The 115,343-nt window shown below is 42.3% G+C and carries 104 protein-coding genes, 2 tRNA genes, 2 other RNA genes and 2 pseudogenes (2 of these 110 only partly in view); 53 read left to right on the forward strand and 57 right to left on the reverse strand.

All coding sequences use genetic code 11. From position 1 onward, the window contains the following. From SYN7509_RS0201515 to glmU, 3 genes are all read left to right on the forward strand, one after another. Positions 1–245, forward strand: the 3' portion of a protein-coding gene (locus SYN7509_RS0201515) for a tRNA (5-methylaminomethyl-2-thiouridine)(34)-methyltransferase MnmD (RefSeq protein ID WP_009633831.1). 628 nt of this gene lie to the left of the window's left edge; 245 of the gene's 873 nt are visible here — the last part of the coding sequence; its start codon lies beyond the left edge, outside the window; the stop codon is at positions 243–245. A gap of 325 nt (positions 246–570) precedes the next feature. Then, positions 571–1,578 carry a response regulator gene (locus SYN7509_RS24865; protein ID WP_009633832.1) on the forward strand — a complete coding sequence of 336 codons (1,008 nt, stop codon included), beginning with the start codon at positions 571–573 and terminating at the stop codon, positions 1,576–1,578. A gap of 74 nt (positions 1,579–1,652) precedes the next feature. Next, positions 1,653–3,023, forward strand: a complete 1,371-nt coding sequence (glmU, locus tag SYN7509_RS0201525; RefSeq protein WP_009633833.1) for a bifunctional UDP-N-acetylglucosamine diphosphorylase/glucosamine-1-phosphate N-acetyltransferase GlmU — start codon at positions 1,653–1,655, stop codon at positions 3,021–3,023. Positions 3,024–3,031: 8 nt separating this feature from the next. On the opposite strand, the gene SYN7509_RS0201530 is transcribed toward glmU, so the two are convergent. Beyond that, positions 3,032–3,973, reverse strand: a complete 942-nt coding sequence (locus SYN7509_RS0201530; RefSeq protein WP_009633834.1) for an isoaspartyl peptidase/L-asparaginase — start codon at positions 3,971–3,973, stop codon at positions 3,032–3,034. Positions 3,974–4,018: 45 nt separating this feature from the next. Next, on the reverse strand, positions 4,019–4,168 hold the full coding sequence (locus tag SYN7509_RS28095) for a DUF2256 domain-containing protein (RefSeq protein WP_071994173.1): 150 nt from the start codon (positions 4,166–4,168) through the stop codon (positions 4,019–4,021). A 36-nt stretch (positions 4,169–4,204) separates the two neighbouring features. Between SYN7509_RS28095 and SYN7509_RS0201535 the strand changes: the two genes are divergently transcribed. Continuing rightward, the gene (locus SYN7509_RS0201535; RefSeq protein WP_009633835.1) at positions 4,205–4,954 is read left to right on the forward strand and encodes an RNA methyltransferase; all 750 of its coding nucleotides are present in this window, start codon (positions 4,205–4,207) and stop codon (positions 4,952–4,954) included. Between the two features lie 178 nt (positions 4,955–5,132). Beyond that, positions 5,133–6,554: a serine hydrolase gene (locus tag SYN7509_RS24870; RefSeq protein ID WP_009633836.1), complete on the forward strand. Its 1,422-nt coding sequence runs from the start codon at positions 5,133–5,135 to the stop codon at positions 6,552–6,554. On the opposite strand, the gene obgE is transcribed toward SYN7509_RS24870, so the two are convergent. From obgE to SYN7509_RS0201555, 3 genes are all read right to left on the reverse strand, one after another. Continuing rightward, complete coding sequence (gene obgE / locus SYN7509_RS0201545) at positions 6,539–7,570, reverse strand: GTPase ObgE (RefSeq protein ID WP_009633837.1); 1,032 nt, start codon at positions 7,568–7,570, stop codon at positions 6,539–6,541. The two genes, SYN7509_RS24870 and obgE, sit on opposite strands and share 16 nt — an antisense overlap. Positions 7,571–7,687: 117 nt before the next feature. Continuing rightward, positions 7,688–8,350: a Mo-dependent nitrogenase C-terminal domain-containing protein gene (locus SYN7509_RS0201550; protein ID WP_009633838.1), complete on the reverse strand. Its 663-nt coding sequence runs from the start codon at positions 8,348–8,350 to the stop codon at positions 7,688–7,690. Between the two features lie 619 nt (positions 8,351–8,969). After that, a complete protein-coding gene (locus SYN7509_RS0201555; RefSeq protein WP_009633839.1) occupies positions 8,970–10,028 on the reverse strand; it encodes a glycosyltransferase family 4 protein in 1,059 nt (352 codons plus the stop codon). Positions 10,029–10,102: 74 nt separating this feature from the next. Between SYN7509_RS0201555 and SYN7509_RS24875 the strand changes: the two genes are divergently transcribed. From SYN7509_RS24875 to SYN7509_RS24880, 3 genes and pseudogenes are all read left to right on the forward strand, one after another. Next, on the forward strand, positions 10,103–14,455 hold the full coding sequence (locus SYN7509_RS24875) for a response regulator (protein ID WP_009633840.1): 4,353 nt from the start codon (positions 10,103–10,105) through the stop codon (positions 14,453–14,455). Beyond that, the gene (locus SYN7509_RS0201565) at positions 14,452–15,291 is read left to right on the forward strand and encodes a CheR family methyltransferase (RefSeq protein ID WP_009633841.1); all 840 of its coding nucleotides are present in this window, start codon (positions 14,452–14,454) and stop codon (positions 15,289–15,291) included. Before SYN7509_RS24875 ends, SYN7509_RS0201565 begins: the two co-directional genes overlap by 4 nt. Then, a pseudogene (locus SYN7509_RS24880) lies at positions 15,291–15,707 on the forward strand (chemotaxis protein CheB); the annotation flags it as partial. The gene SYN7509_RS0201565 and the pseudogene SYN7509_RS24880, both read left to right, overlap by 1 nt. 15 nt (positions 15,708–15,722) lie before the next feature. On the opposite strand, the gene SYN7509_RS29000 reads toward SYN7509_RS24880, so the two are convergent. Next, positions 15,723–16,606, reverse strand: a protein-coding gene (locus tag SYN7509_RS29000) for an IS630 family transposase (protein WP_148297905.1) whose coding sequence is annotated in 2 segments (ribosomal slippage) — positions 15,723–16,277 and positions 16,280–16,606 — 882 coding nt in all. Because the reading frame shifts where the segments join, the coding sequence is not laid out codon by codon here. A 118-nt stretch (positions 16,607–16,724) separates the two neighbouring features. On the opposite strand from SYN7509_RS29000, the gene SYN7509_RS31600 reads away from it, so the two are divergent. Further along, entirely contained in the window at positions 16,725–16,814 is a 90-nt protein-coding gene (locus tag SYN7509_RS31600) for a hypothetical protein (protein ID WP_369792298.1), read from the forward strand. On the opposite strand, the gene SYN7509_RS0201585 is transcribed toward SYN7509_RS31600, so the two are convergent. Continuing rightward, positions 16,804–18,168, reverse strand: a complete 1,365-nt coding sequence (locus SYN7509_RS0201585) for a phospholipase D-like domain-containing protein (protein WP_009629941.1) — start codon at positions 18,166–18,168, stop codon at positions 16,804–16,806. The genes SYN7509_RS31600 and SYN7509_RS0201585 overlap by 11 nt on opposite strands. Positions 18,169–18,303: 135 nt before the next feature. Here SYN7509_RS0201585 and SYN7509_RS0201590 point away from each other — a divergent pair, with 135 nt between their 5' ends. From SYN7509_RS0201590 to SYN7509_RS0201600, 3 genes are all read left to right on the forward strand, one after another. After that, positions 18,304–19,473 carry a cysteine desulfurase family protein gene (locus SYN7509_RS0201590; protein ID WP_009629940.1) on the forward strand — a complete coding sequence of 390 codons (1,170 nt, stop codon included), beginning with the start codon at positions 18,304–18,306 and terminating at the stop codon, positions 19,471–19,473. A 9-nt stretch (positions 19,474–19,482) separates the two neighbouring features. Then, positions 19,483–20,214, forward strand: a complete 732-nt coding sequence (locus SYN7509_RS0201595; protein WP_009629939.1) for a DUF1995 family protein — start codon at positions 19,483–19,485, stop codon at positions 20,212–20,214. A 122-nt stretch (positions 20,215–20,336) separates the two neighbouring features. Continuing rightward, positions 20,337–21,947, forward strand: coding sequence for a pseudouridine synthase (locus tag SYN7509_RS0201600; protein WP_227501460.1), 1,611 nt, complete (start codon positions 20,337–20,339; stop codon positions 21,945–21,947). Here the strand turns inward: SYN7509_RS0201600 and SYN7509_RS0201605 are convergent. The 10 genes from SYN7509_RS0201605 to cimA form a co-directional block, all read right to left on the reverse strand. Further along, on the reverse strand, positions 21,944–22,729 hold the full coding sequence (locus tag SYN7509_RS0201605; RefSeq protein WP_009634078.1) for a tryptophan-rich sensory protein: 786 nt from the start codon (positions 22,727–22,729) through the stop codon (positions 21,944–21,946). The two genes, SYN7509_RS0201600 and SYN7509_RS0201605, sit on opposite strands and share 4 nt — an antisense overlap. A 3-nt stretch (positions 22,730–22,732) precedes the next feature. Next, positions 22,733–23,044: a hypothetical protein gene (locus tag SYN7509_RS0201610; protein WP_009634079.1), complete on the reverse strand. Its 312-nt coding sequence runs from the start codon at positions 23,042–23,044 to the stop codon at positions 22,733–22,735. 83 nt (positions 23,045–23,127) lie between these two features. Then, positions 23,128–23,769, reverse strand: coding sequence for a Uma2 family endonuclease (locus SYN7509_RS0201615; RefSeq protein ID WP_009634080.1), 642 nt, complete (start codon positions 23,767–23,769; stop codon positions 23,128–23,130). A 64-nt stretch (positions 23,770–23,833) separates the two neighbouring features. Then, positions 23,834–26,395, reverse strand: coding sequence for a PAS domain S-box protein (locus SYN7509_RS24885; protein WP_009634081.1), 2,562 nt, complete (start codon positions 26,393–26,395; stop codon positions 23,834–23,836). Positions 26,396–26,584: 189 nt separating this feature from the next. Beyond that, complete coding sequence (locus SYN7509_RS0201625) at positions 26,585–26,794, reverse strand: type II toxin-antitoxin system HicA family toxin (protein WP_009634082.1); 210 nt, start codon at positions 26,792–26,794, stop codon at positions 26,585–26,587. Continuing rightward, the gene (locus SYN7509_RS29005; protein WP_009634083.1) at positions 26,791–27,057 is read right to left on the reverse strand and encodes a type II toxin-antitoxin system HicB family antitoxin; all 267 of its coding nucleotides are present in this window, start codon (positions 27,055–27,057) and stop codon (positions 26,791–26,793) included. The genes SYN7509_RS0201625 and SYN7509_RS29005 overlap by 4 nt, the downstream gene beginning before the upstream one ends. 51 nt (positions 27,058–27,108) lie before the next feature. After that, positions 27,109–28,140 carry a CAF17-like 4Fe-4S cluster assembly/insertion protein YgfZ gene (locus tag SYN7509_RS0201635; protein ID WP_009634084.1) on the reverse strand — a complete coding sequence of 344 codons (1,032 nt, stop codon included), beginning with the start codon at positions 28,138–28,140 and terminating at the stop codon, positions 27,109–27,111. A gap of 21 nt (positions 28,141–28,161) precedes the next feature. Continuing rightward, the gene (locus tag SYN7509_RS0201640) at positions 28,162–28,668 is read right to left on the reverse strand and encodes a hypothetical protein (protein ID WP_009634085.1); all 507 of its coding nucleotides are present in this window, start codon (positions 28,666–28,668) and stop codon (positions 28,162–28,164) included. Positions 28,669–28,675: 7 nt separating this feature from the next. Then, the gene (locus SYN7509_RS0201645; protein WP_009634086.1) at positions 28,676–29,218 is read right to left on the reverse strand and encodes a hypothetical protein; all 543 of its coding nucleotides are present in this window, start codon (positions 29,216–29,218) and stop codon (positions 28,676–28,678) included. A gap of 9 nt (positions 29,219–29,227) precedes the next feature. Continuing rightward, positions 29,228–30,826, reverse strand: coding sequence for a citramalate synthase (gene cimA, locus SYN7509_RS0201650; protein WP_009634087.1), 1,599 nt, complete (start codon positions 30,824–30,826; stop codon positions 29,228–29,230). Between the two features lie 50 nt (positions 30,827–30,876). Here cimA and SYN7509_RS0201655 point away from each other — a divergent pair, with 50 nt between their 5' ends. The 5 genes from SYN7509_RS0201655 to psb34 all read left to right on the forward strand — a co-directional run bounded on the left by SYN7509_RS0201655 (position 30,877) and on the right by psb34 (position 34,212). Further along, the gene (locus SYN7509_RS0201655; RefSeq protein ID WP_009634088.1) at positions 30,877–31,215 is read left to right on the forward strand and encodes a 2Fe-2S iron-sulfur cluster-binding protein; all 339 of its coding nucleotides are present in this window, start codon (positions 30,877–30,879) and stop codon (positions 31,213–31,215) included. 14 nt (positions 31,216–31,229) lie between these two features. Next, positions 31,230–31,934, forward strand: coding sequence for a cytochrome b/b6 domain-containing protein (locus SYN7509_RS0201660; protein ID WP_009634089.1), 705 nt, complete (start codon positions 31,230–31,232; stop codon positions 31,932–31,934). Between the two features lie 74 nt (positions 31,935–32,008). Beyond that, on the forward strand, positions 32,009–33,061 hold the full coding sequence (gene thiO / locus SYN7509_RS0201665) for a glycine oxidase ThiO (protein WP_009634090.1): 1,053 nt from the start codon (positions 32,009–32,011) through the stop codon (positions 33,059–33,061). Positions 33,062–33,080: 19 nt separating this feature from the next. Further along, on the forward strand, positions 33,081–33,908 hold the full coding sequence (locus tag SYN7509_RS0201670) for a thiazole synthase (RefSeq protein ID WP_009634091.1): 828 nt from the start codon (positions 33,081–33,083) through the stop codon (positions 33,906–33,908). Positions 33,909–34,032: 124 nt separating this feature from the next. Beyond that, positions 34,033–34,212, forward strand: coding sequence for a photosystem II assembly protein Psb34 (psb34, locus tag SYN7509_RS0201675; protein ID WP_009634092.1), 180 nt, complete (start codon positions 34,033–34,035; stop codon positions 34,210–34,212). Here psb34 and SYN7509_RS0201680 read toward each other — a convergent pair. After that, a complete protein-coding gene (locus SYN7509_RS0201680) occupies positions 34,209–35,075 on the reverse strand; it encodes an NAD(P)-dependent oxidoreductase (protein WP_009634093.1) in 867 nt (288 codons plus the stop codon). The two genes, psb34 and SYN7509_RS0201680, sit on opposite strands and share 4 nt — an antisense overlap. Positions 35,076–35,079: 4 nt before the next feature. Then, the gene (locus SYN7509_RS0201685) at positions 35,080–35,946 is read right to left on the reverse strand and encodes an alpha/beta fold hydrolase (RefSeq protein ID WP_009634094.1); all 867 of its coding nucleotides are present in this window, start codon (positions 35,944–35,946) and stop codon (positions 35,080–35,082) included. A 152-nt stretch (positions 35,947–36,098) separates the two neighbouring features. Here SYN7509_RS0201685 and SYN7509_RS0201690 point away from each other — a divergent pair, with 152 nt between their 5' ends. From SYN7509_RS0201690 to SYN7509_RS0201700, 3 genes are all read left to right on the forward strand, one after another. After that, complete coding sequence (locus SYN7509_RS0201690) at positions 36,099–36,920, forward strand: DUF1206 domain-containing protein (protein ID WP_009634095.1); 822 nt, start codon at positions 36,099–36,101, stop codon at positions 36,918–36,920. Between the two features lie 69 nt (positions 36,921–36,989). Continuing rightward, complete coding sequence (locus SYN7509_RS0201695) at positions 36,990–37,856, forward strand: SDR family oxidoreductase (RefSeq protein WP_009634096.1); 867 nt, start codon at positions 36,990–36,992, stop codon at positions 37,854–37,856. Positions 37,857–37,861: 5 nt separating this feature from the next. Further along, positions 37,862–38,479, forward strand: a complete 618-nt coding sequence (locus SYN7509_RS0201700) for a molybdenum cofactor guanylyltransferase (RefSeq protein WP_009634097.1) — start codon at positions 37,862–37,864, stop codon at positions 38,477–38,479. Here the strand turns inward: SYN7509_RS0201700 and SYN7509_RS0201705 are convergent. Next, complete coding sequence (locus SYN7509_RS0201705; RefSeq protein WP_009634098.1) at positions 38,389–41,658, reverse strand: EAL domain-containing protein; 3,270 nt, start codon at positions 41,656–41,658, stop codon at positions 38,389–38,391. The two genes, SYN7509_RS0201700 and SYN7509_RS0201705, sit on opposite strands and share 91 nt — an antisense overlap. A 213-nt stretch (positions 41,659–41,871) precedes the next feature. Next, a complete protein-coding gene (locus SYN7509_RS27430; RefSeq protein ID WP_009634099.1) occupies positions 41,872–44,475 on the reverse strand; it encodes a bifunctional diguanylate cyclase/phosphodiesterase in 2,604 nt (867 codons plus the stop codon). Between the two features lie 351 nt (positions 44,476–44,826). Between SYN7509_RS27430 and dprA the strand changes: the two genes are divergently transcribed. Next, a complete protein-coding gene (dprA, locus tag SYN7509_RS0201715; RefSeq protein ID WP_028954042.1) occupies positions 44,827–45,942 on the forward strand; it encodes a DNA-processing protein DprA in 1,116 nt (371 codons plus the stop codon). Between the two features lie 19 nt (positions 45,943–45,961). On the opposite strand, the gene SYN7509_RS0201720 is transcribed toward dprA, so the two are convergent. From SYN7509_RS0201720 to SYN7509_RS30415, 3 genes are all read right to left on the reverse strand, one after another. Further along, positions 45,962–47,146 carry a PAS domain-containing protein gene (locus tag SYN7509_RS0201720; RefSeq protein WP_009634101.1) on the reverse strand — a complete coding sequence of 395 codons (1,185 nt, stop codon included), beginning with the start codon at positions 47,144–47,146 and terminating at the stop codon, positions 45,962–45,964. Between the two features lie 265 nt (positions 47,147–47,411). Continuing rightward, on the reverse strand, positions 47,412–47,699 hold the full coding sequence (locus SYN7509_RS0201725) for a hypothetical protein (protein ID WP_009634102.1): 288 nt from the start codon (positions 47,697–47,699) through the stop codon (positions 47,412–47,414). A gap of 196 nt (positions 47,700–47,895) precedes the next feature. After that, on the reverse strand, positions 47,896–48,072 hold the full coding sequence (locus tag SYN7509_RS30415; RefSeq protein WP_038020741.1) for a hypothetical protein: 177 nt from the start codon (positions 48,070–48,072) through the stop codon (positions 47,896–47,898). Between the two features lie 202 nt (positions 48,073–48,274). Between SYN7509_RS30415 and SYN7509_RS0201735 the strand changes: the two genes are divergently transcribed. Continuing rightward, positions 48,275–48,347 (forward strand) — tRNA-His (locus SYN7509_RS0201735). 102 nt (positions 48,348–48,449) lie between these two features. On the opposite strand, the gene SYN7509_RS0201745 is transcribed toward SYN7509_RS0201735, so the two are convergent. Further along, complete coding sequence (locus SYN7509_RS0201745) at positions 48,450–48,743, reverse strand: YkvA family protein (protein WP_009634104.1); 294 nt, start codon at positions 48,741–48,743, stop codon at positions 48,450–48,452. A gap of 226 nt (positions 48,744–48,969) precedes the next feature. Here SYN7509_RS0201745 and SYN7509_RS24905 point away from each other — a divergent pair. From SYN7509_RS24905 to SYN7509_RS0201760, 3 genes and pseudogenes are all read left to right on the forward strand, one after another. Beyond that, positions 48,970–49,584: pseudogene (locus SYN7509_RS24905) on the forward strand (MotA/TolQ/ExbB proton channel family protein); the annotation flags it as partial. 317 nt (positions 49,585–49,901) lie between these two features. Further along, the gene (locus SYN7509_RS0201755; protein ID WP_009634106.1) at positions 49,902–50,519 is read left to right on the forward strand and encodes an ExbD/TolR family protein; all 618 of its coding nucleotides are present in this window, start codon (positions 49,902–49,904) and stop codon (positions 50,517–50,519) included. Between the two features lie 92 nt (positions 50,520–50,611). Continuing rightward, a complete protein-coding gene (locus SYN7509_RS0201760) occupies positions 50,612–50,980 on the forward strand; it encodes a phage holin family protein (protein WP_009634107.1) in 369 nt (122 codons plus the stop codon). A 42-nt stretch (positions 50,981–51,022) separates the two neighbouring features. On the opposite strand, the gene SYN7509_RS0201765 is transcribed toward SYN7509_RS0201760, so the two are convergent. Further along, positions 51,023–52,828: an aspartate kinase gene (locus SYN7509_RS0201765; protein ID WP_009634108.1), complete on the reverse strand. Its 1,806-nt coding sequence runs from the start codon at positions 52,826–52,828 to the stop codon at positions 51,023–51,025. Between the two features lie 437 nt (positions 52,829–53,265). Here SYN7509_RS0201765 and SYN7509_RS0201770 point away from each other — a divergent pair, with 437 nt between their 5' ends. Beyond that, on the forward strand, positions 53,266–54,180 hold the full coding sequence (locus SYN7509_RS0201770) for a hypothetical protein (RefSeq protein ID WP_009634109.1): 915 nt from the start codon (positions 53,266–53,268) through the stop codon (positions 54,178–54,180). Positions 54,181–54,293: 113 nt separating this feature from the next. Here SYN7509_RS0201770 and SYN7509_RS0201775 read toward each other — a convergent pair whose 3' ends face one another. The 10 genes from SYN7509_RS0201775 to SYN7509_RS0201820 form a co-directional block, all read right to left on the reverse strand. After that, positions 54,294–55,574 (reverse strand): ABC transporter substrate-binding protein, encoded by a 1,281-nt coding sequence (locus tag SYN7509_RS0201775; protein ID WP_009634110.1) that lies wholly within the window; start codon positions 55,572–55,574, stop codon positions 54,294–54,296. Positions 55,575–55,673: 99 nt separating this feature from the next. Continuing rightward, positions 55,674–55,765: transfer RNA gene (locus tag SYN7509_RS0201780), tRNA-Ser, on the reverse strand. A gap of 91 nt (positions 55,766–55,856) precedes the next feature. After that, the gene (crtB, locus tag SYN7509_RS0201785) at positions 55,857–56,783 is read right to left on the reverse strand and encodes a 15-cis-phytoene synthase CrtB (protein ID WP_009634111.1); all 927 of its coding nucleotides are present in this window, start codon (positions 56,781–56,783) and stop codon (positions 55,857–55,859) included. Next, positions 56,767–58,206, reverse strand: a complete 1,440-nt coding sequence (gene pds / locus SYN7509_RS0201790) for a 15-cis-phytoene desaturase (protein WP_009634112.1) — start codon at positions 58,204–58,206, stop codon at positions 56,767–56,769. Before pds ends, crtB begins: the two co-directional genes overlap by 17 nt. Before the next feature lie 143 nt (positions 58,207–58,349). After that, positions 58,350–59,198: a carbohydrate ABC transporter permease gene (locus SYN7509_RS0201795; RefSeq protein ID WP_009634113.1), complete on the reverse strand. Its 849-nt coding sequence runs from the start codon at positions 59,196–59,198 to the stop codon at positions 58,350–58,352. Positions 59,199–59,423: 225 nt separating this feature from the next. After that, positions 59,424–59,996, reverse strand: coding sequence for a 5-formyltetrahydrofolate cyclo-ligase (locus tag SYN7509_RS0201800; protein ID WP_028954045.1), 573 nt, complete (start codon positions 59,994–59,996; stop codon positions 59,424–59,426). 58 nt (positions 59,997–60,054) lie between these two features. Continuing rightward, positions 60,055–60,999, reverse strand: a complete 945-nt coding sequence (locus SYN7509_RS0201805; RefSeq protein ID WP_009634115.1) for a GDP-L-fucose synthase family protein — start codon at positions 60,997–60,999, stop codon at positions 60,055–60,057. 22 nt (positions 61,000–61,021) lie between these two features. After that, positions 61,022–62,098, reverse strand: coding sequence for a GDP-mannose 4,6-dehydratase (gene gmd, locus SYN7509_RS0201810; protein ID WP_009634116.1), 1,077 nt, complete (start codon positions 62,096–62,098; stop codon positions 61,022–61,024). A 311-nt stretch (positions 62,099–62,409) separates the two neighbouring features. Beyond that, positions 62,410–63,228 (reverse strand): undecaprenyl-phosphate galactose phosphotransferase family protein, encoded by an 819-nt coding sequence (locus tag SYN7509_RS0201815; RefSeq protein ID WP_432205678.1) that lies wholly within the window; start codon positions 63,226–63,228, stop codon positions 62,410–62,412. Between the two features lie 218 nt (positions 63,229–63,446). Beyond that, complete coding sequence (locus tag SYN7509_RS0201820) at positions 63,447–64,595, reverse strand: glycosyltransferase (RefSeq protein WP_009634118.1); 1,149 nt, start codon at positions 64,593–64,595, stop codon at positions 63,447–63,449. A 102-nt stretch (positions 64,596–64,697) separates the two neighbouring features. On the opposite strand from SYN7509_RS0201820, the gene SYN7509_RS0201825 reads away from it, so the two are divergent. After that, on the forward strand, positions 64,698–65,636 hold the full coding sequence (locus tag SYN7509_RS0201825; protein WP_009634119.1) for an NAD-dependent epimerase/dehydratase family protein: 939 nt from the start codon (positions 64,698–64,700) through the stop codon (positions 65,634–65,636). A gap of 25 nt (positions 65,637–65,661) precedes the next feature. Here the strand turns inward: SYN7509_RS0201825 and pgsA are convergent, their stop codons facing one another. Together pgsA and SYN7509_RS30860 are read right to left on the reverse strand one after the other, a co-directional pair. Next, on the reverse strand, positions 65,662–66,198 hold the full coding sequence (pgsA, locus tag SYN7509_RS0201830) for a CDP-diacylglycerol--glycerol-3-phosphate 3-phosphatidyltransferase (protein ID WP_009634120.1): 537 nt from the start codon (positions 66,196–66,198) through the stop codon (positions 65,662–65,664). Between the two features lie 178 nt (positions 66,199–66,376). Beyond that, complete coding sequence (locus SYN7509_RS30860) at positions 66,377–67,426, reverse strand: septal ring lytic transglycosylase RlpA family protein (RefSeq protein ID WP_009634121.1); 1,050 nt, start codon at positions 67,424–67,426, stop codon at positions 66,377–66,379. Between the two features lie 390 nt (positions 67,427–67,816). Here SYN7509_RS30860 and purM point away from each other — a divergent pair, with 390 nt between their 5' ends. Next, the gene (gene purM / locus SYN7509_RS0201840) at positions 67,817–68,851 is read left to right on the forward strand and encodes a phosphoribosylformylglycinamidine cyclo-ligase (RefSeq protein ID WP_009634122.1); all 1,035 of its coding nucleotides are present in this window, start codon (positions 67,817–67,819) and stop codon (positions 68,849–68,851) included. Between the two features lie 294 nt (positions 68,852–69,145). Next, the gene (locus SYN7509_RS0201845; RefSeq protein ID WP_009634123.1) at positions 69,146–69,832 is read left to right on the forward strand and encodes a sugar transferase; all 687 of its coding nucleotides are present in this window, start codon (positions 69,146–69,148) and stop codon (positions 69,830–69,832) included. A 200-nt stretch (positions 69,833–70,032) separates the two neighbouring features. On the opposite strand, the gene galE is transcribed toward SYN7509_RS0201845, so the two are convergent. The 4 genes from galE to petC all read right to left on the reverse strand — a co-directional run bounded on the left by galE (position 70,033) and on the right by petC (position 73,301). Continuing rightward, the gene (galE, locus tag SYN7509_RS0201850; RefSeq protein WP_009634124.1) at positions 70,033–71,034 is read right to left on the reverse strand and encodes a UDP-glucose 4-epimerase GalE; all 1,002 of its coding nucleotides are present in this window, start codon (positions 71,032–71,034) and stop codon (positions 70,033–70,035) included. A gap of 92 nt (positions 71,035–71,126) precedes the next feature. Further along, positions 71,127–71,512: a transfer-messenger RNA gene (gene ssrA, locus SYN7509_RS28120) on the reverse strand. Between the two features lie 184 nt (positions 71,513–71,696). After that, the gene (gene petA / locus SYN7509_RS0201855; protein WP_009634125.1) at positions 71,697–72,683 is read right to left on the reverse strand and encodes a cytochrome f; all 987 of its coding nucleotides are present in this window, start codon (positions 72,681–72,683) and stop codon (positions 71,697–71,699) included. A 78-nt stretch (positions 72,684–72,761) separates the two neighbouring features. Next, complete coding sequence (gene petC, locus SYN7509_RS0201860; protein WP_009634126.1) at positions 72,762–73,301, reverse strand: cytochrome b6-f complex iron-sulfur subunit; 540 nt, start codon at positions 73,299–73,301, stop codon at positions 72,762–72,764. Between the two features lie 215 nt (positions 73,302–73,516). Between petC and SYN7509_RS0201865 the strand changes: the two genes are divergently transcribed. Then, positions 73,517–73,825, forward strand: a complete 309-nt coding sequence (locus tag SYN7509_RS0201865; RefSeq protein ID WP_009634127.1) for a DUF3067 family protein — start codon at positions 73,517–73,519, stop codon at positions 73,823–73,825. A gap of 3 nt (positions 73,826–73,828) precedes the next feature. On the opposite strand, the gene tatC is transcribed toward SYN7509_RS0201865, so the two are convergent. From tatC to SYN7509_RS0201880, 3 genes are all read right to left on the reverse strand, one after another. After that, positions 73,829–74,515: a twin-arginine translocase subunit TatC gene (gene tatC / locus SYN7509_RS0201870; RefSeq protein WP_369792299.1), complete on the reverse strand. Its 687-nt coding sequence runs from the start codon at positions 74,513–74,515 to the stop codon at positions 73,829–73,831. Between the two features lie 163 nt (positions 74,516–74,678). After that, a complete protein-coding gene (locus SYN7509_RS0201875) occupies positions 74,679–76,817 on the reverse strand; it encodes a lytic transglycosylase domain-containing protein (RefSeq protein WP_009634129.1) in 2,139 nt (712 codons plus the stop codon). 74 nt (positions 76,818–76,891) lie between these two features. Further along, positions 76,892–77,263, reverse strand: a complete 372-nt coding sequence (locus SYN7509_RS0201880; protein ID WP_009634130.1) for a metal-sensing transcriptional repressor — start codon at positions 77,261–77,263, stop codon at positions 76,892–76,894. Between the two features lie 135 nt (positions 77,264–77,398). Here SYN7509_RS0201880 and SYN7509_RS0201885 point away from each other — a divergent pair, with 135 nt between their 5' ends. After that, positions 77,399–78,088: a hypothetical protein gene (locus tag SYN7509_RS0201885; RefSeq protein WP_009634131.1), complete on the forward strand. Its 690-nt coding sequence runs from the start codon at positions 77,399–77,401 to the stop codon at positions 78,086–78,088. Here SYN7509_RS0201885 and SYN7509_RS0201890 read toward each other — a convergent pair. Together SYN7509_RS0201890 and hslO are read right to left on the reverse strand one after the other, a co-directional pair. Beyond that, a complete protein-coding gene (locus tag SYN7509_RS0201890) occupies positions 78,081–80,099 on the reverse strand; it encodes a hypothetical protein (protein WP_009634132.1) in 2,019 nt (672 codons plus the stop codon). The two genes, SYN7509_RS0201885 and SYN7509_RS0201890, sit on opposite strands and share 8 nt — an antisense overlap. A 191-nt stretch (positions 80,100–80,290) precedes the next feature. After that, positions 80,291–81,193 (reverse strand): Hsp33 family molecular chaperone HslO, encoded by a 903-nt coding sequence (gene hslO / locus SYN7509_RS0201895; protein WP_009634133.1) that lies wholly within the window; start codon positions 81,191–81,193, stop codon positions 80,291–80,293. A 127-nt stretch (positions 81,194–81,320) separates the two neighbouring features. On the opposite strand from hslO, the gene SYN7509_RS0201900 reads away from it, so the two are divergent. Next, on the forward strand, positions 81,321–81,710 hold the full coding sequence (locus SYN7509_RS0201900) for a hypothetical protein (protein WP_009634134.1): 390 nt from the start codon (positions 81,321–81,323) through the stop codon (positions 81,708–81,710). Here the strand turns inward: SYN7509_RS0201900 and SYN7509_RS0201905 are convergent. From SYN7509_RS0201905 to hisD, 3 genes are all read right to left on the reverse strand, one after another. Beyond that, positions 81,707–82,081, reverse strand: coding sequence for a hypothetical protein (locus SYN7509_RS0201905; RefSeq protein ID WP_009634135.1), 375 nt, complete (start codon positions 82,079–82,081; stop codon positions 81,707–81,709). The genes SYN7509_RS0201900 and SYN7509_RS0201905 overlap by 4 nt on opposite strands. Positions 82,082–82,150: 69 nt before the next feature. Beyond that, entirely contained in the window at positions 82,151–82,579 is a 429-nt protein-coding gene (locus tag SYN7509_RS0201910; RefSeq protein ID WP_009634136.1) for a universal stress protein, read from the reverse strand. Positions 82,580–82,626: 47 nt separating this feature from the next. Next, positions 82,627–83,943: a histidinol dehydrogenase gene (hisD, locus tag SYN7509_RS0201915; RefSeq protein ID WP_009634137.1), complete on the reverse strand. Its 1,317-nt coding sequence runs from the start codon at positions 83,941–83,943 to the stop codon at positions 82,627–82,629. Positions 83,944–84,168: 225 nt separating this feature from the next. Between hisD and rpsT the strand changes: the two genes are divergently transcribed. The 11 genes from rpsT (at position 84,169) to SYN7509_RS0201970 (ending at position 101,466) form a co-directional block, all read left to right on the forward strand. Continuing rightward, positions 84,169–84,471 carry a 30S ribosomal protein S20 gene (gene rpsT, locus SYN7509_RS0201920; RefSeq protein ID WP_009634138.1) on the forward strand — a complete coding sequence of 101 codons (303 nt, stop codon included), beginning with the start codon at positions 84,169–84,171 and terminating at the stop codon, positions 84,469–84,471. A 57-nt stretch (positions 84,472–84,528) separates the two neighbouring features. Further along, positions 84,529–85,317 carry a TatD family hydrolase gene (locus SYN7509_RS0201925; RefSeq protein WP_009634139.1) on the forward strand — a complete coding sequence of 263 codons (789 nt, stop codon included), beginning with the start codon at positions 84,529–84,531 and terminating at the stop codon, positions 85,315–85,317. 419 nt (positions 85,318–85,736) lie between these two features. Next, complete coding sequence (gene rpoB, locus SYN7509_RS0201930; RefSeq protein WP_009634140.1) at positions 85,737–89,069, forward strand: DNA-directed RNA polymerase subunit beta; 3,333 nt, start codon at positions 85,737–85,739, stop codon at positions 89,067–89,069. A 92-nt stretch (positions 89,070–89,161) separates the two neighbouring features. Then, positions 89,162–91,030: a DNA-directed RNA polymerase subunit gamma gene (locus tag SYN7509_RS31175; protein WP_009634141.1), complete on the forward strand. Its 1,869-nt coding sequence runs from the start codon at positions 89,162–89,164 to the stop codon at positions 91,028–91,030. 40 nt (positions 91,031–91,070) lie between these two features. Continuing rightward, the gene (locus SYN7509_RS0201940) at positions 91,071–95,129 is read left to right on the forward strand and encodes a DNA-directed RNA polymerase subunit beta' (protein WP_009634142.1); all 4,059 of its coding nucleotides are present in this window, start codon (positions 91,071–91,073) and stop codon (positions 95,127–95,129) included. A 144-nt stretch (positions 95,130–95,273) separates the two neighbouring features. Further along, positions 95,274–95,879, forward strand: coding sequence for a tetratricopeptide repeat protein (locus SYN7509_RS0201945; RefSeq protein WP_009634143.1), 606 nt, complete (start codon positions 95,274–95,276; stop codon positions 95,877–95,879). Between the two features lie 72 nt (positions 95,880–95,951). Continuing rightward, on the forward strand, positions 95,952–96,956 hold the full coding sequence (locus SYN7509_RS0201950) for a nuclease-related domain-containing protein (RefSeq protein WP_009634144.1): 1,005 nt from the start codon (positions 95,952–95,954) through the stop codon (positions 96,954–96,956). An 85-nt stretch (positions 96,957–97,041) separates the two neighbouring features. Next, entirely contained in the window at positions 97,042–97,719 is a 678-nt protein-coding gene (gene deoC / locus SYN7509_RS0201955; RefSeq protein WP_009634145.1) for a deoxyribose-phosphate aldolase, read from the forward strand. A 58-nt stretch (positions 97,720–97,777) separates the two neighbouring features. Next, positions 97,778–98,674 carry a DNA repair protein RecO gene (gene recO / locus SYN7509_RS0201960; RefSeq protein WP_009634146.1) on the forward strand — a complete coding sequence of 299 codons (897 nt, stop codon included), beginning with the start codon at positions 97,778–97,780 and terminating at the stop codon, positions 98,672–98,674. Between the two features lie 236 nt (positions 98,675–98,910). After that, positions 98,911–100,251 carry an MFS transporter gene (locus SYN7509_RS0201965; RefSeq protein WP_227501524.1) on the forward strand — a complete coding sequence of 447 codons (1,341 nt, stop codon included), beginning with the start codon at positions 98,911–98,913 and terminating at the stop codon, positions 100,249–100,251. A 75-nt stretch (positions 100,252–100,326) separates the two neighbouring features. After that, complete coding sequence (locus SYN7509_RS0201970; protein WP_009634148.1) at positions 100,327–101,466, forward strand: glycosyltransferase family 4 protein; 1,140 nt, start codon at positions 100,327–100,329, stop codon at positions 101,464–101,466. 3 nt (positions 101,467–101,469) lie between these two features. On the opposite strand, the gene SYN7509_RS31180 is transcribed toward SYN7509_RS0201970, so the two are convergent. The 6 genes from SYN7509_RS31180 to SYN7509_RS0202000 all read right to left on the reverse strand — a co-directional run bounded on the left by SYN7509_RS31180 (position 101,470) and on the right by SYN7509_RS0202000 (position 107,327). Next, complete coding sequence (locus SYN7509_RS31180; protein WP_369792300.1) at positions 101,470–101,979, reverse strand: TMEM43 family protein; 510 nt, start codon at positions 101,977–101,979, stop codon at positions 101,470–101,472. Then, positions 101,868–102,656, reverse strand: coding sequence for a Protein of unknown function (DUF1625) (locus SYN7509_RS31185; RefSeq protein WP_009634150.1), 789 nt, complete (start codon positions 102,654–102,656; stop codon positions 101,868–101,870). The genes SYN7509_RS31180 and SYN7509_RS31185 overlap by 112 nt, the downstream gene beginning before the upstream one ends. 122 nt (positions 102,657–102,778) lie before the next feature. Further along, positions 102,779–103,549, reverse strand: a complete 771-nt coding sequence (locus SYN7509_RS0201985) for a peptidase (RefSeq protein WP_227501461.1) — start codon at positions 103,547–103,549, stop codon at positions 102,779–102,781. Between the two features lie 12 nt (positions 103,550–103,561). Beyond that, on the reverse strand, positions 103,562–103,795 hold the full coding sequence (secG, locus tag SYN7509_RS0201990; protein ID WP_009634152.1) for a preprotein translocase subunit SecG: 234 nt from the start codon (positions 103,793–103,795) through the stop codon (positions 103,562–103,564). 94 nt (positions 103,796–103,889) lie between these two features. After that, positions 103,890–105,485 carry a 2,3-bisphosphoglycerate-independent phosphoglycerate mutase gene (gene gpmI, locus SYN7509_RS0201995; RefSeq protein WP_009634153.1) on the reverse strand — a complete coding sequence of 532 codons (1,596 nt, stop codon included), beginning with the start codon at positions 105,483–105,485 and terminating at the stop codon, positions 103,890–103,892. 156 nt (positions 105,486–105,641) lie between these two features. After that, the gene (locus tag SYN7509_RS0202000; protein WP_009634154.1) at positions 105,642–107,327 is read right to left on the reverse strand and encodes an ABC-F family ATP-binding cassette domain-containing protein; all 1,686 of its coding nucleotides are present in this window, start codon (positions 107,325–107,327) and stop codon (positions 105,642–105,644) included. Between the two features lie 347 nt (positions 107,328–107,674). Between SYN7509_RS0202000 and SYN7509_RS0202005 the strand changes: the two genes are divergently transcribed. The 10 genes from SYN7509_RS0202005 (at position 107,675) to SYN7509_RS0202045 (ending at position 114,399) form a co-directional block, all read left to right on the forward strand. Then, positions 107,675–109,105, forward strand: coding sequence for a form I ribulose bisphosphate carboxylase large subunit (locus SYN7509_RS0202005; protein ID WP_009634155.1), 1,431 nt, complete (start codon positions 107,675–107,677; stop codon positions 109,103–109,105). Positions 109,106–109,193: 88 nt separating this feature from the next. Next, positions 109,194–109,598 (forward strand): RuBisCO chaperone RbcX, encoded by a 405-nt coding sequence (gene rcbX / locus SYN7509_RS0202010; protein WP_009634156.1) that lies wholly within the window; start codon positions 109,194–109,196, stop codon positions 109,596–109,598. 79 nt (positions 109,599–109,677) lie between these two features. Further along, positions 109,678–110,001, forward strand: coding sequence for a ribulose bisphosphate carboxylase small subunit (locus tag SYN7509_RS0202015; RefSeq protein ID WP_009634157.1), 324 nt, complete (start codon positions 109,678–109,680; stop codon positions 109,999–110,001). A gap of 271 nt (positions 110,002–110,272) precedes the next feature. Continuing rightward, positions 110,273–111,769 carry an AAA family ATPase gene (locus SYN7509_RS0202020; RefSeq protein WP_009634158.1) on the forward strand — a complete coding sequence of 499 codons (1,497 nt, stop codon included), beginning with the start codon at positions 110,273–110,275 and terminating at the stop codon, positions 111,767–111,769. Between the two features lie 57 nt (positions 111,770–111,826). After that, positions 111,827–111,923: signal recognition particle sRNA small type (gene ffs / locus SYN7509_RS28125), an RNA gene on the forward strand. Positions 111,924–111,949: 26 nt separating this feature from the next. Further along, positions 111,950–112,333, forward strand: coding sequence for a phasin family protein (locus SYN7509_RS0202025; RefSeq protein ID WP_009634159.1), 384 nt, complete (start codon positions 111,950–111,952; stop codon positions 112,331–112,333). Between the two features lie 97 nt (positions 112,334–112,430). Then, complete coding sequence (locus SYN7509_RS0202030; RefSeq protein ID WP_009634160.1) at positions 112,431–112,829, forward strand: hypothetical protein; 399 nt, start codon at positions 112,431–112,433, stop codon at positions 112,827–112,829. Between the two features lie 4 nt (positions 112,830–112,833). Next, a complete protein-coding gene (gene queF / locus SYN7509_RS0202035; RefSeq protein WP_028954049.1) occupies positions 112,834–113,253 on the forward strand; it encodes a preQ(1) synthase in 420 nt (139 codons plus the stop codon). Positions 113,254–113,271: 18 nt separating this feature from the next. Further along, the gene (locus SYN7509_RS0202040) at positions 113,272–113,727 is read left to right on the forward strand and encodes a hypothetical protein (protein ID WP_009634162.1); all 456 of its coding nucleotides are present in this window, start codon (positions 113,272–113,274) and stop codon (positions 113,725–113,727) included. Positions 113,728–113,769: 42 nt separating this feature from the next. Beyond that, entirely contained in the window at positions 113,770–114,399 is a 630-nt protein-coding gene (locus SYN7509_RS0202045) for a glutathione S-transferase family protein (protein WP_009634163.1), read from the forward strand. Between the two features lie 116 nt (positions 114,400–114,515). On the opposite strand, the gene SYN7509_RS0202050 is transcribed toward SYN7509_RS0202045, so the two are convergent. Beyond that, a protein-coding gene (locus tag SYN7509_RS0202050; RefSeq protein ID WP_009634164.1) for a cytochrome c biogenesis protein crosses the window boundary here: on the reverse strand, positions 114,516–115,343 show its 3' portion. Its footprint extends 579 nt past the window's final position; the window shows 828 of its 1,407 coding nt (coding positions 580–1,407); the start codon falls outside the window, past its right edge; its stop codon occupies positions 114,516–114,518.

The raw sequence follows: 115,343 nt of genomic DNA on the forward strand, positions 1-115,343 counted from the left end.
CTATAACTTCAATGGGGAGGCGATCGCCTAGTACCATCGCTGCTAGATATGAATTACCGCCTTTATCTGTCATCGCCCAGGAACATTTGCTAACGCGGGCAGCAATTCCTTACCGCGACCCCACTTTGCAAGACTTGAGCGCGGTCATTTTGCTGAGGCGACAACAAGAACAACAAATTAGCCTTTTAGAACCTACTGCCCGTTGGCATCGGCGTACTAGCAGAAAATTTAAGAAAAATCCGTAATCTAACGGAGTCATGACTTAAGTTGATTGTTCATACTGTAAGTACAGTAACTTTATCAATCATGTTTTCTCGGTATACTTAAAAATAAATTTAAGTAGAAATCCCTAATATCAAATTCTAGAGCGATATTTAAGCTAAATTCAACAAATTTAGCTCTAACTTACTTAATACTTTTTGGGGACAAAATATATAAAATTTAAGCATAAAAATAATTAACCGCCTTCCGTGATTTTACTACATTGAAAAAATAAAGTTTTCACATAAATAATTAATTTTCAAGAGCAATTTGTAAACATCTAGCCGTGGGAATTGGACGAGTAAGTTAATGGTTTCTACTTATAAAACAAAAACAACTTTGGTTACTGATACTGACTTAGCTCCAGCCAAAATATTAGTAGTAGATGACTACCAAGCCAATCGGATGACAGCAATGGCTCTTTTATCCTTGGAAGGTTATGAAGTTTCCGAAGCTGAAAGTGGGGAGCTAGCTTTAGAGCGAGTAATGAAAATTCAGCCAGACTTGATATTGCTAGACGTGATGATGCCAGAAATGGACGGGTTTGAAGTCTGTCAGCAACTCAAACAAGACGAACAAACTAGATTAATACCAGTAATTTTTATTACAGCACTCGACGATAAACAGTCAAGAATTCGCGGAATAGAAGCAGGGGGAGATGACTTTTTAACTAAACCCTTTGATCGCCCCGAATTATCAGCGCGGGTTAAATCTTTAATTCGCCAAAAACGACTAAACGAAGACTTGGATCATACCGAACAAGTGCTATTTTCTATAGCTAGAGCCGTAGAAAGCCGCGATCCTAATACTGGAGATCATTGCGGGCGCTTGGTAAACTTGGGGGAAACCTTTGGACAATTTCTAAAACTGACCCGTTCCCAAATGCGAAACTTGCAATGGGGTGGTTATTTACACGATATTGGTAAAGTTGGCATTCCTGACGCTGTGCTGCTCAAAGAGGGAAAGCTCACACCTCCAGAATGGGAGATTATGAAGCAGCACGTGACAATTGGCGAGAAAATTTGTCAGCCTTTACGGACGATGCGAGGAGTGATCCCGATTATCCGCCATCATCACGAGCGTTGGAATGGTTCGGGCTATCCCTACGGATTGGTAGGCGATGAGATTCCGTATTTAGCTCAAGTATTTCAGATGATTGATATTTACGACGCACTGACAAGCGATCGCCCTTACAAACGAGCTTTTACGCCGGAAGAAGCCTTGGAAATCTTGGCTCAAGAGAGAGATTTAGGCTGGCGTAGCCCTAAATTAGTGCAAAAGTTTACGGAGTTTATTCACCTGCAAAAATCTATTTAGAGCCGCAATAGTTGTGGCGAGAGTTCGGCACTCAGCTATCATCTAAACTGACACCTGATGGTTAATACGTAGGAATGGTAGCAGTAGCAATTTTGGCGGCGGGACGCGGAACGCGAATGAAATCGAACTTACCCAAGGTTTTACACTCATTGGGTGGGCGGAGTTTGGTTGAAAGAGTATTGGAGAGCTTGCAGACAGTTCCCCACGGGCGACGGATGATAATTGTGGGCTATCAAGCTCAAGAAGTTAAAACAGCTTTGCAAGAAAAAAGCAATTCTCACCTTTTGCCAACGTTAGAATTTATCGAGCAAACAGAACAATTGGGGACAGGCCATGCTATCCAACAGATAATTCCTCATTTAGAAGGGTTTACGGGGGATTTGCTGGTACTAAATGGCGATGTACCGCTTTTAAGACCTGAAACTATCAAACAGTTGTTACAGGCTCATCAAGAGCATCAAAACGCCGCGACAATTCTTACTGCTCAATTGCCCAATCCTCAAGGCTACGGGCGAGTATTTTGCAACGGACAAAATATTATTAAAGAAATTGTCGAAGATCGAGACTGTACCACCGCCCAAAAACAAAATCGCCGCATCAATGCTGGAGTTTATTGTTTTAATTGGTCAAAATTGATGGAAGTGCTGCCCCACTTGCAAGCAAATAACGATCAAAAAGAATATTACATTACCGATGCCGTAAATCAGCTAGAGCAAGTAATGGCGGTGGATGTAGAAGATTATCAAGAAATGCTCGGTATCAACGATCGCGAACAATTAGCCACCGCCTACGAAATTTTGCAAAGACGCTTGAAATCACAATGGATGGCAAAGGGTGTGACAATGATTGACCCTAACAGCATTACGATTGATGACACGGTAACATTGCAGCCAGATGTAATTATTGAGCCGCAAACTCATTTACGGGGAAAAACAGAAATCGCTTCGGGCTGTCGGATTGGCCCTGGAAGCTTAATTGAAGATAGTTTGATTGGTGAAAACGTAACAATACTGTATTCAGTGGTTACAAACAGTATTGTCAATGCCAATAGTCAAATTGGACCCTATACTCATTTGCGTGCCGAAGTTGAAGTTGGCGCTGGCTGCCGATTAGGAAATTTTGTGGAATTGAAAAAAACCGTCCTAGGTAGTGGTACTAATGTTGCTCATTTAGCTTATTTGGGCGATGCGACTTTAGGGGAAAAAGTCAATGTGGGAGCGGGGACAATTACGGCTAATTACGACGGCGTAAACAAACATCCAACTATAATCGGCGATCGCACCAAAACCGGGGCAAATAGTGTTTTAGTTGCACCGTTAACTATTGGCAACGATGTCTATATTGCCGCCGGATCTGCTGTCACCGAAGATGTGCCGGATGATTGTTTAGTTATCGGGCGCAGTCGTCAGGTAATTAAGCGCGGTTGGCGAAAGAAAACTCACTAAAGAGTAAATCATCCTTCCAGGCAACCTGTGAGCGTCCCTTCATTGGTTTCTAGGGTGTCGCCAATTTTTTCGCCATCGTGGAAAGCCGCTAGTAAGACTTCGCTAGTTTTACCCCAGGCGATCGCTCCCGTAGCATCAAGAGCGATCGCTCCTAAGTCTCGTTGGTTTTTGTGCGCCTCAGCAAAAGTACGTTTCATTGCTGCGTGTAACGACAATCCATCGGTTACGCGCACTACAATCCGGGCTGCCAAACATTCATCGATGATATCTTCGCCGATGCCCGTACAGCTAACGGCGGCGTGCATGGTGGCGTAATTTCCCGCCGGCATAGCCGAATCGCTAACGCGTCCAATCCGTTCAAATCCTTTACCTCCGGTGGATGTCCCCACTGCCAAATTGCCTTGGCTATCGAGAGCCACAACGCCAATTGTCCCGCGTCCGGCATTTTCGACTAATTCCGGTTCCGCGACAACTCCCGCCATCGTTTTCACGAAATTCTCTTGACGTTCCTGCATCCATTCTTCTAGGCGCAATTCGGTGAGGGGATTGTAAAGCGGTATTTGTAATTCCCTTAATAGTTCCGCCGATCCATAATCGGATAAAACGCGATCGGGAGAATTTTGTAAGTGGTGGGCTAAATCAATTGGGTGCTGTAAGCGCGATACATTGATAGCACCGCTAAAGCGCTGACTTGTACCGTCCATTAAGGCGGCGCTCATGCGGATTTGTCCATCCGATTGCAGCACTGAACCCGTTCCGGCGTTAAAGCGGGGATCGTCTTCTAATAGCTGGCAACCCAGCACCACTGCATCGCTGGCTTTTGCTCCTGACTTGAGCAAAGCATAAACTTCTTCGATAACTTGGTTGAGGCTGCGTCTAACAGATTCTACTCCTCCTTTACCTTTTAACGAACTCCCCGCCCCACCATGAATAATTAACTTAGGCTGCACCTTTGAACTCCAAATGTTTGCTTGCAAGTATACTTAATTGCGCCCCTACTGCGGACTTGTGCTTTTACGACGGCGACAGCGCTCCGAGCAGTATTTCACATCATCCCAGCAATCAACCCATTTTTTGCGCCAAGTGAAAGGACGCTGACATACAGGACAAATTTTTGTTGGTAAATCTGATTTAGAACGTGGCATAGCAGTTTTTATCATACATCTTCTTTAATTTTACAAATGTTTACTCACTCACAAAAACTAGCATCAGTACGAATTGTTTTAGTCGAACCTGCGGGCGATCGCAATATCGGCGCAATTGCTAGAGTGATGAAAAATTTTGGTTTACAGCAGCTAATTTTAGTTAATCCGCAGTGCGATCCCCATTCAGAAGACGCGCAACAAATGGCCGTTCACGCCCAAGACGTTTTAGCGGCGGCGCAGATTGTTGAGACGCTACCAGAGGCTTTGCAGGGCTGCGTGCGGGCGATCGCTACTACCGCCCGATTTCGGGAACAGTTACCCCTAGAACACCCGCATAGGGCTTTACCTTGGCTATTAGAAACGCCCCTTGAGCAACCCTCCGCCCTGATTTTTGGACCCGAATGCCGAGGACTAAGCAATCAAGAATTAAACTATGCTCAACGCTTTGTCTGCATTCCCTCTAACCCCGATTATTCATCGCTTAACTTGGCACAGGCGGTGGCTGTTTGCTGTTATGAGCTTACACAATCGGTAGAATTTTCGACGGGCGATCGCACCGAAACCCCAGACTATGCAGCCTTTGATGAATTAGAAGCCTATTATCAGCACTTGCAACAGGTTTTACTCACTATTGGCTATATTTATCCCCATACCGCCGCAAGTCGGATGGAAAAATTTCGCCATATATTTAACCGCGCTTATCTTGACAAAAACGAGCTAAATATGTTAAGGGGTATTTTAACTCAAATGCAGTGGGCGTTACAAAAGAACGCCAAGCCAGAATAAGTCGAGCATCCCGAAGATTTTTGGCAAAAATCCCCAAGCTTAAGATGTTTAAAGCGATTTGCTGTGGTTTTAAGTATATTTAGCCGTTCGCTGCTCTAGTTTGTGCTATTAATTGAGCGTCTAAAGTTAAGCATTTTTATAGTTTTATTTTAATCATTAGGTGTGTGAGGATTTAGGTGTGGAACAGCCGTTGACCGGGAAAAAGTCGCTCTTGTCACAAGTTACGATGAATTCTGCTAGAAAAGAGGCAAGTAAAAACTCCCAAACTAGCAGTCAAGATATTAAAATTCCTTATAAGAATGAAAATTTGCAGCCAATAGCCGCAAGGGATGCTTTAAATCCTGAAATAGCGCTAGGTGGGCAAACTAGGATTGAAACATCAGTAATGAACCGTAAATCGCGATCGCGTCCAGTAAATTTACCCCCAAAGGCGGCGCTCAATCACCAACGGGCAAATCCATCGTCGCCAACTATCCCCGCAACTCCAAAAGTAGATAAGGTGACACCACTAATTACAAAAAAGCGCCTCGTAAAGCGCAAAAAATCTGATGGGTTATTGACGTATGCCTTACGCTTAATAATTTTTGGCGTGGGAACTTTTGCGATCGCTGGAACTTTATTATCGGTGCTAAATCCGGCAACGCGGATAAATCAGCAAGCTCAACCAAAGGTCAACAAAACTATCGTCAGCACCGCTAAAGCCCTAACACCTCTAGCTTTAACGCTAAATCAAGAAATCATGCCCTTAAAAGCCGCCGTACAGCAGTTAGGAGCAAAAAATAAAGGACTGACACCGGGAGCTTTTTTTGTCGATCTAGATACCAAAAATTATTTAGATTGGAATGGCTCGTTACCTTTTGCCGCCGCCAGCACGATCAAAGTTCCCGTGCTTGTAGCCTTTTTTCAAGATGTAGATACGGGAAAAATTCGCTTAGATGAAAAGCTGACCATCGAAAAAAAAATAATTGGTGGCGGTTCTGGAGGGATGCAGTATCAACCGTTGGGAACAAAGTATACAGCTTTGAATACAGCAACCCAAATGATTGTAGTTAGCGATAATACGGCGACAAATATGCTAATCAAGCGCATGGGAGGGATAAAAGTTTTAAATGAACGCTTCCAAGCTTGGGGTTTAGAATCGACAAAAATTAATAACCTCTTACCTGATTTGACGGGAACAAATACCACCAGTCCAAAGGATATGGGAAATTTGATGAGTTTGGTAGATCGGGGGGAATTGATGACTTTAAGATCCCGCGATCGCTTATTGGAAATTATGCGTCGTACCAAAACTAGAACTTTACTCCCCCAAGGCTTAGGAGAGGGAGCAATCATTGCTCACAAAACTGGTGATATTGGCTCTATGGTGGGAGATGTTGGTTTAGTTGATATGCCAAATGGTAAGCGTTATATTGCGGTGGCAATGGTCAAGCGTCCCCATAATGACAGTCGCGCTCAAGAATTGATCCGCCAAATTTCTCGCCTTAGTTACCAGCAATTTACTAAGCCCGTCGCCACTCAAGTTATGCCTAGTCCAACACCTTTTATTACTACAATTCCCACCCAGGGAGCCGTAGAAGCGGGTCAAAGTCCGAGATAAACTTCCTGTGCCTCTCGCACCTCTTTTTGGCGGTCTATAGTCGTCCAGATAGTTTGTAACAACTCATTTAACCCTTGACGACTAACGGCGGAAATTAGAAAAATTGGACTTTGACTTAAAAGTTTGAGTTGTTGAGCGATCGCACTTATAGTTTCCTCATCAATGGCATCGGCTTTATTAATTGCCACAATTTGCGGGCGAGAGGCTAATCCTCGTCCGTAGGCGTTTAATTCTGCTTGAATTATTTGATAGTCGGCAATGGGATCGCTTGCCGTACCATCGACTAAGTGTAGTAGTACGCGAGTGCGTTCGATATGGCGCAAAAAATCATAACCTAAACCTGCTCCTTGATGAGCGCCAGCAATCAAACCCGGAATATCGGCAAACACTGTGCCGTCTCCGGTAGGCTTGCGTACTACTCCCAAATTCGGCACTAAGGTAGTAAAGGGATAATCAGCTATTTTTGGTCGGGCGGAGGACAAAGCCGAAATTAACGTAGATTTGCCAGCATTTGGCAGACCAATAATTCCCACTTCTGCTAAAAGCTTCAATTCTAAATTTAATAAGCGAATTTCGCCGGGTAATCCTGGTAAGGCATATTCGGGGGCGCGGTTGCTGTTACTCAAGAAATGTTTGTTTCCCAACCCGCCTTTACCGCCTTTAGCTACTAGCAAAGTTTGATTGGGTTCGGTCAAGTCGCCGATTAATTCGCTGGTTTGAGCATCATAAATTATCGTTCCACAGGGAACTTCAACGATTAAATCGTCTCCCGAAGCCCCCGTACAATTGTTTGTGCCACCGCGATCGCCATCTTCGGCTTTAAAGCGATGCCTGTAGCGAAAGTCCAGCAAAGTTTGTAAGTTTTCTACACTTTTAAAAATTACCGAACCACCACCACCTCCCTTGCCTCCTGAGGGGCCTCCGGCGGGGACGTACTTTTCTCGACGAAAGCAGACCATGCCATCGCCGCCACTGCCTGACTCAACTTCTATTTCGGCTCGATCGATAAATTGCATAATGTTTTAGCTGTTAGCTACTAGGTAGATAGGCGCAAAATTTGTAGAAAGCTTTTAACAGCAATTTCTACTACCTTTTCTCCTAAGCTCTTGTCATTCCATGCTAATGCTTAATTGCTAACAATAATTTGAGACATCTTCATGACATTCATCGGCTAAATAGGATAAGGCACGAAAGCGTAAACCAACGAGTTGCTCGTAAACAGGGTTAATTTTGCACATTGGTGGAATATGTACAATTTTACGTCCAAATAGTTTTACATCGCGCTCGAAGGGACATTGGGCGGGGATCATTTTGCACAAAAATCGGGCTACTTTGGGATCGTGAATTTTTAGGTCGTCAAGCCAGTTGCGAATCGGACGCAAGGCATGGTTGTCAAGCTGTGTAAATAAATAGAAGTTGGGGATCATGCCTTTTTCTTGGTCGTAAAGGGTACTTCGCAAGCTATCTAGGGCTGTTTCTGATAGTCCTAAAGCTTGGCAAAATTCGTGCAATAAATTATCTTCGTCGATGGAGTACACGCCATCGGCGATCGCTACCATTACGGCGGTACGTAAAAAATTCTCGGCGGTGGCGCTATCGCTACTTTTAAGAGCCGCCGCGAGTTCAGCGCTTGTAATTGGCTCTATTTCTGTTAATGGGCTGGTATTTTCACCGCCATTGGTTACTAAAGCGGCGATTAATTTCTGTTCTTCAAGATCGAAATTGCCGTCTGCCCAAGCAATTGTTAGCAGTCCGCGTAACCAAGCTGATACTTGCTCATCAGTACAAGGAGTCATTACACTCGTTCCCAACTCGCGTAGTTTTACAATTCAACGCATCGATTGTAACTCTAGTTCCATCATTTCTGACGTAAAATAACAAACCAGAAGGCTGATTTTTGATAAAGACTCTGTAAAAATACACCAGTTAAATATATTTGTTTTGTCTCGCTTCTAGCTATTTTAATTTAGAGTTACTGATGATAGTCAGGGAGAAATTGCTACTTTTTAGGTAGGGATTTGCCGCTTCGGCTTCGCTTTCAAGAACCTTGAGCTTCTTAGGGCTGGCTGTTCTTTGGCGATCGCTTAATATCTTAGTCGAACTCAAGACCATTATGTTCCCCTGTAAGTTTGCAGGAACATTTTATTAGATAAGAAATATTTATATAAATATTGGCTATTAGTAACTCATTAATTTGTTATCTTTTATTTCTCTAGCAACCTACTACTTTATTGGTTTTAAAGCAAAAAGGCATTATTCAATTATTAATATTTTATTAAGACAAGTCAAGGATTTTAATCTAGCAAATTTCTTGAAAATTTATTGAGTAAAGTTTTATACTAAAAGATTAGATTTACTATAAAAAGACAGAATTGCTTTAGCCGACAATTTAGTTATGGCAACTATAGCAAGAATTTACAAATAGTCAGATAAAACTTTTACGGTAGCTTGTCCAGTTTTGTACCAGCTAAATTCCTCGGCTCTAAGTAAACCAAGCGCCGATAATTGCGATCGCTTTTCAAGAGAAGTTGCCACATTTGCCATGGCTTGGCTAATTTCTGCGGTGCTGTAAGGATTGACAAGGATCGCCGCTTCTCCTGCTACTTCTGGCATGGAGGAGAGGTTAGAAGTAATTACGGGCGTACCGCAAGCCATAGCTTCTAGGACAGGGAAACCAAAGCCTTCCCACAAGCTAGGGAAGATAAGAGCGATCGCGCTATTGATAATAATTGGTAATTGAGGATAAGCAACATAATCAAGAAATTTAACGTAATTTGCTATGCCCAATTTGTCTATTAGCGCCTGAATTGCCGGAGTATAACGTGGGTCAGAGCTTCCAGCTATCCAGAGTTGATATTTATGGTAATTTGGGATGGCGGCAAAGGCGGCAATTAGTCGCTGCAAGTTTTTGTAAGGATCTTGTCTACCGATGTAGAGAAAATAGTTAGATAAGGGTAAGTTAAGAGCGCGGAAATTGTTGGCATCGTGAGCTAATAGGATTGAAGTAATTTTGTTTGGCTCGATCCCAAAAAAATCGGTAATATCTTTAGCCGTGGCTTTTGAATTACAGAGAATATGTTGAGCGCCTTTCAAAATCTGGGGAATATAGTAGCGGCTGTAAGCGGTAAGAGGAGATAATTTAGCAAAGCGTAAGGGGATCAAATCGTGAACGGTGACAATGTAGCGACAATCTGTAAATAGCGGGGCTTCCGGGACTGGGGAAAATAAAAGATGCGAGCTTTTTTGCTTATATATTTTTGGTAATTGCCTTTGCGTCCACAACAATCGGCGTAAATGTCCTTTACTACCATCGTCTGGAGTTAAATTTCCTGGGATTGGATAACAATCACAATCATTTATTAGTTGCGAACTAAGTAATGTTGGTTGTAGCTTTTGGAGATGAGGAATTAAATTAGTGGCATAAGTACTTATGCCTGTTGGTTTATTACTAACAAAGGATAAATTAACTAGCAATTTTTTAAACCACTATCTTTATTACTTAATACTATTGACAACAAAGGTTTGTGCGATCGCATAAGAGAAGTGCTATGACTACAAATACAGATAGTTTAGAACCCAAACAACTACTACAAGTTTTAACCGCCGTCAAAAAAGGTGACTTTTCTGTACGGATGCCTATAGACCAAACAGGGATTGCCGGAAAAATCGCCGATACCCTCAACGATATTATTGAACTTAATTCAATGATGACTGAGGAATTGGAGCGCATTAGTAATGTTGTGGGCAAAGAAGGCAAAATAGAAAGTCGCGCAGTTTTAGCCAACGCTGGCGGTGCGTGGGGAAAAAGTATTAATTCCGTCAATACCTTAATTACTGATTTAGTCCAGCCCATAGTTGAAACCTCTCGCGCGATTCGAGGTGTCGCCAACGGGGACTTGTCTCAAGAAGTCGCTTTAGAAAGTAATGGTAGTCCTCTTAAGGGTGAATTTCTCCAAACGGCCCAAGTTGTCAACACAATGGTAGAACAACTGGGATCTTTTGCTAGTGAAGTAACTAGAGTTGCCCGTGAAGTTGGTAGCGAAGGCAAACTGGGCGCACAAGCAGAGGTTAAAGGCGTTGCGGGGACTTGGAAAGACTTAACGGGAGCGGTAAACTCAATGGCGGGAAACTTGACCGCCCAAGTGCGAAATATTGCGGAAGTAACTACGGCGGTTGCTAATGGTGACTTATCTAAAAAAATCACCGTTGACGTGAAAGGGGAGATTTTAGAGTTAAAAGATACCATCAATGTTATGGTCGATCAACTCAATTCTTTTGCCAGTGAAGTAACTAGAGTCGCTCGTGAAGTTGGTAGCGAAGGAAAACTCGGCGTACAAGCAGATGTTAAAGGCGTTGCTGGGACTTGGAAAGATTTAACCGATAGCGTGAATTTTATGGCGGGTAGCCTTACCGCCCAAGTGCGAAATATTGCTACAGTTACTACCGCCGTTGCTAATGGTGACTTATCTAAAAAAATCACTGTTGACGTTAAAGGAGAAATTTTAGAGTTGAAAAATACCATTAATGTCATGGTCGATCAACTCAATTCTTTTGCCAGTGAAGTAACTAGAGTCGCTCGTGAAGTAGGTACAGAAGGCAAATTAGGCGGTCAAGCTCAAGTTAGCGGGGTAGGGGGAACTTGGAAAGACTTAACAGATAATGTGAACTCCATGGCGGGAAACCTCACCGCTCAAGTGCGAGGCATTGCTAGAGTTGTGACGGCGGTTGCTAATGGGGATCTCAAGCGCAAATTGATGCTTGAAGCCAAAGGCGAAATTGAAACCTTGGCAGATACGATTAATGAAATGACCGATACTTTAGCTACTTTTGCTGACCAAGTAACGACGGTAGCAAGGGAAGTAGGAATTGAAGGAAAGCTAGGCGGTCAGGCAAAAGTACCGGGGGCGGCGGGTACATGGCGAGACTTAACAGATAATGTTAACGAACTAGCGGCAAATTTGACAACGCAAGTAAGAGCGATCGCAGAAGTAGCAACGGCGGTTACTAAAGGCGACTTAACGCGCTCTATTTCTGTGCAGGCGGAGGGAGAAGTGGCGATTCTTTCTAGCAATATCAACCAAATGATTGCTAATCTGCGTGAAACCACCCAAAAAAATACCGAACAAGATTGGCTGAAAACAAACCTAGCCAAATTTACCAGAATGTTGCAAGGACAAAGAGATTTGGAAGCGGTTTCTAAATTGATTTTGTCAGAACTTGCACCTTTAGTAGGAGCGCAGCAAGGCGTTTTTTATCTGATGGTTTCTGAGGACGTGCATGAGAAATTCCTCAAGTTAATTAGTACCTACGCTTACCGAGAACGCAAGCAACTAGCCAATCAATTTCGGTTGGGGGAGGGATTAGTAGGACAATGTGCTTTAGAAAAAGAGCGAATTTTGCTGACTGAAGTACCTGCCGACTATATCAAAATTGGTTCGGGACTTGGGGAAGCCACACCTCTAAACGCGGTAGTTTTGCCTGTGTTGTTTGAGGGACAAGTAACCGCCGTCATTGAACTTGCTTCTTTTCACCGCTTCAACGATATACATTTAAGCTTTTTTGACCAATTGACCGAAAGTATTGCGATCGTTCTCAATACGATCGCTTCTAGTATGCGTACAGAAGAATTACTTAAGCAATCCCAATCCTTAGCGGAAGAATTACAAAGCCAGCAAAGCGAACTAAGAGAAACTAATCAACGCCTAGAACTGCAAGCAAAATCTCTTAAAGCTTCCGAAGATTTGCTCAAAAATCAGCAAGAGCAATTGCAGCAAACTAACGTTGAATTAGAAGAAAGATCCGAATTATTAGCGGTGCAAAATCAAGAAGTAGAACGCAAAAATCGAGAGATAGATCAAGCAAGACAGACGGTAGAGGAGAAAGCCGACCAATTAGCTCTTAGTTCGCGCTATAAGTCTGAATTTTTGGCGAATATGTCTCATGAATTGCGAACACCATTAAATAGTTTACTGATTTTGTCTAAGTTATTGGGGGATAACAGAACCCGCAATCTCACCCCCAAGCAAGTAGAATACAGCAAAACTATTTATAACGCTGGGACAGAACTATTAACCCTAATTAATGACATCTTGGACTTGGCAAAAATTGAATCGGGAACTATGTCTGTAGATGTTGAACCGATGTTGCTATCAGATTTACGCCAGCAAGTAGAATCAACATTTCGCCAAGTTGCTCAAGATAAAGGCTTACAATTCTCAATTTCTATTGCTCCCACACTCCCACCAACTATTGACACTGACGCTAAACGCTTGCAGCAAATATTAAAAAATCTGCTGGCTAATGCTTTTAAGTTTACAGATAGCGGTCACGTTAGCTTGCAAGTAGAACCAGTAACGGCGGGATGGAACTCTAGCAACCAAAACTTAAATAATGCTCGTAGCGCGATCGCTTTTTCTGTGGTAGATACGGGTATTGGTATCGCCTCAGACAAGCAAAAAGTAATATTTGAGGCGTTTCAACAAGCCGATGGAACTACGAGCCGCAAGTATGGCGGTACGGGATTGGGGTTATCTATTAGCCGAGAAATTGCCCGCTTATTAGGCGGTGAAATTGGCTTAGTTAGCACTCCTGGAAAAGGTAGTAATTTTACGCTCTATTTACCTCAAAATATTACCCATAACGCCCCTGTTGCCTTACCTAGTATAGTTTCCCCATCAATTACGACAATTAACGACGATCGCGCTGAAATAGCCGCTTCTACTAGCCGCAACCATCCCCTACTACTAATTATTGAAGATGACAGCAATTTTGCCCGAATTTTGGTAGATATGGCGCGAGACAATGGCTTTAAGGTACTTTATAGCTCCCGCAGCGAAACAGGGCTAGAAATGGCGCGGAAGTACCAGCCAGACGCAATTATGCTCGATATCCTTTTGCCTGTAATGGATGGGTGGACGGTATTAGACAGGTTGAAACGCGATCGCACTACTCGCCATATTCCTGTACATATATTATCGGTTTCCGAAGAACATCAACGGGGTTTAAACCTTGGTGCAAAGTCTTATCTGCAAAAACCTGTCACTAGCGAAACTTTAACCGATGCCTTGACTAATATTAAAGGTTATATTGAGCGGCGGATTAAAAACTTATTAGTTGTAGAAGATGATGAAGTACAGCGTCACAGCATTGTTGAGCTAATTGGTAACGGGGATGTAGCAACTACTGCTGTAGCGACAGGAGCGGAGGCTTTAGCACAATTAAGCAATACTAATTTTGATTGTATTGTGCTTGACCTTGGCTTACCAGATATGAGCGGGTTTGAACTCATTGAACAAATTAAGCAAGAAACGGGCGGAAATGTGCCGATTATTGTTTATACAAGTAGAGAATTGACTAGAGTTGAAGAAACGGAAATCAAACGCATAGCTGAAGCCATTGTCATTAAAGACGTGCGGAGTCCTGAGAGGCTTTTAGACGAAACAGCTTTGTTTTTGCACCGCATTCAAGCCAATTTGCCTGAATCTCAGCGCCAGATGCTAGAACAGTTGCAGCAAATAGATACGGGTTTAGTGGGCAAAAAAGTCTTAATTGTCGATGATGACGTGCGAAATATTTTTGCGCTGACAAGTATGTTAGAGCTATATCAGATGCAGGTTTTGTATGCTGAAAATGGTAGAGATGCTTTAACTAGGCTGCAAAATACTTCAGAAATTGACATCGTATTGATGGATATTATGATGCCGGAAATGGATGGTTACGAGACAACCCGTGCTATTCGCACTTGCGAACAGTTTAAAACTTTGCCGATCATAGCACTGACGGCTAAAGCGATGAAAGGCGATCGCGAAAAATGTATTGAAGCAGGTGCATCGGACTATATCAGTAAGCCTGTAGATACCGAACAATTGCTATCTTTAATGAGAGTTTGGCTATACCGATGAAAAAAGCGTTAACTAATAGCAGTGTAGATTTAGAGAAGATCGAAATTGACCTGCTATTAGAAGGTATATTTCGTTACTACGGCTTTGATTTTAGAAATTATGCCCCAGCTTCGTTAAAACGCCGCATTTGGAACGTTATTCATGCAGAAAAACTGACTACTGTTTCAGGATTGCAAGAAAAAATTTTACGCGATCGCACTTGTTTAGAAAGATTTGTCTTAACTCTTTCTATTAATGTTACTTCCATGTTCCGCGATCCTAACTTTTATTTGGCTCTAAGAACTAACGTTATCCCGCTTCTTCGCACCTATCCTTTTATCCGAATTTGGCACGCTGGATGCTCTACGGGAGAGGAGGTTTACTCAATGGCGATTTTATTACAAGAAGAAAACCTTTATCATCGCTGTCGGCTTTACGCTACAGATATCAATGAAGGAGTAATCAAAAAAGCTAAAGCCGGAATTTTCCCTTTAAAGTTCATGCAGGAATACACGCAAAACTATCAGCTTGCTGGGGGTAAACAGTCTTTTTCCGAATATTACACCGCCGCCTACGATAACGCTATTTTTCGCGCCTCTTTAAAGGAAAACATTGTATTTTCTCAGCACAACCTAGTTACAGATAGCTCTTTTAATGAATTTCACGTAATTTTGTGCCGCAACGTCTTAATTTATTTCAACGCCGCACTGCAACAACAGGTTTATCAACTTTTTCACAATAGCTTGGCAATGTTTGGAGTTTTGGGATTGGGAAAGCCGGAATCGCTTAAATTTACTCCTTACGAGCAACACTATCAGCAATTGAGTCATGAGAAACTGTACCGGAGAGTTAGTTAATGAGCTTTGAGCTTGTAGCTGTTGGTACTTCTTCCGGGGGTTTAGAGGCAATTGAGGTGCTAATAAAAGATTTACCGCCGCATTTTCCCTTAGCTGTAGTAGTTGTTACTCACCGTGTCATCACTTCCTCAAACCAACTAAGTCAAGCTTTGCAAGCTTATAGCCGTTTGCCAATTATTGAACCAGAAGATAGAGAATTAATCTTACCAGGACGGATATATTTAGCTCCTGCTGATTATCACTTGTTAATTGAAGCCGGGGAAGAAGCTAATTATTTTACTTTTTCTACCGAAGCTCCGGTAAGCTATGCAAGACCTTCAATTGACGTACTTTTTGAATCCGCCGCCGATGTTTACGGGCAAAACTTAATTGGGATAATTTTAACAGGCGCAAATTTTGATGGTGCGGAAGGATTGGCAAAAATTATAGCGCTACGGGAACACGTTAGGACAGTGTTTAAAGGCGGCATCTACACAATCATGAAAGTTGTCAAATTCGTTCCACCGCTGCCGCATCCAGTTCTTGAGTACAAACCACCAATGTTCGATCTTGTTCAAGTCTGGAGAATAGGGGGGAAGATACCATAACTCACATCCCGCCTCTGCTACAATCTCGTCAATTGCCTGGGAGTGATGAAAACTTGCATTGTCAATGACGATAACATCACCTGGTCGCAATTGAGGGATAAGACACTGCTCTAACCACATCTCGAATAAGTTACGGTTACAGGAACCCACAAATGTCATTGGTGCAAACACTTTCCCTTGGCGTAGTGCTGCGATCCAACTGACACGCTCAGTACGCTTACCAGGTTTGAGAGCATAGAAGCGTTGTCCAACCTCACAATAACCATAGGGATAGTCATCTCGGTTGTCAATCCCTGCTTCATCAACATAGATGATTTGAGCAGCAGATAAGGTCTGTAGTTGCTCCTGAAATCCTTGACGTTTTAACTCATCCCGCTCTCGGTATCCATAGGTTTTTTTTTTCGACTTGAGCCAAGCTTACGCAAGGCATCACTGATGTTCTGCTGACTCACCCCTTCGCCCCACAACACAGCCATTTGCCCTTGAGTCTTGCCTCCATGTTGCTTCGCAAATTCACGAAACCTCTGCCAATCACTGATTTTATGTCGATTTCCCTGTTGATAGTGAGTAATCGCTTGACAGTTGCCAGTTTGTTCCTTGCGCTTCAGCCATAGGTCGAGTGTGTTGCGACTAATGTGCAACATCCGGCTCACATCACTTTTGCGTTCTCCTCTCTCAACTGCTGCAATCGCCTTTTGGCGCAGGTCTTCACTGTAAGGGGCGGGCATAGGTATTGTTTGATACTCTCGTTTTTCTATTATATGTCTTAATATGAATTTGTAGGGCTATAAAGCTCAAGGTGGATTAACGGTAGTGCAAGAGCCAACAACTGCTTTTTGTTCTATTATGCCGATGGCTGCGATCGCATCTACAAAGATAGACAAAATTTTGCCCTTAGAAAAGATTGCTGATTTTGTTATGAGTATCAGCCTTTAACACACTGTTTTTGCGCTTTTTGAATTTTTTGCTGTAAACGCTCTGATACGCCTAATTGAGCATTACTATACAACCGCTCAAACTCTTGCTGATAATGGGCTGCAACGGTGAGACTATGAATAACTAATAAATTTTCATCATTGCTAGTATTGGCGGATTCTGACCAATTGTGAGAGCCAGTAATTACCGTGCTTTTATCTATAACTGCAAATTTGTGATGCAATAAATCGCCCTTGAATAATTGGGGTACACCTACAGTTGTAATTGGTTGTAGCCAAGGATGGTTATTTGCTTCGTATTTACACTTGTTACTTAGGCTAACTCCCATCATGTCTAGCGCTTCGCTATACGGGCGATAAATAAAATCTGGCTCGATTACGGCGCGAATTTTGACATTATGAAGGCTTTGTTGCTCTAAAGTATTGGCAATATTTTGATCGGAAAATACAAATAAGGCTAAATCTACCGATTGGCTAGAGGTACTGAGAGTTTTAGCAATTAAACCATTGGTGCTTTGACGAAATGGCGAAGTTGAAGAAGTTGGCGAAAACTGCACGTCAATAGTTATATTACCTACTTGGACTTGTTGAGGAGGACGAAAAGGCTTTTTTAGACCAAAAGCGCGATCGCCATTCCACATTAAGTTAAATTCTTGAGTAAATATAGCGGCTAATTCGGGACTATCAATTTTTACTAAATTATTGGCATTGCCTGTACTGTCAGGGTTTGTAAGGTCGCCGTGAATGTCGCTACTGGTAAAATTAGCCGAAGTTACAATTATTGTGCGATCGTCTACAACTATAAATTTGTGGTGCATCAAATCGCTACCTTTTGAACCATCCGCCGTATCATCAATTACAGGTACTTTGGCATTGCGGAGAATTAAGAGCGCGTCCCCTTGTTGGGCTTCTTGGACGCTGATTTTACCGTCTTGATTGCGATCGCTTAATTTCCGTAATTCGTCGTACTTGGCGGCTTCCCGTGCGGTTTTTCCTGGCTGAGATTCTCCCAAAGAGTAATTGTAAGTATTTTCCAAAATTACCCGCACTTTTACCCCAGCTTTTTGTCTTTCTCCTAACGCTTGAGCAATTTTTGGCAAACGCAATTCTTGCACTGCAACATCTACGCTAGATTTACTTGTAGAAATTGCCTCAATAATTTGTTGCTCTAAATCGTCTCCCTTTCTTTGCTGTTGGCGTAGAGATTCTTGATATTGGGAAGACTCGGTATGATTAAAGTACACCTGCACTAAAGGATCTTGAGGTAAAGAGATCAGTTTTTGCTCGGAATGTACCCCAAGACATCCAACAAGTAAAAACGGAAAAAGTGTAGAAAAAAGCTGTCTAAAATTCATAGAATTGATTTAGCAGATAAAGCTATAGTTCCCTAAAAACTCCTCTCAATTAACAAAACTGCTTATTTTCTTAGCCGCGCTTTACAGTAGATAAAGAAATACGATTTCTTCAAAGACAATGCAAACAGTTAACTCATGCAAATTTATCTAGACTACAGCGCTACAACACCACCACGGACTGAAGCTAACGAGGCTATGCAAACCGTTTGTACTTCTTTGTGGGGGAATCCTTCTAGCTTGCATGAGTGGGGAGGAAGGGCAGCAACAGTATTAGAAAAAGCTAGGATGCAGGTAGCTTCTTTACTAAATGCCGCAAATTCCGAATCAATTATTTTTACTTCTGGCGGTACAGAGGCGGATAACTTAGCAATTATGGGTGTTGCTCGTAATTACACATCGCCTCAACACATAATTATCTCCAGTGTGGAACATTCCGCCGTTACCGAACCCGCCAAACTATTGCAACAGTGGGGTTGGGATGTAACTTATTTACCTGTAGATGCTACCGGGCGAATTAATCCTTTAGACTTGCAAGCTGCTTTGCAACCCAATACTGTGTTAGTTTCGGTCATTTACGGACAAAGCGAAGTTGGGACAATTCAACCGATTGAAACTTTGGGCAATATTGCGCGAAATCACGGCGCTTTATTTCATACCGATGCGGTACAAGTAGCGGGACGTTTGCCCCTAGACGTGCAAAAACTGCCTGTAGACTTGCTTTCTCTTTCTAGCCACAAAATCTATGGTTCGCAAGGTGCGGGGGCGCTTTACGTTCGTCCAGGGGTGCAATTAGTGCCTTTATTGTGCGGTGGGGGGCAAGAATTAAAATTGCGATCGGGAACTCAAGCTTTGCCGGCGATCGCCTCTTTTGGCATAGCTGCCGAGTTAGCAGCTAAAGAAATGCCTACAGAAACCGCTCGTTTGATTAGTTTACGCGAACAGTTGTTTGACTCTTTAGCCGATACGCCGAGTTTAATTCCTACAGGCGATCGCCTTTATCGTTTGCCTCATCATGTTAGTTTTTATTTGGCTACGGCAGACGGTGAAAATGTTACGGGTAAAACTATTGTCCGTCAGCTAAATTTAGCTGGAATCGCTATTAGTGCGGGGTCAGCTTGTCATAGTGGTAAACTTTCCCCTAGTCCCGTACTTTTGGCAATGGGGTTTTCTGAAACTGTTGCAAAATCAGGTATTCGTCTAACGTTGGGACGGGAAACTACTGCTGCTGATATCGATTGGACGGCGATCGCACTAAAACAAGTATTACAACGCTTGAACCCGGTAAAATTTGCTGTAAGTTATTAATTTTTTAAAATGTCAGAATTACCTAAAACCCTCGGTGAAGCAGTCTCTCAAGCCCGCATTGCTACCCAAAATGCGATCGCAGATGGTTTGAATCGGCTGCAAGTAGAAATTTTGTTACCCGAACTCAATCCGATGCCTGTAGCAGAACGTTTTTTGAGCGACGAGGAAGGAATTAGTCATAATTTTAATAAGATATTTTTTCCCGATGCTGGTGCGGCGGCTTTGGCTCGTCGTGACTGGGGAGAAGTCCCTTTTGAGCTATTAGACATTAGTACCAAAAGAGTGTCGGTAGAGGAGCAAATACAGCCGGAAGATGAGGCGATTTTATGTATTGCACCTACCGCTCAAGAGGTGTTGCAAATAGAAAAGTTGTGTAATGCTATGGGGGATCGCCCAGTTGTTTTACTCAATCCTCGGCTGGAAGATGTTTCTATTGTGGGGATTGGTTACGCGGGTAGACAGTTGCGCGATCGCTTTTTGAAAAATATTCAATCTTGCTACTATTTGCGCCCCTTGGAAGAAGGTACTTTGTTTCGCTGCTATCCGGGTTTGTGGCAAGTTTGGTGCGAAACTACTGATGGTTACGAGCTAATTAAAGAATTGCCCAATAAACCTGTAGGCGACGATCTCGATCTCATCTTTGCGGGGGGATCTGTTACTCAAACTGAGGATTCGCCTAAGCCTAAAAAGTTGAGTATTTTTGCTGGGATGCAGAGATTTATGAAAGCCTTAAGCCGTTAGTTTTTAATATTGTCAAGTATTTTCTATGAAGAAAAACCAAGACTTGGGGGGTCTGCCCCCCAAACCCCCCATTGGGGGACGAGTTGCCTCCCCCAAACCCCCTGCAAAAGTGTCTTATCTTTGTGTACGGGAGCTTTTGGCAAGTAGATCCTCTTGTCTGTGGTGACAACTTGACTAAACAAAGTTTCCTTGTTGACTCGAAAATTAGTTATTGGTATGAAGGTTTTTGTCCTCAAAGTGGCGCATTACTCAGATTACCTCGCACTCCTTTAGTAGAAACCATTGCTAACGAACTAATGCAGCACCTCGCTAGTGATGAACTTTATTCCCGTGAAGGTAAAATGTATGGCGTACTTTTGGGCGAAACTAAGTTTGGACAGCAGCAGGTAATTAAGGCTTTTTCTGGACTTCTAAATGGTAATAGTACGGTGGAAGGCTGGGTTACTCCTATTCCAAAATGCGATCGCCTGTTTTTAGCAGAATCCCATACTCTAGCTAAATTAGAAGCATTGAAGCAAGAACTAATTGCTTTACAATGTCTTCCTGTCTTCCAAGAATACGAACTATTAGTAAAAGAATTTGAAAAAAAGTCTCACGAACTTACTTTACTGCACAACGAGCGTAAACTAGAGCGCCAACAGCAACGCCAAAAGCTCGATCTTGAAGCCTTAGAACAATTAAACGAACAAAGCCGCAGAGATGGGATCGAACGCAAGCTCTTTAAACGCGAACGAGATGCCGTTTTACAGCCCTTCAAAGCTCAAATCGAAACTTTCTACTCTCGAAAGCTTGAATTAAAACAACAGCGCAAAGCCTTGTCTCGTCAGCTTCAAGCCCAGATGCACGAAAATTTTTGGTTAACTAATTTTGCTGGGGAATCTCTACCGCTAACCGATTTAATGCCTGAAGGTATCCCAACGGGTACAGGAGAATGTTGCGCCCCCAAGTTACTCCACTATGCTGCAACTATTGGGCTTAAACCTCTAGCGATCGCAGAGTTTTGGTGGGGTAACTCCTCAACCGATAAAGTCCAAGGTCAATTCTATGGTGCTTGTGCGGAGCGCTGTCAGCCGTTAATGGGCTTTTTGCTATCGGGTTTGTCACAACAATCTGTAACCGTAAATCCTACACCGCTAACTATTTTGTATGAGGATGAGTGGCTAGTTGCTGTCAATAAACCGCCAAAATTGCTATCTGTACCCGGACGTTCTAGCACCTTGCAAGATAGCGTTGCTGGGCGTTTGGGGCTGGCTACGGTGCATAGATTGGACTACGAAACATCGGGTATTCTTTTACTAGCACGCGATCGCCCAACTCATCGCCACCTTAGTATCCAGTTTCAACAACGAAAAGTCCATAAGGTTTACGAAGCTATACTTGCAAGGGTTGTAAGTAGTACCAGTGGAACAATTAATTTGCCGCTTTGGGGAGATCCAAATAATCGCCCTTATCAAAAAGTTGACTTTACACACGGTAAACCGAGCCTAACTCAATACCAGGTTTTAAATACTACTGACGGTTACTCGCGTATAGAGTTTCTGCCATTAACCGGACGTAGCCATCAACTCCGCGTCCATTGCGCCGATAAGCAAGGTTTGGGCGTACCAATATTAGGCGATTTGTTGTATGGTTGCACTGAGGCTAAACGCTTGCATTTACACGCTAGAGAGCTTTGTTTTCAGCATCCTAAGTCAGGGGAAACTATTTGTTTGCAAACCGAAATGCCCTTTTAATCAACGATAGATTTGACGGGCTTATTTCTGCTAAATACTAACAAGCTTCCCAGCGCGATCGCCCCTACTACCGCCGTAATCCAAATAATAGGATTGTCTACTTGACGAATTGCGATCGCTATATATGCCCAAATAAATACGCAAGTAAAGGCTATATCTGCTCTCTGCATCGCCACAATTGCCGCAATTACTGTAGCTATTACTAACATGATTGCCGTCCAGTAAGTACCGTTAATCCCCCAACCATCCCAGTTAGAAATATACAAAGCAGAAGCAATGTTGACAATTGAAGCTACAGAAATCCAGCCTAGATAAATACTAAAAGGTATATGTGCAAGCCATTGGCGATCGCGCATTACCCTAACTTTTCCGACTCCCAATTGCAAATAAGCGCTAATCAAAGCTAGAAGAATTACCAGCATTGCAACAACCGAAAGCCAAAATAACTTGGTTGTAAACAGATATACCCAAACTATTTGAGCGATACAAGCCACAATTAGCAATGTATTAACACGCTGTATCGTTGGATCTTGGCGCTGATTTGGTCTAAGTTGATAAACGCCATAAGCAATCAAACCTATATAAATTAAGCCCCAAATTGCAAAAGCATAATTTGCTGGCGTAATCTGCACTCCCTGCAAAATAGTATTGGAAATCTTGCCGATATTTGCGCCTTGAAGTGGAAAAAAATTCGAGAGAACATTTATAGTTAGAGTTGTTAAGATGGCGATTAGAGTTGCGATCGCTATTCCCAAACTAGATTTTGCTGTAGATGCTTTCATAACCTAAGATTTTGAGACTTCACCAAAATATAAGCCGATAACAGTTCCTATAATCCCTGTTTCTGCAACTAATACCAAAGTTACTATATCTTTCCAATCCTCAGTACCACCACGAGGAAAGATAATTTCAACTATAACTAAAGCAAAACAACAAGCGATCGTACTACCAAAAATAATTACTAAAGCCTTAACAATCCAAGCCTTTGCTTTTTCTGACGTGCTACGCTGATCGATTGATTTACCTTTTTTACTAAATGGCTTTTCATCGCTATCAACGGCTACTATTTCTAAATCACTCTTTTCAACGTCAGACATAAATGTAATTTAAGCGTCACCGGATCTCATTAATATAGATATTTCCCCCCCTTAAAAAGGGGGGTTAGGGGGGATCTCCTGCGCTACGATCCTTCTCTTATCTCAGCTTTCAACTCTCTCAGCATTCTACTTGTTCCCTCATCAATAGCTTTAATCACCAGTTGGGGAATAAGTTGAGTTACAGGTAAATCGGGAAAAACTAGACTATTAGAGGACGGAATATAGCTGTTATCGTTAAGAATATTAATTGTCAGTTGCCGATCTTTGTAAATCCACACTTCCGGCACAGCTATAGCTATATAAGCATTTAGAGTAGTAATTGATGTAACATCCGCCTCAATTGCTAAATCCGGTGGTGGATAAATAGATAAATTCATGTTAGTACATCCTTTGACGCGACTAGCATTTTGGATGTAAAAACAAGTATCGGGTTCAACTCCTGCAATTACTGGACGTTTGAAGGTAGTCGATCCGAAATCCTCCCAGTCGCGTCCTTGAGAATCTAAAATTGCTTTAACAATATCAGCAATAATGCGATGAGGTCTTTCGTGAATTGCTAAGGGAGACATAATATCTAAAGTTCCCTGGTAGTAAGCCACGCGAGTATTACGATTTTCCCCCAAATTGTCCAAGATAGTTTCAAAATCCTGCCAAGACAAGTTATGGATGCTAATGTGGCTACCGGGAGTAAGTTCGATAGCTTGGATAGGAACAGTTACGCTCATTTATATAGATCCTTTGCTGGCGATTTCTCAAGACTGATATTTCATTATTTGCACTTTTTCCTATTTATCGCTCAAGTGTCTCCTGTAAGGTTTTTAATAATTCCTGCGCTGTGTAAGGCTTGGGCAAAAATGCTTTAGCACCCTTACCTATAGCTAGATTAATGCGATCGCTGGAGGTAAGTCCGCTTGTAGCAATAAACAAAATAGAAGGGTTCATTCTTTGCAGTGTATGAATCGTAGTCAAACCATCCATCTTAGGCATCATCATATCAAGCAGCACTACATTGATTTCATTTTTGTTTTGGGCATACAAAGTTAGTGCCTCAATGCCATTATTAGCAGTTAATACTCTGTAGTTATAACTTTCCAAAGCTACTTGAGCAATTTCACAAATTGCAGCTTCATCATCCACCACCAAAATTAATTCACCATTTCCGCTTAGTGGTTTTGGGGTTTCTATCCGTGGGGTTGCTATAGATTTGCCGGTGGGTAAATATACTTTAAATCGGCTGTTTTTACCGACCTCACTGCAAACTTCTAAAAAACCATCGTGACTTTTAATGATGCCAAGGGTAGTGGATAAACCTAACCCCGTACCTTTGCCAACTTCTTTAGTCGTAAAAAAGGGATCGAAAATTCGCTCAATAATTTCCGGGGCAATACCCGTTCCCGTATCGGCAACGGTAATTACAACATAAGAGCCAACTTTTGCCTCAATGCTTGTCTGAGCATTGATTTGATCGCATTCCACGTTTGCTGCACTAATACTTAAACTGCCCCCATTGGGCATAGCATCACGAGCATTGACCACTAAATTCATCAACACCTGATGTAGTTGGGTAGCATCCGCCGAAACTGTTTTTAAGTCGGAGGCAATATTTAGAGAAAGTTCAATAGATTTGGGAAATGTTTCTTTGATAATGTTGGCAATTTCTAATATTAAGTGTTTGAGTTGCACAATGGTGCGTAGGGCTTCGCCCGTGCCGGAGGCTTCGCCTTCAATTCCCCGCGCAAAGGAAAGCACTTGCTTAACCAAAGCTGCACCACGTTTAACATTATTTTCTACCAAGTTTAGCAATTGTCGATCTTGGTCTTTGGGATATTTGAGTTGCAAAAGTTGAACGGACATTAGAATCGGTGCTAAAACATTGTTTAAGTCGTGAGCAATTCCCCCTGCAAGAGTGCCAATACTTTCTAATCGCTGGGCGCGGAGAAATTGGGCAGCTAGTTTTTTTTGTTCTGTAATGTCTGTATCAACCGTGAGAATTGATTTCGGCTTTCCTTCCTCGTCACGTACCAGCGTCCAACGGCTAGAGACAACAATTGCTTTACCAAATTTATCGATTTTGGCTAATTCACCCTGCCAAGAACCAGTATCAACTACTGTTTTTAAAGCTTCGTGCATTAATTTAGGTGTAGGTTTTTGATAGAGGAGTTCTGTGGCATTTTTGCCTATAGCTTCCTGTGCTGACCAGCCATAAATACTTGTAGCGCCGTTATTCCAAAATAATATTTGACTATCCAAACCGCGCACAAAAATCGCATTGGTGGCGATATCCAGCAACATAGCTTGTTCAACAATTTTCTGCTCTGCGTGCTTAAGTTCCGTCAGGTCGCGGGTATTAATTACAACTCCTGAAATAGTGCCATCTGTGTCAACATAGGGTGCATAGGTAACGCCTACAAATCGGCGACCAGCTTTTGCGTAGTTAAACCAAGCTTCGTAGCGAATAGTTTCCCCGGCAAGGCTTCGATCCAGAAACGGTTTTATAGGGTGCGTAAAGGTATCTTCGCCAAGTAACTCGCCGAGGGTATGCCCAATAATATCGTTGTAGCCTTTTTCATGAAGCGATAAATAGGTTTGGTTAATAAGCCGAAAAGTATAGTCACGATTGACTAGGGCAACTCCATCGGGCATTGCCGAAACAATCAGTTCGTACTGTCGCAGGGCTTCTTCGGCTCGTTTGACTTCGCTAATATCTGTAATTGTCCCCACATAGCCGATTAATTCATCATCAATTCCCCGTTCTTTTACGGCTTGACCAAATACCCAAGTTATGATTCCATCGGCACGCTGAAACCGATATTCAGATTTAAAGGGTAAATTTTGTTGGGCGCTTTGATCCCATTCCTCAAAAACTCGTTGGCGATCGCCGGGATGTAATGCTTGCTCCCAACCGTCTTTGCGTGCCTCTATTTGCGATAATCCGGTAATTTGACACCATCGTTCGTTGACATACAAACAATGTCCTTCTAAATCAGTACGAAAGATGCCAACAGGTGAAGCTTGGGCAAGAGTGACATACTGTTGTTTGCTCTCTTTTAGGGCTTCTTCGGCGATCGCATTTTGAGAATGTGAGGGCGTTAGGGTAATAATTTGTTTTGTCATCACCTCAAACATTTTCAGACTAGCTAAATCTTTTCCAGTGGCGACGAGCCTAACTACATCCTGCGCTGTAAATATTCCTACTAATTGCTGATTTTCGACTACCAAAACACAGTCAGCTTGCGCTTCATTTAGTAGGGTGATCGCATCCATTACTAGCATCTTTGCCGTAACCGTTAAGGGAGAACGATTTATAATCCGCTCTAGAGGAATTAAATCAATCGGCTGATGGGTAGACATAGTAAAAAAGTTGACCGCCAGTGAAGGAAATAATCAACCGGACATTTTAAGCTCAGGATACTCCTTAAGATAGAGGATATTTACTGAAAATTCTTAAATCTTTGATTTTCTGCTATTTTTGGGAGCGCTTATTTTCAATTATGGCAAAACTCGATGGAAAAAGCGATCGCGCACTTAAACAATTAACACTTAAAGTAAATCTTCTTCAGATAACTGGGCTTTGTTCATTAAGGCTTTCAGAGTTCCAATCTTTAAATCTTGATTACGGTGAACAGGAATTGTCAAAATTCCCTCTAATTCAGGGTTTACGTAGATATGATGACTGCCATTAATGCTTCGTAAAATCCACCCTTTTTGTTTTACTAGCTTACATAATTGCTTGCCAGAAATAGATTTCATACAGCAATTTCGACAATTTGATCGGTGGAATCTATTGCATCACCACCATTACCAATATCTAGCATAGCTGCCATAGCGGCATTGGTGGGGAGGTACTTTATTTTACGACTATCGGCAACATCAAGCCAACCAACGATCGCATCTTTTAAGTTAGCCATGACTTCCTCCATAGTATCCCCTTCAGTAATACAACCAACGAGTTCGGGAACTTCCGCCCAATAGCCGCCTTCTTCTGCTGAATGAACAATTGCTTTGATTTTCATAAACCTGTTGTGCTAGTCGCTTTTGAATATGCTAACAACCATTTTTTACACTTATAGCGAAACCCGGCTTAAAAACGGTACTTCCACTACTTCGCCTGTAGTTTCACCTATTTGGACTATTAAACCCGCACCACCTGCTTTGGTGCGAATGTAACCTAAGCCAAAAAAACCGCGATCGCTCTCTACAATACTTGTAAGTTTTCCAACTTTTTCCTCTCCTACCATAATTACACTGCCAACTTCAGCCACACCATTAAGTTTAATTCCCCACAAGTTTTGTTTTACACCTTTATAGGTATTCAATCGCGCGATCGTTTCTTGTCCGATATAGCAGCCTTTATCAAAAGAGATTGTCTGTAATAACCCTGCTTCTAAAGGATTGTAATCATCAGTTAGTTCTTTATCTGGTACGGGACGACCTTGTTTAATTCTCAACTGTTCCCAAACGCGATCGCCCATTGGTACAGCATCCGCTTCTACTATGCTTTTCCATACCTTTGCGGCATTCTCCGCCGGAACAATTAAAGTATATCCAGGTGTTGCAAGTCCGCTTCCTACAGCTGTTCGTACATCGTCGATTAACAAATGATTGCCTACTGGTTGCCCAATAATTGCCTCTAAACCTATTTTTGAGACTAAATCGTTACTATTTGCGCCAATTAAGCTAAATATCGCGGTTTTATCGGTAATGTCTGTTAATTCCACCTTGTCGGCAAAAAAGATATAGCGATCCAACAATTCCAGCAAATATTTATAGCGATTGGGTGACGTTATTAGTAGTACAGAATCGTCCGTAACAATCGCACTAACTAAATCAATTGTTCTAGCGGTAGAAGTTACAAAAACTGTATCGCAACCTTCTCCAGATTTTAAACGTTCAAAATTGTTGGTACTTTGATTGTGTAAAAAACGCAGGCGATCGCCTCCTGTAACTTCAATTACTCCCCAATGAGTGCGATCGCAAATTGCTACCCCACTTTGCACCGCTTCTAATGCCTCAGAATCATTCCCAAAACTTACGGGGATATCAGAATCAAATGTTGCCCCTGCTGCTGCCTGGATGTCTTGTAACTGTTGAATCATAAGATTTTGCCAATTAGTTTATTAAGTAGTGGGCAATTCGGCAAATACGCGATCAATTAAATGGGTAGCTTTTTCATCCAATAGTTGCCAGTCAACATCACCTGTTTCATCAATTAAGCTAGTGTCAATCGCCACGACATAATTAGGCGACTCGGCGAGTAAAAAACTATAGCTGTCAAAACAAACTTGATAACATAGTTCCCATAAATCAATTTTGACCGTTTCTAAGCCTTCTTTGTGCAAACACAAATGGTAGCCAGGTGTAGGGGTGGGTAGCTGCATTAAAGCTTGTTCGATTTCCTCTACCTGTTCGCCTTGCGCCGACTCAAGTTGTTTGACTAAATTAGCTACTTCTGTTTTTGTTTCTTCGGTAGTTTCTGGCTGCCAAATTAGCACATTTTCGTAAGTTTCCTTCCAAGCACTGCTATCTAGTTGCTTGCGAATGCGATCGAGAATGCGAATAAAAGCAGGTTGCATAAGTAATTCTGCTTGCTGCCATGCAATATTATCAGCAAATTTCGGCGGCATGAATAGTTTATTTTGTGGGAGTCGTGACTACAAGGGGTTCAAGAATGGTATTGAAGAAATAAATGCGATAGCGCAAGCGCGCACGCAGGGCTTCGCAATATCTTGATTGCGTAGAACAAATGGCTTCAATTGTTATATTAGTTGCTTTACTCACATCTATTGCTACTAACTCTTTAATTCCCGGAGAGATTGTTTTAGTTTCCGTTTTGTCGCCATCCACGTAAAAATTGACAGTAACGGGGGGACTACTGGGATTATTGTCTCGCATTCCCAAGCCTAGACGTAAAGTTTGAAATAATGGGCGATCGTCATCATTTCTAATTTTACAAGTTACCGCCGCCGACCTTGTACCCGTACCCAAATAAAACGGACTTGTATAAATAGCTTTGGCAACAGCGACATCTAAAGGAGTTTGACGAAAAGTTCCTAGTCCACTATTTACACACTTTGCCTGTACTAAAGAAACTGGAGTTTGTGCTTGTAAAGGGCTTGCACCAATAGTTACTAAGCTAATTGACAAAATTGCTGCTTGGAGAATTGATTTTTGCATAATTATGTTTTAGTGAATTTCGCTTACTGCTACAGGTGGTAATAAACCGTATTCCAACCCTTCAACTACCGCTTGGTAAGAAGCATTGAGAATATTAGTTGATACACCTACCGTAGTCCAGCGTTGAAAGTCGCTACGCCATTCGACAAGTACCCGCGTATTAGCTGCTGTACCGCTATATTCGTCCAGAATACGGACTTTATAATCTGTTAGTTCAAAGTTGGCAACCTGGGGATAAAAATTGACTAAAGCTTTGCGTAATGCCGCATCTAGCGCCGCAACGGGCCCATTTCCCTCGGCGGCTTCTAAAATATCTTGACCGTTGACAGCAAGTTTTACTGTAGCCATCGCGCTGCTATTGCAACTATCTACGTCTTGAGACAAATCGCAGTGAACTTGAAAGCCTTTAATTGTAAATAAATGCTGGCGTTTCCCTAAAGCTTCCCGCATGAGTAATTCAAAACTTGCCTCCGCCGCTTCAAATTGATAACCTTGGCTTTCTAATTCCTTCAGGTGGCGCAATATTTGCCTAGCTGCGGGGTTATTTTTATCTAATTCAATTCCAAAAGTCCGCGCTTTTGCTAAGACGTTACTAAGTCCCGCTTGTTCGGAAATAACTATCCGGCGATTATTACCAATTTTTTCGGGTTCAATATGTTCGTAAGTTAAAGGATTTTTCTCTACCGCCGAGACGTGAATTCCGCCTTTATGAGCAAAAGCCGAACGCCCGACAAAAGCTGCGTGTTCATTGGGTGCAAGGTTGACAACTTCGCTAATAAATCTACTTGCAGTAGTCAGTTGAGTAAGTTTATCTTCTGGGAGACAGTCGTAGCCTAACTTTAATTGCAGATTGGGAATAACTGAACAAAGGTTAGCATTGCCGCAACGTTCGCCATAGCCATTAATTGTCCCTTGTACCATTGTCGCCCCTTCAAGTACCGCCGCGATCGCATTTGCAACCGCAGTATCGGCATCATTATGAGTATGGATACCAATTTGAGTGTTGGGGGGCAAAAATTGCTTGACATCGCGGACAATCAGGCTAATCTCGTGGGGTAATGTTCCGCCATTGGTATCGCACAAAGCCACCCATTGCGCCCCCGCAGTTACCGCAGTTAGTAAGGTTTTTAGGGCATAATCTTTATTTTGTTTATAGCCATCAAACCAGTGTTCGGCATCATATATGACTTTGCGCCCCGATAATTGGAGAAAGGCGATCGTGTCGCGGATCATCTCTAAGTTTTCTTCTAAGCTAGTCTTCAAACCCTCTATAACGTGCAAATCCCAAGATTTACCGAAAATAGTTACCCAACGAGTTCCCGCCGCTAGAATCGCTTGCAGCATCGGATCGGTTGCTGCCGATATATTCGGGCGACGAGTAGAACAAAAAGCGACAATTTCGGCGTTAGTTAAAGGTTCTTTTTGAAGTTGCCAAAAAAATTGTACATCTTTAGGATTTGCCCCTGGCCATCCCCCCTCAATAAAAGGCACTCCCAAAGCGTCTAATTGTCTAGCGATGCGAAGTTTATCTTCTATAGATACTGATAAGCCTTCTCTTTGAGTTCCATCTCTTAAGGTAGTGTCATAAATCCAAAGCGGTGTTGCCATAAAAACTAATTAGACTAAGAGGGATATCAAAAATAGGAAAATAGAATAATATGCCCCAAGTTTTTGCCCAGGGTAAGGTAATAGTTTGCAATACTGGCGATAATCTTCGTCAGGTACTACTCAATAATGATATCAATCTCTACAATGGCAACGCTTCCATAATTAATTGTCATGGACTAGGTACTTGCGGTACTTGTGCTGTGATGGTAGAAGGAGAAGTTTCTGAAGTAACTTGGCAAGATAAAACTCGGCGCAGTCTTCCCCCTCATTCTCCCACTAAAAATCTCCGTCTTGCTTGTCAAACCAAGGTTTTAGGCGATGTAAATGTGACAAAATTTGATGGTTTTTGGGGCCAAGGTGAAAAAGTCGTTTGGACGGCAAAAGTTTAGGTACTAGGGGAAATATGAAATTCTCTCAGCCTTATCAACCCCTACTACTCCGTATTTTGCATGGGTTAACAGGTCTATTTCTAGTTGCGGCAATTTTGACAGCTTTCTGGACTTACAACACTTTTGATGGACGCTGGGGGAAGCTTCCCCTTCCTTACTACTCTGACATTGAAGGTTTACATGGGGCCTTTGGGCTATTTACCTTGCTCATTTTTCCTCTATTTGTTCTTTATGCCTTCCATCGGGGACAAAAAAAATTGCTGCAACCCGATTTTTTAGTCAAGCTGAATCAAGTTAACAAACCTATTTGGTGGTATACCTTAAACCGATTTTCTAATACCCTGATAATTTTGTCCCTCACTTTCGCCGTTTTTAGTGGCAAAATGATGGACGAGAAATGGTTGCCTAATGGAGAACTAAATCGCTTTTGGTACTATGCCCACCTAGTATCATGGGTAATTATCATAGGTTGTATTGCTCTGCATCTGCTCTTAAACGCCAAAGTGGGAGGATTACCATTACTGCTATCGATGTTAAACTGGCGATTTCGTGCCAAAGATAGCCCCGCATTGTGGTCTACTCATATTGCTAATTGGTGGTCTTGGCGACGGAGTACGCAATTAAACTTAAAATCTATTTCTCTACTTACCGTCTTAGAAATGCTGGTGTTAATAAGTATTGCGTCTGCGTGGATCATTTCGCTATTCAAAGAGTTTTAAATTTTTACCGATTAGCAAAAGGAACAAAGATTAATCGCTAGGCTAGATAGGGGGAAAAAGGAGCATAGTTTGGCATGACAACGGATGTATTGATTATTGGTGGTGGAGTAATTGGTTTAGCAACTGCCATTGAATTAAAATTGCGATCGCATTGCGTAACTATAATTGTCCGCGATTTCAACTCTGGTGCAAGTCACGCCGCCGCCGGAATGTTAGCGCCCGAAGCCGAACAAATTCCCCCTGGTGCAATGTTAGACCTTTGCTTGCTGTCGCGGCAACTATACCCAGATTGGACGAGCAAAATTGAGCATCTTAGCGGTTTAAGTACAGGCTATTGGAATTGTGGCATTTTAGCCCCAGTTTACGCAAAAACGAGCCGAAATAATGGTCACTGGTTAGATAAAAAAGCAACTTCTCAGCATCAGTCTAATTTAAGCGCCGATGTAGTTGGTAGTTGGTGGTATCCCGAAGATGGACAGGTAGACAATCGGGCTTTAACTAATGCCCTTCGCGCCAGTGCGATCGCCTTAGGTGTAATTATTCAAGATAAAGTCACAGTCAAAAACTTTATCTATCAGCAAAATCGCGTTACAGGAGTTTGCACCACAGCTAACGATCTTATCCATGCCGAACATTATGTACTAGCAACGGGCGCTTGGTCGCAGGAATTATTACCCATTCCCGTACATCCCAAAAAAGGACAAATGTTATCGGTGCGCGTAACTGATAAAGAATTGCCCTTAAAACAAGTTTTATTTGGCTCAGATATATACATAGTTCCCCGCGCTGATGGGAGAATTATTATCGGTGCAACTATGGAAGATGTAGGCTTTACTCCCTACAATACTCCCGCAGGTATGCAATTGCTTCTACAACGGGCTATCCGACTTTTTCCCCCATTGCAGCATTATCCAATTGAAGAATTTTGGTGGGGTTTTCGTCCCGCAACGCCGGACGAGTTACCAATTTTAGGTGCTAGTCCTTACGATAATCTTACTCTTGCTACTGGTCATTATCGCAATGGCATCCTTTTAGCCCCAGTAACCGCTAATCTAGTTGCAGATGTCATAAATAACAAAAATTCTTCTTTACTAGAACATTTCCACTACTCCCGGTTTTACAGTTAAATATATTTCCTTTTTCAAAATGCAGACACTCAACCACTCTCAAGACAAATTTTTAGATCGCCCCCTAACTATTGCGGGTAAAACCTTTCAATCGCGCTTGATGACGGGTACGGGAAAATACCGCAGCATTGAAGAAATGCAACAAAGTATTATTCAAAGCGGCTGTCAAATTGTCACCGTTGCCGTGCGGAGAGTGCAAAATAACGCCCCAGGACACGAAGGATTGGCAGAGGCTCTAGATTGGACAAAAATTTGGATGTTGCCCAATACCGCAGGCTGTCAGACGGCGGAAGAAGCGATCCGCGTAGCAAGACTAGGGCGAGAAATGGCGAAGTTATTAGGACAAGAAGACAATAACTTTGTCAAATTAGAAGTAATCCCCGATCCTAAATACTTATTACCCGATCCAATTGGAACTTTAGAAGCTGCCGAAAAGCTGGTTAGAGAAGGCTTTGCCGTCTTACCTTATATTAATGCCGATCCAATGCTGGCTAAACGTTTAGAAAATATTGGTTGCGCTACGGTTATGCCTCTAGCTTCCCCCATTGGTTCGGGTCAAGGGATGAAAAATGCGGCAAATATTGCCATAATTATTGAAAACTCTGGCATCCCTGTAGTTGTGGATGCGGGGATTGGTACGCCTAGCGAGGCGGCGCAAGCAATGGAAATGGGCGCAGATGCGTTACTTATTAATAGCGCGATCGCCCTAGCCCAAAATGCCCCAATTATGGCACGGGCAATGAATCTAGCCGCCCAAGCTGGACGCATGGCGCACCTAGCCGGACGTATCCCAATTAAAGACTATGCGATCGCAAGTTCCCCCCTAAGTGGCACTATTACCACCTAACAATTAAATCTCCAGTCTTTTCTAAGGCTGGAGGTTATATAAAGATTTATTTCTAAGATTTGTGAGTTTATTTACAACCTTATGTTACGATTAGTGAAATTTAAGTAACACAAAGGTAAAAAATATGCCATACACAACAGAAGAAGGCGGTCGCCTAAACAATTTTGCCAAAGAGCCAACAGTTTACCAAGCAGAAGATCCTACAGGTACAGAAAAGCGTAATTATGTCTTTTTGGGAATAGTTGCGGCAGCTTTAGTTGGTGGTTTAGTATTTGTAGCTTATTCCGTTTCTTCCGTAAGTTAAGAATCATCTCCTTGGATTGCACTAAATAGTGATGAGTAGTCAGCATCTGCAAACCCGCTAGTTATCGCTATTTCCAAGATTTTTTTTACCCCCTCAATACTACTAATATTCATCTCTTCCCCTTGGGCTTCATTGATAAATAACTCCGTATCTTTCAATAAGTGCTTAGTAGGAAAATTGGGATGATCGTAATTGCGATCGCGCATTCGCTGCAATTTTTTGTCAAAAGTGGGCGCATACAAAGCACTTTGACGGAGAATTTGCATAAAAATGTCAACACTTGCACCTTGACGCTCGACAAAACCTAAACTTAAAGCAAAAGCTGTACTCAAAGAAGCAATTAATTGATTTAAGGCTAGTTTAATCGCTGAAGCACTGCCTACTTCCCCAATTAATAAGACTTCAGTACCAAAGTTTTGTAATAAATCTTGCCAACGTGTAAATTGCGCCTCTGTACCGCCTACCATAACTATTAGCTTGCCAGAATTTGCTTCGGGAATGCTACCTAAAACGGGTGCTTCTAAATAATCTCCTCCAGCCGCGATAATTTCCTTGGCGATCGCTATACTTTCCTTTGGTGCGATCGTACTCATTTGAATTACAGTTTTTTCTGCTAAATGAGGCTTAACACCCTCGGATAACAACAAGCTGCGGATAGCTGAAGCATTAGTAAGCATGAGAATAATACAATCGCTATCAATAATTGCCTCTATAGGTTGTTGGGCAATCCTCACCCCTGCCTTTTGGAGGGGTTCTAGCTTTTCTGGAGTGCGGTTGTATGCTACTAAATCAATTCCAGACTCTACAAGCCTTTGAGCCATTGGTAGCCCCATTAGCCCCGTACCAATAAAACCTACTTGCATAAATTTAAACAGTTTCTAGAAACTCTCGCATATATCGATTAACTAGCTCTGGCTGCTCTTGCTGTACCCAATGACTGCAATTAGGGATATATTTTATTTGCAAGTTGCGGACGTATGCCTCAGTATTATTAGTTAATTCTTTACCTAGTGCTACATCGCTTTCGCCCCAAATCATCAATGTAGGTACTTCTAAAATACTCCAATCTGTATTTAGCATCCTTTGCTGGGGAATATTGCGGTAATAATTCAACATTGCCGTCAAAGCACCGCGTTTTGATACTGCATTTTTGTAAGCTTCAATATCGGCTTTAATAAAAGCATTTTTGTTAATTACTCCCGCAGTCATCATTGTTTCGATTAATTGATAATCTGACGCTTGAATTAAGGCTTCGGGAATCTCTGGTAACTGAAACAAAAACATATACCAACTGCGAAGCAATTGCTGGGGAGTACGTAAACCTTCCGCCATTCTCGCAGGATGAGGAATATTTAAGACAATTAGCTTTTCTACCATTTGGGGACGAGAATAAGCAAAATGCCAAGCGATCGCACCTCCCCAATCATGCCCTACTAATACGCACTTGTCGTAACCTAAACCTGTAATTACTCCTTCAATATCTTTAATAAATTCATCCATCACGTAAGCCGATTGTGCTTTTGGCTTATCGCTATCGTTGTAACCGCGTAAATCGAGCGCCACAACTTGATAATTAGAGGCAAATTCTGGGATTTGATGCCGCCATGAGTACCAAAATTCAGGAAATCCATGCAGCATTAACATTAATGCCCCATTTCCCTGCGTTACATAGTGTAGTTTTACGCCGTTTGTGGTGATGTATTCGTGCTGCCAAGAATCAGTAATTGCAGTCATAATTAATACTCCTTAAAATTGGCTACTAAATTAGTATCGCTTGGGTTTATTAAATTCAAATTAACAAGACCTGTCAAAATTTATACACTTGGATAGATGTATTAATTAATAACTTTTTGTTATGTGTCATTTGTATAAGTATTTTTTTAATCATGACACAACAATTAGTGCAGGAACGTTCTCTATGGATAGAGCGGTTAGCCCGATTTGGCTACGCAGCTAAGGGCGTTGTTTATGGCATAGTTGGACTATTAGCCGCTCAAACCGCTTTTGGTTCTGGTGGACAAACGACAGATACTAAAGGCGCTTTAAGTGCGATTGTAACGCAACCCTTTGGAAAATTTTTACTAAGTTTAGTTGCTATCGGTTTAATAGGCTATACGCTTTGGCGTTTGATTCAAGCAATTAAAGATCCCGAACATAAAGGTACAAAACCTAAAGGTTTAGCGCAACGGATTGGTTACGCGGCTAATGGTTTTGTTTATGGAAGTTTAGCAATAAGCGCGATTGGAATTGTTATCGGTTCGGGGAGTGGTAGTAATAGTAATTCTACTCAAGATTGGACAGGAAAGTTACTTTCTCAGCCCTTCGGACAATGGCTTGTCGGCACAATTGGCGCGGGGGTAATTGGTTTAGGTTTCTATCAGTTTTATAAAGCTTATAAAGCAAAGTTTCGTAAAGAAATGGATTTGAGTCAGGTAAGTGACGTACAACAAAATTGGATAATTGCGATCGGTCGATTTGGTTTGGCGGCGCGAGGCGTAGTATTTTGTATTATTGGGTTCTTCTTAATTCAAGCAGCGCGACAGTACGACCCTAGTGAAGTACGCGGGTTAGGTGAAGCTTTACAGGTATTACAACAACAACCTTATGGCCCTTGGCTTTTGGGTATAGTAGCTCTGGGTTTAATTGCCTATGGTATTTACATGATAATTCAGGGGCGCTATCGTCATTTGAATACAAAAGAAGTGTAGGCAGTAAATAATAGTAGGTAATACCGATCTAATCGCTAGAATATTGCTGGACAAAAGAGGCTAAATTAAATGTTTTTAGTTACCGGTGCAACTGGAGATATAGGTCAAAAAGTTGTACAAATACTCAGAAAAAGAGAGACTCCTGTTCGCTCTTTTGTGCGTCTAAATTCTCGCTATGGCGAACTAGAATACCAAGGTAGTGAAATATTTATCGGCGACTTGAAAGAGCAAAGAGATGTAAATAAAGCTTGTAATGGAGTGCAATATATAATCAGCGCTCACGGTAGCGGTGGAGATGCAATCGGTTTAGACTACCGCGCCAATATTGAACTAATCGATCGCGCTCTTGATGTTGGCGTGGAGCATTTTGTCTTTATTTCCGTACTGGGAGCAGATCGCGGCTATGAAGATGCGCCAGTATTTAAGGCAAAGCGGGAGGTGGAAAAATATTTACAATCTAGTGGTTTAAACTATACTATTTTGCGCCCCGCAGGTTTGGCATCAAATTTATTGCCTCTAGCGCAAAGATTCAAGCAAACAGGTATATATTTACTGATCGGCGATCGCTATAGTCGCACTTCAATTATTAGCACCGATGACCTAGCATTAATGGCGGTAGATTCAATAACTAATAGCGCCGCTCGTAACCAAATTTTTGCCGTCGGTGGCCCAGAGGCTTTGAAGCGCGAGGATATCCCCCAAATTTTTAGTCGCGTTTATCAGCGTGAAGCTACGCTACTCAATCCGCCCTTGGTTGTTGTTGATGGTTTACGCTCGGTAATTGGCTTATTTAACCAAGATGCCCAGAAAGCTTTTGGCACTTTTCGGACTTTGCTCAACAATGAATTTTTCTGCACTCCTGCCGAAATTGAACGTTTAGAATCAATATTTAATTTCAAGCTAGAAACCTTGGAGAGCTTTATCAGACGAAATTGATATTTATGCCGTCAATAACTGGGATAGTCTTAGCTGGGGGTAAAAGCTCCCGTATGGGTAGCGATAAAGCTTTGCTGCCGATTGGTGGCGTACCAATGTTACGCCTTGTATGCGATCGCGCTTTGTCGGTATGCGATCGCGTTTATGTCGTCACCCCTTGGCAAGAGCGCTATAAACACTTGCTTCCAGCAACTTGTCAATTTATCCGCGAAGTGCAACCTAGGGGCGCAGAAAATGCTCCTATACTCGGCTTTGCTCAAGGACTTGCTCAAGTTACAACCGATTGGGTACTGCTTCTTGCTTGCGATTTACCTCAGTTGCAAGTGGAAGTGTTGCAAGGGTGGGTAAAGCAACTAAATAATTGTAGAGCGATCGCGCTGTTGCCTCGCCATGCCAAAGGTTGGGAGCCATTATGCGGTTTTTATCGCCGCGACTGTTTAACTGCGCTTACAGGCTTTATTGACACTGGCGAGCGATCGTTTCAATCATGGCTGAAGCAGCAATCCGTGCAAGTTTTGACGGTAACGGATGCTCAAATGTTTTTTAATTGCAATACACCCGATGATGTAGCAGCGACGGAGAAGAAACTAATATCTAGGGGTGATGGTTTGGCGATACCATAGCCTTGAGCGTAATCTATCCCCAAAGTTTTAATTTTCTGAAGAATTTGCTCGTTTTCTACAAATTCCGCAATAGTTTGAATACCCATTACCGATGCAATGCGAATAATTGCTTCTACCATTGCCGAGGCGATCGCATCTTCTTCGATATCTTTGATAAAAACACCATCAATTTTTATGTAATCTACAGGTAAGTTTTTTAAGTAGGCAAAAGAGGACATTCCGCTCCCAAAATCATCTAAAGAAAATTGACAGCCAAGGGTTTTTAATTCCTCAATTAGCTGGGCAGCTTTAGTTAAATTAGTAATGGCTACTGTTTCGGTTATTTCAAAACAAATTATTGTCGGTGGAATATTATATTTACTAAATTGCTCGTGGATAAAGCTAATAAAATTTATATCATTGATACTAGCACCTGAAAGATTTATAGCATATAAATTAGCGTCATCTTTTAATTCAATATTTCCTCGTTCTAAATAAGCAAACAGTGTAGAAATTACCCATCTATCAATTAGGTGCATGAGGTTGTAACGTTCGGCGGCGGGAATAAATGCCATCGGTGAAATAATTTTTCCTGTGTCATCTTTCAAACGGAGCAGAATTTCCCAGTGTTGATACTTTTTGCTATTTTGAATTGGGATAATAGGTTGAGAATAAAGGCAAAAACGATCTGCTAATAATGCTTTAGGAAGTATTGATATCCACTGCATTTCGCCGATTTGATCTGTTTCGCTCCTATTAGGTTGATAGATATATATTTGATTTCTACCTCTATTTTTTGCAGTATAACAAGCCGCATCAGCCGCCCGTAAAATATCAATTAAATTTTGATTATCATTAATAGCAACTAAGCCAATACTTACCCCGATAGCAAAAGTTTTTTCTTGCCAAACAAAGCGAAACTCCTCAAGGCACAATCGCAAAATATTGGTAATTTTTGCTGCTTCACTTACTGAGCAATTATATAGTAAAAGTCCAAACTCATCGCCGCCCAAACGTGCCAAAACATCAGTGTTTCTTAGCTGTCTTTGAAATAAAACACTAACTTGACATAATAGTTGATCTCCAGCGAAGTGTCCGCAGGTGTCATTAATAATTTTAAATTGATCTAAATCTAAATAGCATAAAGTATGTTCTTGATAAGCAGTTTTATTGCTAACTACTGCTGCTTGTAAAAGCTGCTCAAAATGACGGCGATTTAATAATTGCGTTAAAGGATCGTGATTAGCTTGCCAAGCTAGTTGTTGCGACAAGCGGCGAGACTGAGTTACATCGCGAAATACAAAGATATTACCTACAAAAGCGCGATCGCTATCAAAAATTGGGGCTGCACAATAATCGATTGCAAACTCTGTGCGATCGCGAGATATAAGTAAAGTATTTTCTGTGGTGTCAACAAAATGTTCTGCACAGATAGATTTATAATCAAAGTTTTCTATCGGTGTCCTTGTTGTCTCATCAATAATTGTAAATACTTCCCCTAATGGTAAGCCTTCTGCTTCTTGAAATTGCCAGTTAGTAAGTCTTTCTGCCACGGGATTTAAAGATTTTATTTTGTTATTTGCATCCGTAGTAATTACCGCATCGCCTATGGATTGTAATGTTACTTGAGCTAACTCTTTTTCTTGAAACAATGCTTGCTCAATCCGTTTACGCTCATCAATCTCTTTTGTTAATTTTAAATTAGCGGCTTCTGTAACTTTGGTTTTAATTAGCGCCTCTTGGGCAATTTTTCTTTCTGTAATGTCGTGCTGCATTCCCCAGATTCTGACTAACTTACCATTTTCAACAATTCCTAATAAGTTAATTAAAAAATATCTTTTATTACCTTGCTTATCTAATTGATAAAATTCTCGATCAACGATTCGGTAGTTAGAATAAATAAAACTAAGTAATAATTTTCTACTTAACGGTACGCAATTAATTAATAAATCATTGATGCTGATACCAATTAAGTCTTGAACGCTGTTGTAACCAAGCATATAAGCTAAAATATTATTGCACTCTGCCAAATAACAATATTTACAAAAATACTCAAGTTGCTCAGTTTCCGTACAATTAATTGCTAAGGGATGTTGCAACTCGCAGCGCCAAATTCCTTCAGAACTTTGGGCGAAAAAAGCCCGGTAACGTTCTTCACTTTGTTGGAGTGTTTTATGGAATTTATACAGTTGATGCAACATCAAGTTAATGTTATTCCCTAAATGAGATAATTCATCTTTTCCCGAAACTATTACCCGCGCTGGCAAATTACCACTATTAGCAATGCGATTAACTCCAGTAGTCAGACGAGTTAACCGTGATAGAACTAAAGTTTCTAACCAGAACAAAGTTAGTAAACCAAAAATTAATCCCACCGTACAAAGTGAAATACCGATATAGCGCGTACTAATCGTACCTTGCCTATAAATCACTCTAGGAGTATCTACACGTAATAACAGCGTAGGTTTGCCTTCAATACCTTTTAGTAAACTGAAGCCAGCAATTGTATCTTTATTTACTATTTTTAAAATAATCGATGAATTATTGGCGATTTCTTGACTTGCTGCTTGAAAATTTAGCGGTATTTGTTTAACGTCGTATCGTTGCGTAGTCAATTTGGAACGGGTTTGTTTTGCTAGTTGCTCAATATCTAAGTAACGTCCCATCAATAGGATGCCACGACTTGAACTTGTCCCTTGACTATTAAAAATATTTCGGGCGCTAATCATCATCGCACCCGTAGGTAGCAGCAAAATTCCCGTTTGCTGTCGATCGCTTTGCCGTAAAGTGTCAATTAGATGTTGTTGTAGCGGCGCTGCAATCGCCTGGCTTTGTGCCTGAGTGGGTTCTATAAATTTGCCAAACACTAACTGCTGCTGGTTATTTATATAGGCTATTAAATCTATGTCTCCCCTAATTAAGGTTGCATCGTTGAGATTTTCTTTTATGTAGTTACTATTGTAATTTTCGATAAAATTATAGGTGATATCCCACTCGGCCCAATCGCTATTTAAAAGGTTGAGTTCGCTAAGTTCGTCGGTGTAAACCTCCATAACTCGTTGGACATTTTCGCGGGCATTTTGGGCTTCAACATCCCTAAATCCTTTTAATAAAATATTTGTGGAAATAATATATAAAACTGCGATCAAACAAAAAGTAGTAACAACAACAAGTAATAAAGTTTTTTTACGTAACGTCATAGGTTTTACAAGCAACGTTACCAAAGTTGGCAAGTGTGTAGTTTTTTATTGTCATAATTGCCACAGTTCCTTAAGACAATTGTGCTAAGGCGCAGGTTTTACTTTTAACGGCAGTAACTACTTTGAAGTAAAACAAGCAGCCTAAACTTAGGTTTCCCCTAAAGCAAGTTATTCTACCCTTGACTACCCTTACTTCATCGAATCTTTATGGTTTTAGCTATAAAACCTACTTTTTTGGCTACTAATGTCTAAAAAGCAGGGTTTAGCGATCGCATAACCTTGAGCATAATCTACACCCAAAGATTGGAGTTTCTGGAATATTTCATCATTTTCTACATATTCAGCAATGGTTTGTATTCCCATTACTACTGCAATGCGTTTAATTGCCTCTACCATCTCTAACGCGATCGCATTTTGTAGAATTTCTTGAATAAAAGTTCCATCAATTTTTACATAATCTACAGGCAAAGTTTTAAGATAAGCAAAAGATGACATTCCACTCCCAAAATCATCTAAGGCAAAGCTACAACCAAGCAGCTTTAATTTGTTAATCAGTTCCGCCGCTTTAGCTAAATTAGTAATAGCAATAGTTTCGGTAATTTCAAAACAAATAATCTCTGGGGGAATTTGCGTACTTGCAAACTGTTGTTGCACAAAGTCAAAAAATTGAGCGTCATTAATACTCGCCCCCGATAGATTGACGGCGTACAAACTTGGTAAATTTTTAATTAGACAGGATTCCCAAACTGTTTGGTATTGCTGTTTTAAATGAGCAAACAGCGTCGCAATTACCCAGCGATCGATCTGCTGCATCAAATTGTATCTTTCGGCGGCGGGTAAAAAATCAACGGGTAATATAATATTGCCGCTTTTATCTTCTAAGCGTAAAAGAACTTCGCAGTGTTCCTGTTTAATGTCGCTATTGTCAATTGGCACAATTTTTTGATAGCAAAGGCGGAAGTTGTTATTAGCGATTGCTTGGGGAATAATTAAACCCCACTGCATTTCGTTAGATTTGGGCGCTAATTCGCCTTGATTATTTTGATAAATATGAACTTGATTTCTACCTTTGTTTTTAGCACTATAGCAAGCGGTGTCAGCAGCATTTAAAGCTATATCCAAGCTGGGAAATTTGGCATTAATAGCAACTATACCAATACTTACACCAATAGAAAATGTGCGATCGCGCCAAGAAAAAGTAAATTGTGAAACTTGTTCCCTTAAAATATTGGCAATTTTTATCGCTCCATGGAGGGGACAGTCATACAATAAAATTCCAAATTCATCCCCTCCTAAACGAGCCAACGTATCGGTTTTACGCAAGTTATTTTGAAATAAGTTGCTAATTTGTTTTAATAATTCATCGCCAGCCAAATGTCCGCAAGTATCGTTAACAATTTTAAAGCGATCGAGATCCAAATAACATAAAATATGTTGTTGCTGTGAGTTTTTAGTTGATAATAAAGCTGCCTCTAAACTTTGTTCAAAAGCACGTCTATTTAATAATTCTGTTAAGGGATCGTGGGTAGCTTGCCAAGACAATTGTTTTTCGCTTTCTCTCAGAGCAACTTCGGCTTGTTTGCGAGTTCTAATATCTCGCAGCACAATACATAAAGCATCTCTTTCTTCATAATCGATCGCATTTGCACTAAATTCAACATCAATGAGCAAATCGTATTTATGACAAAATTGCCATTCACCTACCAAAGGAGCATTTGTTCCGGCAATATTTGCGATCGCATCATCAACTTGCTTGCGATCGCCGATGATAATATCGTAGAGCGTCATTTTTTGTAATTCTTGCCAAGAATAACCAAGCAAATTTAACAAGGCATTGTTTGCTTCAATAAAACTTTTATTATCTGTATCAACTAATATAATGCCTTCGGAAGCTTGAGTAACTACTGCTCGATAGCGTTGTTCTCGCTCCTGTCGTTCGTGATAAAATAACAATAAATGCTCTAACATTGGCAAGGCAATCGAGCCAAACACTAAGCCGATAACGCACAAAGATATTAACAAGTAACTTAGGCTTTTCTGACTTTGAATATTATAATTGTCTCTAGAATGATTTACCCGCAATATTGCTACAGGTCGATTGTATATATCATTTAATAAAGTATATCCAGCAATAGTTTCTTCAGTTAATGAGTTAATAAAAATTGGTTTGTTGGCGGATAGATTGGCGCGGGCAGTTTGTATATCTGTAGATAGAATACTATTATTTAAAGGAGAAATTATTAAAGATAAACGAGTTGTTTTAGACAAGTTATTAATAAGTTTAGCATCTATATACCGCCCAAAAATTAACCTTCCCCGTACAGCACCGCCACCTTTGCTATTTAAAATTGGGTGAGAAGAAATTAACATCAAACCTTCTTTTGCTGCGATTATTCCCGCTAAACTATTATTGGGATTAGAACGTTGCAATAAAATGTTGTTTGGCTGAATACTTGCGCTAATTGAGCCAGGTATGCTAGTTTTCTGTTTGCTATTTAGATCGAATCCAGTCCCGAATATAACTTTTCCTTGGGAGTTAACATAAACTACTAGATTTACATCTAATAAAGCAATTTGTTCGTTAGTTAAGTTCGAGCTAATATATTGTTGATTGCCATCTTGAATAAACTTATAGGTATCATCCCAAGCTGACCAATCAGCATGACTATTACTAAAATCTGCAACATTTTGGTTAAAAACTCCCGCAACCCCAGCAACTAATTGTTCAGTATCTTGTTTTCCTACTTTTGCTAGGCTACGAGATAATATAGTCGAAGATGCAGCATAAAAAACGCCAATTAAAGTTACTAAAGACACACAAAATATGCTTCGTGTTTGGTAACGTAGCTTTTTCGACTTGGCTTTCTTGGTATTAGGCTTTAAATTAACTTCAGAGTTTGGAAGCCGCGATCGCGTTTTAGTGATCTGCAAAATACTACACCAATTAAATTGTTAATAAAGTTGAATCATGGCAGAGTTGGAAAAAAAATGACAAGGGTCTAATATTGTAGCTTGTTAATAAGATGTGTTAAAACGTCGTCAAATAAAAACACTTCAAGTATAACCTTGAAGATTATTGATAATTATGAATTATTAACTAAAATTTGTGTTGATTGGGCGATTTCTTTAAAAAGAGCGATCGCCTTTAGCCGCAGAAAAGAGGATCGATTGATTGAAGAACAAGCTTTTTGGGTAGCATGGGCGCAAATTAACGGCGTGGGGTCAATTTTGACAAAACGCTTGCAACAGCAGTTTGGGACGTTAGCCACAGCTTGGTTAGCGTCTAAAGAGCAATTAATGCAAGTAGAAGGAATAGGATTGCAAACTGTGGAAGCGATCGCGCTGCAAAAGTCGCGATTAGATCCAGAAGAATTATTTTTACAACACCAAAGGCAAAATCCTAATTTTTGGACTCCCAATCAAACGGATATTTACCCGCATTTGCTTTTAGAAACCGCTAGTCCGCCGCCAGTTTTATACTACCTAGGAAAAGTAGCCGTTGCCGAAAATCATGGTACTACCCCCTTAGTAGGAATTGTTGGTACTCGCCATGCTTCAGAATATGGCAAGCGCTGGACGCGAAAAATCAGTACAGCCTTAGCCAAAAGCGGCTTTACAGTAGTTTCAGGAATGGCGGAAGGCATTGATACTGAAGCTCATCTAGGTTGCCTAGAAGCTGGCGGGAGAACGATCGCTGTATTAGGTACTGGAGTTGATATTGTATATCCGCCGCGCAACGCCGAACTTTATCAAAAAATTCTCTCCCAAGGGTTAGTTGTCAGCGAATACAGTGCCAAAACACCCCCGGATCGTTCCCATTTTCCCCAACGCAACCGGATTATTGCGGGTTTAAGTAGAGCGGTGATAGTTATAGAAGCGCCCACTAGATCAGGGGCTTTAATTACGGCTAGGTTTGCGAATGATTTTTGTCGGGATGTGTATGTTTTGCCAGGAAGCTTGGATAATGAGCGATCGCACGGCTGTTTAGAACTAATTAGCAATGGCGCTACAATAATTTTGGGAGTTGAGCCTTTATTAGAGATGCTTGGTGCAATGCCTCAACTCGATGCCAATCCAGCACCCCAGCAATTGGAGCTATTACAAGTAAACTTAGCCCCAGAACTTAAACGGGTATGGGAGGCGATCGCCTTTGCGGCGATGCCAATGGATTTGATTGTGCAGCAAACTAATATGTCTGTAGGTGAAGTTTCTGGTGCTTTATTACAGTTAGAACTTATGGATTTAGTATCTCAGCTACCGGGAATGCGTTATCAAAGGAATTAGCAATTAGTCATTGAAATTATTACCGATTACCTTCAATCAAAATTAGATGATTTTTAGAATCAACTTTGATTTTTCCTTGTGCCTGCAACTTACCGATCAACCGAGTAATCGTCACTCTAGTCGTAGAACAAGCGTCGGCAAAATCTTGATGTGTAAAACGAATATTTAAACGAGTTCCTAACTCTACACTTTCGCCAATTTCTTGTTTTAATAACTGTAAAAGCTGATAAAAACGATCTTTGACTCGGCGTTGTCCAGAGATTGCTAAAAGAGCTTCAGTTTGCCGCAAGCGCAGGCTAACTTGAGTAATAACATTTTGAGCAAGATGAGGAGAATTAGCTATTTCTGCCCAAGGAACATTTATTAACTGGACTTCTTTAGATAAAGCGGTAGCTTGATAAGTTTGTAAACAGGTCAATTCTGCGCCAAAAAGCATATTGAAGCCTACTAAACCTACTAAAATTTCTTCGCCATTTTCACAGACGGTAGAAAGCTTGACTACACCTTGACAAACTTGCCAAATAGTTTGATGTTTTATCGGAATTAGTTCACCTCTTAAGTAAGTATGTTTCTGACTATTAAAAATAGATTTTGAGTTATCTTGTGCAGGTATTGATTTTTCTAGCTGTGCTTTTAATTTAGCTTCAGTATCACTCACACATATCCGTAAACCGATTAAATTACCTTCCCAATCGCTAATTTTAGACACTAACAATTCGGCTTTAAAGGGCTGAAGATTGCGCGGCAAAAGACATAAGTTCCATTTATCAGTATTTTTACCTTGTTGCAATTGAGTCAACTGGACGTGAAATAATTGTCTATTTTCTTCGGCAATAAATACAATTAATGGCTTGCCAATTAAAAAGCGCTGCTGAACGTTAAATAGATTAGCTGCTACACAGTTTACTTCTTGAATTATGCCTTGCTCGTCAGTTACTAAATAGGCATTTGGAGCAAATTCAAAAAGTTCTTGATATCGTTGTTTTTGAACTTCTAAAGCTATTTGTGCTAAACGCAGTTCTTCGTTTTGCTGCTGCAATTCTTCTAAAGATACTTGCAATTCTTCGGAAATTACTCCAAGCTCTTTAAAAGCTGTAGGCATAATTTCTAAGGGAATTTCTAAATTTGTTTTTACTCCTTCGTACAAATCTTCTAAACGAATATTTATACTTTCTACTTGTTTTGTAAAATTATCTAAGTTCAAATTTCACCTCTACTGTTTAAGCAAGTAAGATTATTAATAGTTGTAGTGAGAATGAAATTTTTACCAATACAATATATTGTTCTTAGGTAAGTTGTTCTCCCACGTTATTTTTACTGGATTAATACATAGGTTGGCAGAAAAACTAATAGAGATTATTTTTAAAGCTATTAATCTTTTAGTTAGAAATTTTACTTTTAATAAGTACAGTCAATTACAAGTATTAAAATTTACTTTACTATACTTAAATAACAAACGATCGCCACGTTTAAATCGATCGTTTTCTCTTGGGAGTTGCGATCTTAGGTACGGAGTTTGAAGAAGCAGGAGGGAGGTAAGTTTGAGCGATTGATTGCTTGGGTGTGGTTGGGCGTTGTTGTGACAACCAACGAAAGGCGATCGCACCGCCTACAGTTACTATTCCTAAAGAAAATAAACTTATGCTGCTGCTTAAGCCTCCAATAGCTGCATCAACTAAACCAATCGTGACTAAAAAGCTGGGGATAGGTTCTTTACGATACACTGAACTCAAAAATCTCGGATTTAGAGGGTTCATTACAACTTTGTTGATTTTTTAGGGCTATTTTCTCGGTAGGGGAAGTAAATATTTGATTTATTTACCTTGCCAACTTTTAGAAATAAATTTGACTTATGCACTTAATTTTAGCTCGTGAAACCCAAAGCTTTGCCTTTTACTTAAAATTCAACTAACTATACTTAGTTTTAATTTTTTGATCTTATGGATACCCAGTTTATTTTAAGCCCAACCAAGCAAGCATACCTTGATTAGTAACGTACTCAATAATCACCATTATGCTAAAACCAATCATGGCGGCTCTCCCATTTAATCGCTCTGCATATTCGTTAAACCCAAACTTGGGTTGTTGTAACTTTGGGGTGATGGTAGGTTGTTGTGGTTGAGCGTTCATACTAAAACTTATTATCTGTTGAACAAACATAGACTTGCTACCAGCAAAATCTTAGGTTTACGGCGATCGCGCGTACCAAGCTTTGCGACTATAGCCATCTATACAAACTACTGTAACATTTATTTATATTAAAATAATAGGGGCAAAACCCAGAAATTGGCAGCAAAGTTAAAAAAAGTATGTTATGGTAGGAAATGCCACGGCGGGCGTAGCCAAGTGGTTAAGGCAGTGGATTGTGATTCCACCATTCGGGGGTTCAAGTCCCCTCGTTCGCCCTGAAAAAACAAATAATAGCAAAATGCCGCTAATTCATTGTCTGGATTGGCGGCATTTAGTTGAGGGAAGCGATCGCCCTACAGCAATATTTAGGTAGCTAATTACTTAACTGAAACAGCATCAACATCGACTGTACCAGGATCGGTGGTGGTGGTAGTTTCTGAGTAGTTTTTGCGGGCTTTTACGCCTTCAATTACTATTTGGGAAACTTCAGAGACTAAAAGCGTTAGTAAAAAAACATCATCTAATTGTCCAACAATGGGCAAGAAGTCCGGCGCAATATCAATAGGACTAACAAAATAGAGCGCTGTGGCAATAATTACCCACCAACGGTATTTTGGATTGCGAAGCAGATCGCGATACCAAGCGTAGACTGATTGAATCGAAAAGTTCATTTATTCCACCTCAAGTTATTTATAATTGTGACAAATGTATGGAATAAGTTGCGGTGTGAATAACCGTCCTTTTACAGTGCGGAGGTTGCCACTATTGACCGCCATAGGTTGAACACTTCCAAAAATTTTCGGCTATGAGAAGTGATAATCTCTACAATTAAAGTGCCTTAAGCAATGTTGTTGTGGTTAACTATGCTTAAATATCGGGCTGAGGAGAGTAAAACCTGTGGATATAGTACAAATTTTTCGTGATGGCGGCCCCGCAATGTGGCCCTTACTAGCTTTATCAATTTTATCTTTGAGCGTAATTATTGAGAGACTGTGGTTTTGGGTGAGGATTCTTACCCAAGAAAGTCAGATTGTCAATCGCGTTCTCAATACTGCTAGTGCCAATTGGGTATCGGCGACAGAACTTGCTAAACGCGCAGTAAATCAACCTATTGGGCGGTTTCTTTACGCGCCTTTGCGTCTTATAAGACCCGATCCAGAGCTTTTTCGATTGGCATTGGAAGCCAGCGCCGAAGATGAAATATCATCAATGCGGCAAGGCGAAAAAGTGCTAGAAGCTGTAATTGCCCTAGCGCCACTATTGGGTTTACTAGGTACAGTATTAGGGTTGATTCAGTCGTTGGGTAATATTCGCCTGGGAGACTTGGGGACGGCGGCGGCGGCGGGAGTAACAACAGGAATTGGGCAATCGTTGATTAGTACCGCCGCCGGACTAATTGTTGCTATTAGTAGTTTGGTGTTTTATCGCTTGTTTCAAGGATTTGTAGTCAATCAAGTAAAAGTGTTTCGTCGGGCAGGAAGCGATTTAGAGTTACTTTATCGGCAATACTGGCAAAATATTCCTGGAAGTTCGCCGACGGCGCAAGAGAGCCAAAATATAGAAGTAGTAAGTTCTGGGGAAAATATACCAACCAAACAATTTACTCAGTTGCAACAACACACAGCTTTGCAGCCTAATATTAGCGAAGATGGCGATCGCATCATTATCACCGCCGAAGACTTAAACCCTTCCACCCCAAATAGTGCCGATCCAATTCCCCCAACGGAAATAGGTCTTGATTTTGATGCTCGTGACGATGAAACACTACAAAATAAAGAAAATCGCCGGGATGGTGGAGAAGTTTAAGATACTGCCATTAAATAAACAAGATGAAAATTAACTTACATTCGCCGATTGAAGAAGTCCAAATTCAAATTATTCCGTTGATTGATGTCATTTTTTGTATTTTGACATTTTTTTTGCTAGCAGCTTTGCAGTTTACGAGACAGCAAGCAATTAATGTAGATTTGCCTAAAGCTAATACCAGCACTACACCCCAGACTCAACAACGCCTGATTGTGACTATAGATCCGGTGGGACAAATTTATGTAGAGCAACAACCAATTAATTTAGATCAATTGCCAGGGACTTTACAAACTTATTTTCAGGCGAACCCCAATGCTTTGATGGTCTTAAACGCCTCGCGGACATCTAGTTATGACGATGTGGTGCAAGTATTGGATACTATGCGTCAAGTTGGAGGCGATCGCGTTGCTTTGGCTACTTTACCGCCAGCTTCTACTCAAACCTCCGGTACTATTGCGCCCAATTCGACTATTCCTGTAAATCCTGGTGCGCCACTACCCACTACTAGCCCTTTACAAGGAAATGCACCTTTACCAACACCGCCCTCTGGGGCGCAATTAACTAATCCAAGTACCACTATTCCAGTTTTTCCGACCGCTCCCTCTAGCCCACAACCTAGCACCGTTTCACCCCAAAGATAAGCTCAAGTTCTGCCAATGTATAGATGAATAATCGCTGTCTATATTAGTCTACTGGTATTAAGAATTTGCTTAGAACTAGGAGAACATAAAATATGCACTTCGATCTTGTAGGTTTATTAATTGCTTGGTTAGTTAGTGCTTCTAGCTTGCTAATTGTGACTAAATTGCCTGTAGGTGTGGAAATTGATAGCCCAGCAAAAGCTTACATCTCCGCCGCCGTTTTGGGAGTCGTGGCGGCGGTTGTCAATCCAATTTTGAGAGCATTCTTTTTTATCCCTAATCTGTTGACTTTTGGCTTAATTTCTGGACTTGTAACGTTTATTATTACGGCGGTAGCTTTGGCAATTACCGCCGGGGCTGTAAGTGGTTTTCGCTTGCGTCAAGGTATCTGGAGCGCCTTGATTGGTGCTTTGGCGCTGTCAGTTGTTAGTAGTTTAATTTATGGTTTTGTGGCTACTTAAGATAAGTCATCCCCTTTCTAAGTTAGAAAGGGGAATTTGTAACTAAGCTGGGACTAAATAGCGATCGCTACCTTCAAGCCCGAAAGCTATATGAATTGCTTTTAAGGCTTTTACGCCTTCTTCTTGGGGGACAACGCAACTAATTTTAATTTCGGAAGTTGCAATCATTTGAATATTGATTTGCTGTTGGGCGAGGGACTGAAACATTTTAGCGGCAATCCCTGGTTGTCCAAGCATTCCTGCGCCCACAATACTTACTTTGGCGATCGCGCTATCGACAACTATTTCCCCCCAACCAAATTCTACCGCCGCAGTCTCTAGGGTTTTTTTTGCCAATTGCGCGTCTAGTTGCGCCACCGTACAAGCAATATCTCGCTTGGGTATGCCGTCAACTATGCGACAGCGTTGAGATTGGATAATTGTATCTACACTAATATTATTTTCTGCTAGTAAACCAAACAATCGGGCGGCAGTTCCTGGGCGATCGGGTACTTGACGAATTGCCAGCCTTGCTTGATTGAGGTCTAGAGCTACCCCCCGCACTGGCGGCAAGGCAGGATTGACAATTTTATTGCTAATATCTTGTTTTGTGACTTCAAAAGCTACACACAGGGCATTGATAGCGCGATCGCCATCAAGGGCATCAATGACGCAGCTAACTTTGACTTCCGAAGTAGAAATCATTTGAATATTAATTCCCGCCGCCGATAACGTCGCAAACATTTTCGCTGCTACCCCAGGACGACCAATCATGCCAGCGCCAGCAATACTTACTTTAGCGATTTGTTTTTGAATCATAACTTCAGCTTCTTGAAGTGTCGCATCGTTATGAGAACGTAATACAGGCGCGATCGCATTTGCTACAGATTCCGCCCGTTTGAGCATAGGCAACGTTACGGTAAAAGCAATATCGTTGGTATTGCCTTCATGGATGGATTGAATAATTAAGTCTACATCCAAGTTTTGTTTAGCAATTTCACCAAATAGTCGTGCGGCTACTCCTGGGCGATCGGGTACGCGAAGTATGGCGACTCGTGCTTGATCGATGTCTAATTCCACTCCATCCACCGGACGAGCAATTTCTAAGCCTACAAGGCTTCTTTCCCTGGGTATAGGCGAAACTACCCGCGTACCAGGTTCGTCACTCCAGCTAGAACGAACTACAAGTTCTACCCCATAATTTCGAGCAATTTCTACAGCGCGAGGATGTAAGACTTTTGCGCCTAAACTTGCTAGTTCTAGCATTTCATCGCAGGTAATTTCTGCCATCAACTGCGCTTCGGGAACTAAACGCGGATCTGTGGTCAAAATTCCCGGTACGTCGGTATAAATTTCGCAGTAATCAGCCTTTAAAGCGGCGGCTAAGGCAACGGCGGAGGTGTCACTCCCACCGCGTCCTAAAGTTGTAATTTCTAATTCTGAAGTGTTACTAATGCCTTGAAAGCCTGCAACGACAACTACTTTACCTTCTTTGAGTTGGCGAGCAATTCGTTCCGGCTTTATGTGTAAAATTCGAGCGCGGCTATGTTCGGCTTCCGTCATAATGCCTACTTGTGCGCCAGTTAGAGAAATTGCTGGTTGTCCTAATTCTTGTAATGCCATTGCCAGCAGGGCAATCGTTACCTGTTCTCCGGTCGAAAGTAACATATCCATTTCTCGACGGCTGGGAGTAGTAGAAATTTCCTGAGCTAATTTTACCAATCCATCAGTGGTTTTTCCCATTGCTGAAACTACTACAACTAGAGAGTTTCCCGCCTGGCAACAGGCGATCGCTCTTTTTGCCACTGCCATAATGCGTTCTACTGAACCTACTGATGTCCCACCGTACTTTTGAACTACTAGCGCCATAACCTTTACTCAAACTTGCTCAATTACAACGTTAAACCAAGCAGGGATTAAGTGTTTACTTAAATACTATTTAGTTTAATTAAAAGCGATCTATTTCTCTACGGGGCGCGTATAACGATGTTTAACGCTTACAGGGAAATATTCTAAATCTCTGGTTGGTTTTAAGGTAATTTGCGGTTTTTGGTAGGTTTGGGGAACGTAGTTAGCAAATTTGCTATTGAGGCATCATAGTAACTGAGAAGTAAACTGGATAGTAACTTTAATCGCAGCAAAAATAGAAGTTTTTTGCTAATTTGAGCTTTATCAAGTTTTCAGCCACAACCTAAGCTCTTTTAACGGCTATTTACGCCGCCAAAATCTAGATATCTGTCTTTTTGGCGATTATTAATGGTATTTAGCCATGCTAATTTTGAAGAAAAGTGTGTGAGAGAAAAATTATGACTGCGATCGCCAAACTAAAATTAAGCTTAAATTTATTAGTAGTAGCACCTTTAGCGGCAAGCCTGGCTATGATTGGCAGCTTGTCTACAGTCCACGCTCAAACTCAAGGCGATCGTAATCTAGAAACACGTTCCCAACTCCCAGCAGAAATAGCTCAGTTTTCTGTTAATAGCCAGCCAATTCCTGCGGAGTTTTTTTTAGAAGCTGCCCAACATGAAGCAACTGCTCACGAATTTGCGGAGGTGAGCGCAGCAATAAATAATCCGCAATCAAGCTTGAAAACCATTGCCGCTAATCCAGAAAATTTGGATAGTACCCAATTACAACCAACAAAATCAATTAATGCGCCGTTTCCCGGTACAACCGCTACCGATGCTACGGTTTTAAGCACCCCTATTAACCAATCCCCCATTCAACCTGATGCGGCAGAAGTAGCTCAACTCCCCCTCATTCCAGGTAGAAGCACTCGCGGTGGATCTAGTTATGTGGGAGTAGCAGGAAATATTGGTTTGAGTGGTGATACAGCCCTAGGGGATGGAAATTTTGCGATTATTAGCAAGATCGGCTTGACTCGCTCTTTAGCAGTGCGACCGGGTGTAATTTTAGGTAATGATGCTACAATCCTCCTGCCCTTAACTTACGAGTTTTCTATCCGTCAGGCAGAAGCTTTAGAAGAAGTTTTGCCAATAGCTCCCTACATCGGTGCTGGTATAACTATCTATACGGGTGATGACGATGATGATAGTAACGACGATGACGGAGGAGTGGGTTTATTGTTAACGGGCGGTGTCGATATTCCTTTAAGTCGTCAGTTTACAGCCAATGCTGGACTTAATGTGGGAATTGGTGACGAAACTGATATCGGACTATCGGTGGGAGTTGGTTATAACTTTAGCGGCTTGGGACTTTAAATAAAATATTAATTGCTGACTAATATTTAGAGATATCAGCCTGGGATTTAAACCCCAGGCTAACTAAAAAGATCGTCAAGTATTTTTAGTAGCGATCGCAGCAGCTATATTAATTACTGCGGGTTAACTTGACTTGTGACTTCTAACTTGCCGTCATCATTTACCGTCCAGACATCGTAAACGCCCAACACATCCCCATTTTCATCAATATCTACATTGCCACTAGCGCCTTGATAATTAATATCTTGACCGGATTTTAATAACTTTAACCCTTCACAAACATCCGATACTTCTGTCCCTGGGGCATTCGCAACTTCACGAATTTTGCTTTGCACACCCACCCCTGTATTTGCTTTTGCGGCTTCGGCAGCTAAAGTCAATAGCGCCGCAGCATCCCAAGTATGAGGTACGTATTCCCCTGGAGGTTGATTTTTCTTAGCTTGCCAAAGGGTGGTCAGTGTTTGTAAAGCTTTGCCATCCGCACCGGGTACAGTCCCAATTGCGCCGCTAACAATAAATTTGCCATCGCTAGATTTACCAACTTTTGCTGGAAACCCTACAGACTTTACGCCGTCAGTGAGCATAACTTGGATTCCTTGGCTAACTCCTTGCTGATAAGCTGATTTAAGCAGCAAACTTCCAGTTTCTTCATACAATACTGCCACTACTGCATCAGGTTTATTGGCAAAAGCTGCCGCCGATTCGGTATCAAAAGTAGTGGCTTTAGGATCGTAACGAGTAGGACTTGCTTCATTAACAATAGTTCCACCCAATTTTTTAAAGGCACTGACAAAGGCTCTTTCAAACCCAACGCCATAGTCATTGTTAATAACTACCGTCGAAACCCGTTTAAACCCTTTTTCCTTTGCCAATTGAGCTAAAGCTAAAGCTTGGTAGGTATCTGGGGGTGCAGTCCGCGCCCAATATCCTTTAAATTCACCTTTTTTAGCTCGTTCGGTAAATACTGGGCTAGTGCTACCAGGAGAGACTAAGACAACTTGATTGCGCGCTGCTACGCCAATTGCTGCGCCAGAAACACTACTAGCATAAGAACCTACGACCCCCGCCACTCGATCGACTTCTGCTAGTTTAGTCATTGCCGTAGTCCCAGCTACGGGGTCAGTTTGATCGTCTTGGGAAATTAAGGTAACATTTTGCCCGTTGACACCCCCACAAGCGTTAACTTGCTCTACCAATAAGGGAACTGCTGCCGCCATTTGCTGCCCAATAGTAGCTAAGTCACCTGTAAGGGGCAACAATGTCCCAATTTTTAACCCTTCATTATTGGCGGCGGTAGGGCTAGTATTAGTTTCTGCGTTAGGAGTAGTCGGCTGACAACCAACAGCTAATAATCCACTAGCTACAGCTAATGCGATCGCAAATTTATTATTCATAGAAACCTTCAACTCCTCTATTGCTATAAACTCTATTCATTACACAATTTGTAAATGAACTTGATTTTAGAACAAAGCAGCCAAAAACTGTTAGAAAAACGGAGAAGGAGGGATTCGAACCCTCGGTACGGAGTTACCTGCCGTACAACAGATTAGCAATCTGTCGCTTTCGACCACTCAGCCACCTCTCCACTGATGAGGCAATAATCAGCTTAACAGACCTAATGACAATATGCAAGCTTATTGATAAAAGTATCTAGCCTATAGGATGTTTTTATTCCTTCAAATTACTTGACTTCGCAGCCAAGCCACAGGTAAATAACGCATCTTTTTCAATCCTGGTACGTAAGCCCGTTTTTTAAACACATCGTAATCATTGCGTTCAATCTCTAACAAAATCTGACTGTAAAGCATTAAAGAGGCAAGTACAGGCCAGCGCGCATCGGGGGCGAGATAGCCAACCCCCTTTTCGGCTTGGCGGTAATATTCTTGGGTACGGCGAATTTGGAAGCGCATTAGTTCGCGCCACCGTTCATCAATTACACCCTTAAATAAATCTTGTTCTGTATAGTCAAAGCGTGCTAATTCTGCCAAAGGCAAATAAATTCGCCCCCGTCTAGCATCTTCGCCGACATCGCGCAAAATATTAGTTAGTTGATTGGCAATCCCCAATGTCACCGCTTCCGGGGTGGGATCGTAGGGCGCTGCCTGGCTCCAAGCCGCCGTATTGCACCGATTATCTATCCCCATTACCGTTGTAGACATTAAACCCACTGTTCCCGCAACCCGGTAACAGTACAAGTTTAATTCTTCAAAAGTTTCGTAACGACTGCGATACAGATCCATTTGCTGTCCGGCAATCATGTCCCGAAACGGCTGAATATCTAGCCCAAAGCGTTGAATAGTATCTACTAACGCCACATCCGGGTCTTCAATCGGTTGGAGGGCAAACAGCGATTCTAACTGTTTTTCCCATAGTTCTAGGGTTTCCGGGGTGGTAAATTCTGCTGCCGGGCCGTCAACTAATTCATCTGTCCGGCGACACCAGACATATATTGCCCAAATAGCTCGGCGCTTGGACTCGTTCATGAGCAGCGTACCGAGGTAAAAAGTTTTGGAATACTTCGCCGTAATTTGGCGGCAAAGTTCGTAGGCATCCTCTACAGAGACTAATTTTCTCATGCACGGGGATTCAGGCAGTTGCAGCATTCGTTGCAGTCTGGAGTGGCGTTTGTAAGGGATCGGACAATGTTGTTTCAATTTTGGTGCTGGCGATCGCCTGCGCTGTTAGCTTACCAGAAAATACGGCTCCTTCCATACTTGCTAGGTAGCGTTGCATGGTGTAATCCCCCGTTAAAAAGAAATTTTTAATCGGGCTTGTTTGATCGGGGCGATACTCTTGGCGACCGGGAGTAGCTTTGTAAACCGATCGTGGGGTTTTGACTACGTGATATTTTAGTAATTTGGCTTGGTCTTCGCCGCTAAAATGATCGGGAAATAATTTTGCAAGTTCGCACTTTGTAGCGGCAATAATTTCCTCGTCAGACTTACTAATCCAATCCTTTGCTGGCGCAAGCACTAATTCCAACATCGATCTATTCGGGTTAGCGTATTCGCGGCAAGTATTGCTCATATCGGCGTAGACATTTAGTAAAGGCGATCGTGAAAATAATAAATGATCGATATCTGTTAGCTTGCGGTCAAACCACATATGGACGTTTATTACTGGTACGCCTTCTAATCCGTCTAATTTTTGAAAATACTCCATTGCTCGCCAAGGCTCTGGAAGTAGTAGTTTTAGAGGATCTACAGGGATGGCTGAAACGTATAAATCCGCTGTCAAAACTTCTTCGGCTGCTCCTTTTACTCCCCGCAGTAAAAAAGCTTTAACCGAGCCATCGGGGTTGAGCATAATTTCTTTAAGCGGTGCGTTTAAACGCACTTCGCCGCCACCCTTGGTAATATGGTCTACTATTGGCTGGCACAGTCTTTCGGTGGGCGACCCATCTAAAAACGCCATTTTCGAGCCATTTTTTTCTTGCAGGAAGCGATTAAGCGCCGTTAGCAATATCGTTGCTGAAATTTCATCAGGGCCAATGAAGTTCAGCGATTTACTCATGGCAATAAATACTTCTTTATTGACTCTTTCAGGGATCTTGTGATTTTTTAGCCACTCCGTCCAAGAATACTTGTCCATTGCCTCGACGTACTTTTGCCCTTGAATCATCGCCGGAATTAAGCCAATCCCAAAGCGGATTTTTTCATTCCAGGTCAACATATCGTTGTTACCCAAAATTGCGGCGATCCCATTAATCGGCGCTGGCAAATCGGGAAAGTCAAAACGGCTGTAAGTTCCTGGATTGTCGGGCTGGTTGAAAATCATTGAGTGTTCTTTCCACTGCAAACGATCTTCAATATCTAATTCTTTGAATAATTGCAACATATTGGGGTATGCCCCAAAGAAAATATGCAGCCCAGTTTCGTACCAGTCGCCGTCTGCATCTTTCCATGCTGCCACTTTACCGCCCAATACATCCCGGCTTTCCAAGACTATCGGCGTGTGACCCGCATCTGTTAGATATTTAGCACAGGACAGTCCTGCTAGACCTGCCCCGGCGATCGCTACTCGCATATAGAATTTTTACTTGTAAGGATTATTAATGTTTCTGGGTTTAATTATACTTTGCATTCCGTTACACTTTGCACCAGAAACAGCACTATTTAATCACAATTACTTAGCTATATGAGTATTTGCGGTCAGAAAATTACTAATTTTTACCCTTTTACCCCGCTTCCAGCTTCTGTTGGCACAATATAACGCTGTAAAAATAAAAATAGCCCTAACACCGGAGCAATAGAAATTACCGATCCTGCGGCAATTAAGCGCCAATCTAAAGAAAATGTCCCAGCTAAATTGGCGACTCCCAAGGGCAACGTGTACAACTGCGGGCGATCTAAAACTATCAATGGCCACAAAAAATCGCTCCAAGAGCCGATAAATACAAATATTGCCAAGGTCATCAAGGCAGGGCGAATTGAAGGTAGCATTATATGCCACCACAACCCCAATTCTGTACAGCCATCCATTCGGGCTGCTTCTTCCATTTCTTTGGGTACAGCCGCAAAGGCTTGGCGCAGTAAAAATATACCAAAAGCTGAAGCGATCGCGGGAAAAATAATTCCTATATAAGTATTTCTAATTCCTAGCTGGACAGTCAAGATATACAAGGGAATCATCACTATTTGAAACGGGATCATAATTGTGGAAATAATCAAGCTAAAAATTACTTCTTTTCCCCGAAAATTCAACCTTGCTAAAGGGTAAGCGGCTAAAGCGCAAAATATTAAATTTAATCCTACGCTTAGTAGGGCGATCGCACTACTGTTAAATAAGTACGTCCCGAAGGGGTTTGTTTGCCACACTCGCACGTAATTATCTATTGTGGGCTGGAGTGGCAACAATTGTGGTGGAAATTGAAATATGTCTTCCGTGGGCGATTTTAATGAGGTACTTACTAGCCATAGTAACGGCAACAACATTAATAAAGCTATAACTACTAATACTCCATACCTAATAACGTTACCCCACCACTGTTGTTGATAAATTCGATTTCTTGCTGACATTTCTTCCCCTAGCTATTTAATTTATCTCTAATTTTTTGACAGCAAATTTGTTTATTTGCCTGCTTATTTTTGTTTAGCAAATTGTTAGTTTATTTTCTAAAAACCCCTTGACTTTTGTAGATTGAATGTCATATTATGAGATTGTATTTGTCTGACTAAATGCTTGCTAAAAGTAGGTGGTTGGAGCGCAAAGGAGAATTCTCCTTTGCGCGGCTGGAATTAAAGTTAGTCAAGCATTATTAATCCTTTTTCAGTACAAACGCCGTGGAGTTTTTGATCCCAACAATTAATTGGTAATTGGGGCAAAAAAGCAAAATCAAAAACTATTCCTATAGTGGGTATAGCTGCCCAGAGAGGAGAACTAAGCAAGCGGTCATAATAGCCGCCTCCATAGCCTAAACGATAGCCTAGCGCGTCGCAAGCCACCGCCGGAACAAGAATTAAATCTATCTGTTCTGGGGGTAAAAGGGGCGCTGTTAAGAGCGGTTCTAAAATGCCGTAGCAGTTAGTTTGTAAAGGTTGAGAAACAGCCCAGCTATGCCAAACTAAATTGTTATCTACACAGAGAGGAAAACCCCAAGTACACTCAGTCGTAAATAAACAACTTAAGTCTGGTTCAAAGCGAAAACTAAAATAAGCGGCAATAGTTTTAGAGTTGACAAAAAGAGGAGATGATTGCAAAAGATCGCAAATACCTTGACTTTTTTCTTGCCACTGTGACAACGATAGCGATTGACGTTGGTGCAAAAGTAATCGTCTTAATTGACTTTTGGTTGCTTGCGGATTAAAAGTAATAATAAATTGCCCGTAGTTTAGAGTAGAGACGCGCTAATAAAACGCATCTCTATGGTAACTTTTAAGTAGAGTGCTGACGATACCAAGCGATCGTATTACTTAGCCCTTGTTTAAAATCTACTTGAGCCGTAAAGTCAAAAGCCTGCTTTGCGCGCTGAGTATCCAAACAACGGCGCGGTTGACCGTTAGGTTTATCTGTTTGATAGACAATTTCGCCATCAAACTCCATCAACTGGCAAATTAAACTAATCAAGTCACGGATAGAAATCTCATAACCCGTTCCCAAATTTACTGGTTCTGCCTCGTTATAAGCCACTGTTGCCATCACAATCCCTCGCGCCGCGTCTTCCGAGTAGAGAAATTCACGCGTCGGAGTGCCATCACCCCAAACGGGAAGTTGCTTATCTCCCCGTTGCTGTGCCTCATGGACTTTACGAATTAAAGCTGGGATAACGTGAGAACTATCAGGATGAAAATTATCTTCAGGCCCGTACAAGTTTACAGGCAATAGATAGATACCGTTAAAGTTGTATTGCTGACGATAAGCTTGGAGTTGAACTAGCAAAGCTTTTTTAGCAACGCCATAGGGAGCATTAGTTTCTTCAGGGTAGCCATTCCAAAGGTCATCTTCAGAAAAAGGTACGGGGGTGAACTTTGGATAAGCGCAGATTGTACCGACACAAACAAACTTTTCAATTCCCCCTTGATAGGCACAGTGAATTAATTGTGCGCCCATAATTAGGTTGTCATAAAATAATTCTCCAGGCTTGACTTGATTTAAACCAATTCCGCCCACATGAGCCGCTAGGTGAATTATGATGTCTTGATGTTCGACCGCCCTTTGGCAGTTTTCTAAAACGCGCAAATCGCTATTTTGGGATCTAGCTACAGTAATTTTGTTTTTATCTGCCCCAGCAGCGCCTAGTTGAGCAATAACTTGGCGACCCAAAAATCCCGCCCCACCTGTAACAAGAATCCGTTTGTCTTTTAAATCTAAAACGGTCATGATTTTATTGCTTTTACCTAAGTTAAAATTGATTGCTAATCTGTTGGCGAATGGTCGCTAAATCTCCCAGAGCTTGAGTACCGTTACCATTAGTAGAAATATGACCTAAAGCTTGTAAATCGGCTTCTACCATAATTGCTACTAATTGCTTAAAAGTAACGGTAGGTTCCCAACCTAGTTTTTGCTTGGCTTTACTAGGATCGCCAATCAATAATTCTACTTCGGCGGGGCGCAAATAGCGCTCGTCAAATTCTACATAGTCGTGCCAATCAAGATTGACATAACTAAAAGCTAGATCGAGAAATTCTTGGACGCTATGAGTTTCCCCAGTAGCAATTACATAGTCATCGGGCTGTTGTTGCTGTAACATTAACCACATAGCTTTAACATAATCTTTGGCGTAGCCCCAATCGCGTTTAGCATCGAGGTTGCCAAGATAAGTTTTTTTCTGTTTGCCTGTGACAATCCGAGCGATCGCTCTAGTAATTTTGCGCGTGACAAAGGTTTCGCCACGCCGGGGAGATTCATGGTTAAATAAAATGCCGTTACAAGCAAATAGATCGTAAGATTCGCGGTAATTTATAGTTTGCCAATGAGCGTAAACTTTAGCACAGGCGTAGGGACTGCGCGGATAGAAAGGTGTGGTTTCTTTTTGCGGTACTTCCTGAACTAAACCATACATTTCTGAAGATCCCGCTTGATAAAATCGCACTTCAATTCCCGTGCGTTGTTGATAATCTCTAATTGCTTCTAATAACCGTAGTGTCCCCATTCCCACTGTATCAACGGTATATTCTGGCGAATCAAAGCTAACTCGGACGTGAGACTGAGCGCCTAAATTATAAATTTCTATAGGTTTAACGTCTTCTAAAATTCTTCTTAAAGTTGTACCGTCGGTTAGATCGCCGTAATGTAAAAACAACCGCGCCCCTTCTTTGTGGGGATCTTCATACATATGATCGATGCGATCAGTATTAAATGTTGAGGTGCGGCGAATAATTCCGTGAACCTCGTAACCTTTTTCTAGTAAAAGTTCCCCTAAATAAGAACCATCTTGTCCGGTAATCCCTGTAATCAGCGCTCGCTTGCTTTGGCTCATAGTAGTTATTCCTTTTGGGTAGTTACAATTAAATACTTATCTGATACAAGTTAGCAGATGAGTGAGATTTTTCCAATGATTAGTATTGAATAAGTTTAACTACCTGCTCAAATTATCTAAACCGTACTTATTATTACGCTTAACAATTTAGGCTTAATACTTTGGGCAAACAATTTTGCTAGAAATAAATAACTTAATGTTTGTAACTTATTTTTTAGGAAAAGTTACTAATATTTATTTATTTTTATTAAAAAATAAATAAGCAAAGGTTCGAGCTATCTATTGCATCGAACCTCTGGGATAATATCGCTTTAGTAAGCACCATTATTCTTAGGGACAACCACAACTCCAATTGTTTTGATAATTATCCATATATCTAACCAAAAACTATAATTTTTGGCATAGTAAAGATCGATCTGTATCCGGCGACTATAAGGGATATCGTTGCGTCCCGATACTTGCCATAATCCGGTAAGACCGGGTTTTATAGTTAATATCTGATCGATGTAGCAACCATATTTAGGTAGTTCTTCTACTACTAATGGACGCGGGCCTACTACACTCATATCTCCTTTTAAAACATTCCAAAATTGCGGAAATTCATCCAGGCTAGTTAGACGTAAAAACCTGCCAACTTTAGTAATGCGGGGGTCTTGTTTTAGTTTGAAATTATTTTCAAACTCTTGCCGCAATACTGGAGAATCCATTAAATCCATTAGTAATTCATCCGCATTATTTACCATAGTACGAAACTTGATACAGGTAAAAGGTTGGTAATTTTTGCCAACTCTTTTTTGCAGATAAAAAATTGGACCTTTTGAACTTATAGCAATTAACGAAATTAGCAATAAGTACAATGGAGAAAATACAATTAACACCAAAAGCGAAAATACAATATCAAATAGCCGCTTAGTAAACTCTTTGTTTAAGCGCCACGAAGGGTAAAGATTTTTAGATAATCTTCGTCCTGAAGGCAGTGATTCAGTCTTTGATTCCACCCTGCTAGGAGCAACGCGAACCATAGAATTCGCTTTCAAGTTCCACTTACTACTGTGTTGAACCCAATTGCGATCGCCTTTCACGAACGCCCTTAATCGCTTGCCAAAGAGGAGTGAATGAGCCGTCATCATACTCCTTAACACAATCCACACCACACATAGTCCCGATCTTAAAGCCAGATGACCATAAATAAAGCGAATTTGGTTTAATTCATCGCAGTTAACCTAAAAAATATATTTTGTCTGCTAAGAGCGAGCCACCTAGAGATTTTTTTAATCTCTAGGTGTGTCTGCCTTTGCGGGATTAAAAGCCATAGTTATTACCTTTATTTTGCCAAAAATATCTCTAATCAATCCCCAAGTCTCCCCAAACTAAATTGTTGCCAGGAATTTTCAACAAAATTCAAATAACGCTTTTGAAAGATTGTAGGCGCAAACTGTCTAGCATGGGTGTAGACGATCTCAGAATGAAAATTTTTGGCATACCCTTCAAACTTCTCTACGGCTGCTACTAGCGCCGCCACCGTCTGCGTCTTGAAGAATAAACCCGTACCGTTTTTTGGCTGCTCACAGATATCTACAACCGTTTCTAGCGCTCCTCCAGCCCCATAGGCAATAACTGGTGTTCCGCAAGCTTGCGCCTCTACTACAGCAATACCAAAGTCCTCGTAGGCTGCGTAAATAAATGCTTTGGCTTGAGATAAATATTTTTCTACTACTTCGTTGGATTGCGCCCCTAATATCTGAACATTAGGCGCGGCCAATTTCCGCAAAGTGTTAAGTTCTGGACCCTCGCCAATCACAATTAATGGGCGTTGTAATTGATTAAATGCCTGCACAATTAAATTTACCTGTTTGTAACTTACTAGCCGAGAAACAGTGACATAAAAATCTTGTTTTACATCCACAAAAGGAAAACGTTCAATATTTACAGGGGGGTAAATCACTGTTGCTTTCCGGCGATAGCTACGCCAAATTCGCCGCGCCGTGTTTTGGGAGTTGGCAATAAAGTAGTCTACTCGGTTAGCTGTAAGTACATCCCACTGGCGCAATTGATGCAGCAAGTAGCGAGTAAAAATTCCCGGTACACCTCTACCCATTTGACTGCTACGCAGGTAATCAAAGGTCAATTCCCAAGCAAAACGCATGGGAGTATGACAGTAACAAACGTGCATTTGAGTCGGGCTAGTCAAAACTCCTTTGGCAACGGTATGAGAGGAGGAAAGAATAATGTCATAACTGCGTAAATCTAGCTGTTCGATGGCAAAGGGCAATAAGGGTAAGTACTTTTGAACGCCGTTTTGACTATAGGGAAGCTGTTGAAGAAAAGTTGTCCCAATGGAACGCCCAAATAAATAACTTTGGGGGTTGGTGGATTCAAAATCAATTAAGGCATACAAGTCAACCGCTTCAAGGCTATTGATGATTGCTTGGACTACAAGTTCGGAACCACCGGTAGCTTTTGGCGTTAACCATTCATGGACGAGGGCATATTTCACAGAAGATTAAAACAAGTGAGGGTTAATTAAACTGATTTTAAAGATGCGATCGCCCAATTACTGATAACCTCGATCAAGGAATAGGCGAATTTTAATCTGAACATGAGAATTTTAATTATCGGTGGTACTCGGTTTATTGGCGTGTATCTTACAAAGCTATTAGCAGCTACAGGTCATGAAGTCGTTTTATTTAATCGCGGCAATCATCCCGCCCCAGTTTCAGGTATAGAACAAATTATTGGCGATCGCACAGTCGCCGACGAAATTACCCAAAAATTATCCTCACAACATTTTGATGCCATTTTTGATAATAACGGACGCGAACTAGCCGATACTCAACCAGTAGCTGAATTATTTGCTCATAAAGTTCAGCATTTTATTTACATGAGTTCGGCGGGGGTTTATTTACCAGCAATGGAACTTCCCCATGGGGAGGGAGACGCAGTCGATCCTAAAAGTCGCCACAAAGGCAAACATGAAACTGAGGCTTATTTAACTAAACTCGGTATTCCTTTTACTTCTATTCGCCCAACTTATATTTACGGGCCGCAAAATTATAATCAGCTTGAAAGTTGGTTTTTTGACCGCTTAATACGCGATCGCCCTATCCCTATTCCTGGTAGCGGCGTACATCTAACTCAACTAGGTCATGTAGAAGATTTGGCTGCCGCCATGGCGCAAGTATTAGGTTGCAAACGGGCGATTGGGCAAATTTATAATGTATCCGGCGATCGCTACGTTACTTTCGACAACTTAGCGCGTGCTTGCGCTGTAGCTATGGGTAAATCGCCAGAAAATGTTAAAATTGTCCATTACGAGCCAAAAAGCTTTGATTTTGGCAAACGCAAGGCTTTTCCTTTCCGCCTTCAACATTTTTTTGCTTCTACTGCCAAAGCTACCAGCGAACTAAACTGGCAACCTAAATACGATCTAATTTCTGGGCTAAAAGACTCTTTCCATAATGATTATTTAGCCACGGGTAAAGATAAGTTAGACGTTGATTTTAATGTTGATGAGCAAATTATTACAGTTAGAGACTAATCAGGGCGTGCCTACGCCCTAAAACTCAAGCTTCTTTTTGTTTGCCACTTTGGGGCATGACATAAATTAACCCAGAAATTAAAGTTATGGCTACAGCAATCCAAAAACTAATTTGGGCAACTGTTACGCCAATTTCTGGTAGTGGTGCAATTAAAAGTGCGATCGCGATTATTTGACTAATAGTTTTGACTTTACCCCAAATATTTGCTCCTACAACGGCGGTAGATCCAGTTAAGCCAGGGGTGACGCGCCACCCAGCAATGCTTAATTCCCGCGCCAATATTAAAAATACCCCCCAAGCGGGAACTTGCCCTAGTTGAATTAAAGCAAGTAACGGAGTTAGCACCAATAATTTATCTACTAACGGATCGAGAAATTTACCTAATTGCGTGACTTGGTCGAGCTTGCGTGCTAAATAACCATCTAGCCAATCTGTTGCGGCGGCAACTAAAAACACTATCGTGCTAAAAATGCGGGTTTCTACCGTCGGCGATGCCAAGCAATAAAGTAAAATTGGCAAGGCAAGCAGCCGAGATAATGTAATCCAATTGGGCAAATTCATAAATTTTTAGGTTCTAGTCGTAGCTACGGGCAATAGTAAACTACAACGACTAATGCAAAGAAGCAAAATTTGCGCCGCAGACTTTCTCGAAGTTGGATCTAATGTTGAGTTATGTAGATTAAATCTAAAACCGCTCTAAATATTAATTTGAGCGGAGTTATTACTTTTAAGCCTTCACTTATCTACCCATGATCTCCAGTCTTACTGGGGCAACACCGCTTTGCATAACTCCCACTATTCGAGCCGCCGCCGCCGAAAGGTCTATAATTCGTCCCCGCACATGAGGACCCCGATCGGTAATTCTCACAACTACAGAGCGACCAGTGCGTACATTAGTTACTCGTACCTTTGTACCGAAAGGTAAGCTACGATGAGCGGCGGTTAAGCCATTTTGGTTATATCTTTCACCATTAGCACTGCGACGACCGTTAAACCCCGGTCCATACCAAGAAGCCATGCCATGAGAACCGACTTTAACAGCTTGGGCAATAACTTGTTTTGCCTGCTTGATAATTTGGGGTTTTGGCTGCGGTATTCCCGCAATGGTGTTTAAGGGCGGCCCATTCACCAAAAGTCGGCGCAGGCGATTAGTTACTTGTAAAGCATCTCGTGCTGGATCTTTGGTTGTATCTGGCAATAAAGTTTCGCTGTTAATCTCAACTAATTCTTCACCGTTAATTTTGACGGCATAGCGATTTTTACTTTTCCAACTTACGCCAATTTCCTCAGTTTCCAAACTTGCTAAGTTAATTTGATTGAGCTTGGCGGCAACTCTTGTTGCCCGCCAAACTGGGCTGGGACTATCTGGCAATGATTGGGCAATATTTGCAACTTTACTTTTTTCGGTAGTTGCAACTTTAACTTCTTGAGAGCTATGAATGGATTTGGTAGAGCTAGTAACTTGAGGCTTGGCACTCAAAAACGTCAAAATTGGAAGATTGTGGATGTAAATAGTTGCCGCTTGACGATTGGAACCAATGTCTTGATGGGATTGAATTCTGGCAATTACCGCACCATCACCACCATCTGTTTGTTTTTTAACTGGGGACTGATACTCACCTACTTTTACCACCACCTGCAAAGATTCTTTTGCATTGGTGTTAGCACTAGACCTTATTTGGCTGTCGCTTGATTTGACCACCTTTCCTATTTCAGCGAGGCTTGCCATTGGTATTGCTAAGGTAGTTGTTAGCAGGGCGGCAGTAGTCCACAAAATTTGTTTATTCATGTATCCGTTGTGTTGACAATTGAAGGTTTGCAGTTAAGTCAGTATTGGAGATATTGCTTAGGAGCAATCGTCTATACTCCCCAAACTCGGACTCGTTATGTCTTTATTTTTTGATTAACAACTGCAACAGACTAACACGAAGGTTTTGCCTTGGGGATCAGTGATATAACGCAAAAGACACAAAACTAATCTATACTTTTGACAGAGGACATTAGGCTAAATGCAGTCTAGGCAAATGTTTGCTGGCTTTTATTGCCCTAACTAATCTGAAGAAAAAAGTTACAAAACTTTACAAAACTTAGAAGATTTTGAACTCGGCGAAATTAACAGCACATAGATTTGTAAAATACATCGTGGACGTGCGATCGCAATTAAGGCAGTTTCGTTTTTATGGATTATCGAGAGGCTGGGGTAGATGTGGAAGCTGGGAGAGCATTTGTAGAAAGAATACGGAATTTAGTTCATAGCACTCATAGACCAGAAGTAATTGGTGGACTAGGGGGATTTAGCGGTTGTTTTCAACTCCCTGGAGGTTTCAAAGAGCCAGTTTTAGTTTCTGGGACTGATGGTGTAGGCACGAAGTTAAAATTAGCTCAAGTTCTCAATTGTCACGACACTGTAGGGATAGATTTAGTGGCAATGTGTGTAAATGATGTCCTGACAACGGCAGCAGAACCAATATTTTTTTTAGATTATTTAGCCACAGGTAAATTAAACAGCGACCAATTAACCGCCGTAGTCACCGGGATAAGTACAGGATGCAAAGTAGCTGGGTGTGCTTTGTTGGGAGGCGAAACCGCCGAAATGCCTGGGTTTTATCAGCCCGGTGAGTATGATTTAGCTGGTTTTTGTGTAGGGATTGTGGAAAAGAATCGGATGCTAGACAGATCCCAAGTCCGGGTTGGTGATGTGGCGATCGCCTTAGCCAGCGACGGCTTACACAGTAATGGTTTTAGTTTGGTACGCAAAATTGTTGACGAGAGTAAGCACAACTTGGGCGATCGCATTGAGGGTATGGGCGATCGCAGTCTAGGAGAAATATTACTAGCGCCGACGCGCATATACGTTAAACCCGTGCTAGCGGCTTTAGCTAGGGAACTAGAAATTCATGGCATGGCTCATATTACCGGTGGCGGTTTGCCAGAAAATCTACCGCGTTGTTTAGGCGAAAATCAATCCCTACGCGTAGATTGTCATAACTGGGTAATTCCACCAATTTTTAACTGGTTAGCTGAAGTTGGCTCCGTTAGTAACTCTGCCATGTTTAATACTTTTAATATGGGTATTGGTTTTGTCTTATTAGTAGCGCCTAGCCAAGCTAGGCAAGCTGTGGAGTGGTTTAATTCCCAAGAAATTGCCGCCTATGCGATCGGCGAAGTGATTTCTGGAACGGGTAAAGTAGAAGGTATACAAGATATTAGCTAACTACAAAGTAGAATCAGGCTGTAAAATCCTGTCTTATAAAGTCCGCACTGCCTGTAAGTGAAAAAATTAGGCGCTGCTGACAAAAAATTTCCCTATGATTTTTGTAACCTAAACTACCTACGTATAAGTTCTGAGGAAATCTCTTTACATAAACTTTACAAAACTGAAAAATCCCAGTAATCTTAATGGAAGATTGTGCAAGGGTTAGTTAAAACCTTGTTCATCTTCCTGAGTAAGAGATTATATTCAGAGTAACCCTAAGTAATTCTACGGTTCCTTTATTGCAGGTCAGTTATGACGATGTATCAAGCACCGTTCCCCACCGCATTCAACGCGACATTGTCCAAATCGGCGGAACAGCAAATATCTCCACCGCACCGTTCAGCAACATCAATATTTAAACGCTTTTTGGACATTATCGGCAGTTTAGTCGGGATCTCGATCCTAGCGTTAGTATACGTGCCAGTGGCGATCTTTATCAAACTAGATAGCCCCGGCCCAGTCATGTATAGTCAAGAGCGCTACGGGCTACAAGGACGTACCTTTCGGATTCGCAAGTTCCGCTCAATGGTTGCCAATGCTGATGCGCTAAAAGACCAGGTACAAAATGAAGCTTCTGGCTTAATATTTAAAAACAAAAAAGACCCGCGCGTTACACGAGTAGGTCGTTTCCTTCGCAGCACAAGCCTAGACGAACTTCCTCAGTTTTGGAACGTTTTAGTCGGCGAAATGAGTTTGGTAGGAACGCGCCCGCCCACAGGCGATGAAGTCGCTCTCTACAACGATCGTCACTGGAAGCGCTTGGAAGTAAAGCCTGGTTTGACTGGCGAATGGCAAGTGAACGGACGTTCTAGCATTAAAGACTTTGAAGAAATTGTCAACCTGGATTTGCGCTACCAAAGCCAATGGCATCCTCTGTATGATGTATTTGTGATTTTGAAGACAGTCTACGTATTGGTTGCTAGAGTAGGCGCATTCTAGCCAATAATTTATGGAAACAAGTAGACCGGAAGATGAAGGTAGAAAAATTGAATTTAAGGGAAAATTGGGTGTAAAAACCTGCCGTCTTAGGGCGGCTTTTTAGTGGGATTTTTACTATCTTATGATGATTATGCACTCGTAAGATAGTAGACAAATTCCCTATATTAGTTTTTGCACTCAAATCCTAGAGCAAAGCCAGATCAGTGCGTATGCCTTTGTTGATGCCAATGCCAAGCATGAGTCAATATTTCTTTTAAGGCTGGGTACTTAGGTTCCCAGCCTAAAATATTTCTAGCTTTATCACTGCTACCAACAAGCATCGGCGGATCGCCAGGACGGCGATCGCTCATTACTACTTTTATTTCTCGTCCAGTGACGGCTCTAGCAGTATCAATAGCCTCTTTAACTGAAAAACCTTGACCATTACCTAAATTAAATATGTTGGTATTTCCACCCTTTAACAAATATTTCAATCCCAAGATATGAGCGTCCGCTAAGTCGGTAACGTGGATATAATCGCGAATACAAGTTCCATCAGGGGTAGGGTAATCAGAACCAAAAACAGAAACCGAATCTCGTTTACCTAAAGCCGCCATTAAGACTAAAGGTAGTAAATGGGTTTCGGGATTGTGATCTTCGCCAAGCAAGCCTGTAGGGTCGGCTCCGGCGGCGTTGAAGTAGCGAAAACAGACAGATTTTAGACCGTAAGCGATATCAAAATCTTGCAAAATTCGCTCTACCATCAATTTAGTAGCACCGTAGGGATTAATCGGATTTTGGGAGTGTTCTTCGGTAATCGGTACGGTATGAGGTACGCCGTAAGTAGCGCAAGTAGAAGAAAACACAAACTGCTTGATTGAGGCAGCGATCATGGCTTCTAATAGAGTTATTGTCCCGATTACATTATTGCGGTAATACTTAGCGGGGTCGGTGACAGATTCTCCCACATAAGCGTAGGCTGAAAAGTGCATTACGGCGGCAATACTGCGACTTGCAAATAATTTATCTAGTAAAGGGCGATCGCAAATATCGCCAATAATTAGCTCTACTTTCAGTACCTTTTCTACTAAGTCTCGATGTCCGTAGACCAAATTATCCAGAACAATTACTTCATAACCAGCATTAATCAGAGCAAGCACAGCATGGGAACCAATATATCCCGCTCCGCCAGTAACTAAAATAGTAGGTTTTACAGGTGTCATTTTTTCCTTTTTACCTCAACTTTACTTAGTTTAATCGAGGTAACTTATTAAACAAAAAATCCATCAGCAAAATGCTTGATGGATTTTTAGATTGATGGAGCTTACGGGAATTGAACCCGTGTCCAAATTGGGTATTGACTCCCCGTTCATTCACAGGTTTATCCTATCTAATCCTCAAGGCGGGAACCGCTCTTTATCCCGAACGGTGGGATGCACTGGTTAAGTCTTAACTAGCAAACCACCCAGAGAACATTTGCTAGAGCATCCGTTGGGGTTGGTCTATAGTCCTTAACGGAGTCAAACTATAGACGCTCACAGTTGACGAGAGTTTTTAGGCTACGGCTACTGCTTTACGAGCGAAAGGAACGATGTTGTTCGCATTTACTTTTTTTTGAGTCTTTGATTTACGAGAGGAGACTCGCTCTCGACCTGCATCACAGAGTAGCTTTCGCCAACCTGTCGAAACCTTTAAAGCCCCGTACTTTATTATTATAGTTCGTTATTGGAAAATTGACATCTTATTACTAATAAGATAGTTTGCTTTATTAAGCCCGCAAAATAACTTGCGCTGAAGCTTACTTTAGAAAACCTGATAATTTTTTCTATAAAAAAAGACAGGTTGAAAAACCTGTCTTCCCCAAATAATTAGCTTCAGCTAGGTGTTAAAAATTCATCTCCGCAGCTTGAACTTTCTCTACTTGCTTTTTCTTCAATACCAACATAACTTGAGATAGCATGATGCCAGATATAAATACTATCAACCATCTAACGCGCGTCGAACTTTGTAGCACTATTTCGCCGTCAGCTTGACCAAATCCACCCACATTTGGGTTATTAGTTAAAGCATCGCCTATAGCTACAGTTTGTCCTTGAGCAACAAGTAGTTCAGGTCCCGCAGGAATGGTTTCTACAGTGTCGCCGTTATCGCTAGAAATTGTAACTTGATAGCCACCTTCTGCAACGGGGCTAATTTTGCTAATAGTTCCAGCAGCAGAAGCGTTATAAACTGTATTATTGCTTTTTTCACCGGTAGGATAAACTTGTCCGCGTCCGCGATTTGCACCTAAGTGAACGGCATATTTACCGAAGTGAACGTTTTTGTCAGTGGCTGGATTAGGAGAAAGTACAGGGAAAACAATTTCCTGATACTGTTCGCCCGGTAGTGGCCCAACTAAAACAACATTTTCTTGAGTTTCGCTGTAAGGCTGGAAATAAAGATCCCCGACCTTTTCCTTCATTTCCTCTGGGATTCTGTCAGCAGGAGCAATTTTGAAACCTTCCGGTAACATTAATACTGCCCCAACTTGCAATCCTCCTTTTGTGCCATCGCTGACTACCTGCTGGATGCTGGTATTGTAAGGAATTTTCACTACTGCTTCAAATACTGTATCGGGCAAAACCGATTGAGGTATTTCTACTTCCGAAGGTTTCGCCGCTAGGTGACAGTTGGCGCAAACAATGCGTCCTGTAGGTTCGCGGGGAGTTTCAGGATAAGTCTGCTGCGCCCAAAATGGATAAGCGGCGGCGGCTTGAGGTACTGCTACATCGCTAACAAAAAAGAAAGCAACCGTTACCAAGGTTAAAATCGCCGTTTTAAAGATCGCCTCTAATTTAAGAAGTGATTTTGCTGCAAATAATGCTGTTTTCATCTGTAACAATTTCTGTGACAAGGACTCAATAAATGAAGTATGAGTTATTATTTGCAACTCATCATGCAAAACTTTTAGTTAAGCCCACCAAGGCTCTTCACCTGTACGGAAATCTGTCTCAGTCCACTGAGTTAAGGTGATTTTGTCGTCTTCTGCCTTGGCGTGAGCTAAAGCAAGTGACCGAGGTGCAGGCCCGCGTACTACTTTACCTGTGTTGTCGTACTGAGAACCATGACAGGGACACATAAATTTATTTTCGTTACCATTCCAAGGGACAACACAACCTAGGTGGGTGCAAACAGCATTGATGCCGTAATCAGAGATCGCATCCTTGCTCTCTGCCACAATATAAGTTGGATCGCCTTTAAGTCCTTGGGCTAACGTGCGATCGCCTGCACTGCGATTTTCTAAAAACTTACTAACGCTAAAATCGTTGCCTAGCGCATCTTTTGCTGTAGTTCCACCCGTTGCGCCGCCGCTAGAGGGGGGAATAAAGAACTTGACGACGGGATACAATGCTCCGGCGGCTGTACCAGTAACTGTCCCAAAAGCCAGCAAATTCATAAATTGACGACGACCCATATTTGGGACATCCATTGATTCTGACATCTGCGCCATACTGTTCTCTCTTAGACCAATGTTAACTTCTTTGAGCTTATTTCAAAAGTGCGATCGCGCTATAGTTTGCGTCGGACTACCAATCAAAAATATAAAAATCCCTCTTGCTGCGAAGGTTCTCATCAATAGGAGATATATTACATTTCTTTATATTGGTATCATACTTGAGTTACCTATTTCTAATTTGTAAAGAAATGTAAAAATTGGCAAAAGTCATGACAGGACAAGACTTACACCAGCTATTGCTAAATAAATGGGGACGCTCTTACGATGTGCAGTTGCGGCGCACCCAAGGGAAAGTATTTTTACAGGTAATGTGGAAATACTTAGAACAAGCTTCGTTTCCGTTGAGTAAAGCGGAGTACGAAGAACATATGGATGCGATCGCTACTTATTTAGACGGGTTTGGCGGCACGTTACAGGTACAACGGTATATTTTAGAAACAAAAGAACGTCCTCGTTTGGGTAAGGCGGTGAGTATTCCGCTAGATTTAGGACTTCGGGCTTCGGAGTGGATATTGTAATATTTATTTACCTAATAATTTTACTAAACCAATTCCACCAAAATAAAGTCCTAATACAGCACCCGCTAATAAGCTTTGAGTTAAAGGATCGGTTGAAGGGGTTAAAACTGCGCCTAAAACTACCGCAGCAACAATTACAAACCGCCAACCCTGCAACATTTGATTTGAAGATACTATCCCTAAAAAGCCGAGTAAAACCTGAATAATCGGAATTTGAAAAGCTAACCCGGTACTAAATAACAGTAATAATACAAACTCAAAATACTTATCAATTGACCATATTTGCTCAACGACACCTTCACCATAGTTGATAAAGAAATTGAGCGCCGCCGGAATTAAAAGAAAATAAGCAAATACTAATCCCGCCGCAAACAGAAAAGTAGACCCGATGATGACAGGCCCAATTAAACGGCGTTCGCGGCGAGTTAAACCAGGGAGAACAAATTGAATGATTTGATAAAGTATGACAGGACTTGCTACCACTAAGCCGCTATAACCAGCAACTTTAAAAGAGACAAAAAAGAATTCTCCCGGAGCAAGTTGCAGAAATTTTACACCTTGAGCGGGTACTTCTAATAGTTGAACAATAGGTTTAACAGCGATGAAACAGCCAGTTATACCTACTACCACCGCAATTAACGCATAAAAAATTCGCCATCTTAACTCTTCTAAGTGGTCGAATAGTGACATCTCCGCTTCATCAGGAAGTTCATTAAGAAATTCCTCTGGGGTGTCAAAATTTTGCTCGGCTAAGGTTTCAACTTCTGCTGGAGGTGTCATTATTCAAGCTATACAGGGGTTTATTGACTATTGTAGCGATCGCCTCCGCAGAAAAAAAGAGGCAATAATTTATTTATGGTAGAGATGCAGCTTTAGGATGAGTAGTGGAATAACTACTTACTAACTGAGAGATTTCTGGATTATAGAGGCGCAGATAATTCCAGTAATTACCAAAAACTTGTCTGACATAGCCTTTGGTTTCTTCGTAAGGTATGGCTTCGACAAATTCATCAGGATCGCTAATGTCAAAACGATCGCGCCATTTGGAAACCGCATTTGGCCCAGCATTGTAACTTGCGATCGCAAATAAGGAATTATTATTGTATTGCTCGTGGGTGTAGTTTAAAAACCAAGTACCTAACAAAATATTATCTTTGGGGATTTCGCTGTTGTATTCCTCTAACTTAATTTTTTCAGCAATCCATTCTCCCGTACCAGGCATTACTTGCATTAACCCCACTGCACCCGCTACCGAACGAATTTTTGGTTCAAACCGCGATTCTTGGCGAATTAAAGCAGTTACAAGTAAAGGGTTGATTTGACGCTTTCCCGCCCAGTATTCTATCTCTTGAAGAAAAGGGAAAGGATAACGAGCTTGCCAATAAGTAAGTTTTTGGCTCAGTGCTTGATATTCTGCTTGTTCTGGAGGCGTTTCTCGGTCTTCTAAGGTGGCAATTTTGTTGATTCCCAGCAGGTTGTCACCTTTAGCCAAGCTCATCACCCCGTCGGTAAATTGCTCGGCTAAAGTTGGCTGAGTTTTATTTGTAAATTCTACTTGCCAAAGTGCCAACGCATCGTTGTCTTGTCCTAACTGGTAGAGTTCTTTTAAGGTTGCAGATCCCGCAGATAAACTTACTCGCTCTGGAGGGATTACTTGAGGATTTATCTGTCTTACTGTCGTAAAATTTCCGACATTTAAACCCAAATTAACCGCCGATCGCCAAGCATAATAAGACTGGGGAAACTGGCTTAATACATACTCGTAAGCTGCCTTAGCTTCGGTCTTTTTTCCTAACTTCTCTGCCCATTTACCTACCCAAAAACCTGCTCTAGCCGCCAATATACTTTTAGGGTTGCGGGTGGGGATAGTTTGCGCCCATTGCCAAGCTTGCTGATAATTTTGCGCCTCGGCTTTTTCTAAAGCTATTTTCCAGCGATATTCCGCCGCCGCTTCCGAGTCACCATATTTTTTTAGCATCACGTTACGGGCTTGAGTCGCTGCGTTTTTGTTTTGCGCGTCTAAAATCTCTGCTTTAGCGGCTAAGGCTGCTCCTGCAAGCTTGGGAAACCCAGCAATCACTCGATCCAAGTAGGCGATCGCACTTTCATTTTTTGCCATTGCAGCTAGTTGAGTTAAAGCTAAACCGCTTTCTTTGGCAGTGGGAAAGAAACCAATTAATTGTTGATAAGTGGCTATAGATTCGGTTTTTTTGTCGCTTACTTGCAAACTCCGCCCTTTACGGTACAGATTTAGGGGAGTCCGAGAGGCTTTGCTATAAGCTAGGGCAGCTTTACCATAATTTTTTGTAGTCCAGTAAGCCGTAGAAATTACTTCCCAGTCGGTGGGGGTTAGTTTAGCTCCCGATGGAACTAATTTATCGGCGATCGCTATATCTGGGGGAATAGAGTTTTTAACTACCAACAGCATCAAATCGGTACGATTGGGATAATCTGTTAATAAATTACGAGCAATTTCCAAACTACGGGGATGGGTAGGATATTTGGCGATCGCACTTTCCCAATATTTTTGATCCGTTTTACCCAAAACAAACAGTGCTTCGGTGGCTACAGGGCTGCTAGAGTGGTTTTTTAGCAACTCTTGCCATTGGGTGGAATTATCAGCAGCTTGGGCGCGTTTAAGGGCGATAGGAGCAGCAAGAACCGGGTAAGATTGTTCTAAATTTTCTAAAAGTGGTAAAGCTTTCTCTCCTTGCTTTTGGGCGATTAAATCGCTGGCTAAAAGGTAACGGGCGCGATCGCGCTCCATTGATGGCGGTAAAAGTGCGATCGCGCTTAGTTGCAAAGCTCGTTCTTTAACTGAAAGTGCTACTAAGGGCAGAACTTGCGATTTGGGATTAGCTGGAATAGCTTGCGCTTGCTTTGGATTTTCTGGGGCTATATTGCTTTTTATCGCCAATACTGCGGCTCCGCCTATGACAACACACAGAGCGGTAATTGTCGCTATCGAAATTAAGTTTTGCCTCTGCACCATTGGTCGCACTTAACTAGATGAATTTCTTGCAACTCTAGCACTATTAATTTATAACTAGCTGCCAAGAGTTGGAGCTAGGGTAAAAACCGATCTAAAGCTGCTTTTAGCTCTTGAATTTCTACTTCAATATTCCCTGCTTGAGCCGCTCTGCCGATACATTCGGTTAAATGTTCGTCCAAAATCAACCGCGCTACTCGATCTAAAGCACCGCGCACGGCGGCAATTTGTACTAGCACGTCGGGACAAGGGCGGCTTTCCAGCACCATTGTTTTAATGCCGCGAATATGTCCTTCTAGGCGCGACAGCCGATTGATAATGCTGCGTAACGATTCTTCACTATGAACGTGGGGGTGGGGGGCTTGTTCGTCTTCGTGGGTGTGAGTAGGGTTAGCTGGCAAGTCTTTACTAAGCAAAGAATTTTCTACTAATTCTTTAGATTTGTTCATGGGTGAGGGGGAGGCTAAACGACAAATTAGATCCTAGCTTAGAGCAGCAATTAATCATTGGTCATTGGGAATTGATTGTTTTTACCCATTACCCATTACCCTTAATAATAAAAAATATTGCCCGATAATTTATCTATGAGCCAAACTACCCTTAATTTAGTAGCAATTTCTATTTTTCTAGTCACGTTTTCCACCTTAGCTGGGCCATTATTTAACTTATCTCCAACTATTCCCGCGATCGCCACCTTTACACTTTTAGGACTTGCAACGGTTGATAGTTTTGGTTTACAAGGTAAAGGCGGGGCGGTAGTTAGCGATTTATTTGCCTGGACTTCTCGCCAAAATCGCGATCGCATCCTCCATCACGAAGCAGGACACTTTTTAGTAGCTCATTTTTTAGATATTCCCGTTACAGGCTATACTCTCAGCGCTTGGGAAGCTTTAAAACAAAAACAACCCGGACTTGGGGGCGTAACTTTTGCTGATGACGAATTAGCCTCCAATCTTCAACAAGGAACTTTAAAAGCCCAGTTGTTAGACCGTTACTGCACGATTTGGATGGCAGGAATAACCGCCGAAAATCTGGTCTATAACGATGCCCATGGTGGAGCGGACGATCTAAATAAGCTAAAAAAAGTCCTAACACCCATTGGTTTTTCTGCTGCCGCTCAAGCTCAAAAACAGCGCTCTAGTGCCATCAGCGCCAAAACTATCCTTACCGAAAACTGGAAAGCTTACGAAGCTTTAGTTCAGGCAATGCAGCAGCGCGTTTCTGTAGATGAATGCAGAATAATAATTGCCAGAAATCCTCCACCGCTTAATTAGGTGCGGGTGGATTTAAAACCTTTTCCCAAGTAGCAATTTGATCTTGAGCGCCAGCATAAGCTTCAGTCCCTAACGGCACAAGTTTGGCGACTCCAATGCCTCCAGGAATATCGGATTGTCCGCGTTCTTGAGCAATATTTAAAATGCGGTTGCTCCATTGGGCGATCGCTAAGTTGGCATCGTAGCGTAACGGGCTGCTATTGGGAATTCGATTAGCAACGGAAATTGCTTTAACTAGCGATTCTGGGTTTCCTTGAAGGGCGATTTGTCTAGCTTCAAGCCAATTTACCCGCGCGTTAATTTGTCCTTCCCAGTCATTGATTGCCGATCGCGCTTCACGAGATAAACTTCGTCCCGATGGAATTTGCTTTGCCGTTCTAATTGCTAAGGGCAAATTCCCAATACTAGCTAGGCTGCGGGCTTCATCTAATAGGGGGCGATCTTCAATTTGCTCAATAAGCTGCTGCCAAGAACGCATTTTGCGTCGTGCTTCTGAGTACAAAGCGCGTCCCTTACTAATTTGACTTGCTTCATTAATTGCCGCTTGCAAAGAACCTACATCTTCCACGGCTGCCAATTCTTCTGCCCGGTTTAAGTAAGGGCGATCTTCAATGGTTTCTACTTTCGTGCGCCAGCGATTTACTTCGTTTTTTGCTTCAATGGCGCGGGGATTGCGTTCAGGAACAACCTCTGCTTGAGCAATAGCGGCGGTTAAGTCGCCTACCGTTCCACCTTTTGCTAGTTCTCGCGCTCGTTGCAAGTGGGCGACATCTTCAATTTCTAGCTGCCAACGGGCAATTAATTCTTGAGCTTTATTATATAAAGGGCGTTCTTGAGCAACTTTTTGGGCGATCGCGATCGCGCCTTCAAGTCCCGGAACTGTATCTAACCAAGCACTTTGCCAAGCTTCAGCAATTGTAATAAAATCTTTTGCTGCTAATTGTAGATTTGTACTTGCCGGAATTTGGTTAGCAATAGAGATTGCTTCCTCCGCATCTTGGCGATCCAGAGCTAATTGAGCAAGATCGAGCATTTGTTTTCCCAGTTTAGGAATCAACGCTTGCGCCTCTTGATAGCTGTAGCTACTTGTTTCAATTTCTTGAGCTAATTTTATTGCCGCAAGTAAGTTGTCTAAACCGCCTCTATCGCCCAATGCTACGGCTTTATCCAAACTAATCGCGTCTTCTTTTGCTGTTTCAATCAGCCGATTTAATTGTTCGTACTTAGTTGTCGCCCAATAATCATTACCAACATTTAATAAACGCACTGCTGCCATAAACGCCTCGTGCCAATTTCTTTTTGGTAGCTGCGCCTGGGATTGGGCGTAAGTATCTTCAGCTTTTTTCCACGTAGATTGCCAACTAGCTATACGTTGTTCTACTACTTGATAAGCTGGGACATCTTGAGGGATTTTTTTAGCAATAGAAATCGCCCCTTGTAATTTACCTGCTTGAAAATCGCGATCGCCTAGGTCTAAAATATCGCTTGTCCACTGCTGAACAGATTTATTGATTTCTGCTCTTAATGGGTGGTTTTTGGGTAAAGCCTGGACTAAAGAAATCGCTTCTAATAAGTCATTTAATGTTTGCTTATTTGCTGCTACTTCCGCACAGTGCATTCTTACCGTAGCAGTGGCTAAGGGCCAAAATATTGCTGGACAATTGGGGGCGGCTGGTAGTTTTAATAGCATAGCGATCGCCACTATTCCTACTCCACTGCTAATAAAACCCGCTATTCCCCACCAAAAAATCCAGTTTTTTAACCACTTTGGCAGCTTTTGGGGAGGTGGCGCAATATTTGGTGGTAGTGACGGGCGATCTTTGGTTTTGCGCTTGGGCGTTAGTGACTGTAATTTTAATGCGGGTGTTTGCGCTGACAACTCTCCCGATTCAGGGGTGTTATTAGGTAATGGAGAGCCAGCTTGAGAACTTGCCGCCTTGGCTAATCTTGAACGATCTCCCCTGGCAAACTTTCTCATCGACCACTTTTCAGGAATTCCTGGCTCTCTCATTGTTTGTCCCCAAATTGTCTTATCGATCTAATAGCCTTTAAGGTCGCTAGAGATAACAGCTTTATAATTTAACTGCTGCTTTGGCGTGCTAGTAGCTTTGATTTTAACTGCTAATACTCGTTGTCATCGTACCCTTCCAGTTACCAAAAAGCTATATTTTCCGTCAAAACTTAGATAATTAGCGAAGGCTTTTACCCCGAAGACTCTGCTTGCAAGTCTAGAATTAGTTGGGCTAATTCGTCGCTGCTGGCTTGATATACTTCGCCGCAAAAATGACAAGTTGCTTCCGCACCGCGATCTTTTTCAATCATATCAAGCAACTCTGCCTCTCCCAACATTTTCAATGCGCCCAAAACGCGATCGCCAGAGCAACCGCAGTGAAAACGTACTAACTGAGTTTCTGGTAATATTTCTAATTCCATATCCCCCAGTAGTTGCTCAAAAATTTCCGGCAAACTCAAGCCTGCTTGTAATAACGGTGTAAAACCAGAAAGCGAAGCTACCCGTGATTCTAAAACTTCTACTAAAGCTTCATCTCTAGCAGCTTTGGGTAATACTTGAATTAATATCCCTCCCGAAGCCGTAACCCCATTAGCGCCCACAAATACGCCTACAACCAAAGCCGAGGGCGTTTGTTCAGAGGTGACGAGGTAATGAGCCACATCTTCGCCAATTTCCCCCGAAACCAACTCGACAGTACTAGCGTAAGGATACCCATAGCCGACATCACGGACGACATACAAATAGCCTTCTTTTCCTACCGCCCCACCAACATCTAGTTTGCCTTTACTATTTGGTGGTAGTTCTACTTCAGGATTGTCTACATAGCCGCGTACTGTGCCATCTAAACCTGCATCTACTAAAAGTCCCCCTAGTAGTCCATTTCCTTTAACCCGGACATTCACTCGCGAACCGGAGCGCTTCATATTCGAGGCAAGCAACAGCCCCGCAGACATGGTACGACCTAAAGCCGCCGTAGCTACATAGGAAAGCTTGTGTCGTCCTCTAGCTTCTTCGGTGAGGCGGGTTGTAATTACACCTACGGCTCGAATTCCACCATTGGCGGCGGTGGCACGAATTAATTGATCTGCCATAAAAACCCTTACATTTCTTTACATCTTTATTCTAGGATGGCAACTAAGGCGGCGGTGGTGGAGCAGAAAAATTCAATTCTGCCATACTGGAAAGTACAACCTATAGACACCTCTCCAGAATCTACCTATGCTGGGTACTTTTCAACAAAGCCAACTCCGAATTGAAGTTACAGCTTCCTTTGATAGCATTCGAGATAGCTTGCTTTACCCCAAACAGTTGCAAAAATGGCTGTGGTTTGAACGCTTTAATTCAGGAATGCCAGAACAATTACACTCAGGCTTTGCTTTCACTAATTGGACTGGATTTGTCCCCATTCATCATCAAGTAGAAGTAGCTACGCCGGAGTGCTTGCGCCTCATACTTAGTCAAGGAATTGACGGCTTTCACGAGTGGTACTGGGGAGAAGGTTGGGTACAATCTCGAATCGAAGGGATATCTTTATTGCCGCTCAACATTGGGCAAACTTTGAGCTTGTTCAACTTACGTCAGTTTTTGACTCAAAAGGTGGGTAATTAAAACCTTACTCCTACTTGCCCGTTAATGCCCCGGACGGTGTTATAGCCAACGCCAACAAAGACATTATCGGTTGCGCCCACTTGCACGCCCCCAGACACCGCTACGCCTTTATCTGCGGAGTATAGCCCTAGCCCTACGTAGGGCGAAACTATGGGAGCGCGAATAAATTTCAGCACATCTACCCCGGTAGCTCCATCGGCTCCTGTACCTAACTCAACGCCCCAATTTATCGCCCTTGCGCCTAAAGCAAAGGTGGGATCGCTATCGTTGACTCCTACGGATACCCAAGGTTGGGGTATCCGTTGACTATTGACCTGACTTGGAGCAAGCAACGATATTAAACTTACAGCTACACCTAAGATTTTTTGCATTGTTATTTAACTTAGCTACTTTCCAAAATATAGCGGTTGTTGATAATGCGATCGCGCTACTAAAAAATTTTATGCCAATGGCTTCACTACTAACACCGAACAGTTAGCATCTTCCACTACTTGACTACTGACAGAACCTTGTAAAATTCGCTTTACACCCGTCAATCCGCGACTACCAATCGCAATTAAATCGGCATGGTAAATATTTGCTAGACGGATGATTTCTTCGGCAGGATCGCCACTGACAATTTCTAATTCGCTATCACAGGGCAAACTTGCTTGGTAAGCTTGCAATTGCTTCTCAATGTGGCGATAGGGCATTGCTTGAGCTTCGTTTTGAGGACGATCGGCGGCGGTTTCTAAGTCGGAGTCAGAGGCAGGAATCACATGAGCCAGAATAATTTTTACTTCCGGCGACAAGGGCAGTTGTTTAATTGTCTCCAAGACGCGATCAGAAAGCTCCGAACTATCTAGAGCTACTAAAATTGTATTTAACACGCTTCTTACATCGCCTCCTCAAGAGTTATTACTGAAAACTATGATGATTATTTCCAGTCTTTAGGCTCATTATCTTCTACTCGCAGCTTTACTGACTGCGCGTGGGAAGGCAAACCTTCAGCTTTTGCTAGTACGTCTATCGCTCCCGCTACTTGCTGCAATGCTGCCGGAGAATATTGAATAATACTAGAATGTTTGAGGAAAGTTTCTACTCCCAAAGCTGAAGCATAACGCGCCGCTCCCGAAGTTGGTAAGGTATGGTTAGGCCCGGCTAAGTAGTCTCCCACCGCTTCGGGGGTGGAGTACCCAAGGAAAATTGCGCCAGCGTGACGAATATTTGGCAATAAGTCCCAAGGCTCTGCTACTTCAAGCTCTAAGTGTTCGGGGGCAAATTCGTTAGATAGTTGTACTGCTACCTCTAGTGAATCGACGATCGCAATTAATCCATAATGCGCGATCGCTTTTTCTGTTAGTGTCTGGCGTGGATGGTCTAATAGCTGCCTTTCTACGGCTGCTTGCACGTTTAAAGCTACTTTACTATCAGTTGTAAGTAAGATCGCTGCCGCCATTGGATCGTGTTCTGCTTGTGCTAGCAAGTCGGCAGCGACGTGTTCGGGATTTGCTCCACTATCGGCAATAATTAACACTTCCGATGGCCCAGCTAATGAATCAATCCCTACAGTTCCATAGACTAATTTTTTTGCTAAGGTGACGTAAATATTCCCAGGACCTGTAATTACATTTACTTTGGGAATTGTCTCCGTTCCATAAGCTAAAGCCGCGATCGCTTGCGCTCCACCCACTCGATAAATTTCTTGTACTCCCGCTTCTTGCGCTGCTACTAATACGGCGGCGTTGACAGTTTTTCCTACCCCTGGCGGCGTGACTATTATTCGCCTAGGTACACCTGCTACTTTTGCTGGGATGGCATTCATCAGTACCGTACTTGGATAGGCGGCTCTACCCCCAGGCACATATAAACCTGCTCGATCTACAGGGGTATAACGCTTACCTAGTACCACGTCTAAGTCGCCAAATTCTACCCACGACTTGGGAACTCGCTGGCGATGGAATGCTTCTATATTTTGACAAGCTAGCCGAATCGCGCTCAGTAACTCTTTTGATACTTGTTGGTAAGCCGCATCTAGTTCCGAGCCACTCACACGCAAGTCTTCTACTAAGAGTTCTTGATGATCAAATTCTGCTGTATAGTGCAGTACGGCTTTGTCCCCCTGGCGCTTTACTGCCTGAAGAACTTCTCGCACTGTCGCTTCTTTGTGTTGCACCTGGTCGTCCTGGGTGCGATCGCAGATCCTTTGTAGTTCTGCTTGTACCTCGGTTTGCTGAGTAATAATTCGCAGCATGAAGTTCGCAATACAATCAATGTTTTGGAGTTAGAGATAGTCGATTGCCAATACTTTTTCCTTGCCTTTATTCGCCACTAATGACGAGTCAAGTTCACAAGTATTAGCTACTTATATAGCTTAACGCGGATTTTTCTTTTCATCGATACCAATTATGGCAATATCAGTGTTATATTAGTACATCTAGTATTTTGTCTATATAACAGTAGTTTTCCTGAATTAATTGTGGCAAATATCAAATCTGCTATCAAGCGCATCCAAGTCGCGGAAAGAAATCGTTTGCGTAATAAAGCTTATAAGTCAGCCGTCAAAACCCTGATGAAAAAGTACCTGACCGCCGTAGACAGCTACGCGGCTAATCCTACTCCTGAAGCCAAGCAAGAAGTCGACCAGCATATGTCGGCGGCTTTTAGTAAAATCGATAAAGCCGTAAAGTGCAAGGTTCTACATAAAAACAACGGCGCTAGGAAAAAATCAATCCTCGCCAACAGTTTGAAAAGAAAAGAAGCCAGCCTCAGCGCCAAATAAACGCCCCTGTTAGCGTTAGAATGCCCAAGCAACTAAGGACTAGCAGCTTAAAAAAACATGAAGCTGATTGACTCTCACGTTCATCTGAATTTTGCTGTGTTTGAGCCAGATTTAGACGTAGTGCGATCGCGTTGGCAAGAAAATGGTGTAGTCAAGCTCGTACACTCTTGCGTAGAGCCTAGCGAATTTACCCGCATTCAACAGATAGCTAACACCTATCCCGAAATCAACTTTGCTGTAGGTTTGCATCCCCTAGATGCAGACAAATGGACAAATCAAATGGCTGGGGAAATTATGGAGTTAGCTAGTTCTGAATCTAAAGTAGTAGCGATCGGGGAAACTGGGTTGGATTTTTACAAGGCAGATAATGAGGCACAGCAACGCCTAGTGTTTGAATCTCAGCTAGAAATTGCCGCCAAGTTAAATCTCCCGGTAATTATCCACTGTCGCCAAGCGGCGGCACAACTAAAACAAATTTTGCACTCCTTCCAAGCCAATGGCTCTCATCAAATTCGGGGTGTAATGCACTGTTGGGGAGGAACACCTGAAGAAACCCAATGGTTTTTAGACTTGGGATTTTATATTAGTTTTAGCGGTACAGTGACTTTTAAAAATGCCCAACAAATTCATCAAAGCGCCCAAATTGTCAGCAAAGATCGCTTATTAATTGAAACCGATTGCCCTTTTTTGGCTCCAGTTCCCAAAAGAGGGACAAAACGTAACGAACCCGCCTTTGTTTTGCACGTAGCTGAAGCTATTGCGCAATTGCGTGGCGAAACAGTAGAAGAAATTGCGCGCACAACCACGGCTAATGCTTGTAAACTTTTCAATCTTTCAATTTTTTAAGTTCAAAGCAACGAATAAAAGGGGAAAAAGTCATAATAATTAAAGGTTAGGCAATTAAACAAAATTTGGCTAGGGAAATATTTAATCAAACCCTTAAAGCTCTACAAACAAGGGATGCAAGAGCAAAAAAAGTAATGGCAATAAAGCTTTCCCTCTCGTTAGAATGTGGGACGGAAAAAATCAAGCGCGATCGCTTCTTGAATCCATGCCGCAAAAGTTAAACCATAAAATGACAATACTATGAATCATTGCCTGAGTATAGAGCGCCATAATTTACAAATTCCCCACTTCAGGGAACTAAAAAGTAAAAAAGCTGCTTGTGGGCAAAAACTGCGTACCTGTTAGAGAGCAAAGCGCAAGCAGTAGAAAAGGATTTCCATCCGTTGAATAAATACCAGCAGCAATAAGTATAAAAACGCATGACCACCGATAACTACATTGAACCTGCCTTTTTACTACCCGACCTAATTGACATTCAGCGTTCTAGCTTCCGTTGGTTTTTAGAAGAAGGATTAATTGAAGAACTCAATAGCTTCTCGCCAATTACTGACTACACGGGTAAATTAGAATTACACTTTTTAGGTCACAACTATAAACTCAAGCAGCCAAAGTACGACGTAGACGAAGCCAAGCGGCGCGATAGCAGCTACGCGGTGCAAATGTACGTCCCAACCCGTTTGATTAATAAAGAAACCGGGGAAATAAAAGAGCAAGAAGTATTTATTGGCGATTTGCCGCTCATGACCGATCGCGGTACATTTATTATTAACGGCGCAGAACGAGTAATAGTCAACCAAATCGTCCGTAGTCCCGGAGTATACTACAAATCCGAAGTAGACAAAAACGGTCGCCGCACTTATTCAGCTAGTTTAATTCCTAACCGGGGAGCATGGCTGAAGTTTGAAACCGATCGCAACGGCTTAGTTTGGGTGAGAATTGATAAAACCCGCAAGTTATCGGCGCAAGTGCTATTAAAAGCTTTGGGACTATCAGATAATGAGATTTTTGAATCTTTGCGTCACCCAGAGTATTTTCAAAAAACCATTGAAAAAGAAGGGCAATTTAGCGAAGACGATGCCCTAATGGAGTTGTACCGCAAGTTACGACCCGGCGAACCTCCCACTGTGTCCGGCGGTAATCAGTTATTAGAATCGCGCTTTTTTGACCCCAAACGTTACGATTTAGGGCGAGTAGGACGCTACAAAATTAATAAAAAACTGCGGCTATCTATTCCTGACACTACCAGGGTACTTACACCTGTTGACATTTTGGCTGCCGTTGACTACCTAATCAACTTAGAGTTTGACATGGGTAGCATTGACGATATCGACCACTTGGGCAATCGACGAGTAAGAAGTGTAGGGGAATTGCTACAAAACCAAGTCAGGGTCGGGTTAAATCGCCTAGAGCGGATTATTCGCGAACGCATGACCGTATCTGACCCCGACACCTTAACCCCCGCATCCTTAGTTAACCCCAAGCCCTTAGTAGCGGCAATTAAAGAGTTTTTTGGTTCTAGCCAATTAAGTCAGTTCATGGATCAAACAAATCCTTTAGCTGAACTTACCCACAAACGCCGCTTGTCAGCCCTAGGCCCAGGGGGCTTAACCCGCGAACGCGCAGGTTTTGCGGTGCGAGATATTCATCCTTCTCACTACGGGCGAATTTGCCCAGTAGAAACTCCCGAAGGACCAAATGCGGGGTTAATTGGCTCCTTGGCAACTCACGCTAAAGTCAATCAATACGGCTTTTTAGAAACGCCCTTTAGACCCGTAGAAAACGGCATCGTTCAGTTTGACAAACCCCCCGTATATATGACGGCGGACGAAGAAGACGACCTGCGCGTAGCCCCCGGCGACCTGCCTATTGATGAAAATGGTCAGATATTAGGAAAAAAAGTCACTGTCCGCTATCGTCAGGAATTTGCCAGTACCACCCCCGATCAAGTGGATTACGTGGCGGTATCTCCGGTACAAATTGTCTCTGTAGCCACTAGCTTGATTCCCTTTTTGGAGCATGACGACGCTAACCGGGCGCTAATGGGATCGAATATGCAACGGCAAGCTGTACCATTGCTAAAACCAGAGCGTCCTTTAGTGGGAACAGGTTTAGAAGCCCAAGCAGCGCGAGACTCTGGCATGGTAATCGTCAGCCGGACTGACGGAGAAGTTGTATATGTAGACGCGACTAAAATTCGCGTCCGCGTAAAAAGCAAAGAAATTGCTGGAGGCGCTCAAACTACTGCCCAACCTCAAGAAATTGAGTACCCAATATCTAAGTATCAGCGCTCGAACCAAGACACTTGTTTAAATCAACGCCCTTTGGTTAGGTTTGGCGATCGCGTAGTTGCTGGACAAGTTCTAGCTGATGGTTCATCTACCGAAGGCGGAGAACTAGCGCTAGGGCAAAATATTACCGTCGCTTATATGCCTTGGGAAGGGTACAACTACGAAGATGCGATCTTAATTTGCGAAAAACTCGTCCAAGACGATGTTTACACCTCAATTCACGTCGAAAAATACGAAATTGAAGCTCGGCAAACCAAGCTAGGACCAGAGGAAATCACTAGAGAAATCCCCAACGTCGGCGAAGATGCTCTGCGCCAACTTGATGAACAAGGAATTATCGGCATTGGTGCTTGGGTAGACTCAGGCGACATATTAGTGGGCAAAGTTACCCCCAAAGGCGAATCAGATCAACCACCTGAAGAAAAACTATTGCGGGCAATCTTTGGCGAAAAAGCGCGAGATGTCCGCGATAACTCCTTGCGTGTACCCAACGGTGAAAAAGGACGAGTTGTAGACGTGCGCGTGTTTACCCGCGAACAAGGCGACGAATTGCCACCGGGCGCTAACATGGTAGTCCGGGTCTATGTAGCCCAAAAACGCAAAATCCAAGTCGGCGACAAAATGGCAGGACGACACGGCAATAAAGGAATTATTTCGCGCATTTTGCCTGTGGAAGATATGCCTTATTTGCCCGATGGATCGCCCGTAGACATTGTGCTTAATCCCTTGGGTGTACCCTCACGAATGAACGTCGGACAAGTATTTGAATGCTTGTTAGGCTGGGCGGGAGAAAACCTCGGACTGCGGTTTAAGATTACTCCCTTTGACGAAATGTACGGGGAAGAATCATCGCGGACAATTGTGCATGGAAAACTCACCGAAGCCCGTGAAGAAACCGGGAAAGATTGGTTATTTGACCCCGAACAACCAGGCAAAATTCAGTTGTACGACGGTCGCACGGGAGAACCTTTCGATCGCCCGGTAACAGTGGGTATCGCTTATATGCTGAAATTGGTGCATTTAGTCGATGACAAAATCCACGCCCGTTCTACTGGCCCTTACTCCTTGGTTACGCAGCAGCCTTTGGGCGGTAAAGCGCAACAAGGCGGTCAGAGATTTGGAGAGATGGAAGTGTGGGCGCTGGAAGCTTTTGGAGCAGCTTACACCTTACAGGAATTGCTGACAGTCAAGTCCGATGATATGCAGGGACGAAATGAAGCATTAAATGCGATCGTCAAAGGCAAAGCCATTCCTCGTCCCGGTACGCCCGAATCGTTTAAAGTGCTGATGCGAGAATTGCAATCTCTAGGTTTAGATATTGCCGTCCACAAAGTAGAACTTCAATCTGATGGCAGTTCTTTAGACGTGGAAATTGATTTGATGGCAGATACCGGAGGTCGTCGGACTCCCAATCGTCCTACCTACGAATCTCTCAGCCGTGAAGCACTCGAAGAAGAAGTATAGCCAAAAAAGCTAAAAGTAAATTTTTTTACTTTTAGCTCTCCTCCCGGCTTTTAGTGCGATCTATTCCCTTTCTCCCCATCCTTATTTAACTTATGAGAACGCCACAAGTTACGCAATTTGATTACGTCAAAATTGGCATCGCCTCCCCAGAAAGAATTCGGCAGTGGGGAGAGCGAACCCTACCCAATGGTCAAGTGGTAGGAGAAGTTACTAAGCCAGAAACTATTAACTACCGTACTTTGAAGCCAGAAATGGACGGCTTGTTTTGCGAACGGATTTTTGGACCGGCTAAGGACTGGGAATGTCATTGCGGGAAGTATAAGAGAGTTAGACATCGCGGTATTGTTTGCGAACGTTGTGGTGTGGAAGTAACTGAGGCTAGAGTCCGCCGCCATCGCATGGGTTTTATCAAACTTGCTGCTCCCGTGGCTCACGTTTGGTACTTAAAAGGAATACCTAGTTATATTGCGATTTTGCTAGATATGCCGTTGAGGGATGTGGAGCAAATTGTTTACTTCAATGCCTACGTGGTTTTAGCACCAGGTAACGCCGATACCCTCACTTACAAGCAATTACTAACTGAAGATCAGTGGTTAGAAATAGAAGACCAGCTTTATAGCGAAGAATCAGAACTTAGTGGTGTAGAAGTAGGCATTGGTGCGGAGGCATTGGCGCGGCTACTGCAAGACATTAAACTTGAAGCTGAGGCAGAAAGCTTACGCGAAGAAATCGCTGGTGCTAAAGGACAAAAACGCGCCAAATTAATTAAACGGCTGCGAGTAATTGACAACTTTGTGGCTACAGGATCGTTGCCTGAATCGATGGTAATGAAGGTAATTCCCGTGATCCCGCCAGATTTGCGCCCCATGGTGCAGTTAGACGGTGGACGGTTTGCAACGTCCGACTTGAACGATCTTTATCGCCGCGTGATTAACCGGAATAATCGTTTGGCTAGATTGCAGGAAATCTTAGCGCCAGAAATTATTGTCCGTAACGAAAAGCGGATGTTGCAAGAAGCGGTGGATGCCTTAATTGACAACGGTAGACGCGGACGGACGGTAGTAGGCGCAAATAACCGCCCCTTGAAGTCTTTATCAGACATTATTGAAGGTAAACAAGGTCGTTTCCGGCAAAACTTACTCGGAAAACGGGTAGATTATTCTGGGCGATCGGTAATTGTCGTCGGGCCAAAGCTAAAAATTCATCAGTGCGGTTTGCCAAGAGAAATGGCAATTGAGCTATTTCAACCTTTTGTAATTCATCGGCTAATTCGCAGCAATGTAGTTAATAACATTAAAGCGGCTAAAAAGTTGATTTCTCGCGGCGATCCTAGCGTCTGGGGTGTTTTAGAAGAAGTAATTGAAGGACATCCCGTATTGCTTAACCGCGCTCCGACTTTACACCGATTGGGGATTCAAGCTTTTGAACCAATTTTAGTAGAAGGTCGAGCAATTCAATTGCATCCCTTGGTATGTCCAGCTTTTAACGCCGACTTTGACGGCGACCAAATGGCGGTACACATTCCTTTGTCTTTAGAAAGTCAAGCGGAAGCAAGACTATTGATGTTGGCTTCTAATAATATCTTGTCTCCGGCGACCGGAAGACCGATTGTGACTCCAAGTCAAGATATGGTGTTGGGTTGCTATTACTTAACGGCGGAAAACCCCAATAGTAATGATGGAGGAACTCGCTATTTTGCTTCCTTAGACGATGCCATCATGGCTTACGAACAAAAGCAGGTACACATCCATGCCAAAGTTTGGGTGCGTTTTGACGGCTTAGTAGATTCCGACGATGACGGCGAACAAAAGGTAGAAAAGCAAAGTGATGGGACGCGGGTAATTACAAACAACAATATTCGTCGCCGTGAAGATGCGGACGGCGAAGTAATTTCCCAGTTTGTTCGCACCACCCCCGGCAGGATTATCTACAACAAAACCATTCAAGAAGTATTGCAGTAAAACGGCTCTCAGCTAATTGACTAACATAAGGGATGCAAAAATGGCAGACGGCAAAGAAATGATTTTTCGCAATCGCGTGGTAGATAAAGGTCAACTCAAAAAGTTGATCGCCTGGGCGTTTACTAACTATGGCACAGCTAAAACCGCCGCGATCGCCGACCGATTGAAAGATTTAGGTTTTCGCTACGCTACGGTGGCGGGAGTCTCGATTAGCGTTGACGACTTGAAAGTTCCCCCCACCAAAAAACTGCTCTTGGAAGCGGCGGAAACTGAGATTTTGGCGACGGAAGAACGCTATACGCGTGGCGAAATTACCGAAGTAGAACGCTTCCAAAAGGTAATTGACACTTGGAATAGTACGTCAGAATCCCTTAAAGATGAGGTGGTGGCACATTTTAAAGCTACAGACCCCCTCAACTCGGTGTACATGATGGCGTTCTCTGGTGCGAGGGGAAATATCTCCCAAGTCCGCCAGCTTGTAGGAATGCGCGGCTTGATGGCCGATCCCCAGGGAGAAATCATTGACCAACCAATTAAAACCAACTTTAGAGAAGGTTTAACGGTAACAGAGTATATTATTTCTTCCTACGGAGCCAGAAAAGGACTTGTAGACACCGCTTTAAGAACGGCGGATTCTGGTTATTTGACTCGCCGCTTGGTGGACGTATCTCAAGACGTAATCGTGCGCGAGTTAGATTGCGGAACGACACGGGGAATTATGGTGCGTCCAATGGTGGAAAACGATCGCATCATGATTCCGCTAAGTTCTCGTTTGTTGGGACGAGTACCCTTAGAAGATGTAGTTCACCCCAAAACTAAAGCAGTAATTTCTGGCAAAAATCAGCCGATGTGCGACGATATAGCGATCGCCATTCAAAAAGCTGGGGTAAACGAAGTTATGGTACGCAGTCCCTTAACTTGCGAAGCAGCGCGATCGGTATGTCAGCATTGCTACGGCTGGAGTTTAGCTCATGCCAAGCTTGTAGACTTAGGGGAAGCAGTGGGAATTATTGCCGCTCAAAGTATCGGTGAACCTGGAACTCAGTTAACAATGCGGACGTTCCATACTGGGGGCGTATTTACCGGAGAAGTAGCGCGTCAAGTTCGCAGTGAAGAAGAAGGCACAATTCGCCTTCCCAAAAAGCTGCGAACAAGACCTTTTAGAACTCGTCATGGTGAAGATGCTTTATTTGTAGAAGCCAATGGCGACTTGATGTTGGAAGTAAGTAGCGGCAAATCTGTTACTATTCCCGTTACTCAAGGATCGACTATCTATATTGTGGATGGTCAAAAAGTCAGTTCCGATCAGTTACTAGCGGAAGTTGCGATCGGTAGCCGCACAAACCGCGCCCACACTGAAAAAGCAACTAAAGACGTTTCTTCTGATTTAGCGGGAGAGGTGAAATTTGCCGATTTAGTCCCGGAAGAAAAAACCGACAGACAAGGTAATACGACAACTACAGCCACCAGAGGCGGCTTGATTTGGGTGTTATCGGGAGAAGTTTATAACTTACCCCCTGGAGCAGAACCAAGTGTAGTTAATGGCGATCGCGTAGAAGCAAATAGCGTCCTAGCCGAAGCCAAAATTCATACTCTACACGGCGGGATAGTGCGATCGGCTGCCGAAACCCCCGATTCCGGTCACAGCGCCCGTGAAATTGAAATTATCACCGCTTCCGTAGTCCTAGACACCGCTACTGTGCGCGTAGAGCAATCTTCTCGCCAGGGCGATCACTATATCATTGAAACAAATCATGGAGCAATGTTCTCGCTCCTAGCCACCCCAGGGACAAAAGTTCAAACAGGTCAAGTAGTCGCTGAATTAATCTCTGACCAATACCGCACCAATACTGGTGGCTTGATTAAATATGCTGGTGTAGAAGTTGCCAAAAAAGGTAAGGGCAAACAAGGCTACGAAGTAGTTAAGGGTGGAACAATCTTGTGGATTCCTGAAGAAACTCACGAAGTTAATAAAGATATCTCTTTATTGCTCGTCGAAGACGCTCAGTATGTGGAAGCAGGGACAGAAGTTGTTAAAGACATTTTCTGCGAAACTAACGGCGTAGTCGAAGTAACTCAGAAAAACGACATTTTGCGCGAACTTGTGATCAAGCCCGGCGAATTGCTGATGCTAGATGACCCAGAATCAGTATTAAACCGGGATGGTACTTTTGCTCAACCTGGAGAGGAATTGATTCCGGGCTACATTGCCTCAGAGCTACGCTATATCGAATATATAGAATCTTCCTCTAATGGCCCAGCTTTACTATTGCGTCCTGTTACTGAGTTTACTGTTCCCGATTCTCCTTCCGTCCCTAGTACAAAATCTAGCACTGGGGAAGGACGATCAATTGAACTAAGAGCAGTTAGTCGCTTGCCTTACAAAGATTCTGAGCGCGTCAAATCTGTTGAGGGAGTTGAGCTACTGCGGACTCAGTTAGTTTTAGAAATGGATCAAACTCACTCGGCGGAATATACTGGCGGTTCGCCCATTGTGGCAGATATCGAGCTTGTAACCGATGCCCAAAATTCGGAAATCAAACGCTTGCAATTAGTGATTTTAGAATCGTTAATTATTCGCAAAGATATTCCCGCCGATGTTACCCAAGGCAGCACCAATACTAAATTCAATGTAGTTGAAGGGCAAGAAATTGCTCCAAAAGCTGTAGTTGCTCGAACGGAAGTTTTGTGCAAAGAAGCTGGGACTGTGCGCGGAGTTAGGGAAGGTGCTGAAGCGATTCGCCGAATTTTGATCTTAAGAGAAAAGGATTGCTTTACCATAGTTACAAACGAAAAGCCCCGCTTTAAAGTGGGTAGTTTGTTAATTGCTGGTAGCGAAATCGCTCCGGGTGTATTTACAGAAGAATCTGCTCAAGTAATCGAAATCACGGGACTAGGCAAACAAGAAACTGCTCAAACCAGTAATCAACTATCCACTAGCTCTTACAAAGTGACTTTACGCATCGCCCGCCCTTACCGGGTTAGCCCTGGGGCAATGTTGCAAGTCGATGATGCGGGATTGGTTCAACGGGGTGACAACTTAGTATTGCTTGTATTTGAGCGGACGAAAACTGGGGATATTATTCAAGGATTGCCTAGAATTGAGGAACTTCTAGAGGCACGGAAGCCTAAAGAAGCCTGTATTCTAGCCGTTAGACCTGGAACTGTAGAACTAAATCGGGTAGAAGACGAAACTATTGCTATTAAAGTAATTGAAGATAACGGTACGATTACTGATTATCCTCTAGGTCCTGGGCAAAATCCTGTAGTTTCTGATGGCTCGGTAGTAGATGTAGGAATGCAGCTAACCGACGGGCCGGCAAATCCCCACGAAATTTTGGAGGTGTTCTTCAACTACTATTCCCTGCAAAAAGGTTCTGCTGCCTCTACCGAAGCGTTGCAAAAAGTGCAAAACTTCTTAGTAAATGAGGTGCAGTTGGTGTATCAATCCCAAGGAATTGATATTGCTGATAAGCATATTGAGACTATTGTCCGCCAGATGACCTCTAAGGTACGGGTAGATGATGGTGGAGACACAACAATTTTGCCTGGAGAGTTGATTGAGCTACGCCAAATTGAACAGGTGAATGTAGCTATGAGTATTACCGGGGGCGCTTTAGCTCAGTACACGCCAATGTTGTTGGGGATTACTAAAGCTTCGCTTAATACCGATAGTTTCATCTCGGCGGCATCTTTCCAAGAAACTACCAGAGTGCTAACGGAAGCCGCTATTGAGGGCAAATCCGACTGGCTGCGTGGTTTAAAAGAAAACGTGATTATTGGGCGCTTGATTCCGGCGGGTACGGGCTTTAATGCTTATGAAGAGCCATTATCGGTTTCTGAAGATCCAACCATAGATCCAAGTAGCGTATTTGAAGAAAGCGACGATCCGTTAGATGTAGTCCTAGACGATCGCACTGCTCGCGCTTATAACTTTGAAAGCGGTTTGGGAGAAGGGTTTAACTTTGATCGCGGTACTGTTACTCCTGAAGAGGAGGAATTGGTAGATGATGCAGTAGTAGACGATGTTGAAGATGATGACGATGATTTTGAAGATGATGACGATGATGATGATGATTTTGAAGATGACGACGAATAACTTTTAAGCGATCATTTAGTTTAAAAAAGCCTAGCGATTGTGAGCGCTAGGCTTTTTTATTAAAGATTGGCTATAGCTCCGATCAACTGGCAAATTGCCTACAATGTTTATAACTGTTTTAGCTAATTAATTAATTCAATCATTATGCAAAAAAATACTGGACTAGCAGTAATCTTAGGCATAATTAGTACGGCTATACTAGCTGACCCCCTGTTTGCTTTGCAGCCAATGCCTATAGCTACTGAGCAAATCTCTCAAGCTGGAAATAAAAAAATTCAACAAGCACAAGCCTATAACGATCGCAGTATAACTTTAGCAGAGCAAGGAAAAATTAAAAGTGCGATCGCGGCTTTCAATCAAGCTATCAAAATTTATCCCACGTTTGAAAATGCTCACAATAATTTAGGGTTGGCTTTGAGCAGTCAAGACCAATTTGCCGAGGCTGTAGCCGCTTTTAAACAAGCTTTGGCTATCAATCCCCAAAATTTAGAAACCTACAATAATCTGGGGGTTGCTTTGGGTAGTCAAGGTAATTTTATTGAAGCAATTAGCGTATTTAATCAAGCTGTCCAAATTAACCCTAGTGAGCCAACTTCTCATCAAAACTTAGGTGTAGCGTTTTGGAGTCAGGGAAAAGTACCTGAAGCTGTTGCATCATTACAAAGAGCTAAAAAACTGTATGCAGCGCAAAACAAGCCGGAGGGAGTACAACAAATAGAAGAAATTATCCAGCAAGTGCGATCGCGTTAACGATTTATTTCATCAGATATTAATTTGCTTAACTAGGGAATACTAAGCTAGTAATTTTCTGATCACCCAATCATGATTGTTAAAGAACTCGATCCGTTTATTCCTCAAGACAAGTTTGCCAAAGCTGGGAAGGAAGCAGAACAACAGATGAGTTTTTATCTGCGCCGAGCTTTTGCAGATGACAAAAATATCTACGTGTTTAACGATTTACGCTTGGAATACGAAGGTGATGCTGCCCAAATCGATCATTTAATTTTTCATCAATACGGCATGATTATTATTGAAAGTAAAAGCGTCAGTAGCCGTGTCGAAATTAACGAACAACAAGAGTGGATTAGATGGTTTAACAACACTGATCAAGGTATGGCATCCCCTATTATTCAAGCTCGCGAACAAGGGGATTTTCTTAAGAAGTATTTGAATCTACACGCTGAGGTTTTATTAAGCAAAATCTTGGGTATGCAACATTACTTTGGATCGATGCCAATTGATGTACTTGTAGCAATATCTGACTCTGGGATTATCGAGCGCCCTAAAAAAATGTCTTTAGAGGAGGTATGCAAGGCAGATCAAATTTGCGATGGAGTGCGATCGCTTTTGGACAAACAACAAAAAGAGTGTACTTTATTCAGTTTTAACAGTCCAAGGCTCTCATTTAATAAAGATGAAGTAAATAAGGTTGTAGCGTTTTTACTAAAAGAGCATAAACCTTCACCCTATAAAACTGAAGCAGAAACTATATCTAAACCTAATTTACAAACTTCCCCGCCAGAAAAAAAAGTAGTTATTCAAGCTAAATCTGAAACTCCTTCTATCCTCAAGCCCAGTAAAGCAATACTTTCTCAAAGCGTAATTAAATACTCCTGCCGTCAATGCAATAAAACTAATTTATCTGTATCATCTGGCAAATATGGTTACTATTTCAAATGCTTAGAATGCGAAGGTAACACGCCAATTAATGTTCTTTGTCCAACTTGTAATAATAAAGAGAAGATTCGCAAGAGTGGAAATCAATTTTTTGCAGAATGCGCTCGCTGTAAAACCTCTGATTTGTTTTACACTAACTCCTCAAGCTGAAATCCATAATTCAAATTAAAAAATAATAAATTTGTATTAAGTTTTCTGATAAAACTTAATTAAGATACCCGTGTGAGGCGACAAAATGGCGGCAGATTATCCAGATATCGATATTGCTCCTTTAATCGATCACACTCTGTTAAATCCCTTGGCGACTCCAGAGCAAATAGAAAAACTTTGCCAAGAAGCTGATAGATATCAGTTTGCGGCGGTTTGCGTATATCCCTGTTATGTGCGTTTTGCTGCCGAATTACTCCAAAGGAAGAATCCTAAAATATGTACCGTAATCGGCTTTCCTAGTGGTGCAAATACTTCTGCTACTAAGCTCTACGAAGCGCGAGAAGCTGTAGAAAACGGCGCGACGGAACTAGATGTAGTAATCAATTTAGGTTGGTTAAGAATGGGCAAAACTGAAGAAGTACACCGAGAAATTGCCCAAATCTGCGACGAAACAGGAGTCACGGTTAAGGCAATATTAGAAACTACCCTGCTGACAGAGGCAGAAAAGCGCCTTGCTGCGGAACTATGTATGGATGCAGGTGTAACATTTCTGAAAACAAGTACAGGCTGGAATGGGGGAGCAACAGTAGCAGATGTGAAATTACTTTACGAATTAGCAAAAGAGCGAGTAGGAATCAAAGCATCTGGCGGGATTATCAAAATTGAGCAAGCTTTGGATTTGGTGGTAGCTGGCGCAACTCGTTTAGGAACGTCTCGCGGTGTGGATTTACTGCGTCAACGCGATACTGTGGAGAAAGACTAAGTTTAAAATCGTTTACTTAATAAAAAAATTTAGCTTTCACCAATGCTAATAGCCAAATATGAGTCGAACCTATAAAGCTACTGGAATTAATCTTAAAAGTATGCCCCTAGGTGAAGCCGATCGCCTGGTTACAGTTTTGACGCAAGAATATGGCTTGATTCGCGCCGTAGCACCCGGAGCGCGTAAACAAAATTCTAGCTTGGGCGGTAGAAGTGGTTTGTTTGTGGTGAACGAGTTATTGATTGCTAAAGGGCGATCGCTCGATAAAATTACTCAAGCAGAAACTATTACAACTTACCCCCGTCTTAGCCGCGATTTGGGTAAACTAGCCGCTTGTCAATACATGGCAGAAATCGTTATGTGTCAAGCTTTGAGCGAACAACCGCAAAATGAATTGTTTTGTTTACTTAACGAACATCTTAAACGTTTGGAGCAATTGCCTAGCAATTCGGAGTTTTTAATCTTGGCTTATCTGAGTCAAGCAGTTTTTCATTTGCTCTCTTTAGCGGGAATCACCCCCCAAGTGCAGCAATGTCAATTGACACAAAAAACAATTATTCCTGAAAAGAGCGATCGCAACTTTGAGCAAGTAGGTTTTAGTATCGCCGCCGGAGGCATAATTAGTTTAGAGGCGTGGAAAACTTTACAAGCCCAAAACAAAGCTGTGATTTACCGCACCGAGCCAGTTACAACGACTTTGGTAAAAGAAATTGGGACAAATTACCAGACAAACCAACCACTACCAAAACTAAATGCTCGTTTTAGCAGCAACGAACTTGCTTTAATGCAGCAACTAGCCGATACCGAGCTAAGTCAAGTAGAACAATCTAATCCTAGCTGGCTATCTATTGAAAAGATTTTACGTCAATACGTTGAGTACCATTTCGATCGCCCAATTCGCTCTGCTGCTTTGATTGATAGTTATTTTGCTTTGATTTGCGCCCCCAAAGTATGATGCAACCGTCCGATTCAAATACAAAAATAATTCCGTCTAATCATAAATCTATTAACGATTCAACTTTTAAATCTAAAAAATCGTCCTCAAAGACATTTAATAAAAATTCTCAAAAAATGCCCTTATCTAATCCCACTTTTGAGCAAAGAAGCGATCGCGTGTCTGAAGAAAAAATACCTACCGTCGAACAATTAAACGAGTTAGCTAAGGTTGCAGAAGCCACTGATAACCCGCCGATGGATAATATAGCCTACATCCCCCCAGAAGCTACAGAACCTGGTTTTCTCCCGGTTTTTAAAAATCGTAACTTTTTAACCATGTGGAGTGGGCAAGTTTTTTCGCAATTAGCCGATAAAGTTTATTTAGTGCTGATGATTGCGATTATTTCTACCCGTTTTCAAGCCAGCGATCAAAGTATTAGTGGCTGGGTATCGGCGATTATGATGGCTTTTACTATCCCCGCCGTGCTATTTGGTTCTTTGGCTGGGGTATTTGTCGATCGCTGGTCGAAAAAAACTGTTTTAGTATCAACAAATATCCTACGCGGCATTTTAGTATTATCAATCCCAGTATTACTATGGATAACTCAAGACTGGAAAGACTTCGCGGGTTTACCTGTAGGTTTTGGGATATTATTACTGCTATCGTTTTTAATTTCTACCTTGACACAATTTTTTGCTCCCGCCGAACAAGCGGCAATCCCCTTAGTAGTAGAAGAAAAACATTTACTATCAGCTAACTCGTTGTATACCACAACCATGATGGCTTTAGTTATTGTGGGGTTTGCAGTGGGTGAACCATTACTAGCTTTTGCCGATAATATTACTAATCAATTAGGGGTAGGCGTTGGAATCGGTAAAGAATTAGTGGTAGGTGGGAGTTATGCGATCGCAGGCGTACTATTACTATTGCTAAAAACTGGTGAAAAAGAGCCAAAACCCGAACACGAACAAAACCACGTTTTTGCAGATTTACGCGATGGTTTCCGTTATTTAGGCGAAAATAAGCGCATTCGTAACGCTTTAATTCAACTGGTGATTTTATTTTCAATTTTTGCCGCAATAGCCGTTTTGGCGGTGAGAATGGCGGAAGTTATCCCCGGCTTAAAATCGTCTCAATTTGGCTTTTTACTAGCGGCGGGTGGTGTCGGAGTTGTTACTGGAGCAACACTTTTAGGGCATTACGGACAGCGTTTTTCTCATGTGCAGTTAAGCTTTTGTGGCTCTATCGGCATGGCAGCTTGTTTAATTATTTTATCTATATTTACTAAGGAACTGTGGATTACAATGCTGGCGCTGGCATTATTAGGCGTGTTTTCGTCCTTAGTGGCTATTCCCATGCAAACTACCATTCAACAAGAAACTCCGCCCCAAATGCGGGGTAAAGTATTTGGATTGCAAAATAATGTAGTCAATATTGCTCTAACTTTACCTTTAGCTTTAGCGGGAGTCGCCGAGACAATTATTGGATTGCAGGCAGTTTTTTCAAGTTTGGCAGCAATTGCGATCGCAGGGAGCATCTTAACCTGGTATATTTGCCGTACAGAAACAGAAAATTTACCGCATTTAGATAGATAATCTCTATATAAATAACTGAAAGAAGGCGACTTTACGTGTGATCGCCAATCTCTCTAAACTTAAAGTGCTTAAAGAATGCATATTGCTTGGCTTGGAAAAAAAACACCATTTTGTGGCAATGTCACTTACGGTAGAGAAATTACTAATGCTCTGTTAGACCGAGGACACCAAGTAAGTTTTCTTCATTTTGCTCAAGAAGAAGCAGGTAAAGTCAACGAGTCTGACTGTGCGGAAGTTTCCCTCCCTTTCCTCTATAAATCACAGGTTTATACAATTCCCTCATTTACGGCAAGTAAAGTATTAACTGAGTCTCTGCGCCAACTAAAGCCGGATTTGGTTCATGCTTCGCTAACTTTGTCGCCTTTAGATTTTCTTTTACCAGAAATTTGTGCCGAACTCAACTTACCTCTAATTGCAACCTTTCATACACCTTTTGCAGGTAAGGGAGCAAAGTTCAAATCGGGAACGCAGCTTTTAGCCTACCAACTTTACGCGCCATTTTTAGTTAACTACGATCGCACAATTGTTTTTTCCCAAGTACAGAAGGAAGTATTAGCGCGTTTAGGTGTCCCGGCGGCTAATGTCGCTGTAATTCCAAATGGTGTTGACGTACAGAGATATTCTCCCGGTGCTTCAGCAATCAAAGCAGAGTTTAACGCCGAGCGTTTATTTGTCTATCAAGGAAGACTAGCCGCCGAAAAGAACGTAGAGGCACTTCTACGAGCCTGGAAGCAAGCAGAGATGAAGCCTGATAGTAAGTTGTTAATAGTGGGCGATGGCCCTTTAACGTCTTCATTAAAGCCCTTTTACGGGGCTGAATATGGCATTATTTGGTTAGGATTTGTAGCAGATGAAAAGCGACGCATCGAAATTCTTAGAGGCGCGGATGTATTTATCTTGCCTTCTTTAGTGGAAGGTTTATCTTTGTCTTTATTAGAAGCAATGGCTTGTGGACTTGCTTGTTTAGCCACCGATGTTGGCGCTGATGGGGAAGTATTAGAAGACGTAGGGGTACTGTTAAATACGCGCCGCGTAAGCTCGGAGTTACGGACATTGCTGCCACTATTTCAAGATCACCCTGAACTCGCACCGCTACTGGGCAAAAAAGCCCGCCAGCGAGTATTAGAGCGCTATACACTGAACTACAACATTACTTGTTTGGAACAGTTGTACACTCAAGTTTTGCAGCAAAGGCGAGTAGGGGTAGGAATTTAATAATTAGCTAGGACGCGATCGCAATAAACCGGAAAACATCATTACTAGCACGGCGACACCCACCGCCGCAATTAATACTCCCAAATGGCTAGTTAGAGAAACTACCAAAATTGTTATTGCTGACAATACAAACGCCATTCCAATCCCCGCACCCTCCACCAAGCTTTCAAAAAAGCGACCCACAAAGGGAATAATACTCAATACTACGCATATCGGTTCTAAAAGCATACTTAGTCCGATCGCCATGAAAAGGAAACCAACGAGGCGACCTACCCATAGCCACATCCGATGTTCGGATTTTAGTTCGCCAATAGCGGCATGGCGATCGCCTGGTAGCAGTCGGTACACCAACATATTACGGTAAGTTCCTGGGGTTAAAACTGCGTTTGTTCCTAGTTGCCCTAATAACGTGACCGTTGCTTGATTAGGCAATCCAGCATAGCAAATTCGTAAGTCGCCGATGATTGGCTGGTTTGGTCTACCATTACCTTGAAATAAGTAACCATCACTAATTGCCCCGCCGAGGGAATTAAATCGGACGATGAGGGGCTAATGTAACTCTTTTTTGGGAGGGTAATTACCCCTTGAGAATCGTTAAAGTGATAGGTTGTAGCGCCATTAACACAAGAAGGTCGACGATTTAATACTTGTTGGAAACTTGCCATATCTACTTGATAGACTCCAAGCATTGCAGTAGTTGCTTTGTAAATTTGCGCTCCTACAGACATCGGCGGGTTTTCGTGTCCAGCCTTATAGCGAAAGTTGCTAGAGTTTTCTGGATAGTTTGTCCATTCTCGGTCGTAGGTATAAGTAGTGCGTTTAGTTTCCGAACCGTCTCTGTGTTTCTCAGTGGTAGTGTTAGTATCTTCGTCCCAAGCATACATTTCTACGGTACGGTCAAGGACAACGTAAGGTAAAGGTTGCAGAAACTCAGAGTCGCCGATCGCGCGATCGCCAGAAATTTCCCCAGTGACCGTAACTAATTTGCCGATAGCATTTCGATCGATCGTTAATGCTGATAGTTCCGTTGCTGATTTTGCCACAAGAGATAAATCTATCCGCCCCTCATTCCAGATCAATAGCCAAAAGGAGCCAATAAAAAGAATTGCTCCCAAGGTTAAGGCGGCGACAGAACGAAGTAGGCGATTTCCCCAACTTATAAACTCAACTTCCTCGTATTGATCTGTCATAGTGTTGACTCTTGGTATCAAAACCAGATTTTTATAAGTAACTACAAAGTTAGGATGCCCAAATTGCAGCGCGCGATCGCCTAAAAAATCTTTGCTTTAGTATCTTTTTATAAAAATCTGCTCTACTTTCTAACAGCTACTTTCCACCCCAACCGGGTTGGCTGTTGATAAATTCGTTTAAGAGTATTAATATCTCTAGGGGAAATACTGGGCGGATTTGACACTTGAGAAAAGTACAAAGCATCGCTAATTACTGAACTATGTCCCCAAATTCCTAAAGCATGACCTAATTCGTGTAAAGCCGCAGCTTTAATATATTTGCTGGGCTGATTGGGACTTAAAATAATTGTGCAACGGTGAGCTAAAACTGATTCAGAGGTAGAAAGGCGGTTAATGTATAGCTCGTAGCGAGTTAAAGCCGATCGCGCTCGTAATAAATTTGTTGTCCGTAATGGTGGAGACTTGAAGGTAATTACAATATCAGCTATCTCTTTTTGCCCAACTATCTGCAAAGGTAAATACTGATTCCACTCTTTGACGGCGACTTTCACCTGCAACCAGGTTTCAATTTGCGTATCACTTATATAAACTTTGACGGGAAAATGCGACCAAACTAAATAGCCTACTTCTGTTAACTTTACTTGCTCGAAGTAGTCACCGCTATTTGTAAAGTCTCGCCACTGCATTAAAGTAAATGGTAATGGGTGGCGCTGACTGGTGGCGGGAATAGAAGGTTTTGCAAAACTAAACTCAAGGGGAGTTAGAACTACTAATAACCCCGTAGCAATAGCCAATCCCCAAATAAATAATTGCTTTGGCGATCGCTTCAACCGTTGCCAAATTTCTCTCAAGGCGATAGCGCAAGCGCGCCCGGTTACGGGCTTCGCACTCATCAACGGCATTAGCTATCTAGGAATCCAGTTTGCACTCAAAACTAGAGACAATCCCAAAAAAATCACTGTTAGTGTCCAAGTAATTCTATTTAGTGTACTTTCAGCACTCTTGGTACTGCTAAATAATTGAGCTTGGCCGCCAATAGCGCCAATTCCATCGCCTTTAGGACTATGCAACAACACCAAAATCGTTAAACCTACGGCAGAAATTGACCAAATTGCTTCTACTATTTTATATAACGTCATTTACTAAGTTCCTATACAAACGATTGTTCTGGCAAACTTTACTACTAGCTGCCAGCATTTCAAATTTTAACTCAATTGCACGAGTCCCACTCAACTACGAAGTTACTTCTAACGGAGTCCGAATTGCTGACAATTGATACCCAGATGGTTCTAGCAAAGAGCGCCCAGTCATTTCCACTGGTTGCGGTAGCTGTAAAATTTGTAGAATTGTCGGCGCAATATCTCCTAAAGCTCCATCATTTCTTAGTTCTACTTCAGCGCCATAGCCGGGGATTTTTGCTAATTCGCCCTCTACCAAAATTAAAGGTACAGGGTTAGTAGTATGAGCCGTCCAAGGATTGCCCTCGTCATCAATCATAACTTCGGCGTTACCATGATCGGCGGTAACGATCGCCGTTCCACCAACTTTACTAATACTTTCTAGCAAGCGTCCCAAACATCGATCTACTGTTTCTAGTGCCAAAATTGTGGCGGGTATTTGCCCTGTATGCCCTACCATATCTGGATTAGCGTAGTTAATTACCACTAAAGAGTAGATGCGTTTTTTAATGGCGGCGGTGGCGATATCGGTAACGGCTTCGGCGGACATTGCGGGAGCGCGATCGTAGGTTGCTACCATCGGACTCATTACCAATTCTCGATCTTCCCCTTCCAACGGGTCTTCCAAGCCACCATTAAAGAAGTAAGTGACGTGAGCGTATTTCTCCGTTTCGGCGGTGCGAAACTGCTTTAAACCATTTTGGGCGATTACTTCTCCCAAAATATTATTTAAGTTTTGCGGCTCAAAAGCTACTTCTACGGGCAAATCTGGCTCGTATTGGGTAAAAGTAACAAAGGATAAAGGAGTAATTTGCTGACGCTCAAAACCGTTAAATTCTTTGTTTACTAATGCCTGAGTTAGTTGTCTCGATCTGTCGGGGCGGAAATTAAAAAATATTATCCCATCTCCTGAATCAATAGTTCCTGGCGCTATCCGCGTGGGCAAAATAAATTCGTCGTTTACTTCCTGAGCGTAGGATGCTTTGATTACCTCTATTGCCGATCCGCCGCTTTCTCTCTCTTGTGTCATCACATCGTAGGCTTTTTGGACTCGATCCCAACGGCGATCTCGATCCATTGCATAGTAACGACCGCTAATAGTGACAATCTTGCCTACACCAACGTTATCTATATATTTTTCAACTTTCTCAATTGCTTCAATGCCTTCATTGGGACTTGTATCTCGTCCGTCCGTAATGGCATGAATGCAAACATTATTAATTCCTTGCGCCTTTGCTAAGTCAAGCAATCCTAACAAATGGCTAAGATGAGAATGTACGCCACCTTCAGAAGTTAGCCCAATTAAATGCAACTTGCTATGGCAATCGCGTACTTCCTTACAAATCTGCACTAGCGCCGGATTTTGCAACAGCGAACCGTCTTCCACCGCGTCCGATATCCGCACCAATTCTTGGGGTACTACACGCCCCGCGCCAATATTTAGATGTCCCACTTCAGAGTTACCCATTTGTCCCTCTGGCAAGCCTACAGCCTTACCAGAAGTCTTAATTAGGGTGTGAGGATAGGCAGCCCAGAGGCTATCCATGACGGGAATTTTTGCTTGGGCGATCGCATTTCCATCTTTTTCTGCGCGATAACCCCACCCGTCTAAAATGACTAGCACCACAGGAGCGACAGGTGCTTTGGTCATAAGTTTATTGCCCTCTATTTAATAATTTTAACTCATCGCAATAATACCATTGCTGTTGATTACTGCAAGCGAATTTACACGGATTTTTTTGAGATTTTATTAGATGTTTGGTTTTCATCCTAATTTTGCCAACGTAAAATTCCTGACTTTGCAAATTTATTTACGCTTCGATGAAGCTTTGGCAGCTTTTTTTGCAGCTTTTTCGGCGGCAGCTTTTTCTACCATTGCTTGCTCTTTTTCTTCAGCAATTTTATCTAGATAATAATGATAGTCCCCGCGATAGATGCGAAATTCTCCGTCGCGGATCTCGACTATTTTATTAGCCACTTGAGAAATAAAATAGCGATCGTGAGAGACTATAACTACAGTTCCATCATAGTTTTGGATTGCTTCTTCTAGCATTTCTTTAGCGGGAATATCTAAATGATTAGTCGGCTCATCTAGAATTAAAAAATTAGCTGGACGTAATAACATTTTAGCCAAAGCCAAACGCGCTTTTTCGCCACCACTTAAAGCCCCTACTTGTTTAAATACAGTGTCGCCACTAAACAAAAATCTCCCTAAAATTGTTCTAACTTCTTCATTAGTCCAATCTGGTACTTCGTCATGGATAGTTTCCATTACAGATTTACTAAGATTTAACGCTTCTGCCTGATTTTGTTCAAAGTAACCAGGTATAACATTATGATCTCCTAGCTTAACTGTGCCTTCTGTAGGAGGTTCTGAACCCATTATGAGGCGAAGTAGGGTAGATTTACCTGCACCATTAGGACCTAAAAAAGCAATGCGATCGCCTCTTTCTATCAATAAGTTTGCACCTAAAAATAGTACCTTGTCATCATAAGTATGTGTAAGCTCCTCAATTGAAGCTACTTCTCTACCACTGCGCGGCGAAGGCGGAAAACGAAAGTGTAAAGTTCTCATTCCCCCGGTAGGCGCTTCAATTCGTTCAATTTTATCTAGTTGTTTCTCGCGGCTTTTTGCTTGGGTACTACGAGTTGCACTAGCTCTAAATCTATCTACAAAGGCTTGCTGTTTTTCTAATTCTTTTTGCTGGCGTTCGTAAGCGCTTAATTGTGCTTCTTGTGCCTCAAATTTTTGTTCTAAATAAGACGAATAGTTACCTAAATAAGTTGCCGAAACTCCTCGTTCAGTTTCTACAACTTGCGTACAAAGACGATCTAAAAATTCTCGGTCGTGAGACACAATTACCATTGGAGTTAGTAACTTTTTAAGATAAGTTTCTAACCATTCAATTGTTTCTAAATCTAAGTGGTTTGTCGGCTCGTCTAATAATAATAAGTCAGGCTTTTGTAGTAATATTTTGCCTAAACTCATCCGCATTTGCCAACCGCCACTAAAAGCACTGACTAAGCGATCGCCATCAGCTTGCTCAAAGCCCATTTCTGGCAATATTTTCTCTATCTGCGCCTCTAAGTTGTACCCATCCAAAGCTTCAAACTTTCTTTGCAAGCGATCCATTTTGTCAATCAACTTGTCTAACTGCTCAGGATCGGCGCTTTCCATCGCCCGATGTACGTTTGATAAAGCTTCGTGTACTTGGTTTGCTTCGTCAAAGGCTTGCCAAAATTCTTCTTTTACCGTGCGAGTCGGATCTACTTCAAATTCTTGGGTTAAATAAGCTATGTGCAAACTAGCAGGGCGGACAATTTCGCCGCTAGTGGGTTCTATTTCTCCAGCGATGATTTTAAGTTGGGTAGATTTTCCCGCACCGTTAACCCCCACTAACCCCGTGCGATCGCCTGATTTAACTTCCCAATTGACATCTTTGAGAACTTCCCCCGTCGGGTAAATTTTACTGATATGTTCTAGTCGCAGCATTATTTATTATAGTCTCCAAGGTAGGAAAGGCGATCACGGATTTAGTCGCATCAATCTTAACAAAAATTAAAGACTAGGCGCAAAAGCCGACGGTAATTTATCCCAAATTTTTGCTTTGTATACCAATAGTCTTAGCCGCGAGGGATCTTAGAAAAATCTCAAGTTGGCATTTTTGGCAATAGGTATCTCTACCATTACCTTATATTTTAACAATTAGCAACAAATATAATATATTCTTATAATTACGTTGAGTAAATTAAAATTTTAACTTATCAAATACTTGATATGCTGTGAAACAGCTTGTAAAGCGAGCAAGTAACAGCGATCGACTTCTTTAGAAGAAAAATATGTCTTATTCCCAAACAAAAACTCAGGCAAAAACTGGCTATCAAGCTGGTGTAAAAGATTACCGATTAACTTATTACACTCCAGACTATACGCCTAAAGATACAGATATTTTGGCGGCGTTTCGCATGACTCCCCAGCCCGGAGTACCCCCAGAAGAAGCAGGCGCAGCAGTAGCGGCGGAATCTTCAACCGGAACTTGGACAACGGTATGGACAGACCTACTTACTGACCTAGATCGCTACAAAGGTCGTTGTTATGACATCGAACCCGTTGCTGGTGAAGATAACCAATATATCTGTTACGTTGCCTATCCTTTAGACTTGTTTGAAGAAGGTTCTGTAACAAATATGTTGACCTCGATTGTAGGTAACGTATTTGGTTTTAAAGCATTACGAGCTTTGCGTCTTGAAGACCTCCGCATCCCCGTTGCTTACCTCAAGACTTTCCAAGGGCCTCCTCATGGTATCCAGGTAGAGCGCGACAAACTCAACAAGTACGGTCGTCCCCTATTAGGATGTACGATCAAGCCTAAGTTAGGTTTGTCTGCTAAAAACTACGGACGTGCAGTTTACGAATGTTTGCGCGGCGGTTTGGACTTCACCAAAGACGACGAAAACATCAACTCTGCACCTTTCCAAAGATGGCGCGATCGCTTCTTGTTTGTAGCTGAAGCTATCCACAAAGCCCAAGCAGAAACCGGGGAAATTAAAGGTCACTACCTCAATGTTACCGCCCCCACCTGCGAACAGATGCTAGAACGGGCTGAGTACGCCAAAGAACTCAAAATGCCCATTGTTATGCACGACTACCTGACCGCAGGTTTTACCGCCAACACCACTTTGGCGCATTGGTGTCGTAGAAACGGTATTTTGTTGCACATTCACCGCGCCATGCACGCCGTTATTGACCGTCAAAAAAATCACGGTATCCACTTCCGCGTATTAGCAAAAACCCTCAGAATGTCTGGTGGCGACCACATCCACACCGGAACTGTTGTTGGTAAGCTAGAAGGCGAACGCGGGATCACGATGGGATTTGTTGACTTATTGCGTGAAAACTACGTTGAGCAAGACAAATCTCGCGGTATCTACTTTACCCAAGACTGGGCTTCTATGCCTGGTGTAATGGCTGTGGCTTCTGGTGGTATCCACATTTGGCATATGCCCGCCTTACTAGAAATCTTCGGCGATGACTCCGTACTACAGTTTGGTGGTGGAACTCTTGGACACCCTTGGGGTAATGCGCCTGGTGCAACGGCTAACCGCGTAGCTTTGGAAGCTTGCGTTCAAGCTCGTAACGAAGGACGTAGCCTAGCTCGTGAAGGTAACGATATTATCCGCGAAGCTTGTAAGTGGTCGCCCGAACTTGCTGTTGCTGCCGAACTATGGAAAGAAATCAAGTTTGAGTTTGAGGCGATGGATACCGTTTGATGAGTAGCTAATTGTATGAGCTAGGGAGTTTTGAGTTAACTTAACTTAATAGCTCATACATCACTACATTCAGGGCTGGGGCGCTGGTATGGATCTCAAACAAATTGCGAAAGATACAGCTAAGACACTACAAAGCTATTTGACTTATCAAGCAGTAAAAGTAGTCCTAGCTCAATTGAGTGAAACCGATCCACCTTTGGGGTTTTGGTTGCATCACTTCTCCTCAAAAGAAAAAATCCAAGATGGAGAAGCATACATTCAAGCGTTGTTTCAAGAAAAGCAAGCTTTGGCGATGCGGATTTTGACTGTGAGAGAACATTTAGCGCAAGAAGTAACGGACTTTTTGCCAGAGATGGTTTGCACAGGAATCGCCCAAGCCAATATGGAACATCGCCGTCAGCAGCTAGAGCGGATCACCCAATTAGACATATCAAGCTCCAGCCTTGCTCAAACTATCAGCACTGAACCTCAACCGGATAATCAATCTAGTTGATTTGACCTCAAGCAATAATCTCCTTCTTTAATAGAGAAGGGGAAGACAATTTATCCCATTATCCCCACATTTTTAAGTCATGCAAACTCTACCAAAAGAGCGTCGCTTTGAAACCCTGTCTTATTTGCCCCCTTTATCTGACGCTCAAATTACTAGACAGATTCAGTACATTTTGACTCAGGGTTATTTCCCAGCTATTGAATTTAACGAAACTTCCGATCCAACTGAATTGTATTGGACAATGTGGAAGCTACCTTTATTCAATGCTAGAACTCCTGAAGAAGTATTGAGCGAAGTTCGCGCTTGTCGTTCTGATTATTCCAACTGCTACATCCGCGTAGTTGGTTTTGATAACGTTAAGCAGTGCCAAATTCTTAGCTTTATCGTTCACAAGCCACGCTAGAGCGCAAAGCCTTGTTTTGAGCAAATAATTCAGGAAGCAATAGTTAAGTTGTTGTTTCCTAACCTGGGAGAGGTGGACTTGTCTACCTCTCTTATTTACTGTGTAAAAAGTAAAAACTTAAAAACTCGACGTGCCAAAAACGTGAACACTCAGAGATAAGACCCTTTTGCAGGGGGTTTGGGGGAGGCAACTTCCCAATGGGGGGCTACTAATCAGACCCCCCAATTCCTGGTTTTTCCTACGAACTCTACCGCACTATTCAACAATAATTATGAGCTACTACATTTCTCCTAGCTTTTTAGATAAACTTGCCGTTCACATTACCAAAAACTTTCTAGAACTTCCTGGTGTGCGAGTGCCGCTAATTTTGGGCATTCACGGACGCAAAGGCGAAGGCAAATCTTTTCAATGCGAATTAGTATTTGAACGGATGGGGATTGAGGCAATTCATATGTCCGCCGGAGAACTAGAAAGTCCTGACGCGGGAGATCCAGGACGATTGGTACGTCTGCGCTATCGGGAAGCTTCAGAATTAAGCAAAGTACGCGGCAAAATGTGCGTATTGATGATTAATGACTTGGATGCCGGGGCGGGAAGATTTGATCGCGGTACTCAATATACAGTCAATACTCAGCTAGTTAATGGCACATTGATGAATATTGCCGATAACCCCACAGATGTACAGTTGCCTGGATCTTACGACTCTACACCCCTGCAACGCATCCCAATTATTGTTACCGGAAATGATTTTTCGACTTTGTACGCCCCTTTAATTCGGGACGGACGGATGGAAAAATTCTTTTGGGAACCTAACCGCGATGACAAAGTAGGGATTGTAAGCGGGATATTTGAACCCGATGGATTGCCAAAGCGGGATATTGAAAAACTTGTTGATACTTTTCTAAATCAGCCTATAGACTTTTTTAGTGCTTTGCGATCGCGCATTTATGACGAACAAATCCGCGATTTCATTCACACTACGGGTTTTGAGAAAGTTTCTTTGCGCGTAGTTAATAGCACCGAAGCAGCGCCAACCTTTGCTAAACCCAACTTCCAGCTACCGCGCTTGATTGAGTACGGTAACTTGATGGTAAAAGAACAGCAAAGAGTAGAAAATTCTGGTTTAGTCAGAGAGTACAACCAAGTGCTTCAAGATAAAAGTTTTCCTACATTAGAAATGCGCGATCGCCAAGAAACCCAACTACCACAACCAAATAAAAGTGATCGCCTAGAACCCACACCTAAACCCATAACTGAAGCTTCTACTAGCAACTACCTTGCTTACCCAATCCAACCCGCCCATTACAATACCTATATCGCGGGGTCAGAAAAACGCCCAGAACTGACACCATCACCTGCGCCTAAAGCTATATCTATACCTACCCTTACACCTACACCCGCAACAGAAAATACCGCTCCTACCGATAATCGCTTTGTTTACCCGAACCAAATACCCCATCATAATACCCATGTCGATCCCAGCCGTCATAATGAAGTTCTCACCACCCGCATTGGCTTAGAAACTCTCGAACGGATGCGAACCGATTTAGCTCAAGGTCATCATATTGGGCTTGAATTTGTCGATAAACGCCGATTTAAGACTAATTCTTGGCAAAGTTACGGTTCGGTAGTGGTAGGAGAATCGGAGGCAATAATTGCTCTAGAATCTTGCTTAACTGAGCATGAGAACGATTACGTCCGCTTATTTGGAATTGAATCGGGAACTAGGCGGCGGTTGTGGGAAAAAATCGTTCAGCGCCCAGAATAAGGCAAATAATCTTTTTCCCTAATTGCCACTAGCGCTAAAAATGCTATATTGAATTTAGACCTGGATCCATGCGATCGCAACGCCTAAATCTTGTCAGGACCGGAAGGTAGCAGCAATACAGGATGCTTGTGGTAGGCGTGGTCTCCGGGTTCCCTAGTATTTAAGAGAGCAAAAACCGCCATGCCTGGTTTTGGAGATATTGTACAAAAAGCTTTTTATCTCGGCGTTGGTCTAGCTTCTTACGCTGGCGAAAAAGCTGGGGGAAAAGTAGCAGAACTGAGACTTCAAGCTCAAAAATTAGCCGACGATATGGTTTCTCGTGGCGAAATGAACACCGAAGAAGCCAAAAAGTTTGTTGAAGATATGATGCAGAAAGCCCAACAATCTGCCCAAGCACCTAACAATCCTGAACCACCTAGCACCCCCACCGAACCGCGCCGCATAGAAATTATTTCCGACGATGAAAGCGCCACTACTCCAGAAAAAGCCCAGGATGTAGACAACTTACGTCAGCAAGTAATGGGACTGCAAGAAGAATTAAAAAATCTTAAGCGCGATAAGTAAAGTAAATTTCAAACCTTATCTTGTGAGCATTCGCTATATATAGAGTAAGGCGAGTGCCACAAATAAACTTTTTATAGCAAAGAACGCTTAAGAGCGGATGGAAAACTGGGAAAAGGATTTTTTTAAAATTGTTGAAGATGTGACTGATGAAGTGGAACACTTCTTTGTCGGAGTTACAGAAGTAGTAGAATCGTTTTTTGAAGTGTCAGATGCGATCGCTTTTCAACTCCAAAATACAATTATCACAGAATTTGATTTGTATTTGCAAGAATGGGCAGAACCACTGTTTGACGTTTACACTGACCTTGAAGACGTGATGAACGATTTGGAACAGCCCTTTCCTCATCTGGTAGAACCTACAGAAACTAGACATCCGGCTTGCAAAGGTTGCTCTAATTATCACGGGCAAGTTTACAACGGTAACTTGTTAGTGTGTGGAATGCACCCCTATGGTTGGGAAGATAGCAATTGTCCAGACTGGGAGAGTAGTAATTAATTCGATGACTAACGAAGCATTAGCTGTAGAAAATCAATCGCCTACCGTAGAAATGAAGTATGGCGAACGAGAAATTGAGAAAGGCGAACTAATTACCTTTCCCAATCCCCGTACAGGGCGCAGGTATGATATTCATATTACTTTGCCGGAATTTACTTGTAAGTGTCCATTTTCGGGGTATCCCGACTTTGCTACAATTTATGTTACCTACGTTCCCGATCGCTTAGTAGTGGAATTGAAGGCAATTAAGTTGTATATCAATAGTTACCGCGATCGCTATATTTCGCACGAAGAAGCAATAAACCAAGTTTTAGATGACTTTGTAGCCGCTTGCGACCCCCTAGAAGTACATATTAAAGGGGATTATTCTCCACGCGGCAACGTCCATACAGTTATTGAAGTCCGCCATAAAAAGGCAAATTAAATCTACTGACGTTGCTCAATGCAAAGATGGCAGGCTGTTAAGGGAATTATCGAACGCGGACATCAAGTAGCGTCAGGAATAGCAAAAGATAGCCCTTATCCTAGAGGGACTATAGAAATGCAGACCCCTTTTTTTCAAAAATTAGGTCTTGACCTGAGTGCTTTTTTCCCTGGTACACTAAATATTTTTATTAGTCCCAAAACTTTCACCATCCAGCAGCCAGAATATACATTTAAAAGCGTTCAATGGCATCAAGAATACCCCGCAGAAGACTTTTCCTTTTCACCTTGTAGAGTTATTTTTCAAGAGATTACTTACGACGGATTAGTTTACTATCCTCATCCTGAGACAAAAACAGGACACTTTCAAGATCCGGCGATTGTGGAAGTATTAGTAAGTTCGTTTATACCTCAAATCCATTATGGCGATCGCCTAATCCTAGAAGTCAACCATAGGGAGATTTTAATTAGCTGAAATAATCGTATTATTTCAAATCTACAGTCTAAAAGTAATCTCATGATCGTTGTCCATCACCTAAACAATTCTCGTTCTCAGCGCATTCTCTGGCTTTTAGAAGAACTTGGGCTTGATTATGAAATTAAACGCTATGAACGCGACCCTAACACCATGCTTGCACCCGCAGAGCTTAAAGCTGTACATCCCCTAGGTAAATCTCCAGTGATTACGGACGAAGGGCAAACTTTAGCAGAATCAGGGGCAATTATAGATTACTTAGTAGAGCGTTATGGTGAAGGCAAACTTTCACCCCCTCCTAATACACCCGAAAAGCTGCGATATGATTATTGGCTGCATTATTCCGAAGGCTCGGTAATGCCAATACTTGTAATGAAACTCTTGCTTGATAATTTTGAACTCGGAAATAGTACCGTATCTAGCCAATTTGTTGCACCCCAAATTAAACTTCACTTTGACTATTTAGAAAGCGAACTTAGCAAAAATCCTTGGTTTGTAGGCAAAGAATTTACCGCCGCCGACGTGCAAATGAGTTTTCCTGTGGAAGCAGTAGAAGCACAAGTAGGTTTAGATACTTATCCCAAGCTTAAAGATTTTCTTCAACGCATCCATGCCCGTCCAGCTTACAAAAGCGCTCTAGAACGCGGTGGCAAATACGAACTTTTAACTTAATTTAGGCAGCATTGCTCAATAAAAATATTAATGTTGGTGTAGAGACGTTGCATTGCAACGTCTCTACTACATATTTTGAAAGCAATGCAACATCTTTACATATCTTGAAAGTATTTTTAAGATTTAGACGCAAGTTCTGCTTTAATCTCTAAGTCTTCAACCTGTTTTGGGGCAGTAAGTTGAGCCAAAATATCAAGCATTTCTTGCTCAAAACCTACCTGCGCCCGATTAGTTTTCCCACCTACATAAAAATATCCATCTTGCTGCAAAGCCCAAATTTGCGAGTGAGAAACATAGCTCATCACTACGCCCAACATTAATAAAGTAAAGCCAGTGTAAACAATTGGGATGCTGGGATCGGCTTTAATTTGCAATCCGGTACTACCAACTAACTCGTCAATATAGAGCGTTACGCCATTAACTTCTGTAGACATTCCAGGGCGTAAGGTAGATATCAACTGCCCTTTGACATCGTAAAGCAGTAGCATTCCCTGCAAATCTCTAGCTAGGAGCGAAACACCTTCACTCATATCGGTTTTTGTGGGAATCCAAGTCGCCCAAATTCGCCCTTGTCCATTGGTGTTCAATTTAGCCATTGGTAACTGCAAAACTGGGCTTTTGTTTACGCGGATGCGAACGCTAGAAACACCCCAATCTGTTTGATACAAAGTTACGCCTTTGTAACGCAAAGGTTCGTTAACAAAAATAGTCTTCCGCTTAACTTCTTCCCCTTGCTTATCTAAAACAGATAAATCTGAGTAAAACTGATTGATTCCTCCATTAGGCGTGTAATCAATCCAAAAACGATTCACTCGCAAAGACCAATCTTGAGGAATTTGGGGTGCTGCCCAAGGGCCAGCGTCTACTATATTTTTAACCGCAAAATTATCACCACTAGGAACAAGCTCTTGAGCAATAAAGCCTGTCATTGCGCCCCAAATACC

The organism is Synechocystis sp. PCC 7509 (assembly GCF_000332075.2).
GTDB lineage: Bacteria > Cyanobacteriota > Cyanobacteriia > Cyanobacteriales > Chroococcidiopsidaceae > Aliterella.

What these genes read in the sequence shown, in the direction of transcription:
- pds (WP_009634112.1), bottom strand. Translation starts at nt 58,206, where the DNA reads ATGCGAGTAGCGATCGCCGGGGCAGGTCTAGCAGGACTGTCCTGTGCT.
- SYN7509_RS0202000 (WP_009634154.1), bottom strand. Translation starts at nt 107,327, where the DNA reads ATGCTGCGACTAGAACATATCAGTAAAATTTACCCGACGGGGGAAGTT.
- SYN7509_RS0201965 (WP_227501524.1), top strand. Translation starts at nt 98,911, where the DNA reads ATGGATAATATAGCCTACATCCCCCCAGAAGCTACAGAACCTGGTTTT.
- SYN7509_RS0201905 (WP_009634135.1), bottom strand. Translation starts at nt 82,081, where the DNA reads ATGCAAAAAATCTTAGGTGTAGCTGTAAGTTTAATATCGTTGCTTGCT.
- SYN7509_RS0201970 (WP_009634148.1), top strand. Translation starts at nt 100,327, where the DNA reads ATGCATATTGCTTGGCTTGGAAAAAAAACACCATTTTGTGGCAATGTC.
- thiO (WP_009634090.1), top strand. Translation starts at nt 32,009, where the DNA reads ATGACAACGGATGTATTGATTATTGGTGGTGGAGTAATTGGTTTAGCA.
- SYN7509_RS0201590 (WP_009629940.1), top strand. Translation starts at nt 18,304, where the DNA reads ATGCAAATTTATCTAGACTACAGCGCTACAACACCACCACGGACTGAA.
- SYN7509_RS0201765 (WP_009634108.1), bottom strand. Translation starts at nt 52,828, where the DNA reads ATGGCGCTAGTAGTTCAAAAGTACGGTGGGACATCAGTAGGTTCAGTA.
- SYN7509_RS30860 (WP_009634121.1), bottom strand. Translation starts at nt 67,426, where the DNA reads ATGAATAAACAAATTTTGTGGACTACTGCCGCCCTGCTAACAACTACC.
- SYN7509_RS0201985 (WP_227501461.1), bottom strand. Translation starts at nt 103,549, where the DNA reads ATGAGTGCGAAGCCCGTAACCGGGCGCGCTTGCGCTATCGCCTTGAGA.
- SYN7509_RS0201745 (WP_009634104.1), bottom strand. Translation starts at nt 48,743, where the DNA reads ATGAACTTTTCGATTCAATCAGTCTACGCTTGGTATCGCGATCTGCTT.
- SYN7509_RS0201900 (WP_009634134.1), top strand. Translation starts at nt 81,321, where the DNA reads ATGCTGGGTACTTTTCAACAAAGCCAACTCCGAATTGAAGTTACAGCT.
- pgsA (WP_009634120.1), bottom strand. Translation starts at nt 66,198, where the DNA reads ATGAATTTGCCCAATTGGATTACATTATCTCGGCTGCTTGCCTTGCCA.
- SYN7509_RS0201670 (WP_009634091.1), top strand. Translation starts at nt 33,081, where the DNA reads ATGCAGACACTCAACCACTCTCAAGACAAATTTTTAGATCGCCCCCTA.
- SYN7509_RS0201940 (WP_009634142.1), top strand. Translation starts at nt 91,071, where the DNA reads ATGGCAGACGGCAAAGAAATGATTTTTCGCAATCGCGTGGTAGATAAA.
- SYN7509_RS0202015 (WP_009634157.1), top strand. Translation starts at nt 109,678, where the DNA reads ATGCAAACTCTACCAAAAGAGCGTCGCTTTGAAACCCTGTCTTATTTG.
- SYN7509_RS24875 (WP_009633840.1), top strand. Translation starts at nt 10,103, where the DNA reads ATGACTACAAATACAGATAGTTTAGAACCCAAACAACTACTACAAGTT.
- cimA (WP_009634087.1), bottom strand. Translation starts at nt 30,826, where the DNA reads ATGGCAACACCGCTTTGGATTTATGACACTACCTTAAGAGATGGAACT.
- SYN7509_RS0202030 (WP_009634160.1), top strand. Translation starts at nt 112,431, where the DNA reads ATGGAAAACTGGGAAAAGGATTTTTTTAAAATTGTTGAAGATGTGACT.
- hisD (WP_009634137.1), bottom strand. Translation starts at nt 83,943, where the DNA reads ATGCTGCGAATTATTACTCAGCAAACCGAGGTACAAGCAGAACTACAA.
- recO (WP_009634146.1), top strand. Translation starts at nt 97,778, where the DNA reads ATGAGTCGAACCTATAAAGCTACTGGAATTAATCTTAAAAGTATGCCC.
- SYN7509_RS24885 (WP_009634081.1), bottom strand. Translation starts at nt 26,395, where the DNA reads ATGTCTACCCATCAGCCGATTGATTTAATTCCTCTAGAGCGGATTATA.
- SYN7509_RS29005 (WP_009634083.1), bottom strand. Translation starts at nt 27,057, where the DNA reads ATGAAAATCAAAGCAATTGTTCATTCAGCAGAAGAAGGCGGCTATTGG.
- SYN7509_RS0201885 (WP_009634131.1), top strand. Translation starts at nt 77,399, where the DNA reads ATGAGCCAAACTACCCTTAATTTAGTAGCAATTTCTATTTTTCTAGTC.
- petA (WP_009634125.1), bottom strand. Translation starts at nt 72,683, where the DNA reads ATGAAAACAGCATTATTTGCAGCAAAATCACTTCTTAAATTAGAGGCG.
- SYN7509_RS0201755 (WP_009634106.1), top strand. Translation starts at nt 49,902, where the DNA reads ATGAAAATTAACTTACATTCGCCGATTGAAGAAGTCCAAATTCAAATT.
- SYN7509_RS0201950 (WP_009634144.1), top strand. Translation starts at nt 95,952, where the DNA reads ATGATTGTTAAAGAACTCGATCCGTTTATTCCTCAAGACAAGTTTGCC.
- obgE (WP_009633837.1), bottom strand. Translation starts at nt 7,570, where the DNA reads ATGCAATTTATCGATCGAGCCGAAATAGAAGTTGAGTCAGGCAGTGGC.
- SYN7509_RS0201645 (WP_009634086.1), bottom strand. Translation starts at nt 29,218, where the DNA reads ATGCAAAAATCAATTCTCCAAGCAGCAATTTTGTCAATTAGCTTAGTA.
- SYN7509_RS0201640 (WP_009634085.1), bottom strand. Translation starts at nt 28,668, where the DNA reads ATGCCGCCGAAATTTGCTGATAATATTGCATGGCAGCAAGCAGAATTA.
- SYN7509_RS0202020 (WP_009634158.1), top strand. Translation starts at nt 110,273, where the DNA reads ATGAGCTACTACATTTCTCCTAGCTTTTTAGATAAACTTGCCGTTCAC.
- SYN7509_RS0201585 (WP_009629941.1), bottom strand. Translation starts at nt 18,168, where the DNA reads ATGAATTTTAGACAGCTTTTTTCTACACTTTTTCCGTTTTTACTTGTT.
- SYN7509_RS0201770 (WP_009634109.1), top strand. Translation starts at nt 53,266, where the DNA reads ATGACTGCGATCGCCAAACTAAAATTAAGCTTAAATTTATTAGTAGTA.
- deoC (WP_009634145.1), top strand. Translation starts at nt 97,042, where the DNA reads ATGGCGGCAGATTATCCAGATATCGATATTGCTCCTTTAATCGATCAC.
- glmU (WP_009633833.1), top strand. Translation starts at nt 1,653, where the DNA reads ATGGTAGCAGTAGCAATTTTGGCGGCGGGACGCGGAACGCGAATGAAA.
- SYN7509_RS30415 (WP_038020741.1), bottom strand. Translation starts at nt 48,072, where the DNA reads ATGAACGCTCAACCACAACAACCTACCATCACCCCAAAGTTACAACAA.
- gmd (WP_009634116.1), bottom strand. Translation starts at nt 62,098, where the DNA reads ATGAGCCAAAGCAAGCGAGCGCTGATTACAGGGATTACCGGACAAGAT.
- SYN7509_RS31185 (WP_009634150.1), bottom strand. Translation starts at nt 102,656, where the DNA reads ATGACAGATCAATACGAGGAAGTTGAGTTTATAAGTTGGGGAAATCGC.
- SYN7509_RS0201945 (WP_009634143.1), top strand. Translation starts at nt 95,274, where the DNA reads ATGCAAAAAAATACTGGACTAGCAGTAATCTTAGGCATAATTAGTACG.
- SYN7509_RS0201625 (WP_009634082.1), bottom strand. Translation starts at nt 26,794, where the DNA reads ATGAAATCTATTTCTGGCAAGCAATTATGTAAGCTAGTAAAACAAAAA.
- purM (WP_009634122.1), top strand. Translation starts at nt 67,817, where the DNA reads ATGGATTATCGAGAGGCTGGGGTAGATGTGGAAGCTGGGAGAGCATTT.
- SYN7509_RS0201700 (WP_009634097.1), top strand. Translation starts at nt 37,862, where the DNA reads ATGCCGTCAATAACTGGGATAGTCTTAGCTGGGGGTAAAAGCTCCCGT.
- SYN7509_RS0201795 (WP_009634113.1), bottom strand. Translation starts at nt 59,198, where the DNA reads ATGTCAGCAAGAAATCGAATTTATCAACAACAGTGGTGGGGTAACGTT.
- gpmI (WP_009634153.1), bottom strand. Translation starts at nt 105,485, where the DNA reads ATGACCAAAGCACCTGTCGCTCCTGTGGTGCTAGTCATTTTAGACGGG.
- secG (WP_009634152.1), bottom strand. Translation starts at nt 103,795, where the DNA reads ATGACGTTATATAAAATAGTAGAAGCAATTTGGTCAATTTCTGCCGTA.
- SYN7509_RS0201535 (WP_009633835.1), top strand. Translation starts at nt 4,205, where the DNA reads ATGTTTACTCACTCACAAAAACTAGCATCAGTACGAATTGTTTTAGTC.
- SYN7509_RS0201880 (WP_009634130.1), bottom strand. Translation starts at nt 77,263, where the DNA reads ATGAACAAATCTAAAGAATTAGTAGAAAATTCTTTGCTTAGTAAAGAC.
- SYN7509_RS0201725 (WP_009634102.1), bottom strand. Translation starts at nt 47,699, where the DNA reads ATGAACCCTCTAAATCCGAGATTTTTGAGTTCAGTGTATCGTAAAGAA.
- SYN7509_RS0201815 (WP_432205678.1), bottom strand. Translation starts at nt 63,228, where the DNA reads ATGATGACGGCTCATTCACTCCTCTTTGGCAAGCGATTAAGGGCGTTC.
- SYN7509_RS0201550 (WP_009633838.1), bottom strand. Translation starts at nt 8,350, where the DNA reads ATGACTCCTTGTACTGATGAGCAAGTATCAGCTTGGTTACGCGGACTG.
- SYN7509_RS0201610 (WP_009634079.1), bottom strand. Translation starts at nt 23,044, where the DNA reads ATGTCTGACGTTGAAAAGAGTGATTTAGAAATAGTAGCCGTTGATAGC.
- SYN7509_RS31600 (WP_369792298.1), top strand. Translation starts at nt 16,725, where the DNA reads ATGCCGATGGCTGCGATCGCATCTACAAAGATAGACAAAATTTTGCCC.
- rpoB (WP_009634140.1), top strand. Translation starts at nt 85,737, where the DNA reads ATGACCACCGATAACTACATTGAACCTGCCTTTTTACTACCCGACCTA.
- SYN7509_RS0202005 (WP_009634155.1), top strand. Translation starts at nt 107,675, where the DNA reads ATGTCTTATTCCCAAACAAAAACTCAGGCAAAAACTGGCTATCAAGCT.
- SYN7509_RS0201605 (WP_009634078.1), bottom strand. Translation starts at nt 22,729, where the DNA reads ATGAAAGCATCTACAGCAAAATCTAGTTTGGGAATAGCGATCGCAACT.
- SYN7509_RS28095 (WP_071994173.1), bottom strand. Translation starts at nt 4,168, where the DNA reads ATGCCACGTTCTAAATCAGATTTACCAACAAAAATTTGTCCTGTATGT.
- tatC (WP_369792299.1), bottom strand. Translation starts at nt 74,515, where the DNA reads ATGTCACTATTCGACCACTTAGAAGAGTTAAGATGGCGAATTTTTTAT.
- SYN7509_RS0201660 (WP_009634089.1), top strand. Translation starts at nt 31,230, where the DNA reads ATGAAATTCTCTCAGCCTTATCAACCCCTACTACTCCGTATTTTGCAT.
- SYN7509_RS0201890 (WP_009634132.1), bottom strand. Translation starts at nt 80,099, where the DNA reads ATGAGAGAGCCAGGAATTCCTGAAAAGTGGTCGATGAGAAAGTTTGCC.
- crtB (WP_009634111.1), bottom strand. Translation starts at nt 56,783, where the DNA reads ATGCTGCAACTGCCTGAATCCCCGTGCATGAGAAAATTAGTCTCTGTA.
- SYN7509_RS0201615 (WP_009634080.1), bottom strand. Translation starts at nt 23,769, where the DNA reads ATGAGCGTAACTGTTCCTATCCAAGCTATCGAACTTACTCCCGGTAGC.
- SYN7509_RS0201865 (WP_009634127.1), top strand. Translation starts at nt 73,517, where the DNA reads ATGACAGGACAAGACTTACACCAGCTATTGCTAAATAAATGGGGACGC.
- SYN7509_RS0201705 (WP_009634098.1), bottom strand. Translation starts at nt 41,658, where the DNA reads ATGACGTTACGTAAAAAAACTTTATTACTTGTTGTTGTTACTACTTTT.
- SYN7509_RS31175 (WP_009634141.1), top strand. Translation starts at nt 89,162, where the DNA reads ATGAGAACGCCACAAGTTACGCAATTTGATTACGTCAAAATTGGCATC.
- SYN7509_RS0201595 (WP_009629939.1), top strand. Translation starts at nt 19,483, where the DNA reads ATGTCAGAATTACCTAAAACCCTCGGTGAAGCAGTCTCTCAAGCCCGC.
- SYN7509_RS0201875 (WP_009634129.1), bottom strand. Translation starts at nt 76,817, where the DNA reads ATGGTGCAGAGGCAAAACTTAATTTCGATAGCGACAATTACCGCTCTG.
- galE (WP_009634124.1), bottom strand. Translation starts at nt 71,034, where the DNA reads ATGACACCTGTAAAACCTACTATTTTAGTTACTGGCGGAGCGGGATAT.
- SYN7509_RS0201760 (WP_009634107.1), top strand. Translation starts at nt 50,612, where the DNA reads ATGCACTTCGATCTTGTAGGTTTATTAATTGCTTGGTTAGTTAGTGCT.
- rcbX (WP_009634156.1), top strand. Translation starts at nt 109,194, where the DNA reads ATGGATCTCAAACAAATTGCGAAAGATACAGCTAAGACACTACAAAGC.
- SYN7509_RS0202040 (WP_009634162.1), top strand. Translation starts at nt 113,272, where the DNA reads ATGCAAAGATGGCAGGCTGTTAAGGGAATTATCGAACGCGGACATCAA.
- SYN7509_RS0201695 (WP_009634096.1), top strand. Translation starts at nt 36,990, where the DNA reads ATGTTTTTAGTTACCGGTGCAACTGGAGATATAGGTCAAAAAGTTGTA.
- SYN7509_RS0202045 (WP_009634163.1), top strand. Translation starts at nt 113,770, where the DNA reads ATGATCGTTGTCCATCACCTAAACAATTCTCGTTCTCAGCGCATTCTC.
- SYN7509_RS24865 (WP_009633832.1), top strand. Translation starts at nt 571, where the DNA reads ATGGTTTCTACTTATAAAACAAAAACAACTTTGGTTACTGATACTGAC.
- SYN7509_RS0201635 (WP_009634084.1), bottom strand. Translation starts at nt 28,140, where the DNA reads ATGATTCAACAGTTACAAGACATCCAGGCAGCAGCAGGGGCAACATTT.
- SYN7509_RS0201825 (WP_009634119.1), top strand. Translation starts at nt 64,698, where the DNA reads ATGAGAATTTTAATTATCGGTGGTACTCGGTTTATTGGCGTGTATCTT.
- SYN7509_RS0201690 (WP_009634095.1), top strand. Translation starts at nt 36,099, where the DNA reads ATGACACAACAATTAGTGCAGGAACGTTCTCTATGGATAGAGCGGTTA.
- petC (WP_009634126.1), bottom strand. Translation starts at nt 73,301, where the DNA reads ATGGCGCAGATGTCAGAATCAATGGATGTCCCAAATATGGGTCGTCGT.
- SYN7509_RS0202025 (WP_009634159.1), top strand. Translation starts at nt 111,950, where the DNA reads ATGCCTGGTTTTGGAGATATTGTACAAAAAGCTTTTTATCTCGGCGTT.
- SYN7509_RS0201925 (WP_009634139.1), top strand. Translation starts at nt 84,529, where the DNA reads ATGAAGCTGATTGACTCTCACGTTCATCTGAATTTTGCTGTGTTTGAG.
- SYN7509_RS0201655 (WP_009634088.1), top strand. Translation starts at nt 30,877, where the DNA reads ATGCCCCAAGTTTTTGCCCAGGGTAAGGTAATAGTTTGCAATACTGGC.
- queF (WP_028954049.1), top strand. Translation starts at nt 112,834, where the DNA reads ATGACTAACGAAGCATTAGCTGTAGAAAATCAATCGCCTACCGTAGAA.
- SYN7509_RS0201805 (WP_009634115.1), bottom strand. Translation starts at nt 60,999, where the DNA reads ATGACCGTTTTAGATTTAAAAGACAAACGGATTCTTGTTACAGGTGGG.
- SYN7509_RS0201685 (WP_009634094.1), bottom strand. Translation starts at nt 35,946, where the DNA reads ATGACTGCAATTACTGATTCTTGGCAGCACGAATACATCACCACAAAC.
- hslO (WP_009634133.1), bottom strand. Translation starts at nt 81,193, where the DNA reads ATGGCAGATCAATTAATTCGTGCCACCGCCGCCAATGGTGGAATTCGA.
- SYN7509_RS0201565 (WP_009633841.1), top strand. Translation starts at nt 14,452, where the DNA reads ATGAAAAAAGCGTTAACTAATAGCAGTGTAGATTTAGAGAAGATCGAA.
- psb34 (WP_009634092.1), top strand. Translation starts at nt 34,033, where the DNA reads ATGCCATACACAACAGAAGAAGGCGGTCGCCTAAACAATTTTGCCAAA.
- SYN7509_RS0201775 (WP_009634110.1), bottom strand. Translation starts at nt 55,574, where the DNA reads ATGAATAATAAATTTGCGATCGCATTAGCTGTAGCTAGTGGATTATTA.
- SYN7509_RS0201680 (WP_009634093.1), bottom strand. Translation starts at nt 35,075, where the DNA reads ATGCAAGTAGGTTTTATTGGTACGGGGCTAATGGGGCTACCAATGGCT.
- SYN7509_RS0201845 (WP_009634123.1), top strand. Translation starts at nt 69,146, where the DNA reads ATGACGATGTATCAAGCACCGTTCCCCACCGCATTCAACGCGACATTG.